The 103195-nt window shown below is 68.9% G+C and carries 91 protein-coding genes, 3 tRNA genes and 1 pseudogene; 40 read left to right on the top strand and 55 right to left on the bottom strand.

The genetic code is table 11. The annotated features are described in order from the left end of the window. From MKK69_RS06850 to MKK69_RS06830, 5 genes are all read right to left on the bottom strand, one after another. On the bottom strand, positions 1–459 hold a 459-nt coding region (locus MKK69_RS06850; protein ID WP_409564785.1), incomplete at its 3' end, for a KUP/HAK/KT family potassium transporter. A 163-nt stretch (positions 460–622) separates the two neighbouring features. Continuing rightward, positions 623–1495: a carboxylating nicotinate-nucleotide diphosphorylase gene (nadC, locus tag MKK69_RS06845; protein WP_243967003.1), complete on the bottom strand. Its 873-nt coding sequence runs from the start codon at positions 1493–1495 to the stop codon at positions 623–625. Next, on the bottom strand, positions 1492–3015 hold the full coding sequence (locus MKK69_RS06840) for an L-aspartate oxidase (protein ID WP_243967002.1): 1524 nt from the start codon (positions 3013–3015) through the stop codon (positions 1492–1494). The genes nadC and MKK69_RS06840 overlap by 4 nt, the downstream gene beginning before the upstream one ends. After that, complete coding sequence (nadA, locus tag MKK69_RS06835; RefSeq protein ID WP_243967001.1) at positions 3012–4028, bottom strand: quinolinate synthase NadA; 1017 nt, start codon at positions 4026–4028, stop codon at positions 3012–3014. Before nadA ends, MKK69_RS06840 begins: the two co-directional genes overlap by 4 nt. Before the next feature lie 137 nt (positions 4029–4165). Next, complete coding sequence (locus MKK69_RS06830; protein ID WP_243966999.1) at positions 4166–4996, bottom strand: aldo/keto reductase; 831 nt, start codon at positions 4994–4996, stop codon at positions 4166–4168. A gap of 221 nt (positions 4997–5217) precedes the next feature. Between MKK69_RS06830 and paoA the strand changes: the two genes are divergently transcribed. The 4 genes from paoA to MKK69_RS06810 all read left to right on the top strand — a co-directional run bounded on the left by paoA (position 5218) and on the right by MKK69_RS06810 (position 10728). Continuing rightward, complete coding sequence (gene paoA, locus MKK69_RS06825; RefSeq protein ID WP_243966998.1) at positions 5218–5868, top strand: aldehyde dehydrogenase iron-sulfur subunit PaoA; 651 nt, start codon at positions 5218–5220, stop codon at positions 5866–5868. A 10-nt stretch (positions 5869–5878) separates the two neighbouring features. Next, positions 5879–6853: an FAD binding domain-containing protein gene (locus MKK69_RS06820; RefSeq protein WP_243966997.1), complete on the top strand. Its 975-nt coding sequence runs from the start codon at positions 5879–5881 to the stop codon at positions 6851–6853. Between the two features lie 24 nt (positions 6854–6877). After that, a complete protein-coding gene (locus MKK69_RS06815; RefSeq protein ID WP_243966996.1) occupies positions 6878–9100 on the top strand; it encodes a xanthine dehydrogenase family protein molybdopterin-binding subunit in 2223 nt (740 codons plus the stop codon). A gap of 86 nt (positions 9101–9186) precedes the next feature. Next, a complete protein-coding gene (locus MKK69_RS06810; protein ID WP_243966995.1) occupies positions 9187–10728 on the top strand; it encodes an acyl-CoA synthetase in 1542 nt (513 codons plus the stop codon). Positions 10729–10958: 230 nt separating this feature from the next. Here the strand turns inward: MKK69_RS06810 and mgtE are convergent, their stop codons facing one another. Next, positions 10959–12371 carry a magnesium transporter gene (gene mgtE / locus MKK69_RS06805; protein WP_409564784.1) on the bottom strand — a complete coding sequence of 471 codons (1413 nt, stop codon included), beginning with the start codon at positions 12369–12371 and terminating at the stop codon, positions 10959–10961. 401 nt (positions 12372–12772) lie between these two features. On the opposite strand from mgtE, the gene pqqA (MKK69_RS06800) reads away from it, so the two are divergent. Beyond that, positions 12773–12862, top strand: a complete 90-nt coding sequence (gene pqqA, locus MKK69_RS06800; RefSeq protein WP_243966993.1) for a pyrroloquinoline quinone precursor peptide PqqA — start codon at positions 12773–12775, stop codon at positions 12860–12862. A gap of 81 nt (positions 12863–12943) precedes the next feature. Then, entirely contained in the window at positions 12944–13033 is a 90-nt protein-coding gene (pqqA, locus tag MKK69_RS06795) for a pyrroloquinoline quinone precursor peptide PqqA (RefSeq protein WP_243966993.1), read from the top strand. Positions 13034–13189: 156 nt separating this feature from the next. On the opposite strand, the gene MKK69_RS06790 is transcribed toward pqqA (MKK69_RS06795), so the two are convergent. Further along, complete coding sequence (locus MKK69_RS06790; RefSeq protein ID WP_243966992.1) at positions 13190–14437, bottom strand: NupC/NupG family nucleoside CNT transporter; 1248 nt, start codon at positions 14435–14437, stop codon at positions 13190–13192. A 57-nt stretch (positions 14438–14494) separates the two neighbouring features. Further along, on the bottom strand, positions 14495–15118 hold the full coding sequence (locus MKK69_RS06785; RefSeq protein ID WP_243966991.1) for a TetR/AcrR family transcriptional regulator: 624 nt from the start codon (positions 15116–15118) through the stop codon (positions 14495–14497). Between the two features lie 126 nt (positions 15119–15244). Here MKK69_RS06785 and MKK69_RS06780 point away from each other — a divergent pair, with 126 nt between their 5' ends. Genes MKK69_RS06780 through MKK69_RS06770 form a run of 3 tightly spaced genes read left to right on the top strand, consistent with a single transcriptional unit; the run spans position 15245 to position 18478 of the window. Next, entirely contained in the window at positions 15245–16096 is an 852-nt protein-coding gene (locus tag MKK69_RS06780; RefSeq protein ID WP_243966990.1) for an SDR family NAD(P)-dependent oxidoreductase, read from the top strand. A gap of 1 nt (position 16097) precedes the next feature. Then, entirely contained in the window at positions 16098–16973 is an 876-nt protein-coding gene (locus tag MKK69_RS06775) for an alpha/beta hydrolase (RefSeq protein WP_243966989.1), read from the top strand. A gap of 23 nt (positions 16974–16996) precedes the next feature. Beyond that, entirely contained in the window at positions 16997–18478 is a 1482-nt protein-coding gene (locus MKK69_RS06770) for a flavin-containing monooxygenase (protein ID WP_243966988.1), read from the top strand. A 16-nt stretch (positions 18479–18494) separates the two neighbouring features. Here the strand turns inward: MKK69_RS06770 and MKK69_RS06765 are convergent, their stop codons facing one another. Further along, complete coding sequence (locus MKK69_RS06765) at positions 18495–19148, bottom strand: protein-L-isoaspartate O-methyltransferase family protein (RefSeq protein ID WP_243966987.1); 654 nt, start codon at positions 19146–19148, stop codon at positions 18495–18497. Between the two features lie 301 nt (positions 19149–19449). Between MKK69_RS06765 and MKK69_RS06760 the strand changes: the two genes are divergently transcribed. The 6 genes from MKK69_RS06760 (at position 19450) to MKK69_RS06735 (ending at position 25761) form a co-directional block, all read left to right on the top strand. Then, complete coding sequence (locus tag MKK69_RS06760; RefSeq protein ID WP_243966986.1) at positions 19450–21426, top strand: alpha/beta hydrolase domain-containing protein; 1977 nt, start codon at positions 19450–19452, stop codon at positions 21424–21426. 135 nt (positions 21427–21561) lie between these two features. After that, positions 21562–22836 carry a PQQ-dependent sugar dehydrogenase gene (locus tag MKK69_RS06755; RefSeq protein ID WP_243966985.1) on the top strand — a complete coding sequence of 425 codons (1275 nt, stop codon included), beginning with the start codon at positions 21562–21564 and terminating at the stop codon, positions 22834–22836. 8 nt (positions 22837–22844) lie between these two features. Next, positions 22845–23429, top strand: coding sequence for a c-type cytochrome (locus MKK69_RS06750; protein WP_243966984.1), 585 nt, complete (start codon positions 22845–22847; stop codon positions 23427–23429). Between the two features lie 125 nt (positions 23430–23554). Beyond that, positions 23555–24262: a glutathione binding-like protein gene (locus MKK69_RS06745; RefSeq protein WP_243966983.1), complete on the top strand. Its 708-nt coding sequence runs from the start codon at positions 23555–23557 to the stop codon at positions 24260–24262. A 9-nt stretch (positions 24263–24271) separates the two neighbouring features. Then, a complete protein-coding gene (locus tag MKK69_RS06740; protein ID WP_243966981.1) occupies positions 24272–24847 on the top strand; it encodes an NUDIX domain-containing protein in 576 nt (191 codons plus the stop codon). Further along, positions 24844–25761, top strand: coding sequence for an inositol monophosphatase family protein (locus tag MKK69_RS06735; protein ID WP_243966980.1), 918 nt, complete (start codon positions 24844–24846; stop codon positions 25759–25761). The genes MKK69_RS06740 and MKK69_RS06735 overlap by 4 nt, the downstream gene beginning before the upstream one ends. 206 nt (positions 25762–25967) lie before the next feature. On the opposite strand, the gene clpB is transcribed toward MKK69_RS06735, so the two are convergent. Then, the gene (gene clpB, locus MKK69_RS06730; RefSeq protein WP_243966979.1) at positions 25968–28604 is read right to left on the bottom strand and encodes an ATP-dependent chaperone ClpB; all 2637 of its coding nucleotides are present in this window, start codon (positions 28602–28604) and stop codon (positions 25968–25970) included. A 199-nt stretch (positions 28605–28803) separates the two neighbouring features. Between clpB and MKK69_RS06725 the strand changes: the two genes are divergently transcribed. Both MKK69_RS06725 and MKK69_RS06720 read left to right on the top strand, forming a co-directional pair. Next, positions 28804–29574: an MOSC domain-containing protein gene (locus MKK69_RS06725; protein WP_243966978.1), complete on the top strand. Its 771-nt coding sequence runs from the start codon at positions 28804–28806 to the stop codon at positions 29572–29574. 167 nt (positions 29575–29741) lie between these two features. Further along, positions 29742–30752 carry an NAD-dependent epimerase gene (locus MKK69_RS06720; protein ID WP_243966977.1) on the top strand — a complete coding sequence of 337 codons (1011 nt, stop codon included), beginning with the start codon at positions 29742–29744 and terminating at the stop codon, positions 30750–30752. Between the two features lie 69 nt (positions 30753–30821). Here MKK69_RS06720 and MKK69_RS06715 read toward each other — a convergent pair whose 3' ends face one another. Both MKK69_RS06715 and MKK69_RS06710 read right to left on the bottom strand, forming a co-directional pair. Next, positions 30822–31577 carry a collagen-like protein gene (locus MKK69_RS06715; RefSeq protein WP_243966976.1) on the bottom strand — a complete coding sequence of 252 codons (756 nt, stop codon included), beginning with the start codon at positions 31575–31577 and terminating at the stop codon, positions 30822–30824. A gap of 321 nt (positions 31578–31898) precedes the next feature. Continuing rightward, entirely contained in the window at positions 31899–33812 is a 1914-nt protein-coding gene (locus MKK69_RS06710) for a putative bifunctional diguanylate cyclase/phosphodiesterase (RefSeq protein ID WP_243966975.1), read from the bottom strand. A gap of 301 nt (positions 33813–34113) precedes the next feature. Between MKK69_RS06710 and MKK69_RS06705 the strand changes: the two genes are divergently transcribed. Next, on the top strand, positions 34114–35181 hold the full coding sequence (locus tag MKK69_RS06705; RefSeq protein ID WP_243966974.1) for a spore photoproduct lyase family protein: 1068 nt from the start codon (positions 34114–34116) through the stop codon (positions 35179–35181). A gap of 86 nt (positions 35182–35267) precedes the next feature. After that, on the top strand, positions 35268–35726 hold the full coding sequence (locus MKK69_RS06700) for a nucleoside deaminase (RefSeq protein WP_243966972.1): 459 nt from the start codon (positions 35268–35270) through the stop codon (positions 35724–35726). Between the two features lie 4 nt (positions 35727–35730). Here MKK69_RS06700 and MKK69_RS06695 read toward each other — a convergent pair whose 3' ends face one another. Both MKK69_RS06695 and MKK69_RS06690 read right to left on the bottom strand, forming a co-directional pair. Next, complete coding sequence (locus MKK69_RS06695; protein ID WP_243966971.1) at positions 35731–36054, bottom strand: ETC complex I subunit; 324 nt, start codon at positions 36052–36054, stop codon at positions 35731–35733. 13 nt (positions 36055–36067) lie between these two features. Then, positions 36068–36144 (bottom strand) — tRNA-Pro (locus tag MKK69_RS06690). A 266-nt stretch (positions 36145–36410) separates the two neighbouring features. On the opposite strand from MKK69_RS06690, the gene MKK69_RS06685 reads away from it, so the two are divergent. After that, positions 36411–36635: a hypothetical protein gene (locus MKK69_RS06685; protein ID WP_243966970.1), complete on the top strand. Its 225-nt coding sequence runs from the start codon at positions 36411–36413 to the stop codon at positions 36633–36635. Positions 36636–36800: 165 nt separating this feature from the next. Here MKK69_RS06685 and MKK69_RS30935 read toward each other — a convergent pair whose 3' ends face one another. Next, positions 36801–36935, bottom strand: coding sequence for a hypothetical protein (locus tag MKK69_RS30935; protein WP_279598222.1), 135 nt, complete (start codon positions 36933–36935; stop codon positions 36801–36803). A 434-nt stretch (positions 36936–37369) separates the two neighbouring features. Here MKK69_RS30935 and MKK69_RS06680 point away from each other — a divergent pair, with 434 nt between their 5' ends. From MKK69_RS06680 to MKK69_RS06670, 3 genes are all read left to right on the top strand, one after another. Then, positions 37370–38731: a polysaccharide biosynthesis/export family protein gene (locus MKK69_RS06680; RefSeq protein WP_243966969.1), complete on the top strand. Its 1362-nt coding sequence runs from the start codon at positions 37370–37372 to the stop codon at positions 38729–38731. 474 nt (positions 38732–39205) lie between these two features. Beyond that, complete coding sequence (locus MKK69_RS06675) at positions 39206–40321, top strand: glycosyltransferase (RefSeq protein ID WP_243966968.1); 1116 nt, start codon at positions 39206–39208, stop codon at positions 40319–40321. A 463-nt stretch (positions 40322–40784) separates the two neighbouring features. Beyond that, positions 40785–41954 carry a glycosyltransferase family 4 protein gene (locus MKK69_RS06670; protein WP_243966967.1) on the top strand — a complete coding sequence of 390 codons (1170 nt, stop codon included), beginning with the start codon at positions 40785–40787 and terminating at the stop codon, positions 41952–41954. 72 nt (positions 41955–42026) lie between these two features. On the opposite strand, the gene MKK69_RS06665 is transcribed toward MKK69_RS06670, so the two are convergent. The 7 genes from MKK69_RS06665 to MKK69_RS06635 form a co-directional block, all read right to left on the bottom strand. Beyond that, positions 42027–42102: transfer RNA gene (locus MKK69_RS06665), tRNA-Val, on the bottom strand. Beyond that, a complete protein-coding gene (locus tag MKK69_RS06660) occupies positions 42093–42500 on the bottom strand; it encodes an aspartate/glutamate racemase family protein (RefSeq protein ID WP_409564783.1) in 408 nt (135 codons plus the stop codon). The genes MKK69_RS06665 and MKK69_RS06660 overlap by 10 nt, the downstream gene beginning before the upstream one ends. 146 nt (positions 42501–42646) lie before the next feature. Further along, positions 42647–45073, bottom strand: a complete 2427-nt coding sequence (gene lon, locus MKK69_RS06655) for an endopeptidase La (RefSeq protein WP_243966965.1) — start codon at positions 45071–45073, stop codon at positions 42647–42649. A gap of 250 nt (positions 45074–45323) precedes the next feature. Further along, a complete protein-coding gene (gene clpX, locus MKK69_RS06650; protein ID WP_010684321.1) occupies positions 45324–46595 on the bottom strand; it encodes an ATP-dependent Clp protease ATP-binding subunit ClpX in 1272 nt (423 codons plus the stop codon). 185 nt (positions 46596–46780) lie between these two features. Continuing rightward, on the bottom strand, positions 46781–47407 hold the full coding sequence (locus tag MKK69_RS06645; RefSeq protein WP_243966964.1) for an ATP-dependent Clp protease proteolytic subunit: 627 nt from the start codon (positions 47405–47407) through the stop codon (positions 46781–46783). Positions 47408–47532: 125 nt separating this feature from the next. After that, a complete protein-coding gene (gene tig / locus MKK69_RS06640) occupies positions 47533–48930 on the bottom strand; it encodes a trigger factor (RefSeq protein WP_243966963.1) in 1398 nt (465 codons plus the stop codon). A gap of 137 nt (positions 48931–49067) precedes the next feature. Next, positions 49068–49152 (bottom strand) — tRNA-Leu (locus tag MKK69_RS06635). A 159-nt stretch (positions 49153–49311) separates the two neighbouring features. Here MKK69_RS06635 and MKK69_RS06630 point away from each other — a divergent pair. Beyond that, entirely contained in the window at positions 49312–50823 is a 1512-nt protein-coding gene (locus MKK69_RS06630) for a multicopper oxidase family protein (protein WP_243966962.1), read from the top strand. On the opposite strand, the gene MKK69_RS06625 is transcribed toward MKK69_RS06630, so the two are convergent. After that, on the bottom strand, positions 50816–52321 hold the full coding sequence (locus tag MKK69_RS06625) for an NAD(P)H-hydrate dehydratase (RefSeq protein WP_243966961.1): 1506 nt from the start codon (positions 52319–52321) through the stop codon (positions 50816–50818). The two genes, MKK69_RS06630 and MKK69_RS06625, sit on opposite strands and share 8 nt — an antisense overlap. A gap of 194 nt (positions 52322–52515) precedes the next feature. On the opposite strand from MKK69_RS06625, the gene MKK69_RS06620 reads away from it, so the two are divergent. Beyond that, positions 52516–52854 carry a P-II family nitrogen regulator gene (locus MKK69_RS06620; RefSeq protein ID WP_003600526.1) on the top strand — a complete coding sequence of 113 codons (339 nt, stop codon included), beginning with the start codon at positions 52516–52518 and terminating at the stop codon, positions 52852–52854. 264 nt (positions 52855–53118) lie between these two features. On the opposite strand, the gene MKK69_RS06610 is transcribed toward MKK69_RS06620, so the two are convergent. After that, the gene (locus tag MKK69_RS06610; protein WP_243967004.1) at positions 53119–53547 is read right to left on the bottom strand and encodes a cupin domain-containing protein; all 429 of its coding nucleotides are present in this window, start codon (positions 53545–53547) and stop codon (positions 53119–53121) included. An 87-nt stretch (positions 53548–53634) separates the two neighbouring features. Between MKK69_RS06610 and MKK69_RS06605 the strand changes: the two genes are divergently transcribed. Further along, positions 53635–54258 carry a ribonuclease D gene (locus MKK69_RS06605; protein WP_243966960.1) on the top strand — a complete coding sequence of 208 codons (624 nt, stop codon included), beginning with the start codon at positions 53635–53637 and terminating at the stop codon, positions 54256–54258. Between the two features lie 20 nt (positions 54259–54278). Here MKK69_RS06605 and MKK69_RS06600 read toward each other — a convergent pair whose 3' ends face one another. The 6 genes from MKK69_RS06600 to glnA all read right to left on the bottom strand — a co-directional run bounded on the left by MKK69_RS06600 (position 54279) and on the right by glnA (position 58222). Beyond that, a complete protein-coding gene (locus MKK69_RS06600; RefSeq protein ID WP_243966959.1) occupies positions 54279–54917 on the bottom strand; it encodes a VOC family protein in 639 nt (212 codons plus the stop codon). 158 nt (positions 54918–55075) lie between these two features. After that, entirely contained in the window at positions 55076–55243 is a 168-nt protein-coding gene (locus tag MKK69_RS06595; RefSeq protein ID WP_243966958.1) for a hypothetical protein, read from the bottom strand. 64 nt (positions 55244–55307) lie between these two features. Next, on the bottom strand, positions 55308–55637 hold the full coding sequence (locus MKK69_RS06590) for a hypothetical protein (RefSeq protein ID WP_243966956.1): 330 nt from the start codon (positions 55635–55637) through the stop codon (positions 55308–55310). A gap of 81 nt (positions 55638–55718) precedes the next feature. Beyond that, positions 55719–55994: a hypothetical protein gene (locus MKK69_RS06585; RefSeq protein WP_243966955.1), complete on the bottom strand. Its 276-nt coding sequence runs from the start codon at positions 55992–55994 to the stop codon at positions 55719–55721. A 1-nt stretch (position 55995) separates the two neighbouring features. After that, positions 55996–56652 (bottom strand): RNase A-like domain-containing protein, encoded by a 657-nt coding sequence (locus tag MKK69_RS06580; RefSeq protein WP_243966954.1) that lies wholly within the window; start codon positions 56650–56652, stop codon positions 55996–55998. 160 nt (positions 56653–56812) lie between these two features. Next, positions 56813–58222 (bottom strand): type I glutamate--ammonia ligase, encoded by a 1410-nt coding sequence (gene glnA, locus MKK69_RS06575; RefSeq protein WP_243966953.1) that lies wholly within the window; start codon positions 58220–58222, stop codon positions 56813–56815. A gap of 334 nt (positions 58223–58556) precedes the next feature. Between glnA and MKK69_RS06570 the strand changes: the two genes are divergently transcribed. Beyond that, entirely contained in the window at positions 58557–59591 is a 1035-nt protein-coding gene (locus MKK69_RS06570; RefSeq protein WP_243966952.1) for a glutamine synthetase beta-grasp domain-containing protein, read from the top strand. 61 nt (positions 59592–59652) lie between these two features. On the opposite strand, the gene MKK69_RS06565 is transcribed toward MKK69_RS06570, so the two are convergent. Both MKK69_RS06565 and MKK69_RS06560 read right to left on the bottom strand, forming a co-directional pair. Next, positions 59653–59832, bottom strand: coding sequence for a DUF2735 domain-containing protein (locus MKK69_RS06565; RefSeq protein ID WP_243966951.1), 180 nt, complete (start codon positions 59830–59832; stop codon positions 59653–59655). A 541-nt stretch (positions 59833–60373) separates the two neighbouring features. Beyond that, positions 60374–61273, bottom strand: a pseudogene (locus MKK69_RS06560) (DMT family transporter); the annotation flags it as partial. Between the two features lie 100 nt (positions 61274–61373). Between MKK69_RS06560 and MKK69_RS06555 the strand changes: the two are divergent. Then, positions 61374–62600: a glycerophosphodiester phosphodiesterase family protein gene (locus MKK69_RS06555; RefSeq protein WP_243966950.1), complete on the top strand. Its 1227-nt coding sequence runs from the start codon at positions 61374–61376 to the stop codon at positions 62598–62600. 183 nt (positions 62601–62783) lie between these two features. Here the strand turns inward: MKK69_RS06555 and MKK69_RS06550 are convergent, their stop codons facing one another. The 4 genes from MKK69_RS06550 to MKK69_RS06535 all read right to left on the bottom strand — a co-directional run bounded on the left by MKK69_RS06550 (position 62784) and on the right by MKK69_RS06535 (position 66359). Further along, the gene (locus MKK69_RS06550) at positions 62784–63023 is read right to left on the bottom strand and encodes a hypothetical protein (RefSeq protein WP_243966949.1); all 240 of its coding nucleotides are present in this window, start codon (positions 63021–63023) and stop codon (positions 62784–62786) included. A gap of 21 nt (positions 63024–63044) precedes the next feature. Further along, positions 63045–63338 (bottom strand): hypothetical protein, encoded by a 294-nt coding sequence (locus MKK69_RS06545; RefSeq protein WP_243966948.1) that lies wholly within the window; start codon positions 63336–63338, stop codon positions 63045–63047. A 993-nt stretch (positions 63339–64331) separates the two neighbouring features. Further along, on the bottom strand, positions 64332–65060 hold the full coding sequence (gene phbB, locus MKK69_RS06540) for an acetoacetyl-CoA reductase (protein ID WP_243966947.1): 729 nt from the start codon (positions 65058–65060) through the stop codon (positions 64332–64334). A gap of 114 nt (positions 65061–65174) precedes the next feature. Further along, positions 65175–66359 carry an acetyl-CoA C-acetyltransferase gene (locus MKK69_RS06535; protein WP_243966945.1) on the bottom strand — a complete coding sequence of 395 codons (1185 nt, stop codon included), beginning with the start codon at positions 66357–66359 and terminating at the stop codon, positions 65175–65177. 317 nt (positions 66360–66676) lie between these two features. Here MKK69_RS06535 and phaR point away from each other — a divergent pair, with 317 nt between their 5' ends. Beyond that, entirely contained in the window at positions 66677–67264 is a 588-nt protein-coding gene (gene phaR / locus MKK69_RS06530; RefSeq protein ID WP_243966944.1) for a polyhydroxyalkanoate synthesis repressor PhaR, read from the top strand. A gap of 279 nt (positions 67265–67543) precedes the next feature. After that, positions 67544–67675 carry a hypothetical protein gene (locus MKK69_RS30930; protein ID WP_279598221.1) on the top strand — a complete coding sequence of 44 codons (132 nt, stop codon included), beginning with the start codon at positions 67544–67546 and terminating at the stop codon, positions 67673–67675. Positions 67676–67692: 17 nt separating this feature from the next. Here the strand turns inward: MKK69_RS30930 and rpmF are convergent, their stop codons facing one another. Further along, positions 67693–67881 (bottom strand): 50S ribosomal protein L32, encoded by a 189-nt coding sequence (gene rpmF, locus MKK69_RS06525; protein ID WP_243966943.1) that lies wholly within the window; start codon positions 67879–67881, stop codon positions 67693–67695. Between the two features lie 262 nt (positions 67882–68143). On the opposite strand from rpmF, the gene MKK69_RS06520 reads away from it, so the two are divergent. Beyond that, on the top strand, positions 68144–68509 hold the full coding sequence (locus MKK69_RS06520) for a ComEA family DNA-binding protein (RefSeq protein ID WP_243966942.1): 366 nt from the start codon (positions 68144–68146) through the stop codon (positions 68507–68509). Between the two features lie 94 nt (positions 68510–68603). On the opposite strand, the gene MKK69_RS06515 is transcribed toward MKK69_RS06520, so the two are convergent. After that, positions 68604–69224, bottom strand: a complete 621-nt coding sequence (locus MKK69_RS06515; protein WP_243966941.1) for a hypothetical protein — start codon at positions 69222–69224, stop codon at positions 68604–68606. Continuing rightward, entirely contained in the window at positions 69221–69550 is a 330-nt protein-coding gene (locus MKK69_RS06510; protein ID WP_243966940.1) for a hypothetical protein, read from the bottom strand. The genes MKK69_RS06515 and MKK69_RS06510 overlap by 4 nt, the downstream gene beginning before the upstream one ends. A gap of 116 nt (positions 69551–69666) precedes the next feature. On the opposite strand from MKK69_RS06510, the gene MKK69_RS06505 reads away from it, so the two are divergent. Beyond that, a complete protein-coding gene (locus tag MKK69_RS06505; protein WP_243966939.1) occupies positions 69667–72546 on the top strand; it encodes a phosphoenolpyruvate carboxylase in 2880 nt (959 codons plus the stop codon). A gap of 300 nt (positions 72547–72846) precedes the next feature. Here MKK69_RS06505 and MKK69_RS06500 read toward each other — a convergent pair whose 3' ends face one another. The 3 genes from MKK69_RS06500 to MKK69_RS06490 all read right to left on the bottom strand — a co-directional run bounded on the left by MKK69_RS06500 (position 72847) and on the right by MKK69_RS06490 (position 76663). Next, complete coding sequence (locus MKK69_RS06500; protein WP_243966938.1) at positions 72847–75009, bottom strand: molybdopterin-dependent oxidoreductase; 2163 nt, start codon at positions 75007–75009, stop codon at positions 72847–72849. Positions 75010–75230: 221 nt separating this feature from the next. After that, positions 75231–75680, bottom strand: a complete 450-nt coding sequence (locus tag MKK69_RS06495; RefSeq protein WP_243966937.1) for an NfeD family protein — start codon at positions 75678–75680, stop codon at positions 75231–75233. Positions 75681–75685: 5 nt separating this feature from the next. Next, positions 75686–76663: an SPFH domain-containing protein gene (locus MKK69_RS06490; protein ID WP_243966935.1), complete on the bottom strand. Its 978-nt coding sequence runs from the start codon at positions 76661–76663 to the stop codon at positions 75686–75688. Positions 76664–77001: 338 nt separating this feature from the next. Between MKK69_RS06490 and MKK69_RS06485 the strand changes: the two genes are divergently transcribed. From MKK69_RS06485 to MKK69_RS06475, 3 genes are read left to right on the top strand one after another with little or no spacing between them, the layout of a single operon-like run. Next, complete coding sequence (locus tag MKK69_RS06485) at positions 77002–78096, top strand: glycosyltransferase family 4 protein (protein ID WP_243966934.1); 1095 nt, start codon at positions 77002–77004, stop codon at positions 78094–78096. Position 78097: 1 nt separating this feature from the next. Further along, a complete protein-coding gene (locus MKK69_RS06480) occupies positions 78098–79186 on the top strand; it encodes a glycosyltransferase (protein ID WP_243966933.1) in 1089 nt (362 codons plus the stop codon). Next, entirely contained in the window at positions 79183–80226 is a 1044-nt protein-coding gene (locus tag MKK69_RS06475) for a glycosyltransferase (RefSeq protein ID WP_243966932.1), read from the top strand. The genes MKK69_RS06480 and MKK69_RS06475 overlap by 4 nt, the downstream gene beginning before the upstream one ends. Positions 80227–80427: 201 nt before the next feature. Here the strand turns inward: MKK69_RS06475 and MKK69_RS06470 are convergent, their stop codons facing one another. After that, positions 80428–81081, bottom strand: coding sequence for a GntR family transcriptional regulator (locus tag MKK69_RS06470; protein ID WP_243966931.1), 654 nt, complete (start codon positions 81079–81081; stop codon positions 80428–80430). A gap of 115 nt (positions 81082–81196) precedes the next feature. On the opposite strand from MKK69_RS06470, the gene tcuA reads away from it, so the two are divergent. The 3 genes from tcuA (at position 81197) to MKK69_RS06455 (ending at position 86674) form a co-directional block, all read left to right on the top strand. Next, complete coding sequence (gene tcuA, locus MKK69_RS06465) at positions 81197–82693, top strand: FAD-dependent tricarballylate dehydrogenase TcuA (protein WP_243966930.1); 1497 nt, start codon at positions 81197–81199, stop codon at positions 82691–82693. Positions 82694–82911: 218 nt separating this feature from the next. Next, complete coding sequence (gene addB / locus MKK69_RS06460) at positions 82912–86079, top strand: double-strand break repair protein AddB (RefSeq protein ID WP_243966929.1); 3168 nt, start codon at positions 82912–82914, stop codon at positions 86077–86079. A gap of 208 nt (positions 86080–86287) precedes the next feature. Then, entirely contained in the window at positions 86288–86674 is a 387-nt protein-coding gene (locus MKK69_RS06455; RefSeq protein WP_313900834.1) for a VOC family protein, read from the top strand. Positions 86675–86937: 263 nt separating this feature from the next. Here the strand turns inward: MKK69_RS06455 and MKK69_RS06450 are convergent, their stop codons facing one another. The 4 genes from MKK69_RS06450 to MKK69_RS06435 all read right to left on the bottom strand — a co-directional run bounded on the left by MKK69_RS06450 (position 86938) and on the right by MKK69_RS06435 (position 91478). Then, complete coding sequence (locus tag MKK69_RS06450) at positions 86938–88167, bottom strand: acyl-CoA dehydrogenase (RefSeq protein WP_243966926.1); 1230 nt, start codon at positions 88165–88167, stop codon at positions 86938–86940. Between the two features lie 108 nt (positions 88168–88275). Further along, positions 88276–89205 carry an AEC family transporter gene (locus MKK69_RS06445; RefSeq protein WP_243966924.1) on the bottom strand — a complete coding sequence of 310 codons (930 nt, stop codon included), beginning with the start codon at positions 89203–89205 and terminating at the stop codon, positions 88276–88278. Positions 89206–89331: 126 nt separating this feature from the next. Then, on the bottom strand, positions 89332–89796 hold the full coding sequence (locus tag MKK69_RS06440; protein WP_243966922.1) for a hypothetical protein: 465 nt from the start codon (positions 89794–89796) through the stop codon (positions 89332–89334). A 476-nt stretch (positions 89797–90272) separates the two neighbouring features. Next, positions 90273–91478 (bottom strand): trans-sulfuration enzyme family protein, encoded by a 1206-nt coding sequence (locus MKK69_RS06435; protein WP_243966920.1) that lies wholly within the window; start codon positions 91476–91478, stop codon positions 90273–90275. An 81-nt stretch (positions 91479–91559) separates the two neighbouring features. Here MKK69_RS06435 and MKK69_RS06430 point away from each other — a divergent pair, with 81 nt between their 5' ends. After that, positions 91560–92078, top strand: a complete 519-nt coding sequence (locus tag MKK69_RS06430) for a TspO/MBR family protein (RefSeq protein ID WP_243966918.1) — start codon at positions 91560–91562, stop codon at positions 92076–92078. A 151-nt stretch (positions 92079–92229) separates the two neighbouring features. On the opposite strand, the gene MKK69_RS06425 is transcribed toward MKK69_RS06430, so the two are convergent. The 5 genes from MKK69_RS06425 to MKK69_RS06405 all read right to left on the bottom strand — a co-directional run bounded on the left by MKK69_RS06425 (position 92230) and on the right by MKK69_RS06405 (position 98169). Continuing rightward, positions 92230–92496, bottom strand: coding sequence for a CCDC90 family protein (locus MKK69_RS06425; RefSeq protein ID WP_243966916.1), 267 nt, complete (start codon positions 92494–92496; stop codon positions 92230–92232). A gap of 65 nt (positions 92497–92561) precedes the next feature. After that, positions 92562–93074: a phosphate-starvation-inducible PsiE family protein gene (locus MKK69_RS06420; protein WP_409564782.1), complete on the bottom strand. Its 513-nt coding sequence runs from the start codon at positions 93072–93074 to the stop codon at positions 92562–92564. A 93-nt stretch (positions 93075–93167) separates the two neighbouring features. After that, entirely contained in the window at positions 93168–93725 is a 558-nt protein-coding gene (locus MKK69_RS06415; protein WP_243966912.1) for a DUF4337 domain-containing protein, read from the bottom strand. Between the two features lie 77 nt (positions 93726–93802). Continuing rightward, positions 93803–96943 carry an efflux RND transporter permease subunit gene (locus MKK69_RS06410; RefSeq protein ID WP_243966911.1) on the bottom strand — a complete coding sequence of 1047 codons (3141 nt, stop codon included), beginning with the start codon at positions 96941–96943 and terminating at the stop codon, positions 93803–93805. Positions 96944–96951: 8 nt separating this feature from the next. Next, positions 96952–98169: an efflux RND transporter periplasmic adaptor subunit gene (locus MKK69_RS06405; protein WP_243966910.1), complete on the bottom strand. Its 1218-nt coding sequence runs from the start codon at positions 98167–98169 to the stop codon at positions 96952–96954. A gap of 265 nt (positions 98170–98434) precedes the next feature. Between MKK69_RS06405 and MKK69_RS06400 the strand changes: the two genes are divergently transcribed. Beyond that, a complete protein-coding gene (locus tag MKK69_RS06400; RefSeq protein WP_243966909.1) occupies positions 98435–98617 on the top strand; it encodes a hypothetical protein in 183 nt (60 codons plus the stop codon). A gap of 167 nt (positions 98618–98784) precedes the next feature. Here MKK69_RS06400 and MKK69_RS06395 read toward each other — a convergent pair whose 3' ends face one another. From MKK69_RS06395 to MKK69_RS06385, 3 genes are all read right to left on the bottom strand, one after another. Beyond that, the gene (locus tag MKK69_RS06395) at positions 98785–100092 is read right to left on the bottom strand and encodes an MFS transporter (protein WP_243966908.1); all 1308 of its coding nucleotides are present in this window, start codon (positions 100090–100092) and stop codon (positions 98785–98787) included. A gap of 24 nt (positions 100093–100116) precedes the next feature. Further along, entirely contained in the window at positions 100117–101499 is a 1383-nt protein-coding gene (locus tag MKK69_RS06390) for a 2-hydroxycarboxylate transporter family protein (RefSeq protein ID WP_243966907.1), read from the bottom strand. A gap of 447 nt (positions 101500–101946) precedes the next feature. Further along, the coding region (locus MKK69_RS06385; RefSeq protein ID WP_243966906.1) for a porin at positions 101947–103195 on the bottom strand (1249 nt) is incomplete at its 5' end.

Genomic DNA, 103195 nt, shown 5'->3' with positions numbered 1-103195 from the left:
CGACAGCACCGAGATCGCCGGGGTGATCGCCCCGTCGCCATAGAGCAGCGCCGCGCCCACGAGCCCGACCACCAGCAGCAGCGCCTTCCACGTCCCCGGCCGCGCCTGCCGGGCGCCGAGCAGCGCCAGCATGGCCACGATGCCGCCCTCGCCGCGGTTGTCGGCCCGCAGGATCAGCACCGCGTATTTCAGCGACACGATCAGGATCAGCGACCACAGGATCAGCGACACCGCCCCCGTGGCCGCCGCCGGCACCGAGGCCCCCCCGGCGGTGGCCGCCTTCACCGCCTCCTTGAACGCGTAGAGCGGGCTCGTCCCGATATCGCCGTAGACGACGCCCAGGGCACCGAGGATCAGCGCCCTCCCGGGTCCGTGCCTAACCGCACCCGGCTTGCGCGCCACCGGCGCCGCGGGAAGGCTGACCGCCGGGGCAGCCGCGGTTCGGAGGGCTTGGCTCACGGGCAGATCCGGTCAGTGGCGTTTCTGTTGAGCGAAACTGTAACAAGCTCTCCGCGCGGCGATAGACTCGGAGGATCTCCGAAGCGACCGCGGGGAAGACCTGTAACCGGAACGTGATGACGCTGGCGCGACCCGCACGTCGACGGCGGCCGGAGGCCGGCGCTCAGGCGGCGTCGAGTCCCAAGTCGATGATCGCGGCGGAGTGGGTGATCCAGCCGCAGGAGATCAGGTCGACGCCGGATGCCGCGACCGCCCCCACGGTCTCCCGCGTGATCCGGCCTGACGCCTCGGAGAGGGCGCGGCCGCCGATCATCGCCACCGCGCGGGTCAGCTGGTCCGGACCCATATTGTCGAGGAGCACCGCATCGACCCCGACCGAGAGGGCTTCCTCCAGCTGCGCCAGGCTGTCGACCTCGCACTCGATCTTCACGAGGTGACCGGCCCGCGCCCGGGCCCGCTCGATCGCCGGCACGATGCCGCCGGCCACGGCCACATGGTTGTCCTTGATGAGCACCGCGTCGTCGAGGCCGAAGCGGTGATTGGAGCCGCCGCCGGCCCGGACCGCATGCTTCTCCAGGGCACGCAGGCCTGGGGTGGTCTTGCGGGTGCAGACGATCGACGCCTTGCCGTGCGGGCGCGCCGCCTCGACCAGCCCGTGGGTGGCCGTGGCGACCCCCGACATCCGGCAGAGCAGGTTGAGCGCCACGCGCTCGGCGGTGAGGATCGCCCGGGCCGGCCCTTCGAGGCGCAGGACGACGTCGCCCGGGGCGACGCGGGCGCCGTCGCCGCGCTCCACCGTGACGGTTACCGCCGGATCGACCAGCGCGAAGGCGATGGCGGCGGCATCGGTGCCGGAGATCACCCCGTCCTGGCGGGAGGCGATCACGCCGCGCATCCGCGTACCCGGCGGCACGATGGCGTCGGTGGTGATGTCGCCGGCCCGACCGAGATCCTCGAGCAGGGCGGCGCGCACAACCGGCTCCACGAGGAGCCGCGGCAGGGGCAGGATCTCGTCCGTCAAGACCGATGGCGTCATGGCGTCAGCGCCTCCCGGGCGGCCGTGGTCTCGCGGAACGCGGCGTCGAGCGCTGCGAGCGTCGTCTCGGTATGCGCCGCCGGGGCGGTGTGGGGACAATCGCTGCGCCAATGGGCGCCGCGGCTCTCCCGCCGCTCCAGCGCGCCGCGGGCGATCAGCAGCGCCACCAGGGCGGCGTCACAGGATCGCGCGTGGGGCGCCAGCGTCGCGACGGCACCTTCGAGACCGGCGGCGTCGCGCACGACGCCGACCCGCGTCTCCATCAGCGTGCGGATCGCCGGAAGGTCCGCGCCAGGACGGGCCGCGACGGTCTCGGGTACGATCGCGTTCGGCGGCGGAGCGTCCAACCCATCGGCGATGAAGCGCGCGTAAGCCAGCCCCTCCAGCAGGGAGTTGCTGGCGAGGCGATTGGCGCCGTGGAGGCCCGTGGAGGAGACCTCACCGCAGGCATAGAGGCCCGGCACCGAGGTGGCGCCGTACGCATCCACCTTCACGCCGCCCATGTGATAATGCGCCGCCGGGCGGACCGGGATCGGCTGCACGGCCGGGTCGATGCCGGCGGCGGCGCAGAGGCCCGCCACCGTGGGGAAGCGCTTCGGCATCGCGGCGCCGAGGGCTCCGCGGGCGTCGAGATAGACGAGGCGGCCCCGCTGCAGCGCCTGGAAGATGCCCCGGGCAACCACGTCGCGGGGGGCGAGGTCGCCGCCCGCGATTCCGGCCATCACGGGGGCGCCGGTCTCGTCGATGAGCCGCGCGCCCTCGCCGCGCAGGGCCTCGGTGGCCAGCGGCATCGGATCGGTGCCGGCCGCGATGGCGGTGGGGTGGAACTGCACGAACTCCATGTCGCGCATCACGGCGCCCGCCCGGGCGGCGAGGGCCAGCCCGCCGCCGACGGCGCCGGTCGGGTTCGTGGTCGCCGCGTAGAGGGCGCCGACGCCGCCGGTGGCGAGCACCACGGCCCGGGCCGGGATGCGGAACCGGGCCCCGTCGCGCTCGGCGACGATGCCGGCCACCGCGCCGCGCGTATCCCGCAGCAGGTCACAGGCGCGGGCCTCGACCACCTCGACCGACGGCGCGGTCAGCACGGCCCGCACCAGCGCTTCGAGGACCCGGGCCCCGGTGGCGTCGCCGCCGGAGCGGACGATGCGGCGGCGGCCATGCGCGGCCTCGAGGCCGAGCGCCAGGGCGCCGTCCTCGGATCGGTCGAACGGGACCCCGATCCGCACCAGCCAATCGATCAGCCCGGGGCCCGCCTGGGCAACCCTCAATGCCACGTCGGGCTCGGTCAGCCCGGCGCCGGCCGCTTCGGTGTCGGCGGCATGGAGCTCCGGCGCATCGTCCGATCCGACCGCGGCGGCGATGCCGCCCTGCGCCCAGCCGGTCGCGGTGCCGAGACCCAGCGGCGAGGCGGTGACCAGCGTCACCGGGCGGGGCGCGAGGCGCAGGGCGACGCTCAGGCCGGCGACGCCGCCGCCGACCACGACGATGCGGTCGGCCGTGTTGGGGGAGATGGCGTTCATCGCGTGCGCACCAGCAGCATGCGCTCCACCGCCGCCCGGGCGCGGTCGGCGAGGGCCGGATCGACCGTGACCTCGTGAGTCATGGTTTCGAGGGAGCGCCGGATGTTGCGCAGGCTCATCCGCTTCATGTGCGGGCACATGTTGCAGGGCTTGATGAACTCGATATCCGGGTTCTGCGCGGCGATGTTGTCGGCCATCGAGCATTCGGTGACGAGCACGACCTGCTTCGGCCGCTTCTGGAGCACGAAGTCCATCATCATCGCGGTCGAGCCGGAGAAGTCGGATTCGGCGACCACGTCCGGCGGGCATTCGGGATGCGCGATCACCGTGACGCCGGGATAGCTGTCGCGGACGTCGCGGATATCGGCCGGGGTGAAGCGCTCGTGCACCTCGCAATGTCCGGCCCAGGTCAGGATCTCGACCTCCGGGATCTCGGCCTGGACGTTCTGCGCCAGGAACTCGTCCGGGATCATCAGCACCCGGGGGGCGTTCAGCGACCGCACCACCGCGACGGCGTTGCCCGACGTGCAGCACAGGTCGGACTCGGCCTTCACGGCCGCCGAGGTGTTGACATAGGTCACGATCGGCACGCCCGGGTACTTGGCCCGCAGGCCACGCACGTCCGCGGCGGTGATCGAATCGGCCAGCGAGCAGCCCGCGCCCATGTCGGGGATGAGCACCGTCTTGCTCGGGTTCAGGAGCTTGGCGGTCTCCGCCATGAAGTGCACGCCCGCCAGGACGATCACGTCGGCGTCGACCGTCACCGCCTCGCGGGCCAGCGCCAGGCTGTCGCCGACGATGTCGGCCACCGTGTGGAAGATCTCCGGTGCCTGGTAATTATGCGCCAGGATCACGGCGTTGCGCTCGCGCTTCAGCCGCAGGATCGCCTCGATGTCGGGCGCGAGCGCCGGCCACTCGATCGCCGGGACGTGCCGGCTGACGCGGGCGTAGAGATCGGGAAGCGGCAGGCCCCGGCCGGGCGTGCGGGAGACGGGTAACACGGTCGACGCCATGGCGTCCTCCATTATGCTCAGTTTGAGCATTGTGCCGTCTAACTTATGAGGGCCGGAGGCGCATGTCTAGATATGCACGCTGTGAGCATAAATCTTTTGCGGCGCGGTGTCATGCTGCGCCGCCGAAGGGCTGAGGCTCAGTAGAAGGTCGCCGGATCGGGCCCGATCCGGCCGTCCGGCCGGTCGAGGGCGGCGATCCGATCCATCTCCGCATCGGACAGCGCAAAGTCGAACAGGGCGATGTTCTCGACGATGCGTTCGGGCCGGGCGGTCTTCGGGATCGCCACGCAGCCGATCTGTACCTGCCAGCGCAGCACGACCTGGGCGGGGCTTTTGCCGTGGTCCTGAGCGATCGCCAGGATGGCCGGATCGTGCAGCTCCTTGCCCTGGCCGAGGGGGCTCCAGGATTCGGTCACGATCCCGTGCCGGGCATCGTCCGCGCGCGGCGCCCGGCGCTGGAAATGCGGGTGCAGCTCGATCTGGTTCACAGCTGGCGCGACGCCGGTCTCGGCCAGAAGCATGGCGACGTGCTCCGGCGTGAAGTTCGACACGCCGATCGACTTGGCCCGACCCTCGTCACGGAGCTGGATCAGCGTCTTCCAGGTCTCCACGAACAGGCGCCGCTGCGGGCACGGCCAGTGGATCAGGTAAAGGTCGACATAGGGGAGGCCGAGGCGCTCCAGGCTCTCGTCGAAGGCGCGCCGGGCCTCGTCCCGCCCCTGGCGGTCGTTCCAGAGCTTGGTGGTGAGGAAAATCTCGTCCCGCGACACCCGTGCGTCGCGGATGCCCCGGCCGACCCCCGCCTCGTTCCCGTAGGCGGCGGCGGTGTCGATCAGGCGGTAGCCCGCCTGCAACGCCCGGCCGACGAGGTCCGGCGCCTGCGCGTCGGAGAGCTGCCAGCAGCCGTAGCCGATCTGGGGGATGCGGTGCCCATCGTTCAGGGCCAGGGTCGGGACAGATATGGCCATGCAGTAAGCCTCTGGCTGAATGTTCCAGCCCTCACGTGGACCGGCGGCGTCACCGAGCAAGGCCGATCGACGAGAAGCTATGGCTCCGATGGGTCCCCGTCCGAAGGCTGAGCCGCGGTAAACGGGCGCAGTCTGGACCGGATCTAATCCGCGGAGCCGGACGTTGGCGGACCAGATTCCAGGTTGCGCCGCGCAGCGTCGCGCACGGACGGGATAGCAGCATGACAGACGCGACTCCGAAGAGACCGTTCGCCCTGACCCGGCGGTCTGTGGTGGAAGGCTGCGCCGTGGCCGGGGCGCTGGGCGCCCTCGGGGTCCGGCCCGCGCCCGCCGTCGCCGCCCCCGGCGATCCGGCTCCGCAGACCCTGCCGGTGCGGCTCACCATCAACGGCCAAGCGCACGACCTCGTCCTCGACACGCGCACGACTCTGCTCGACGCCCTGCGGGAACACCTCGCGCTGACCGGCACGAAGAAGGGCTGCGACCACGGCCAGTGCGGCGCCTGCACGGTGCTGGTCGACGGGCGGCGGATCAACAGCTGCCTGACGCTCGCCGCGATGCACGACGGCGATCAGATCACCACCATCGAGGGGCTCGCCTCCGGCGACCAACTGCACCCGATGCAAGCAGCTTTCCTGGAGCATGACGGCTTCCAGTGCGGCTACTGCACGCCGGGCCAGATCTGCTCGTCGGTGGGCATGCTGAGCGAGGTCAAGGCCGGGTGGCCGAGCCACGTCACCGAGGACGTGGCGTCGAGCCCCAGCCTCAGCGACGACGAGATCCGCGAGCGGATGAGCGGCAACATCTGCCGCTGCGCCGCCTACCCGAACATCGTTGCGGCGATCCGCGACACCGCCGCCAGCAACCTCTGAGGGGGCGGACATGAAGGCTTTCACCTACGAGCGTCCCGCGACCGTGCAAGACGCCGCCAAGCTCGCGGCCGAACGGCCGAACGCCCGGTTCATCGCTGGCGGCACCAATCTCCTCGATCTGATGAAGCTGCAGGTCGAGACCCCGGCGACGCTGATCGACGTCAACCGGCTTCCCCTGGACAAGGTCGAGGCGACGCAGGAGGGCGGGCTGCGCATCGGCGCGCTGGTGCGCAATTCCGACCTCGCCGCCGACCCGCGGGTCCGGAAGGACTACGCCGTCCTGGCGAAGGCGCTCCTGGCCGGCGCCTCGGGCCAGCTCCGCAACAAGGCGACCACCGCCGGCAACCTGCTCCAGCGGACGCGCTGCTACTATTTCTACGATACGGCCATGCCCTGCAATAAGCGGGAACCCGGCTCGGGCTGCTCGGCCATCGGTGGGTTCAACCGCATCATGGCGGTGCTGGGCACGAGCGAGGCCTGCATCGCCACCAACCCGTCCGACATGAACGTCGCCATGCGCGCCCTCGACGCCACCGTGGAGACGATGGACCCGAATGGGCAGGCGCGGACGATCCCGATCGCCGACTTTTACAGGCTGCCCGGCGACACGCCGCAGATCGAGACCGACCTGCGCACCGGCGAGATCATCACCGCCGTCACCCTGCCGAGGCCGGTGGCGGGCCTGCATATCTACCGGAAGGTCCGTGATCGGGCCTCCTACGCCTTCGCCACGGTCTCCGTGGCCGCGGTGATCGCCGGCGCCGAGGGCGGGAAGCCCCACGCGGCGCGGCTCGCCTTCGGCGGTCTGGCGCACAAGCCCTGGCGGGTGGCCGAGGCCGAGACGGCGCTGGTGCAGACCGGCTCCGCCGACGCCGCCGCCGACGCGGTCCTCAAGGGCGCCCGCGGCTACGGCAGCAACGACTTCAAGATCCCGCTGACGCGGCGGACCCTGCGCGCCGTCGTGGCGCAGGCGACCCGCGCGTAGCCCTCCCGCTCAAGGACCGTCCCCATGGAGATGAACCAGCCGATCGGCCAAACGCCGCTCGACGACCGTCCCGACGGGCTCGTCGGCAAGCCTCTGAGCCGCGTCGAGGGCAAGCTCAAGGTCACGGGCCACGCGCCCTACGCCTACGAGACCCGGGCGCTGCAGAACCCCGCCTACGGTTTCATCGTGGCCGCCACCATCGCGTCCGGCACGATCAGGTCGATTGATGCCGATGCCGCCCGCCGGGCGCCCGGCACGATCCTGGTGATGACCCACGAGAACGTACCCGCGCAGGGGGAGAAGAAGGAGCAGGTCTGGCCGCAGCTCCAGGGGACGCAGGTCGCCTTCTACGGGCAGCCGGTGGCCTTCGTGGTGGCCGAGACCTTCGAACAGGCCCGCGCCGCCGCGATGCTGGTGAAGGTGCAGTACGACGCCCAGACGCCCAAGGGCCATCTCAAGGACGCGATGGCGTCGGCCTACGAGCCGAAGCCGATCAACTCGCCGCCGGATTCGAAGCTCGGCGACTTCGACGCGGCCTTCGCGGCGGCGCCGGTGAAGCTCGACGTGGAGTACGTCACGCCGAACCAGATCCACGCCCAGATGGAGCCGCACGCGACGATCGCCGCCTGGGACGGCGACGGTGTCGTCCTCCATACCGCCAATCAGATGCCGAACCGCGGCCAGAAGGCGCTGGGCTCCGTGCTCAAGCTGCCCCCCGAAAAGGTGCGGATTGTCAGCCCGTATATCGGCGGTGGCTTCGGGGCGAAGTTGCAGGTCCAGCCTGAGGCGACCCTGGCGATCCTGGCCTCGAAGCTGATCGAACGGCCCGTCAAGGTCGCCCTGACCCGGCAGCAGGAATTCCACGTCGCGACCCATCGCAGCGACACGATCCAGCGGATCCGCCTCGGTGCCGACAGCGAGGGCCGTCTCTCGGCCATCGGTCACGAATCCTGGTCCGACACCGCCGAGGGCGACGGATTCTTCGAGACCGCCGCGAACGTTACCCGCTCCCTTTACGCGGCGCAGAACCGCGTCACCCGCCACCGGCTGGTGAACTTGAACATGCCCATCGCCTCGTCCATGCGCGCACCGGGCGAGGCCGTGGGTCAGCTCGCCTTCGAGTGCGCCATGGACGAGCTGGCCGAACAGTTGAAGATCGACCCGATCGAGTTGCGGGTCCGCAACGAGCCGGCCGAGGATCCCGAGAAGAAGGTGCCGTTCTCCACCCGCCAGCTCGTGCCATGCATGCGCGAGGGCGCGCGGTTGTTCGGATGGGACAAGCGCCAAGCGACGGGCAGCCGGCGTGACGGCAACTGGCTCGTCGGCATGGGCATGTCGGCGGCCGCCCGCCTCAACCCGCTGATGCCGTCCTCCGCCAAGGTGAAGCTCGGGCCGGACGGCGTGCTGGTCGTCCAGATGGCCATGACCGATCCCGGTACGGGCACCTACACGATCCTCACCCAGATCGCCGGCGAGATGCTGGGCCTTCCGCCCGAGCGCGTGCGGGTCGAGATCGGCGACACGGACTTCCCCTACGCGTCCGGCTCGGGTGGGTCCTTCGGTGCCGCCTCGGCGGGATCGGCCCTCTATGTCGCCTGCAACAACCTCCGGCAGGCCGTGCTCAAGGCCGGCGATCTCAACCCGGATGGCGCGACGTTCCGCGATGGCGCGGTCAGGTCGGGCAACCGCACCGAGGCGCTCACCGACTTGGCCAAGTCGGGTCTGGAGGCCTCGGGGGAGATCAAGCCCGGCGAGATGAAGCAGAAATTCTCGCAGTACTCCTACGGCGCGCATTTCGCGGAGGTCGGAGTCGATATCGACACCGGCGAGATCCGGCTGCGGCGGATGCTCGGCGTCTTTACGGGCGGCCGCATCCTCAACGCCAAGACCGCGCGCAGCCAGGCGATCGGCGGCATGACCTTCGGTGTCGGCGCGGCGCTGATGGAGGATGCGGTGGTCGATCCCCGCTACAGCTACTTCGTCAACCACGACATGGCCGAGTATCACGTGCCGGTCCATGCCGACATCCCGGCGATCGATGCGGTGTTCCTGCCGGAACTCGACGACAAGACCAACCCTTTGAAGAGCAAGGGGCTGGGTGAACTCGGCATCTGCGGGGCCGGCGCGTCGCTGGCCAACGCGATCTACAACGCCACCGGCATCCGCGTCCGCGAATACCCGCTGACCCTCGACAAGATGCTCAAGGGCTTCGAGGAGCAGGAGGGGCAGGCACAGCGGCGGACCTGACCCAGGTCGGAACTCCGCACCCGCGGTTGACGGCAGGACGCGCAGGCGGGACACCGGGCTAAAAGCCCGAACACGGGGGACGCCCGGTGCCCGACAGCCGATCCGACCACCGCCACCCACCGGAGCGGTTCAACGCCGCTCGGTACTGCCTCGCCGAGAACGCCCGCCTGCGTCCCGACAAAACCGCGCTGATCATGGTCGGCGATGGCACGGTCGACCGGCTCAGCTTCGGTGCGGCCGATCGGGCCGTGCGCGGCATCGCGGCGGGGCTGCGCGCCTTGGGGCTGGAGCCCGGCGACCGGGTGATGATCCGGATGGGCAACGAGGCCGACTACGTCCTCGTCTATTTCGGCGCCCTGGCGGCGGGACTGGTGGCGCTGCCCTCCTCGCCCCAGCTCACCGAGCCCGAGGCGGCGTTCCTGATGGAGAATTCCGGGGCCGCTGCGGTGGTGATCGGCAGCGGCTGCACAGTCTCCGCGGAGGCGCTCGGCAACCGCCGCCTGCTCGATGCCGCTGCGATCGCGCGGATGAAAGCTGGCCCGCCGCGCCCCGACTACGCCGACACCGCCGCCGACGATCCGGCGATGCTGATCTACACCTCCGGGACCACGAGCCGGCCGAAGGGCGTGCTTCACGCCCACCGGGCCGCCTATGGCCGGCGGCCGATGCTCGACCATTGGCTTGGGCTGACGGAATCCGACGTGATGCTGCATGCCGGCACCATGAACTGGACCTACACGCTCGGGGTGGGCCTGAGTGACCCCTGGTCGGTGGGCGCCACCGCGGTGCTCTACAATGGCCCGCGCGACCCTGCGGTCTGGCCGCGCCTGATCGCCGAGTACGGTGCCACCCTGTTCGCCGCGGTGCCCACTCTCTACCGCCAGATCCTGAAATACGGCGACCTCGGCGCCCACGATCTGTCGTGCCTGCGCCACGGCTGCACGGCGGGCGAGCCGCTTCCGATTGCGCTGCTCGAAGCCTGGATTCAGGCCACGGGCAAGCCCCTCTACGAGGCCCTCGGGATGAGCGAGATCTCGACCTACATCTCCAGCGGCCCGACCATCCCGGTGCGCCCCGGCTCGCCCGGCAAGCCGCAACCCGGCCGGCGGGTGGCGATCCTGCCGGTCGAGGGCGTGCCCGTCCCCCTCCCGGCCGGCGAGATCGGCCTGCTCGCCGTCCATCGCTCCGAGCCGGCGCTGATGCTCGGCTATTGGAACCGCCCCGGGGAGGAAGCCGAGGTGTCGCGCGGGGACTGGTTCGTCGGCGGCGACCTCGCCCGGCTCGACGCCGACGGCTACCTCTGGTTCGAAGGCCGCAACAACGACCTGATGAAGGCGATGGGCTACAGGGTCTCGCCCAACGAGGTCGAGGCGGTGCTCGCCGCCCACCCGTCCGTGGCGGAGGTCGGCGTGGCCGAGCTGCCGGTGCGCGCGGATGTCTCGGTGATCTGCGGCTTCGTGGTGCTCCAGCCCGATTCCGAACCGGACGCCGAGGCGCTGCTCGCGTATTGCGCCGAGCGGCTTGCGGCCTACAAATGCCCGCGGGAGATCCGCTTCCTCGACGCCCTGCCGCGCACGGCGAACGGCAAGGTGCAGCGGAAGCGGCTGGCGGCGACCGTGGCGGAGTGACGGGGCGCGCGCCCAGGTCCTCCGATCCGGCACGTCAGTTCGAGCGCGCGCCTTCTCCGGCGCGGACCTGAGATGTCACAGGTCGGCTCGGGAGGGCGCGATCGGCCTCCTCATCCCTGTGGGCTCCGAAATCCGCATATCGCTCCCGAATGAGGGCAAAGACCGGCCCCGCGCGCGCCCTCCCCGCCTCTGCGGGCGGGAATTGCCCACCCGCGTCTATTCCAAAACCCCTACAGCAGCGTCCCGCGCAGGATCAGCAGCGCGACGGAGAAATAGATCACGAGACCGGTGACATCGACCAGCGTCGCCACGAACGGCGCCGAGGCGGTGGCGGGGTCGAAGCCGATCCGCTGGAGCAGGAACGGCAGCATCGAGCCCGACAGGGACCCGAAGGTCACGATCCCGACCAGTGCCGACCCCACGGTCACAGCGACCAGCGGCCAGTGCTCGCCGTAATCGTAGAGGCCGAGCTTCTGCCACGCCACGATCCGGATCACCGCGATCACCCCGAGGATCGACCCGAGAACGATGCCGGTGGGCAACTCCCGCAGCGCCACGCGCCACCAGTCCCGCAGGCGGATCTGGTGCAGGGCCAGCGCCCGGATCAGCAGCGAGGTCGCCTGCGAGCCCGAATTGCCCCCCGAGCTCATGATCAGCGGGATGAACAGCGTCAGGACGATCGCCTTCTCCAGCTCCCCCTCGAAGCCCTGCATGGCCGAGGCGGTGAGCATCTCCGAGAGGAACAGCGCGCACAGCCAGCCGGCGCGCTTCCGGATCATCGTGAAGAAGCCGATATCCATGTAGGGCTCGGGCAGCGCCTCCATGCCGCCGAAGCGCTGCACGTCCTGCGTCTGCTTCTCGATCATCGCGTCGATCATGTCGTCGACGGTGACGATGCCGATGACGTGGCCGACCGCGTCGACCACCGGCAGCGCCAGGAGATCGTACTTGGAGATCAGCCGGGCCGCCTCCTCGCGGCTGGCGGTGGGCGAGACGGCGAGCGGCCGCCGTCCCGGGGCGACGCTGAGCACGTTGTCGTTCGGATCCCCAGAGATCAGCCGTCGCAGGGGCACCGCCTTGGTGAGCGCCCGGGTCCGCGGGTCGAGCACGAAGATCGCGTAGATGGTCTCGCGGGTCTTCTCGACGTGGCGGATGTGCTCCAGCGTCTGGCCTACGGTCCAGGTGCCGGGGATGGTGACGAACTCGGTGGTCATCAGCGAGCCGACCGTCTCCTCGCCGTAGGCCGAGAGCCGGTCCACGGCCCCGCGGGTCTCGGCGTCGAGGCGGGCGCGCAGGTCGGAGCGGCCTGGCTCTTCGATCTCGCGGAAGACGTCCGTGACCCGGTCGGCCGACATCCCCGACAGGTAGGCCGCCACCCGGTCCCGGGGCAGCATCTCGATGATGTCGGCGGCGCAGTCGAGCTCCGGCTGGTCGAGCACCTCGACCGCCCGCTCCAGCGGCAGGCCCAGCAGGATGGCGGCCGCGACCTCGGGCGCCTCCTCGTTGAGTTTCTCCACGATGTCCGGGGCGCGCTCGTCCGAGAGCCGCGCAGCCAGAACGGACGGGTCGATGCGCGTGTCGAAGGGGGCGATCTCGTTCATGGCCTCGCCTCGTGAGTTACGAGGCGACGCGGCGCCGGTCATCCTGGGTCAAGGCCGTGACCGGTCGCCGCGTCGGCGCCCCGCGGCCAGGCCTCTCAGCGGCTCAGGCGGGACGACGGCGCGTGGCCGGGCACGGCAGGCACGATCGGTCGGGCACGTCGCTTCGCTGGTCGCTGCTTGAAGGGGAGCACGGCGCCGCCGAAGACAGCGTCGCGCCGGTGCCTCGTGCGCCCGCGAAAAAAGTCAGTCAAGTCGAAACCGTGCCGGAAACGGCGTTGCCGGGGCCCTGAACCCACAGGAGAGGCCCGAGTGTCGCGCGGCGGCACCAGGGGTCCCCCGGGGGTCCCGACGGGGTCCCTATGAGAAATATAAGTGTTGTGCTCGCTTGTATTGCGTCCAAGATATCGGCTATATACCGCTCACCAACAGCGAGGAGAAACGCCATGGCTTGGTCTGCCCCGATCGTGTCCGAAGTCTGCGTCGGCATGGAAGTCACCAGCTACGAGTCGGCCGAGATCGACACCTTCAACTAAGACGTGCGGGGGCCGGAGCGCCCAGCGCCCTGCCCTTCGTGGTCTCCTAGACAATCACCCGAAGTTCATCAGGAGGAAATCATGGCTTGGTCTGCCCCGATCGTGTCCGAAGTTTGCGTCGGCATGGAAGTCACCAGCTACGAGTCGGCTGAGATCGACACCTTCAACTAAGACGTCGACGATCTGTATGGGCGCCGCTTCATCCGAAGCGGCGCTTTTCGTTTGTGCGGCGTTCCGAGCGCCGCCGAAGCAGTGGAGCATTCGGACCCTCCGTATCGCTGCTTCGGCGGGGCGGTCACAGCGACGGCGTGGACACGATAAGCGCGCTCACCCCACGAACAGGCCGGCAATCGCCGCGCTGGTGAGATTCGACAGCGTCCCCGCCAGGATCGCCCTTAGCCCGTAGCGGGCGACCTCGGAGCGCCGCTCCGGGACGAGGCTCGAGAAGCTCGCGAGCTGGATCGCGATCGACGCGAAATTCGCGAACCCGCACAGGGCGAAGCAGACGATCGCCTGCGTACGCGGGTCGAGGGTTCCGCCGGTCAGGATCGGCGACAGGTTGGCGTAGGCGAAGAACTCGTTGAAGGCGAGCTTCTGGCCGATGGCCCCGCCGACCAGGGTCGCGTGCTCCCACGGCGCGCCGAGCAGCCAGGCCAGCGGGGCGAGCGCCCAGCCGAGCACGCCCTCGATCGAGGCGGCGGGATAACCCACCAGCCCGCCGATCGTGCCGAACAGGCCGTCCGCCAGGGCGATCAGCCCGACGAAGGCGATCAGCATGGCCCCGACCGAGACCGCGACCGCCAAGCCCTTCTGCGTGCCGTCGGCAGCCGCTTCGATGACATTGGCCGCCCGGGTCTCGCCGAACTCCACCTGGGTGGTGGTGATCCGGGTCGGCTCCGTAGAGGGCACCAGGATCTTGGCGTAGAGCAGGCCGCCGGGGATCGCCATCACGGAGGCGGCGAGCAGGTAGGTCATCGGGACGCCGAGCGCCGCGTAACCGGCCAGGATCGAACCCGCGGTGGACGAGGCGCCGCTCGCCATCACGGCGAACAGCTCGGCGCCGGTCAGGATTGCGAGGAACGGGCGCAGGGCCACCGCGATCTCGCTCTGGCCGATGGCGATGGTGATGACCGCGGCGAAGGATTCGATCGGCGCGGTGCCGAGGATCCGGCGCAGCACCGCCCCGAGGCCCCGGGCGAGCGCCTGCATCAGGCCGAGGTGGTAGAGCACCGCGATCAGCGCCGACACGTACAGGATCTGTGGCAGCACCCGCAGGGCCAGGATGAAGCCCGAGCCGCCGAACAGTTCGAACATCTTCGGCTCGACGAGGCCCCCGAACAGGAACGCGGTGCCGCGGTCGCCGTAGGCGAGCACGGTGGCGACGACGGCGGCCGCCGCCGTCAGCGCCGCCTGCCCGGCCGGCAGGAACAGGACCAGGGCCCCGAGCCCCACCTGAAGCGCGAGCGCAGTCAGGACGACCCGGGGGCGGATCGCCCGTCGATTCGTGGAGAACAGAACCGCGACGGCGAGCAGCAGCAACAGGCTGAGGCCGGCATGGGTGAGACGGTCGAGCATCGCGGCTTTCGGGTTCGCGCTTGACGGGGGCCCATGGAAGGTTCGGGCCAGTCCCCATCACACCGGGCGCCGCGCGACCAGATACGGCGCGAACAGGTCACGCACCTGCGCGAACCCCCAGTCGAGATCCGCCTCGGTCAGCGCGGTACCACCCTGGAGGCGGTGGCTCATCCAATGGCCGGAGACGATCCAGGCGTTGTCGATGAGCCGCCCGAGGCCCTCCGGGTCGATCCGAAGCCGCCCCGCCCGCACGGCCGCCTCGAAGACGCCCCGGGCCAGGGCCTGCGTCCGCGCGCGAAGGGCGTGGACGCGCGGGCGCAGGGCGGGGGCGATCTCCACCATGGCGATTCCGTCGCGGTAGATGCAGCGGTAGCGCCAGATCAGGTCGAACCAAGCCCGCTGGTAGGCGAGCAGCGCCTCCGGCGCCCCGGCATCGGCCGGCATCCCCCCGGCTACCGCCACGGCCTCCGCCTCGAAGGCTGCGAACAGCGCCTCGACCAGGCCGGATTTCCGCGGAAAATGATACTGGAGGTTCCCCTCCCGGATCCCCGCGGCGGCGGCGATCTCGGCCGTGGTCACCCGGCCGAGCCCCCGGGCGTTGAACAGGTCGAGGCTGACCGCCAGGATCCGGTCGCGGGTGCTTAGGAGCCGCCCATCGGCAGCCCGTTCGCTCTCCTGCAATCCCCGGCTCCGGCCCCGCGCCATCGTCTCCGACCCTGGTCTAGGGTGTACACCCTAGACAGTCGTGGAGGCGAGGGCTATCCCTGAAGGGAAGCGCGGACGAAGCGGCGCGGCGGGAGGCGACGTTTGGCTCAGACATTTCGACTCGCCGGTGCCGTCGCCCTCGTCACCGGTGCCGCGAGCGGCATCGGGGCCGCCCTGGCGACCGGGCTCGCCGCCAAGGGATGCAGCCTCCTGCTGGTGGACCGCGATCCGGTCGGGCTCGAGGACATCGCCGGTCGGATCCGCGACCGCGGGACCGCGGTGGAGACCCGGGTCGTCGATCTCGCGGACGCGGAGGCGATCCGCGCGCTGCCGGACTGGGCCGGGGCGCGGTTCGGACATCTCGACCTCCTGATCAACAATGCCGGCGTCGCCCTCGGGGGCCGGTTCGACGAGACGCATCTCGAGGATTTCGAGTGGCTCATGGACATCAACTTGCGCGCGGTCGTGCGGATGTGCCACGCCTTCCTGCCGATGCTGTGCGCCCGGCCGGCGGCGCAGGTCGTCAACCTGTCGAGCCTGTTCGGCCTGATCGCGCCGCCGGGTCAGGTCGCCTACTGCACCAGCAAGTTCGCCGTCCGCGGCTTCTCCGAGGCCCTGCGGCATGAATATGCCGGCAGCGGGCTCGGGGTGACCGTGGTTCATCCGGGGGGCGTTGCCACCGCCATCTCGCGCAACGCCCGCGGCCGGCGCCCGCCCACCGACCCCGAGGCGGCCAAGCGCGCGGCGGTGGAGGACGAGGAGGCCCGCGCGGCCTTCGGCAAGCTCCTAACCCTCGACCCCGCGACGGCGGCGGCCGCGATCATCCGCGGGATCGAGACCCGGGCGCCGCGGATCGTGATCGGCAAGGATGCCCGGAACGCGGCTCTGATCCAGCGGCTGATGCCGGTGGGCTACTGGAAGACGATCGTGCGACTGTCCGGGGGGACGCTCTGAGATGGCGAGCCTGCGCGCCTATATCGGCGCCTACATGATCCGCAGCCGGGTCCGCGGTCCCCTCGCCCGGGCCCGGGACGCTGCCGACTTCCGCCGCATCTTCGAGGCCCAGGCCTTCCCGGATCCCAAGGGCGTGACCTACGAGGCGGGCAGCGTCGGCGGCGTGCGCGGCGAGTGGGTCCGGCCGAAGTCCGGACCCGGGCGCCGGATGCTGTACATCCACGGCGGCGGCTTCATCGCCTGCTCGCCGCGCACGCACCGGCCCGTGACAGGCGCCCTGGCGAGCCGCGGCTTCACGATCTTCGTCCCGGATTACCGCCTCGCGCCGGAGCACCCGTTTCCGGCCGCGGTCGAGGACGTCATGGCCGTCTGGGCGGCATTCAGCGCCGAGGAAACGGCCTGCGTGGCGGGCGAATCGGCCGGCGGCAATCTCGCCCTGGTGCTGATGGGCGAGGCCCGCGCCCGGAACCTGCCGATGCCCTGGGCCGCCGCCCTGTTCTCCCCGGCCACGGACTTCGTCTCCGAGGACGGTTCGCGGGTGACGAATGCGTGGCGCGACGCCATGTTCGACCCGAAGGCGCTCGCCACGATCCGGCAGATGTATCTCGGCCGCGCCGATCCGGCCGACCCGCGGATCTCGCCGCTCCTCGGCGATCCCACCGGCTTCCCGCCGCTCCTGTTCCACGTGGGCGACCGCGAGGTGCTGCGCGACGATTCCGTCCGCATGGCGGAGCGAGCCCGGGCAGCCGGCGTCGCGGCGGAGCTGAAGGTCTTCCCCGTCGTGTCCCACGCCTGGCAGTTCGCGGCCAACATGCTGCCGGAGGCGCGCACCTCCCTCGACGAGGCTGCCGCCTTCCTGAAGGCGCACACCCCCTAGGCCACCCCCGGGAGCCCCGCGCGATGATTGAAGCTTCAGACGCCGCCGCGCGCTCCGAACCCCTGGCGGTGCTCATCGTCGGGGCCGGCTTCTCCGGGCTCGCGATGGCGATCCGGTGCCGGCAGGCGGGGATCGGGCCATTCCGGGTGATCGAGAAGGGCGACGGAATCGGCGGCACGTGGCACGACAACACCTATCCGGGGGCGGCCTGCGATGTGCCCTCGCATCTCTACTCCCTGTCCTTCGCCCCGAAGGCGGATTGGAGCCGGATGTATGCGCCGCAGGCGGAGATCCTGGCCTATCTCCGGGAGACGGCGGAGCGCCACGGGCTGATGCCGCTGATCCAGCTCGGCACCGCCTTTCAGGGCGCGACCTGGGACGAGGCGCGCGCCCTCTGGCACGTGGAGACCGATCGCGGCCCGATCACCGCGCGGGCGATCGTCTCCGGGATGGGCGGCCTGCACCATCCGGCCTATCCTGACATCCCCGGCCGCGACGCCTTCGCCGGGCCGGCCTTCCACACGGCAGCGTGGGACCATGCCGTAAGCCTCGCCGGCAAGCGCGTCGGCGTGATCGGCACGGGGGCGAGCGCGATCCAGGTCGTGCCGGAACTCGCCGAGGTCGCCGGCCAGCTGACCCTGTTCCAGCGCACGCCGCCCTGGATCATGCCCAAGAACGACCACGCCATCGCGGAGCGCATCAAGGCCCGGTACCGGCGCCTACCCCTCGCCCGGCGGCTCGAACGGGCCCGGCTGTTCTGGCTGCACGAGGTGCGCGCGCTCCTGGGCTTCACCAAGGTCTCGAAGCTCACCGGTCAGGCCGAGGCCCTGGCGCGGCGGCACCTCGCCAAGGCGGTCCCGGATCCGGAGTTGCGGCGCCGCCTCACGCCGAACTACCGGCTCGGCTGCAAGCGCGTGCTGATCTCCGACACGTACTACCCGGCGCTCCAGCGCCCGAACGTCACCCTGGAGACCGGAAGCATCGCGCGGATCACGCCGGGCGGGGTGACCACGCAGGACGGCCGGACTCACGACCTCGACGCGATCGTCTACGCCACCGGCTTCGACGTCACCGCGACCTTCACGCGGATGAACCTCGTCGGCCGCGACGGCCTGCGCCTGGCGGACGCCTGGGCCGGGGGCATGGGGGCCTACCAGGGAATCACGGTCGCCGGGTTCCCCAACTACTTCATGCTGCTCGGGCCCAATACGGGCCTCGGCCACAACTCGGTCGTGGCGATGATCGAGGTTCAGGTCCAGCACGTGCTCGACTGCCTCGGGGCCCTGCGCCGCGGGACCCGGGCCGTCGAGGTCCGCCCGGAGGCGCAGGCCCGCTTCCTCGATCGGATCCGCGCGCGGCTCGCCGACAGCATCTGGCAGGCCGGCGGCTGCCGCAGCTGGTATCTCGACGCGCAGGGGCGCAATGCGACCCTCTGGCCGGATTCCGTGATGGCCTACCGCCGGAGCGCCCGGCGCGCCCGCATGGCGGACTACCGGCTGGGCTGAACCCGCCTCGGGCGCGCTAGAACGCGAACCCGGCTTCCGCCGCGAAGGCGTCGAGGCCGGGCAGCGACGCATCGAACAGCGGGCGCCCCCCAAAGGCGTCGCCGGCGCGGACGAACACCGTCACCTTCGCGTTCCGGTGCGGTCCCATCACGCAGACCAGCCGGCCGTCGTCCTTAAGCTGTTCCAGCAGCGCCTGCGGCCGGACCTCGACGCGGCCGTTGATCAGGATCGCGTCGAAGGGCGCCTGCTTCGGCGCGCCCGATTCGATCGGACCCTCGATCACCTCGGCGGCACTGCCCAGCTGGGCGCGCGCCGCCGCGGCGAGGTCCGGAACCGATTCGAGCGCCGTGACCTTCGCGCCGAGCTGCGCCATGATGGCCGCCGCGTAGCCGTAGCCGCTGGCGACGTCGAGGGCGGCGACGCCCGGGCGGATGCGCAGGGCCTGGATCATCCGGGCGAGCACCATCGGCGCCGGCATGCAGCGGGCCTCGGCGCCCGCCCCGCCGATCTGCAGAGTCTGGTCGATATAGGCGAAGGGCTCGCGCCCCTTGGGCACGAAGGTCTCGCGCGCCACGGTGTCGAACGCGTCGAGCACCGAATTGTCGTTCACGTCGAAGGTCCGCAACTGGCAGTCGACCATCATCCGCCGCGCCTGCGCGTAATCGATCATCGATGCGTGTCCCCGAACCGGATCGGAACGCTGCGTCGGCCGGGCTCCGGCGGACGGCCGGCACCCCGGCCAAGCCTAAGCTTCCCGGACGGGGGGCGTTTTCGGAGATCGTTCGCCAAAACGCAAGGTGAGCGCGCGGAACGAATCCGGGGCCGCACCCGGGTCGTCCCGGTTCTCTCCTCGACGCAGACGTGAAATACCGGTCTCAGGGATGCTGTCGACATGCAGCGCTCAGACGCAACCAAGACATCTGCCGCGGCCGGACGGCCGACGCGCAGGGGACAATTCGGGAGGTCCTGCGATGCGCGTCCGCTCCGTGCGCCTGTGTGCCTGCGCCGTCGCGCTGGGTCTTCTGCCCCCGGCCGTGGCGCCGGCCTCCGCCCGGATCGTCGGCATCGACATCACCGCGGTCGAACCCTTCGCGGACGGCGCGGGCTTCGGCCAGGCCGGCCCCTACGAGCGGGTGATCGGATTCGCCCGCGGCGAGATCGACCCGGCGGACCCGGCCAATGCCGGCATCGCAGATATCGCGTTGGCGCCCCGCAACGCCCGTGGCCTCGTGGCGTACCGAACGGACCTGTTCATCCTGCGCCCGAAGGATCCGGCACGCGGCAGCGGCACGCTTCTCTACGAGGTGCTGAACCGCGGCCGGAAGTTCCTGTTCAACTGGGTGCTCGACGCGCCTGCGCAGGCCGGACAGGCGGTCAACGACCCGCGCACGGCGCGGGACGCGGGCACCGCCCTGGTGCTCAACCGCGGCGACACGATCGTCTGGTCCGGCTGGGAGGCGGACGCCCTGCGCCAGAACGGCGGCATGGCGATCGACGTGCCGGTGGCCCTTCGGGACGGCAAGCCGATCACCGGGACCGTGCGGGACGAGCTCGTCAGCGGGACGCGCGGGCCCACGGAGGCGCCGTTCTACCTCACGTTCGAGGCCGCCGGGACCGATCAGCCCGGGGCCACGCTGACCGTCCGCCGCCGCGAGGCCGACGCGCCCCTGCCGGTGCCGCGGGCGGCCTGGGCGTTCGCGGGGCCGCGCCAGCTCAGGCTGCTGCCCGCAGGCACGAAGCCGCAGCCCGGCTCGCTCTACCAGTTCACCTACGAGGCCGTCGGCCCCAAGGTGCTGGGTCTCGGTTTCGCCGCCACCCGGGACGTGGTCGCCTTCCTGCGCGGGGGCTCCGCAGACAATCCGGCCGGCGGGGGCGTACAACGTGCCGTGGCCCTGGGCATCTCGCAGAGCGGCCGGTTCCTGCGCGACTTCGTCCATGACGGCTTCAACCGGGACGAGGCCGGCGCCCGTGTGTTCGACGGGGTGTTGGCCCACATCTCCGGGATCGGCGGCGTGTTCCTGAACGCCCGCTTCGCCCAGCCTTCGCGCACCAACACCCAACACGAGGACCATCTCTACCCGGAGAACGCCTTCCCGTTCTCGGCCGCCACCCTGCACGACCCGGTCACCGGCCGGAACGGCGCGCTCCTGCGCGACGACGGGTTCGACCCGCTGTGGATGGAGGTCAACACCGGGACCGAGTACTGGCAAAAGGGCGCCTCGCTGCTGACCACCGATCCCCTCGGCCGGGTCGACCTCGACCTGCCGGACACGGCCCGTGCCTACCTGATCGCGGGGGGCTTCCATTACGGCCGCTCCGACCTCGTCTCCGACAGGGGCCCCTGCGCCAACCCGCGGAACACGCTCAATCCCGGTCCGGCCCTGCGCGCCCTGCTGGTCGATCTGGAGGACTGGGTCCGCGACGGCCGGGCGCCGCCGCCGAGCCGGGTCCCGCGCCTGTCGGACGGGACCCTGGTCGAGCCGGCCGCCACCGGTTTCCCCTATGTCCCGGGTCTCGCCATCGCGACGGCCGTCAACGGCATCGCCCGCTTCGCGACCTATGTCGATCCGCACCCAGAGTCGGGACCGCAATACCGGCCGCTGGTGCCGAAGGTCGATGCGGACGGGCAGGACGTCGCCGGCATCCGCCTGCCCGACGTGGCCGTGCCCCACGGCACCCATACCGGCTGGAACCTCTATGCCGAGCCGTTCCCGGCGGGCGAGTTGTGCGACCGCGAGGGCAGCCTGCTGCCCTTCGCGGCGACGCGGGCCGAGCGCGAGGCCACGGGCGATCCGCGGCCCGCCCTGGCCGAGCGCTATCCGAACCCCTCCACCTACGCGGAGGCGATCGCGCAGGCCGTCGATGGTCTGGTGGCCGACCGCCTGCTGCTGCGGGAGGATGGCGACCGGTTCGTGCAGCGCGCCCGCACGGCTGCGCCGCAGCCGTAATCCGCCAACCGGTTACGGCCGCAGGACGCTGTCGCATCGGATTTCGTCCGGCGAGTCGCGTCTTGCGCCGGAATGCTGAATAATGAGTGCAGCGAAAACCGACCGGCCGAGATGCCGGCTGCCCCGGGAGACACCATGACGCCGACCTCCAAGCCGTTCCTGGGCCGGGGCCTCGCCGCCGCCCTCACCTGCCTGGGTCTGGGCGCCGTGGGCCCGCACGCCGCCCATGCCCAAGAGACGCCCGCCACCGCCGCCCCGCCGGCGAGCCTGAAGGTCGAGCGCGGAGACGCGCTCTATGGTCGCCCGGAAAACGGCGCGGCCGTGAAACTCGCGCCGGTCGCGGGTCCGCCGCTCGCGACCCCGGTGGCCAAGCTGCCGCTGGACAAGCTCAAGGTGCCGGACGGTTTCAAGATCGAGGTCTATGCCAGCGGCATCGCCAACGCCCGGGAGATGACCCAGGCGCCGGACGGGACCCTGTTCGTCGGCACCCGCACGGTCGGCAAGGTCTACGCAGTGCTGCCGCAGGCGGGCGCGGACGGGAAGCGCGAGATCAAGACCATCGCGTCGGGGCTGCACCGGCCGAACGGCGTCGCCTTCCACGACGGCGCCCTCTACGTCGCCGAACTGTCCAAGATCTGGCGCTACGACGATATCGAGAAGCACCTCGACAGCCCGGAGAAGCCGGCCCTCGTCTACGACGACCTGCCCAAGGACGAGGCCCATGGCTGGAAGTTCATCGCCATCGGCCCGGACAACAAGCTCTACGTGCCGGTCGGCTCGCCGGGCAACATCCTGATGCCACCGGACACCCACGCCCAGATCCGGCGCATCGACCTCGATGGGAAGAACGCCGAGGTCATCGCCCGCGGCGTGCGCAACACCGTCGGCTTCGACTGGAACCCGAAGACCAAGCAGCTCTGGTTCACCGATAACGGCCGCGACTGGGTCTCGGAGGACATCCCGAACGACGAGCTGAACGTGCTCACCGAGCCGGGCAAGCAGCATTTCGGCTTCCCGTTCTGCCACCAGGGCACCTTCACCGATCCGGAATACGGCTGGGGCCATTCCTGCGCGGAGTTCACCCCGCCGGTGGGCCTGCTCGGACCGCATACGGCCTCGCTCGGGATGCGGTTCTACACCGGCACGATGTTCCCGGAGGCCTATCACGACGCGATCTTCATCGCCCAGCACGGGTCGTGGAACCGCACCACCAAGCTCGGCGGCGCCGTCGTGGTGGCCAAGCCGGGTGCGGACGGCATGGTCGCCGCGGTCGAGCCGTTCCTGACCGGCTTCCTTCAGGACAACAAGTATGTCGGCCGCCCGGTCGACGTGCTCGTCGCGAAGGACGGCTCGCTGCTCGTCTCGGACGATTACAACGGCGCGATCTACCGCGTCAGCTACGGCCACTGATGCGGCCGATGCGGAGACGGCGCGCGGCGCTGGGGCTGGTCTCGGCCCTCGGCACGCTGCTGGCGGGTGCGGCCGGAGCCGCCCCGGAGGCGGCGACACACGAGCTTCTCGCGCCGTGCGTCGCCTGCCACGGGGCGGGCACGTCCGAGACCGAGGGGATACCGTCGCTGGGCGGCCAGCTGCCGGATTACGTCGTCACGCAGCTCTTCCAGTTCCGGGAGAAGCAGCGCGAGGCACCGCCGATGAACGACGTCGCCGCCGAGTTCTCCGACGACGACCTGCGCGCCTATGCCGACGCGGTGGCGACCCTGCCGCCCCCGACCCGGACCGGCGCGCCCGCCGATCCGGCCCTGACCGAACGGGCTCAGGCGCTCGTTGCCAAGCACCAATGCACCTCCTGCCACGGCGCCGACCTCGCCGGGCGGGAGTCGATCCCACGGATCCGGGCGCAGCGGGAGGAGTACCTCGCCAAGGCGCTGACCGGCTACAAGAGCAATGCCCGGCCCGGCTACGATCCCGCGATGAACGAGGTCGCGCAGGAGCTGAGCGAGGCCGACATCAAGGATCTGGCGGCCTACGTGTCGCGGCTCTGACGATTGCGCGCGGCGCGGCCGCGCTGGCGGCGGCGGACAGCGGCCCCGCCGCCGCCCCGATGCTTGACCGGAGCACCGCGCAGGCCCACTTCCGGTTCGCCGGGGGCAAAGTGGGACACGAGCCGATGATCGATCTGTACTACTGGCCGACGCCGAACGGCCACAAGATCACGATTTTCCTCGAAGAGGCGGATCTCGCCTACCAAATCCAGCCAATCAATATTGGCAAGGGTGAGCAATTCAACCCGGATTTTCTGAAGATCGCCCCCAACAATCGCATGCCGGCGATCGTCGACGACGAGCCTACGGGGGGCGGCGCTCCGGTCCCGCTGTTCGAATCGGGCGCGATCCTGCTCTACCTCGCCGAGAAGACCGGGCGTTTCATCCCGGGCGACCTGCGCGGCCGGGCCGAGGTGCTGCAGTGGCTGTTCTGGCAGATGGGCGGCCTCGGCCCGATGCTCGGGCAGAACCACCACTTCTCGCAATACGCCCCCGAGAAGATCGACTACGCGATCAAGCGCTACGTCAACGAGACCAACCGGCTCTACGGCGTCCTCGACCGGCGCCTGGCCGACCGCGCCTACGTGGCCGGGGCGGATTACTCCATCGCCGACATGGCCTGCTATCCCTGGATCGTGCCGTGGGAGAAGCAGGGGCAGAATCTCGACGATCATCCGAACCTGAAGCGCTGGTTCGCGGCCATCGCCGAGCGGCCCGCCACGAAGGCTGCCTATGCCCGCGCCCCCGAGGTCAATCCGGATTTCGGAAAGACTATGAGCGAGGACGCCAAGAAGGTGATGTTCGGCCAGACGGCCGCCACCACCAAGCGCTGATCCGCCCCGATGAGCGAGACGCCGGCCGCGCTGCCCCTGAAGGTGCTCCACCGGGGGTGGAACACCTTCGGGATCGCCACGCTGACCTTGCCCGACGGCAGCACCGTGCCGCGGGCGCTGGAGGATCACGGCCAGGCGGCCTGCGTCCTGCCCTACGATCCCGAGCGGCGCGTGGCGCTGCTGGTCCGGCAGGCCCGGGTCGGGCCGGCCTTCTGGGGTGAGCCCCCCGACCTCGACGAGGCGCCGGCGGGGGGCCTCGACGGGGGCGAACCGGAGGCGACGGCGATCCGGGAGGCGATGGAGGAGGCCGGCGTGCGCCTCCAGCAGTTGGAGCGCGTGGCGCATGCCTACAGCATGCCGAGCGTGTCCTCGGAGCGCCTCTGGCTCTATCTCGCCCCCTACGGACAGGCCGACAGGGTCGCGTCCGGCGGCGGGCTTCACGCGGAGGGCGAGCAGGTTCTGCCCGTCGAAGTGCCCCTGGCGGCCCTGGCCGAGGCCGCGCGTTCGGGCCGGCTGCCCGACCTCAAGACGCTGGTGCTCGTCCAGGCGCTGATGCTTCGCAGCCCCGGATTGTTCACCGCATGAGCGGCCCACCCGACGCCTCCGCGCAGGATGTCCTCGCCCGGATGCTGGCCTTCGCCGAGGAAGCGGCCCCGCTCGCGCTGCGCATGCGCGCGGCCGGGCTCCAGATGACCAACAAGGGCCCGGATCTCAGCCAGGCCCTCACCGAGGCGGACCTCGCTGTGAGCCGGCTGCTGCACGCGCGGTTCGGCCCCGACCTGATCGAGGAGGAGACCGCCGACGATCTGGGCCACGGGGCCGCGGCGGCGATGCTCGCCCGGGACGCCTGGACCTTCGTGGGCGATCCGATCGACGGGACGCGGCCCTTCGCGGGCGGCCTCTCGGGCTGGGGGGTGATGGTGGCGGCGTGCCGCGCCGGCTGGCCCAGGGCCTGCGTGCTGAGCCTGCCCGTCTGGAACGAGGACCGCGCCGGCCCGGCTTGCATTGAACCCGCGGAGGCGGCGCGCGGCCTCCTGCTGGCGGCCTGCGACGGGCGCGCCCTCTGGGCTCCGACCCGGGGCGGGCGCCCGACCGAGGCGCTGCGCGTGCTGGAGCGGCCCGCGCGCCGGACCGGCCATGTCGGCTGGCTCGCTGTGGCTGCACAGCGCTTCACCCTGGATTACGGGCGGGGCTGGTTCCCCTGGAGCGAGGGCGGGTCGATCTCGGACGCCGCGCTCCTGGCCACCGGGCGGCTCGACGCGACCGTCGTAAACAGCATGCTGTGGGACCTGGCGCCGATCCTGCCGCTGTTCGAGGCGCTGGGCTTCGGCCTGTTCCACTGGCCGGATCTCGCCGCCCCGCCCGCGGCCTTGATCGATCTGTTCGACGCCGATTTGTCCGGCCACGACGATCTCTGGCTGGTCTGCCGGGACCGGGCGCAGGCCGCCGATCTCGCGGGGGCGATCCGCCGGGCCGAGACGCGATCGTCACACCCCTGACGTCGCGAGCACGCCCAGACACCGGAGTGGTGATCCGGCTCCTCTCGGTCCATCCCCGCCGAGATCGGGCATCGCGTCACCTTCAGGCCAGCGAACGCGCAGCGCATCGGGACCATCGGTACGGTCTGCTGTTCCAGTTCCAGCCGTGATCGGAACGGGGGGAGCGGCCTACCACCGGGCGAGCCGCCCCCCGTTGTCCAGACCGATCAGTTCAGCGTGGCATGAACCGGCCGGCGCTCGGCGCCGACCGTGACGTCGCCGATCATCAGGCCCATCGGGCCGACGGTCACCGGTACGGTCTCGCCATCGTGGACCTTGCCCGAGAGGACGAGTTCGGCCAGCGGATCCTGGACGGTCTTCTGGATCACCCGCTTCAGCGGCCGCGCCCCGTAGGCCGGGTCGTAGCCCTTGTCGGCGAGCCAGGTCTTGGCCTCCTCGTCGACCGTGAGGGTGATCTTGCGATCGTCCAGCAGCTTCTGCAGGCGCCCGAGCTGGATCTCCACGATCGCCCCCATCTCCGACCGCGCGAGGCGGTGGAACAGGATGATCTCGTCGACCCGGTTCAGGAATTCCGGCCGGAAGTGCCCCCGGACCACGCCCATCACCTCGTCGCGGACCGCGTCGGTGTCCTCGCCCGCGGGCTGGTTCACCAGATACTCGGCCCCGAGATTCGAGGTCATGATCAGCAGCGTGTTGCGGAAATCCACCGTCCGCCCCTGCCCGTCCGTGAGCCGCCCGTCGTCGAGAACCTGCAGCAGGACGTTGAACACGTCCGGATGCGCCTTCTCGACCTCGTCGAACAGCACCACCTGATAGGGCCGGCGCCGGACGGCTTCGGTGAGAGCGCCGCCCTCTTCGTAGCCGACATAGCCCGGAGGCGCGCCGATGAGACGGGCGACCGCGTGCTTCTCCATGTACTCGGACATGTCGATGCGCACGAGCGCCGTGTCGTCGTCGAACAGGAAGCCGGCGAGCGCCTTGGTCAGCTCAGTCTTGCCGACGCCCGTGGGGCCGAGGAACATGAACGAGCCGATCGGCCGGTTCGGATCCTGCAACCCGGCGCGGGCACGGCGGACCGCGGTGGAGACCGCCTCCACCGCCTCGCGCTGGCCGACGACGCGCTTGGCGAGCGCATCCTCCATGGCCAGCAGCTTGTCGCGCTCGCCCTCCAGCATCTTGTCCACCGGCACGCCGGTCCAGCGGGACACCACCCCGGCGATGTGGGCGGGGGTGACCGCCTCCTCCATCATCGCGTCGCGGCCGTTCTCCGACTTGGCATCGGACCGGGCCTCGATCTCGGCGAGCTGCTTCTCCAGCCCCGGGATCACCCCGTAGGCCAGCTCGCCCGCGCGCTGGTACTGGCCCTGACGCTGCGCCGCAGCCAGCTCGTTGCGCGCCTCGTCGAGCTTCTTCTTGAGGCCGGCCGCCGTGCCGAGCTTGTCCTTCTCGGCCTTCCACCGGGCGGTGATCGCCGCCGAGCGCTCCTCAAGATCGCCGAGTTCCTTCTCCAGCCGGACCAGACGGTCCCGGGAGGCGGAATCGGTCTCCTTCTTGAGCGCCTCGGCCTCGATCTTCAGCCGGACAATCTCCCGGTCGACGTTGTCGAGTTCCTCCGGCTTCGAATCGACCTGCATGCGCAGCCGCGAGCCGGCCTCGTCCATCAGGTCGATGGCCTTGTCGGGCAGGAACCGGTCGGTGATGTAGCGGTTCGACAGCGTCGCGGCCGCCACCAGGGCCGAATCCTGGATGCGCACGCCGTGGTGCTGCTCGTACTTCTCCTTCAGGCCGCGCAGGATCGAGACCGTGTCTTCCACGGTCGGCTCCGACACGAAGACCGGCTGGAAGCGCCGGGCCAGGGCCGCGTCCTTCTCGACGTGCTTGCGGTACTCGTCGAGCGTGGTCGCGCCGACGCAGTGCAATTCGCCGCGGGCGAGCGCGGGCTTCAGCAGGTTCGAGGCGTCCATGGCCCCGTCCGCCTTCCCGGCGCCGACCAGGGTGTGCATCTCGTCGATGAACAGGATGATGCCGCCCTCGGCCGCCGTGACCTCGGAGAGCACGCCCTTCAGCCGCTCCTCGAACTCTCCGCGATACTTCGCGCCGGCGATCAGCGCGCCCATGTCGAGGGCGAGCAGGCTCTTGTCCCGCAGGCTCTCCGGCACGTCGCCGTTGACGATGCGCAGGGCCAGCCCCTCGACGATGGCGGTCTTGCCGACGCCGGGCTCGCCGATCAGGACCGGGTTGTTCTTGGTGCGCCGGGACAGGACCTGGATGGTCCGCCGGATCTCCTCGTCGCGGCCGATCACCGGGTCGAGCTTGCCCTCCCGGGCGGCCTCGGTGAGGTCGCGGGCGTATTTCTTGAGCGCGTCGTAGGCGTTCTCGGCCGAGGCGTTGTCGGCGGTTCGCCCCTTGCGCAGCGCGTTGATCGCCGCGTTCAGGGAGGCGGGGGTGACGCCCGCCGCCTGGAGCGCGCGGCCGGCCTCGGACTCCTTCTCTACCGCCAGGGCGAGGAGCAGGCGCTCGACCGTCACGTAGGAATCGCCCGCCTTCTCGGCGGCCTTCTCGGCGGTGTCGAACAGGCGCATCAGCTCCCGCGTCGCCTGCGGAGCGGACGCGTTGCCGGAGACCTTCGGCTGCTTGGCGAGCCACTGCTCGGTCTGGGCCAGGGCCACGCGCGACTGGCCGCCGGCACGGTCGATCAGGCCGGCGCACAGGCCCTCCGGATCGTCGAGCAGCACCTTGAGCAGGTGGCCCGGCTGCAGCTGGGGATGTCCCTCGCGCATCGCAAGGTTCTGAGCCGCCTGCACGAAGCCGCGGGCGCGCTCGGTGTATTTCTCGAAATTCATGCACACTCCTCCCGTACCGGCATCCACCGCCCGATGAGAGGCGCGGCGCCACCGAAACGTCGCCCTCCGGCACGCTGCCGCACGAGGACCCCGGCGCCATCGATGGCCGCCGGTAGCACGGATGTGGTGTTGCAATTGGGCACCACAAGGGGCGATGGGGGGCTTGCGTGACCGGACAATTCGGGGCCACGATCCACGCATGACCGCTTTGATTCACGTCAGCGCCCTTTACCGCTATCCGGTGAAGGGATTGAGCCCCGAACCCCTCGAACGGGCGGAGCTGGAGACCAGCGGATTCTTCCCCGGTGACCGGCTCTACGCCATCGAGAACGGCCCATCGGGCTTCGACGCGGTGGCTCCTCGGCACCAGCCGAAGACCAAATACCTGATGCTGATGCGCGACGAGGCGCTCGCCCGTCTGCGCACCCGCTACGATGACGCCACGGCGACGCTCACCGTCGAGGGCTGCGGCGATCCGCAAGCCTTCCGCCTCGACACCGAGGCGGGGCGAAGCGGGCTGGCGGAGCTGATGCGGCAGTTCGTTCCCGAGAGCCTGCGGGGCGAGCCGAAGGTGCTCGCTGCCCCGCCGCAATACCGCTTCACGGATTCACCCACCGGCTACGTCTCGCTGATCAATCGGGCGAGCGTGGCGGCGGTGGAGGATTACCTCGGCACGCCGGTCGATCCGCTGCGCTTCCGCGGCAATCTGCTGGTGGAGGGCCTCGCACCCTTCGCCGAGCTGGAGATGGTCGGGCAGGTGATCGAGGCGCCGAGCGGCCTGCGGCTCAAGATCACCAAGCGCACGGTGCGCTGCGCGGCGACCAACGTCGATCCGGCCAGCGGCATGCGCGATTGCGACATCCCCTGGACCCTGGACGCCCGCCTGGGCCACCGCGACCTCGGTGTCTACGCCGAGGTGATCGCCGGGGGCGCCGTCGCGAAGGGGGACGCGTTGCGGCTTGTGGGCTGAACACGCAGCGCCGCCCGGGCAACCGATGCCGGACGGAGCGGTGTCCGATCAGCGGTCGAAGCGGCGCCGGCCCCGAACCGCATTCCTGGAAGGTGCGGACCCCGGCGGCTATATGAGGCTGCGCCAGCTGCACCCCGTGCCGGCCTGACGCAGCCCCGGAGCACGACATGAAGAGCGTCCTGGTGACCGGGGTGGCCGGGTTCATCGGCTATCATGTCGCCCGGCGCTGCCTGGACGCGGGGTACAGCGTCCTCGGGATCGACAACATCAACGACTATTATGCGGTCTCCCTGAAGGAGAGCCGCCTGCGCGAACTCGCCCCCTACGAGCGGTTCACGTTCCGCAAGGTCGATCTCGCCGACCGTGCGGCCACGGAGGCGATCTTCCAGGGCACGACGTTCGATACGGTCATCCATCTCGCCGCCCAGGCGGGCGTGCGCCACTCGCTCGACAACCCGCACGTCTACGTCAGGAGCAACATCGAGGGCTTCCTCCACGTGCTGGAAGGATGCCGCCACAACCGTGTGGGGCACCTTCTCTACGCCTCGTCGAGCTCGGTCTACGGTGCAGTGACGCAGATGCCGTTCTCGGTCCGCCAGAACGTCGATCATCCGGTCAGCCTCTATGCGGCGACCAAGAAGGCGAACGAACTCTTCGCCCACAGCTACAGCCATCTCTACGGCATCCCGTGCAGCGGCCTGCGCTTCTTCACGGTCTACGGCCCGTGGGGCCGGCCGGACATGGCGCTGTTCCTGTTCACGCGGGCGATCCTGGCGGGCGAGCCGATCCGGGTCTTCGCCCACGGGCAGATGCAGCGCGACTTCACCTACATCGATGACGTCGTCGAAGGCATCGTCCGCCTCGCCGAGGCGCCGGCCGCGGGCAACCCGGCCTGGGACTCGAATGCGCCCGACCCCGGGACCAGCGGCGCCCCCTATCGGATCTACAACATCGGCAGCCATCGGCCCGTGCCGCTCCTGCGCCTGATCGAAGTCCTGGAGACCTGTCTGGGCCGCACCGCGCGCAAGGAATTCCTGCCGCTCCAGCCCGGCGACGTGCCTGCGACCTACGCGGATGTCGATGCCCTCACCGAGGCGACCGGATACGCGCCCAGCACCCCCATCGAGGTCGGCGTGGAGCGTTTCGTCCGCTGGTACCGGGACTACTACCGAGTCTGACCGCGATCCCGGCGTCCCGTCGCACGCAGTCCCGCCGCCGGGCGCGGGTTCAACGCGGCCGGCGATGGCTCAGTAGCGGTCCTCGGACGTCACGCCGCCACCGGGCTCCACCTCGGGCGTCTGATCCGGAAGCGTCTCGTCCCGCTCGGGCCGCGGCTTGGTCGCCGTGCGTCTAGGCGCCGGCGTTGCCCTCTGTGGAGCCGCGAGTGCTGCCTTTCCGGCTGCACCGGGAGGCCCGGGAGGACCCGCGGGTCCCTGCGCGCCCCGCGGACCAGGCGCGCCCGCCGGGCCCGACGGCCCAGTCTCTCCGGCGGGCCCGGCCTCGCCGACGGGACCAGCCGGTCCAGGATTGCCCTGCGGCCCGGGGGATCCGACAGCGCCCGCCACGCCCGCTGGACCTGGGGGACCGGGCAGTCCCATCTCACCGCGCTCGCCGACGGGACCGACCTCCCCCCGCGGGCCGGTCTCTCCCCGGGGACCCTGCGGCCCGGCGGGCCCGACGAGGCCGGGGGCCTGCGGACCCTGCTGCCCGCAGCCCGCGACCACGACGCTGCGCGACTGCTTCGGCGTCTGCACGGTCGCGATGCAGGTGGCCGGATGATAGACGACGTGGAACTCGAAATAGCCGCGGCTGTCCGTCCGCTGGGGGAACTGGCCGTCGAGCGTGATCTCGCTGTCCGGATCATCGGCATACCCGACGATCCAGAGGTCGCCGCCCGTGATCTTGGCCGCCTCGATGCGCATCTCGGCCCGAGCGGGGACCGTCCAGGCGGTCCCAACGGCGACGATCCAGCAGAGGGCGTGGCGCTTCCGCGCTGCGCGCATGGCAATGTCCATGATCATTTGAGCGGCCACCATGCCGCACGGCTTAGGTTAAGTAATAACCCAATGGAAAGACCGAGCGCGGAAAATGCGAGTTTTCCAAGGGTCATTGCCGCAATTCGATATTCATGATGCGAATTCGCCCGGACGCCCGGTGATCATGCGGCCGGCGGTCGGGACGGCGGACCGTGCCGCGCCTACCGGCAGTTGCCCCGGCAGGCCGAGCCAGGCCCATCGCCCCAGGTGCGGCCATGCGGACCGACAAATGCACGCGCCGCGCCGGGTTCGAGCCGGAGCGGTCACAACCATGTCACCAGGCTTCGATCAGGCCGCCTCGGTGCAGGTCACGAGCAGCGTAGCCTCCAGGACCGGCACCGGCATCGGACGGCCGAGGTGGTAGCCCTGGAGGAACGGGCAACCCATCGTCTGGAGGATGCGCAGATCCTCGTCAGATTCCACACCCTCGGCCACGACCTCGAGCCCGAGCAGGCGGCCGAGGCCGAGGACCGCGAGGACCAGACCGTGCTTGTCGTCGCAGGTGCCGAGGCCGGTGACGAAGCTCCGGTCGATCTTGATCCGGTCTGCCCGAAGCTGGCGCAGGGACGAGAGCGACGAGTATCCGATGCCGAAATCGTCGAGGGCGACCCGGATGCCCGCGCGTGACAGCGCCTGCAGCTTGCCCTGGACGGCGCCGATATCGAGGGCGGTCTCTTCGGTGATCTCGATCTCCAGCATGGCGGGCGGCAGATCGAGGCTCTGCAGACGCTCGATCACGATCTCGTCCACCGGCACCTGCGCCATCTCCCGGGGCGAGACGTTCATCGCGACGCGGACGCCACCGAATCCCCGGTCTCGCAGGACCAGCATCATCGCGCAAACCCGTTCGAGGATGTAGCGGAGGAGCGACTCGGTGAGGCCGGCGGTGGCCGCCGTGGCGACCAGATCCGGGGGGGAAATCCAGCCGAGGCGCGCGTGCTGCCAGCGCACCAACGCCTCCAACCCGACCAGCGTCGTCGCGTCCATGGCGTAGATCGGCTGAAACCAAACCTCGGGGGTGGCCTCCGCGAGGGCCGTCGAGAGGTCGCGCTCCAAATCGCGGCGCATCTGCAGGCGATCGCGCAGGCCCGCGTCGAACATCCGGAAGTGGTTCCGGCCCGCCGCCTTCGCGGCGTACAGCGCCTCGTCGGCGCAACTCAGCATGTCCGTCAGGCTCGGCTCCGGGCCCGAATGAACGCCGATGCTGACCCCGAGACGGCCCGCGTCGAAACCGTCGAACGGCTGCCCCACCGCCGCGATGAGACGCGCCGCGAGCTGCTCCTGCGGTACGCCGGTGGCGGCGGGATCGTACAGCACCGCGAACTCGTCGCCGCCGAGCCGTGCCGCGAGACCGTGCTCCGGCAGCGCGGCGCTCATCCGCCGGGCGACCTCGACCAGCACCCGGTCCCCGGCCTTGTGGCCGTAGACGTCGTTGATGAACTTGAAGCCGTCGAGGTCGAGCAGCAGCAGGCCGAGCGTGCTGCCCCGGAGGCGGTCTTCCGCCTGCTGGATGAAGCCCGCCCGGTTCAGGAGGCCGGTGAGGTCGTCGTGGGTGGCGCGCCGGCGCATCTCATCGGCCAGGGCGCTCACGCTCGCGTGAGCCTCGGCACGCGACCGCGCCAGCGCGGTGGCCTCGTTCTTGAGCCGGCTGGCCTCACGGAAACCGGCCTCGCTCCGGAACGCGGTGTGCGTCAGGGCCAGGAGGTAGAGCAGCACGCAGGCTGCGAGGCAGTTTCGGTCGAAGTCGCCGGCCGCGCAGAGACAGATAAAGACCGAGAGCAGCGGCAGCAGGATGAAGGACAACGGGATCCGCGCGTAGGCGGTCCCATGCGTCACCGCTCCCGCGGTGATGCCGCAGGTGATGGCGAGATAGAACAAGGTCTGCGCGGAGGTGTAGCCCTCGCAGAGCAGCGGTTGGCTGGACCAGACCAGGCCGGACAGGCACGCCGCGGCGGTGCAGGCACGCAGATGCCGATCGACCGACCGCGCCGCCGCGGCGGCCATGCCCGGCGGCGTCTCGGCCGTCAGATTCAGGCCGAGGCAGGGGGCGCGGCACAGCCCGATCCGGAGGAGGTTGGCGCAGGTCGAGACCGCGAACCAGAGGGCCCCGGCCTCGCCGTGCCCGCTCCGATACGCCACCAGCATGCTCGCCAGCCCGAGCAACATGTTGACGGGGATCGCAGCGAGGACACTGCTGCGCATGGCTTCGAGCTGGTCCCGTCGGACGAGGGCGCGCGAACGCGGGCCCGCGGGATCCAAGATCTCGCCGAGGCCGGGCGAATCCGGATTGAATCTCTCCTGGTCCCGAACGATCATCGCGCGTCCATTCAGAAGCGCGCCATCATCCCTATCGAATCGTAAGATATCGTTGCGGGATCACCGGTACAGACGATCCGTCCGAACGGAGCCAATCTTCGCTGGCTGAAGACGTCGGTTCGTGCGCCGTGCCACCGGACACCGCATCGCATCGCATCCCGGGCGGCGTCCGGGCCTCGGATCCGTCATGGCCCTCACGCGCGACCTCCTCGACGTCCAGACCATCTACCATGAGGCCGCGGTGCGGGATTTCCCCCTGGGGCAGGACATCCTCGCACGCTTCCCCGAGGCCGAACTCATCCCGGTGCCGTCGCACTGGAACATCCCGGAACTGCATGGCAACGCCGGATCCGTGGAGGATTGGGTGCGGATCAAGCGCTCGACCCTGGTGCTCGGGGTGAAGAAGAGCCTCACGATGCGTCCGAACGGCCGCAGCGCCCACTTCATTGCGCCCTCGACGTCCAACGGCTGCGCCATGGCCTGCGCCTATTGCTACGTGCCGCGCCGCAAGGGTTTTGCGAACCCGATCTCGCTGTTCGTGAATATCGAGCAGGCCTGCGCGGCGATCGGCCGGCACGCTGGACGCCAGGGGCCCCTCCGGGAACCCGACACGATCGACCCGGCCTACTGGGTCTACGATATCGGGGAGAACGCCGATCTTTCGGTGGATGCCGCCGTGAGCGGCGGCGTCCGGAGCCTGATCGCGCTGTTTCGCGGACTTCCGAACGCCAAGGCGTCCTTCGCCACCAAGGCGGTGAACCGCACCCTCCTGGACTACGATCCGCAGGGCAAGACACGGATCCGCTTCTCGCTCATGCCCGCGCGCATCGCCAAGATCGTCGACGTGCGCACCGCCCCGATCCCGGAGCGGATCGCCGCCATCGATGACTTCGTAGCGGCCGGCTACGAGGTCCACGTCAATTTCTCGCCGGTGATCCTGTACGAAGGCTGGGAGGCCGATTGGCGCGCGCTCTTCGCCGAGATCGACGGCTCGCTGTCGGACGCCGCGAAGGCGCAGCTGAAATGCGAGATCATCCTGCTGACCCACAACGCGGATCTGCATGCCGTAAATCTGGGCTGGCATCCGCGGGCCGAGGATCTGCTGTGGCGGCCGGACATCCAGGAGGCCAAGGTCTCGGAGGGCGGCGGCACCAATCTGCGCTACCGGGCCGGCTGGAAGGGCCAGTGGCTCGCCCGATTCAAGGGCCTGCTCGCCGAGACCATGCCCTACTGCACGGTCCGCTACGCGTTCTGAACTCCCGGCCATCCGCGGCGTTGGAGCGCCAGCATCGGCCCGGCTCTGATGTCCCGGGCGCGGTATCAGCGGAGAGGATCGTGGGGATGTCCACGCACGAGGCCTATATCGGCGAGGCGGTCGCCCTCGCGGCGGACAACGTGCGCGCCGGAGGCGTGCCCTACGGGGCCGTGATCGTGCGCGACGGTGCCGTCCTCGTGCGCGCGGCCAACACCGTCCACGCGACGAACGACCCGAGCGCCCATGCCGAGATGGTGGCGTTGCGCGAGGCGAGCCGGATCCTGGGTCGGCGCGATCTCTCCGACTGCATCATGTACGCGAGCGGACGCCCCTGCCCGATGTGCCATGCCGCGATGCGCCTGTCGGGCTTCAAGCAGGGCTATTTCGCCTTCTCGGCCGAGGAAGCCGAAGAGCATGGCGCTGGCAGTGCTACGATCTACGCGGAGCTGTGCCAGCCCCTCGACGCGCAACCGATGCGGCTCCGTCAGATCCGGCCGGCGGGGACTTCGCCCTACGCGGCGTGGCGGGCGCGGCGAGAATCCTGACGCGTCAGTGCGTCCAGGGGGCGGTGCGGTTGAACTTGAAATTATCCGAGTAGGACAATCCCTTGCGCAAAGCGGGCTTCGCCGGCTGCTCGACCCGGTAGGCGATGCCCTCGCGCTGGGCGTAGGCCACCGCCTCCTCCTCCGTGTCGAATTCCAGCCGGACCTGCTGCATCATGTCGGAGGATCCGTTCCAGCCCATGAGCGGATCGATCTCGCGCGGGCTGGTCCGGTCGAACTCCAGCACCCACTGCTTGGTGCGGGCGAGGCCCGACTGCGTGGCATCCCGGGACGGACGGAAGATGCGGGCGCTCGGCATCTGACGCGACATGCTCCTGATCGAATGGTCGGGGCGATAGGATTCGAACCTACGACCCCCTGGTCCCAAACCAGGTGCGCTACCAGACTGCGCCACACCCCGACACCCCGTTAGGGGTTTCGATCCCTAGCGTTTCGGCCGCTCCGCCGCAAGGCGACTGTCGACCGCGGAATGGCTGGGGTTTCCCTCGGAGGCATCGAGCGGAAGCGCGTGGCTCGACGGCGATTGCGAGGCCGATTCACGCAACCCACAGGGAACACGGGGGCTGAACGCGCACCGATCCATCAGTCGGTCGTGACAGCGGCCGTGGTAAATGATTTGCTAATGCCTCCTGCAGCGCCGTCGCGCGTGATGGAGAGATCCCAGTGTTGGACGATAACGATCCGCGTAGGTACGATGACCCGATCTGGTACGATCGGGCCGAGGTCGACGAACCGCCGGGCCCGATTCTGAACGCCGTGGCATACCTCTTCCTGCTGCTTCTGGCCGCCTGTGCAATCGCGGTACAGCTGTATTGGCTGCCCAATACGCTCTGGTGCCAGATTGCCGGCTGGATCGAGCGCCGCCGCGTCACATCCACGCGACGGCTGTGATCGGCCTGCCCATATGTGGTGGCAGCAGGTCCACCCCTGGCTGGCGCGTCGATCGCTGCCGATAACGCGGCTCGGCATAGGGCGGCCGTTCAACCGACGGCGGTCACGTCTCTTTAAGCCTCAGCCAATGCACACGTAGGCGTTGGCAGGCGTTTTCCTGTATCCTCACGGAGCGTCGAGACGCATCGCGCATTCCGGCGGTTCGGGCTCTTCGAGGATGCCGGCGCGTCGAGCGGATGGAATTGGCGGCACGATCAGCCCGGGAGGCACCGGATCGATGACCGGCAGCGCAATGCCCACGTCCCGTCGGATAACCAATACCCAATGCGCTCGTGCCGCGTTCAGCGAGGCCGGCCCGCTGCGAGGTCCCGGGCCAACCGACCGGGCCCGCACGGCATCGGTATTCACTAACGGGAAAAACCTATTCGTCACTATGGACTTAATCGGGACGTCCGCTGCAGAGTCTTTCGGGGATGCGTGGGCCCGGCACCCACGACCGATCGCGGAACGCGCGATGGTACCGGTCTTTATTGTCGAAGCACCCGTGTTGGCGGTCGGACGGCTTCGGAATGGCAAACGAAGCGTTGCTGTCCCGGTCAACGTGCTCGGCAGGTTTGCGGCATCAAGATGCGATCCGAACGAGCGCCGCCGACCCGGTTCGGGCGGGATTCCGCCTGGATCGACGGATAGGAATGGCGTAATTCCCGGATCGGCTGTGCTCGAGGATTGTTACGATGAATAAACATACTGGCTGCATGGAAGGCAGTATAAAACGTAACGTGCACGCGCGCCGGAATTTTTTTGCTGCAGCCTCGTCTCTACTCATCGCCTTGATGGTGATGCTGCCTCAGAGCAGCCACGCATTGGACGGCGATTACAGGCTCGGTGCGGGCGACAAGACCCGCGTCCGGGCGAGCGAGTGGCGGGCCTCTCAGGCCCAGGTCTACGAGTGGGATGCCATATCCGGCGAATACACGATCAATTCCTCGGGTTTTATGTCGTTGCCGCTCATCGGCGATGTGAAGGCCGCAGGCAAATCGACCAGCGAAGTCGCGGACATCATAGCCGATGGCCTCGTGAAGAAGATCGGCACCGTCAAGCGGCCTGAGATCGCCATCGAGATCACTCAGTATCGACCGTTCTACATCCTCGGTCCGGTCACACGCCCCGGCGATTACCCCTTCCGCCCCAATCTGACGGTCCTTCAGGCGGTCGGCGTCGCGGGCGGGTTTCGCCGGACATCCGATGAGCGCCCCGAGCGGGAGTCGATCAGCAGCGAAGGGGATCTGAACGTCCTTCAGCTGACCCTGTCTTCATATCTGACGCGTCTCGCGCGCCTGAATGCGGAATTGTCGGACGCCAAGGACGTGACGTTCCCGCCAGAGGTCAATGCCCAAGCCAGTAATCCGATCGTGCGGGATTTCATCAAGCAGCAGGTGAACATCTTTCAGTCGCGCAAGGAGTCCATGCGCTCGCAGCTCAAGTCTTACGAGGCGCTCAAGGTCCTCCTCAACCAAGAGGTGACCTCGCTCAACGAACGTTCGCAATCACAGCAGCGGCAGATCGACCTGGCGAAGCGCGAGCGGGATGCCGTCGACACGCTCATGAATAAAGGACTGACCGTCAACGCCCGGCAGTCAACACTAGAACAACAATTGGCACAGTTCGAGTCCTCAAAGCTCGACATCTCCACGTCGATCCTCCGCGCCCAGCAGGAGCTGAGCAAGGCCGACCGGGATAGCCTGGAGCTGCGCAACAAATTCAAGAACGAGGTCTCCGACGAGATTCACGACGTGTCCTTGAAGATGCAGGAGACGAAGGAAAAGATCACCACCGCCCAGGCGCTCCTTTCCGATACGGATGGATACATCTCGAAGTCGAGCGACCGGAACGCCCGGACGTCCTACACCATTGTTCGCAAAGTCGATGGCAAGGTCCAGGAATTGGCCGCCGATGAGGGAACGGCCGTATTTCCCGAGGACGTGGTCCGGGTCCGGATCAATCGGAAAGTCGATGCCGAGGGCGGGCGAACTGAGCTCGGATCCGAGCAGGCCGCCGGCCAGTTGCCCGGATCCCAACTCAAGAGCATCCGGTAGCGCACGGACGATCCGCAACGCCGCGACAGCGGCCGTTTGACTGGAGCGCTCGTGGCCGCAATGGGCACCGGTTCGGTTCGAACGCAGGCGAAAACGCGAGGACCGAGAGCCGGCAGATCAAAGCGCGCAGGGAGCGCCCCACGGGATTCGACAATCCGGGGACATTCCTTGAGGACGTGAGAAACCTGGACGTGTGTGCGCGTCCTGATGATGCCGACCGCACACTGTACCGGTTCCGCCATGCTTCAACCGCGGCGTGCCGCGCATTCGGCCGCCGATGCAACGCGCGCCACCAACCGTCCGTTTTCCCACGGTGGCTCGCGGGACAAGGCCTTGGACGGGTACGCCCTGGATCCTCGTCGGCGTGCCGGGAGTTCTTGTTCGGGCGGCTCGCGTTTCCAAGCGTCAATGAGTACGGACATCGTAAAACGATCTCTGTATTTGAAAATTGTATTTTTCTTTGAGGCAGATTGAATGAAAGTTGCGATCGTTCATTATTGGTTGGTCGGTATGCGCGGCGGCGAGAAAGTCGTCGAGGCACTCTGCAGGATGTATCCCGACGCCGATATCTTCACGCACGCCTATGACCCGGCATCCATGTCGCCCACCATCAAGGCGCACCGGATCACAACATCCTTCATCGGTCGACTTCCCTTCGCGGCATCGAAATACAAGTCCTATCTGCCGCTCATGCCGATGGCCCTGGAGCAACTGGATTTGCGCGGCTACGATCTAGTAATCAGCAGCGAATCCGGGCCGGCGAAAGGAATCATCCCACCCTCGACAGCCACACATATCTGCTATTGCCACTCGCCGATGCGCTACGTCTGGAACATGTTTCACGATTACAGAGAGCGCACGAGTTTTATAAACCGGATCGTGATGCCGCCCGCTGCACACTACATCCGAAATTGGGATGCCATTTCAGCCAACCGCGTCCACGAATTCGTAGCCAATTCCGCCACAGTCGCGCGCCGCATCGAAACGTATTACCGCCGCCGATCCGTGGTCGTTTATCCCCCCGTCGATACGGAAGCCTTCGAGATCGTCCCGGACCATGAGCTCGGCGATTATTATCTGATGGTCGGTGAACTCGTCCGGTACAAGCGACCGGAACTGGCCGTCGAGGCATTCAATCGCCTGAAGAAACCTCTGGTCGTGATCGGAGGCGGGGAAATGTTGCGCGAACTTCAGAGCCTCGCCGGCCCCACGGTGAAAATCCTCGGGCCGCAGCCCTTCTCGGTGCTCAAGCATCATTATGCCCGCTGCCAAGCCTTGATCTTTCCAGGCGAAGAGGATTTCGGCATCGTCCCCGTCGAGGCCATGGCGAGTGGCCGACCGGTCATCGCGTTTGCGAAAGGCGGAGCCACGGAAACCGTTCAGGATGGCATAACCGGCACGTTCTTCCGTGATCAGAGCGTCGACGCGATCATCGACGCGCTGGAGCGAAGCAGGCAGATCGCCTTCGATCCGACGCGAATTGCCAGTCGCGCCTCCGAATTCAGCGTCGATCGCTTTTCGAGGGAAATGGCTCGCTTCATCGAAAAAACCATGAATCGTTCAGGTTTTGACGGCCTGGACAATATATAAGCACGACCCTAGCCTAGATAGATGCGTCAAAGGCCACGATCGAACGAATTGGATGACCTTCGTTTGCGGCTTTCAAATATTTTTTGGTGCTATCGAAACACTTATAGCGATCAATTTATTTAAAACGCTAATCTTAAGTCGGAGCGCGCGCTATTGATCGATAAAGTAACGTTTGGCGAGAGCGCTTAGACACATATTTTCTATTGAGGCTATCAAACGCGCGAAGGCAGGCCTGGTGAAGTTGGGTTGAAAATCTGGCCACAAACAACAAACATCGATCATCCGCAGTTCTCAGCATAATGTAATTGCGCCTCACACGCGCCTTTGCCTCGCGCATCCGCGATGACCTCGTCTCGACAATGTTAAGCTTGCCCCCCGGCGCAAGCCTTCGTCCAAACGGTCGCGTTTCCGCGAGCCAAAACAACCCGACCGTGATCGTCAGAGCATCGCCCCGGATCGCATCATGAAGAAAATCCTGTTCGTGACGCATGCTGCCAGCTACGGCGGCGCCGAGCTGTTTCTCCGCGATGTCGTGCTTCATGCGCGCAGCAGCGGACAGGAATGGCCGGTCATTTTCCTCGCTGATGGCCCGCTCAAGACGGATCTCATCGATGCCGGTGCGACGGCCAAGACTGTCAGCGCCGGTGCTCAGATCCTGAAGCTGAAGCGGGGGTCGAATGTCCGTGAAGCGCTATCGGCGCTGTACAGCATTTACGCGGTCGTTAAAGTTTTGGCTAAAGAATTCCGGAACTACGACGTCATCTGCGCCAACAGCCAGAAATCCTTGTTCATCGCCGGACTTGCGGCACGACTCGCACGAAAGCCGTTCGTGTGGATCCTACATGATCTCGTATCCGACCAGAGTTTCTCCGGCGCGATGCGACGAGCTCTGGTTTTCTTCGCTAATCATATGACGTCGGCTGTCGTCGCAAATTCTTATGCCGCGAAAGACGCTCTTGTCCAATGCGGAGGCAAAGCAGACAAGATCTCGGTCGTCTATAATGGCTTCGATTTTGACACCAATTTCGGTGACAACGCCACCGAGCGGGATCGCGCGACCCTCCTCGGAGAGGCAGGCTTATCGGATCTGCCGACTGTCGGTTTGTTCGGCCGGATTGCGCAGTGGAAGGGCCAACATGTCCTGATCGAAGCGGTCGAGCGGGTTCCCCGTCTGCAAGCGATCATCGTGGGTGATGCGACCTATCAGGACGGCTCCTATTTCGATCAGATTCGAGCCATGGTTGAGGACAGGAATCTGTCCCACCGCGTCAAATTCCTGGGGTTTCGGAAGGACGTTCAGCGCCTGATGGCGACCGTCGATATCGTGGCGCACACGTCGACCGAGCCGGAGCCGTTCGGTCGGGTGATCGTCGAAGGCATGGCGCAACGCCGCCCCGTGATCGCGACGCGGGGCGGCGGTGTCGGCGAAATCATCGATCACCCGACAAACGGCATTCTCTGCGAAGCGGGAGACAGTGTGGCGCTGGCCGAGGCCATGCGCGCGATCATCACGGATGACGCGATGGCGTCTCGCTTGGCCGAGGCGGGCTATCAAAAGGTGACGGCTCGATTCTCGATCGAGCGCTCCGTCCGGGACCTGAAGGACGTCTTCGACGGGTTATCACGCGCCTGACTGGCGAACGCACCGGCCGGTCAGGCACCGCGTTCTCTTAGCCGCCCGGCGGCGCGGGTTGCTTCAGCCGGGTGGTGGGCGGTGAGGGACTCGAACCCCCGACCCTCTCCGTGTAAAGGAGACGCTCTACCAACTGAGCTAACCGCCCGGCGGCCGACCGTTACGGCATGGCGCATGCCCGGCGCAAGGCCCGGCGACCAGCGCCGTGAAGGCCGGTGAAAAGCCGGCGCGCTCGGTGGGTTTGCAGCCGGCCCCGTTGGAGACGGATTGGGTTCCAGCCGCGCGGACTGAGCGCGTTCCGGCCTCCACTGAGCAGATCAGCGGGATGCCGATCTCCTGGGCGATCCGCGCCGCAAGTCCCGCCGGACCAGCACCGCCAAGGATGATCGTTTCGGCGCCATGACCGACGCAGGCGCCGCACGCGTCGACCAAACCTGCGAGCGCAGCGTCCGGGTTGCGGGCGATGGCACCGCCACTCGGAGCCACAGTTCGGATCGTCGCAAGCGCATCTGCCAGGCCGAGCACCATCACGATAGCCCGGAGCATCGGCCCCAGGCGGCGCCGCCGACGACAAGGTCGGTCACCGGCGCGCTGGTGCTGGGAGTGATCGGCAGGATGCGCAACCGGTTTTCCGCGCACGAAAAAGCCCCCGGTGCGTGGCTCCGGGGGCTTGTCTCATCCGATCAGGGGGCTCAGTGGGCGACGAAGATCGCGCCGTCCTCCTCGGTCCGAGCAGGCTTGGCCACGGGCAGCGGCTCCTCCCACTCGATCGGCACGGGCTGCCGGACCAGCGCCTTCTTCAGCACCTGGTCCATCCGAGATACGGGCACAATCTCCAGCCCGTTCTTCACGCTATCGGGCACCTCGGCGATGTCCTTGGCGTTCTCCTCGGGGATCAGCACCGTCTTGATGCCGCCGCGGAGGGCGGCGAGCAGCTTCTCCTTCAGGCCCCCGATCGGGAGCACCCGACCGCGGAGCGTCACCTCACCGGTCATCGCAACGTCGCGACGAACCGGGATGCCGGTCAGCGTCGAGATGATCGCGGTGGCCATGGCGATGCCGGCCGACGGGCCGTCCTTCGGGGTCGCCCCCTCCGGAACGTGGACGTGGATGTCGCGCCGGTCGAACAGCGGCGGCTCGATGCCGAAGTCGATCGCCCGGGAGCGCACGTAGGATGCAGCCGCCGAGATCGACTCCTTCATCACGTCCTTCAGGTTGCCGGTGACCGTCATCTTGCCCTTACCGGGCATCATGACACCCTCGATCGTCAGCAACTCGCCGCCGACCTCGGTCCAGGCCAGACCGGTCACCACACCGACCTGATCGTCCGCATCGATCTCACCGTAGCGGAATTTCGGCGGACCGAGGAAGACGGGAAGGGTCTCCACGTTCACCGCAACCACCTTGGTCTTGGTGATCAGGATCTCCTTCACAGCCTTGCGGATCAGGTTGGACAGCTCACGCTCCAGGTTGCGGACACCGGCCTCCCGCGTATAGCGGCGGACCAGCATCATCAGGCCATCGTCGTCGATCGACCACTCGTGCGTCCCGAGGCCGTGCTTCTTCAGGGCATTCGGGATCAGGTGCTTGCGCGCGATCTCGACCTTCTCCTCCTCGGTGTACCCGGCGATGCGGATCACCTCCATCCGGTCCATGAGCGGGCCCGGGATGTTGAGGGTGTTGGCCGTGGTCACGAACATCACGTTCGAGAGATCGTAATCCACCTCCAGGTAGTGATCGTTGAAGGTGCTGTTCTGCTCAGGGTCCAGAACCTCGAGGAGCGCTGCGGACGGGTCACCGCGGAAATCCATGCCCATCTTGTCGATCTCATCGAGCAGGATGAGCGGGTTCGAGGTCTTGGCCTTGCGCATCGACTGAACGATCTTGCCGGGCATCGAACCGATATAGGTCCGGCGGTGGCCGCGGATCTCGGCCTCGTCCCGCACGCCGCCGAGCGACATGCGCACGAACTCGCGACCCGTCGCCTTGGCGATGGACTTGCCCAGCGAGGTCTTGCCGACGCCAGGGGGGCCGACGAGGCACAGGATCGGGCCGGTGAGCTTGTTCGCACGCTGCTGCACGGCGAGGTACTCGACGATCCGCTCCTTGACCTTCTCCAGGCCGAAATGGTCGTCGTCGAGGAGCGCCTGGGCGCCGAGCAGATCCTTCTTCATCTTCGAGCGCTTGCCCCACGGGATGCCGAGCATCCAGTCGAGATAATTGCGCACCACGGTCGCCTCGGCGGACATCGGCGACATCTGCCGAAGCTTCTTCAGCTCGGCCGTGGCCTTGTCGCGCGCTTCCTTGGTGAACTTGGTCTTCTCGATCTTCTCTTCGAGCTCCGCGAGTTCGTCGCGGCCATCCTCTGAGTCGCCCAGCTCCTTCTGGATCGCCTTCATCTGCTCGTTGAGGTAGTATTCGCGCTGGGTCTTCTCCATCTGCCGCTTGACGCGGGTCCGGATGCGCTTCTCCACCTGAAGCACGGAGATCTCGCTCTCCATCAGGGACAGCACACGCTCGAGGCGCTGCGCCACCGTGGGGGTCTCCAGGATGCCCTGCTTGTCGGAGATCTTGACGAGCAGATGCGAGCCGATCGTGTCGGCGAGCTTGGACGGCTCGTCGATCTGGGTCACGGCGGAGACGACTTCGGGCGAGATCTTCTTGTTGAGCTTGACGTAATTCTCGAATTCCGAGAGCACGGAACGCGCCAGTGCCTCGGCCTCGACGCGGTCACCCAGCTCGTCGTGCAGAGCCTCGGCGGTCGCCTCATAATACTCGTCCGAGCGGGTGAAGCCCGTGACTTTCGCGCGGCCCATGCCTTCCACCAGCACCTTAACGGTGCCGTCGGGCAGCTTCAGAAGCTGAAGCACCGAGGCGAGAGTCCCGATCTTGTAGATCGCATCGGTCGCCGGATCGTCGTCGCCCGCGTTGATCTGGGTGGCGAGCAGGATATGCCGGTCGGTGCGGACCGCCTCCTCAAGGGCGCGGATCGACTTCTCGCGGCCCACGAACAGGGGCACGATCATGTGCGGGAAGACGACGATGTCGCGCAGGGGGAGGACGGCGTAGGAGCCAGTCGAGCCCGGGACTACCGGCTGGCGCGATTTCGACTGTGACATGCTGACTTCCTCTCAGGGACGCCCGGGTTCAACGCCTCCATGCACGGAGCGCGCCTACAGCCAGGGGCCGACCGGGCCGCGAGGGTCGGGATTTCGCTAATTTTGCGGCTGGCGACGCGGACCGGACCTCGAAAGGAGCGTGCGGCCTCCGCGCTGAGCCTGAGGTGGCTGCGGGGTGCAGCGTTTTCAAGATGTTCCCCGCAGCGCGCCCGGCCCGGGGCCGAGCGCTCGATGCAGCCCTACCAGGCCCTTACGCGCTGACGCTGGCGGGTGCGTCCTTGTTGCGGTCGCCGTGGATGTAGAGCGGCCGCGACTTGCCCTCGACCACCTCTGGACCGATCACCACCTGCTCGACGGACTCGAGGCCCGGCAGGTCGTACATTGTGTCCAGGAGGATCGTCTCCAGGATGGAGCGCAGGCCGCGGGCACCGGTCTTCCGCTCGATCGCCTTGCGGGCCACGAGCGACAGGGCCTCGTCCTGGAAGGTCAGGTCGACGTTCTCCATCTCGAACAGACGCTGATACTGCTTGACCAGCGCGTTCTTCGGCTCCTGCAGGATCTTCTTCAGGGCAGCCTCGTCAAGGTCCTCCAGCGTCGCCAGGACCGGCAGACGGCCGACGAACTCGGGGATAAGGCCGAACTTCAGCAGGTCCTCCGGCTCCACCGAGCGGAAGATCTCGCCAGTGCGGCGATCGTCGGGGGCCTGCACAGTCGCGCCGAAGCCGATCGAGGTGCCCTTGCCGCGCTGGGAGATGATCCGCTCCAGCCCCGCGAAGGCGCCGCCGCAGATGAACAGGATGTTGGTCGTGTCGACCTGCAGGAATTCCTGCTGCGGGTGCTTCCGGCCGCCCTGGGGCGGGACGGAGGCGACCGTGCCCTCCATGATCTTCAGGAGCGCCTGCTGCACGCCCTCGCCCGACACGTCGCGCGTGATCGACGGGTTGTCGGACTTGCGGGAAATCTTGTCGATCTCGTCGATGTAGACGATGCCGCGCTGCGCCCGCTCGACATTGTAGTCCGACGCCTGGAGCAACTTGAGGATGATGTTCTCGACGTCCTCACCGACATAGCCGGCCTCGGTGAGGGTCGTGGCGTCCGCCATGGTGAACGGCACGTCGAGGATCCGGGCGAGGGTCTGCGCGAGCAGCGTCTTGCCCGAGCCGGTCGGCCCGATCAGCATGATGTTGGACTTGGCCAGCTCGACGTCGTTGTGCTTCGTCGCGTGCGCGAGCCGCTTGTAGTGGTTGTGCACCGCGACCGAGAGGACCTTCTTGGCGAAGTCCTGGCCGATGACGTAATCGTCGAGAACGCGGCGGATCTCCTTCGGGGTCGGCACCCCGTCGCGGCTCTTCACCAGCGAGGATTTCGACTCTTCGCGGATGATGTCCATGCACAGCTCGACGCATTCGTCGCAGATGAACACCGTCGGACCGGCGATCAGCTTGCGGACCTCGTGCTGGCTCTTGCCGCAGAACGAGCAATACAGCGTGCTCTTCGAGTCGTTGCCGCCAGTCTTGCTCATATCGGTCTCCGAATTCCTCGCGTCCGCAGCCGGCTGAGGGCGGACGCGCATCGCCTGAATGTAGGGGGCCCGTTTAAAGAAACAGTGTGCTGCGCGTCTTTGACCGAAGGGCCCAAACTCGGATGCAAACACGCTGCCGCGGCGGGATCAAGGCCGCGCCGCGGCGATCAGGCAACGTATCCCGCTCAGGCCGCGGCCGGCTCGGGACGCTTCTCGATCACCTCGTCGATGAGGCCGAACTCCCGGGCCGCATCGGCGGTCATGAAGTTGTCGCGCTCAAGGGCCGTGTGGATCGAGTCGTAGTCGCGGCCCGTGTGCTTCACATAGATCTCGTTCAGGCGCCGCTTCAGCGCCTCGATCTCGCGGGCGTGGATCAGAATGTCGGTCGCCTGACCCTGGAAGCCGCCCGAGGGCTGGTGGACCATGATCCGGGCGTTGGGCAGGGCGAAGCGGTGGCCGGGCTCGCCGGCGGTGAGCAGCAGGGAGCCCATCGAGGCGGCCTGGCCGACGCACAGGGTCGTCACCGGGCAGCGGATGAACTGCATCGTGTCGTAGATCGAGAGGCCCGAGGTGACCACGCCGCCGGGGGAGTTGATGTAGAAGGAAATTTCCTTCTTCGGGTTCTCCGCCTCGAGGAACAGCAGCTGCGCCACGATCAGCGACGCGCCGTAATCCTCCACGGGGCCGGTGAGGAAGATGATGCGCTCGCGGAGCAGGCGCGAGTAGATGTCGAAGGCGCGCTCGCCGCGGCTCGACTGCTCGACGACCATCGGCACGAGCGCGTTGTTGTAGACGTCGATCGGATCTCTCATCTCGTCCTGCCCAGAGTGAGGCCCGGGGCGGCCGCGAATCAGCGCAGCCCCGGGCATGTCAGCGAACACCGGCAATGCTTAACCATCGCCTAATCTTTGCCCGCCGTCCTCGGACAGGGCGGGACTCAGTCGGCCGAAGGCTCGGCCTTGTCAGCCGGCTTCGCGCCGGTCGTGTCGTCGTCATCTTCGTCTGCGAAAAGCGCCTCTTTCGAGACGGGCTCCTCGACGAGTTTGACCTGCCCGAGGACGTGGTCAACCACCTTCTCCTCGAACAGGGGCGCGCGGAGTTCCGCGAGCGCCTGCGCGTTCTTCCGGTAGAAGTCCCAGACCTGCTGCTCCTGGCCCGGGAACTGCCGGACCCGGGCGATGAGGGCCTGGTTCACCTCCTCGTCCGAGATCTTGATATCGGCGCTCTCGCCGACCTGCGCAAGCACGAGACCGAGACGGACGCGCCGTTCGGCGATCTTCCGGTACTCGGCCTCGGCCTTCTCCTGGGTGGTGTCCTCGTCCTCGAAGGTCTTGCCCCGGGTCTTCAGGTCCTCCTCGACCTGCGCCCACACGGCGGCGAATTCCTGGGCGACCAGGGATGGGGGCAGCTCGAAGGCGTATTTCGTGTCGAGGGCGTCGAGCAGGTCCTTCTTCAGGCGCCGACGCGTGGCGGCCTCGAAGTCCCGGCCGATCGCCGTGGACACGGCCTCGCGCAGCTTCTCCAGGGATTCCATGCCCATGGACTTGGCGAACTCGTCGTCGACCTTCGCCTCGCCCGGGGCTTGGATCTTGGTGACCGACACGTCGAACTCGGCGTCCTTGCCGGCAAGCTGCTCGGCCCCGTAGGACTCCGGGAAGGTCACCTTCACGAGGCGCTTGTCGCCGACCTTCGCGCCGACCAGCTGCTCCTCGAAACCCGGGATGAACGATCCGGAGCCAAGTTCGAGGTCGATACCCTCGCCCTTACCGCCCTGGAATTCCTCGCCGTCGATCCGGCCGACGAAGTCGATGGTGACCCGGTCGCCGGTCTGGGCCTCGGCACCCTCGTCGCGCTCGGCGAACGGACGGCCCTGCCCGGCCATACGCTCGAGGGCCTCATCCACCTCCGTCTCGGAGGGTTTGGCGACGCGCTTGGTCAGGCTCACATCCGAGAGATCGGCGAGCTCGAAGCTCGGCATCACCTCGAGGGCCACCTTGAACGCCAGGTCGCCCTTGGCGTCCAGGGCCTTCTCGACCTCGGCCTGATCGGAGGGGAACTCGACCTGCGGCTCCAGGGCGAGCTTGAGGCCGTTATCGGTGACGATCTGGCGGTTGGCCTCGTTGACGGCGTTCTGCACCACCTCGGCCATCACGGAGCGGCCATAGACCTTGCGCAGGTGCGCGACCGGGACCTTGCCCGGGCGGAAGCCCTTCAGCTGCACCTTGTCCTTCATGCCGGACAGCTCGGTGGTGAGGCGCTCCTCGAGTTCCTGCGCGGCCAGCAGGACCTGAAACTCGCGCTTCAGCCCCTGGGCATTGATCTCGGTCACCTGCATCGTCGTCGTCGCTCTTCAAAAATCTGTGGTCGCCGGCCGGGCCAGCGTCGTGCGGCGTGTTCGCGCGGTCCGGGATGCCAAGATGTCGGGTACGGAGACGGGGCGGTCCGCGGAGGACCGCACCTCAGGAGACGTCCTGGTGCGGGCGGAGGGGCTCGAACCCCCACGTCTTGCGACACTGGAACCTAAATCCAGCGCGTCTACCAGTTCCGCCACGCCCGCGCGCGCCGACATCCGGCGCATCGCCGGCCGCCAGAAGCGGGCCCTATAGCATGGGCCGGCGGGCCCGCAGCAAAAAAAACTCGGCGCCGCGGCTTCGGTGGCGCTTCCCCCGGCGCGCCGCTATGGAGCGGGCCCGCCGCGAGCCGCAGCCGAGATCCCATGCCGCCATCCCGCCCCGTGCCGCCGATCGACCCGCGCCCCGGCCGGCCGTCGCGCCGGACCCTGCTGGCGGGCGCAGCCGCCTTGGGACTCGCACCGGAGGCCGGGCGCGCCCAGGCGCCGGCGGCCGCACCCGGGACGGCGCCTCCGGCGCCCGCGCCGTCGCAGCCACAGCCGGCGGCCCTGCCGGCCGCCCCCGGCAAGACGCGGTTCCGGCCGGAGCCCACGCCCGAGACCCCGGTCTGGTGTTTCGACGGCAAGGCCCTGCCGCCCGTCATCCGGGTGAAGCTCGGGCAGCCGGTGCGGCTGAGGGTGGAGAACCGGACCGACAAGGGCCTGTCACTGCACTGGCACGGGGTGCGCAACGTCAACGCCATGGACGGGGTCGGCGGAGTGACCCAGGCGCCGATCCCGCCGGGGGGCGAGTTCCTCTACGCGTTCACGCCGCCGGATGCCGGCTCCTACCTGATCCGGCCCCTGGTCGTCGGCGGAGCGAGCGAGCCGTCGGGACGGGGCCTCGCGGGCATGCTGGTCGTCGAGGAGACAAACCCGCCCGCCGTCGATGCCGATGTCTGCGTGGTGCTGCAGGACTGGCGGATCGAAGATGACGGGACCCTGATGCCGTTCGGGCAGGCCAAGCTTGCCGCCGCCCAGGGCCGGCTCGGCAACCTCGTCACGGTAAACGGCACGCCGGCCCCGGCGACCTTCGAGGGACGTCCGGGCGCGCGCCTACGCCTGCGTCTCGGCAACGCCTGTAACGCCCGGGCGACGCGGCTCAGGTTCGAGGGCGTGAAGGTCTATGTGGCGGCGGTGGACGGGCAGCCCACCGACACGTTCGAGCCCCTGCGGGCGACTCTGCCGTTCCCCCCGGGGACCCGCTACGACCTGCTGGTCGATCTTCCGGATGCGGAGGGCGCCGCCTGCGCGGTCGAGGCGCTGATCGGCAAGGGGCTGACCCTCGCGACGGTCACCACCAAGGGCGCCAGGATTCCCGACAAGCGGCCGCCGATCGGCCCGATCGGCGAGAACAAGCGCCTGCCGGCGGAGATCAAGCTCCAGAACGCCTTGCGTCGCGACGTGGTGATCACCGGAGGCGCCTTCGTGCCCAAGGAGACGAAGGGCGCCAAGGATACGCAGACGGCTTCCCGCGAGGGCCCGGCGCCGGATCCGGTCTACACGGGCGATCCGAGCAAGATCTGGTCGGTGAATGGCGCCACCGGCGTCGTGGGCCTGCCGCCGATCTTCTCGGTGAAGCGCGGACAGGTGGTGGTTCTGGCCCTGCGCAACGACACCGCCTTCCCGCAGGCGCTGCACCTGCACGGGCACTGCTTCCGCCTGCTTCACCCCCTCGACGATGGCTGGGAGCCCTATTGGCTCGATACGTTCCAGCTCCTGGAGGGTCGGACCGCGCGGATCGGCTTCCTGGCCGACAATCCCGGGCGCTGGCTGATCAGCGCCACGGTGCTGGAGCGGTTCGACACCGGCCTCTGGACGATGTTCGAGGTCACCTGAGGACCGCCTCGGCGAGATCGGCGAGAACCGCCGGCATCAATTCGGGGATGTCCTCGGCGATGAGCCCGGGGCCGTGGCGCAGGCCGGCATCCCCGTGGAGCCAGACGCCGGCGGCGGCCGCCTCGAACGGCGGCATGCCCTGCGCCATCAGGCCGGCGATCAGGCCGCTCAGCACGTCGCCCGATCCGGCCGTGCCCAGATAGGGGCTGGCGTGATCATTGATCGCCGCACGCCCGTCAGCGTCGGCGATCACGGTGTCGGCGCCCTTCAGGACCACGACAGCGCCCATCAGTGCGGCGGCCGCCCGTGTCCGGGCGAGCTTGTCGGCCCCCGCGGCGGTCGCCCCGGTCCCGTCGAACAGCCGCGCGAACTCGCCGGCATGCGGCGTCAGTACCGCTCTGGCCTCGCCGTCCGCCAGATGCGCGGCAAGGAGCCGCGCCTGCCCGGAGAAACTCGTCAGCGCATCGGCGTCGAGGACGAGACCGCGTCCGGCGGCCGCCGCAACCGCGACGCGCTCCCGCGTCAGGTCGCCGGTACCGAGACCGGGGCCGGCCAGGACCACGTTCAGGCGCTCGTCGGTGAGCAGGTCATCGAGATCGTCGGCGGTCTCGCAGGGGCACAGCATGATCGCCGTCAGATGGGCGGCGTTCTCGGCCAGCGCGCCGGCCGGTGAGGCGATCGTCACGAGGCCGGCTCCGACCCGCAGGGCCCCCCGGGCGGCCAGCCGGGCGGCGCCGGTCTTCGTGGCGGGCCCCGACAGCACCAGGGTATGGCCGCGGGTGTATTTGTGGCTGGCTCCGCCCGGCCGGGGAAAGGCGGCTGCCCAGAGGCTCGGTCCGTTGCGGTAGAGGGGCGGTCCGCCGGCGGCCAGGCCCGTCTCCAGGGCGGCCGGACCCGTCCCGATCTGCACCACACTCAGCTGCCCGCAATGCGCCCGCCCCGGCTCGAGCAGGTGCCCGGGCTTGAGCGCCACGAAGGTCACGGTCTCGTCCGCCCGGATCGCCGCGCCGCGGACCGCGCCGGTATCGCCGTCGATGCCGCTCGGCACGTCCACCGCCAGGACCGGGCAATCATGGCCGTTCACCGCCTCGACCAGAGCGCGGGCCTCACCGTCGAGATCGCGCGACAGACCGGATCCGAACAGGGCGTCGATCACGAGATCGCAGGGCGGCAGCGGCGCGGGTGCGGCTCGGCCGACCGGACCTGTCCAGGTCTCGGCCGCCAGGGCGGCATCGCCCGTCAACGCCTGACGATCCCCGAGGAGGCGCAGCTCCACTGGGTAGCCGCCTGCCGCGAGCAGGCGGGCGGCCACGAACCCATCGCCGCCGTTGTTGCCGGGCCCGCACAGGACCAGGGCGCGACCGCCCGTGGGAAGCCGGGCTCGGGCTCGGGCCGCCACGGCGGCGCCCGCCGCCTCCATCAGCGTGAAGCCCGAGATCCCGCCGGCGATCGCCGCGGCATCGACCGTCCTCATGGCCGCGACCGTCAGCAACCGCATGTCTGCCTCCCTCACTGCCCGTGCGCCGACCAGACGTGCTGAACCTTGCGCCAGAAATCCGCGAAACGCCCGAAGGATGTGCGGTAATCGCACAGAGATTAGGCATTCCGGCCCGGCACACCGAGAAATCGGCGTGGCGGACGCGTCACGGGGATGTTAGAAATATGCCGCATCGTAGCGCGGGCCCGAGCGGCATGAAGAAGATCGAAGCGATCATCAAGCCTTTCAAGCTCGACGAGGTGAAGGAGGCGCTCCAGGAGGTCGGCCTCCAGGGCATCACCGTCATCGAGGCGAAGGGCTTCGGCCGACAGAAGGGCCACACGGAGCTCTATCGGGGCGCCGAGTATGTGGTCGACTTCCTGCCGAAGGTGAAGCTGGAGATCGTGCTGTCCGATGCGCTCGTCGAGGGCGCGGTGGAGGCGATCCGCAAGTCGGCTCAGACCGGCCGCATTGGTGACGGCAAGATCTTCGTCTCGACCATCGAAGAGGCGATCCGCATCCGCACCGGCGAGACCGGGACCGACGCGATCTGAGCCTTTTTTGCACTGTTGAAATTCGGCGGAACCATCGGCCGATCGTGACGTCGGCGGTGTCGTTGTCGGTCGGCGTCACACAGCGGGCGGCGGCGCGCCGGAACGGCCTGAGCTTGGCAAGTCAGCACGCGACGAGATGACGCCGCGCCGACAGGGGCTTGGCGAGCGCGTGTTTCCGCCCGCGGGAGGGGTTGGCTCGGATCACCGCGACAGCGTCGGCCGCCTTGAATCACAGCGTCCGCAGACCCGAACGGTCGCATCGCCTTAAGCCCGCGGCGTCGGCCGCCAGTCGGGGGGCGCCATCTCGAAGCCCGAAAACGTGAAGCCCGGCGACACCGTGCAGCCGACGAGCGTCCAGGCGCCGAGGCTCGTGGCAGTCTGCCAATGGCCGGCCGGCACCACGCATTGCGGGCGCTGCCCGGCCGCCAGGTCCGGCCCGAGATGCTGCGCTGCCGCGTCGTGCCCGTTCGGGCTGACGGTGATCACTAGCGGCGCGCCGGCATGCCAGTGCCAGATCTCGGTGGCGTCGACCCGGTGCCAGGCCGAGGCCTCGCCGACGTCGAGCAGGAAATAGATCGCGGTGCCGACCGAGCGGCCGTCGACGGTCTGCGGGTCGCGAAAGGTCTCCCGGTAATGGCCGCCCTCGGGGTGGGGCTTCAGATCCAGGGTCGCGATCACCTCGGCTGCCGTCATCATCCGTTTCTCCGCACGCCGCGCCGGCGTCTTGCCGCCACTTGGCGCCGATGGTACCGGCGCACCACCCTCAAGGTCCCGAAAAAGATGCCGAGCCCGACCGTACGCCTCCACCGCGGAGACCTGCCCGCCGATTACGATGCAGGCCGGGCTGTCGCCATCGATACCGAGACGCTCGGCCTCAACCCCCATCGCGACCGGCTCTGCGTGGTCCAGATCTCCACCGGCGACGGCACCGCCGACGTGGTGCAGATCCCGCAGGACGGCCCCGAGCCGGTGGTGCTCAAACGCGTCCTGGGCGATCCGAAAGTCCAAAAAATCTTCCACTTCGCCCGGTTCGACGTGGCGGTGCTGTTCAAGGCGTTCGGGGTGATGCCGCAGCCGGTCTACTGCACCAAGATCGCATCGAAGCTCGCCCGCACCTACACGGATCGCCACGGGCTGAAGGACGTGGTCCGCGAACTCGTGCGCGTCGACCTATCCAAGCAGCAGCAATCCTCCGATTGGGGCGCCGAGACCCTGTCGCAGGCGCAGCTCGACTACGCGGCGTCCGACGTGCTCCACCTCCACGCCGCCCGGGACCGGCTCGACGCAATGCTGGCCCGGGAGGACCGCACCGATCTGGCGACGGCCTGCTTCGCCTTCCTGCCGACCCGCGCCCGGCTCGACCTCGACGGCTGGCCGGAGACGGACATCTTTGCGCATAGCTGAGGTGACGGGCCGCCGGTTCGTCAGGTCAGCGTCCGGGGGCCGGACGGAGTCGTGATCCGGGCGGTCCAGCGCGGGCCGTCGCCCCGCACGACCTCCGGTGGCTCGGCCAACCCGAGCGCGGTGTGAAGCTGGCGCGCGGCGTCCGGATCCGGATGCGTCAGGACGAGCGCATCGAGCCGGGCCCCGAGATCCGGCATCGTCCGGGCGGGACTGCCGCTCGGTCCCCAATCCATCATGCAGGGCGCGGCGCCGTCCGCCGGCCAAGCCCCATCCGGGCGCAGGCCGAAGCGCCACGACAGGGTGCCGCGGGTCATGGTGGCGGCCTCACCGAGCAGGTCGCCCTGGGCGGCGAGAACATCGTCGAGATCGTCCGTGCGAGCGACGAAGCCGCGCAGCCGCCGGCCCGAATCCCAGTCCGCCCGCACCTTCGCCGGGTCGCACAAGCCGAACCAACGGGCGCGGGGTGGGGCGGGCGCCTCGGGATCGACCGCGATCACCTCCAGGAACACCGCATCGCCGAGACGCAGCAGGTGGTTGCGGGTGCCCATCTCGGGATGGCGCCCGCCTTCCGGCATGTCGAAGCCGAGGCAGGCCCAGACATGGGCCCCGCCCTCCGCGAGATCGGGGGCCACGACGACGAGGTGGTCGAGGGTGAGCATCCGTGCATCTGCCGCTTTGAACGATCGAGATGTCCGCGTGTCACAAGCTCTTCCGCAGGTCGAGATGAACCGGATAAGGAAGCGTCGAAAGTCCTTTGGATCACGGGAGTGCAAGTCGATGCAGGCGGTGGCCCAGAGTTTCATCCCTTCCTTCGGTGTCAGGTCGCTCTCCAGCACCGCGCCTTCGAAATCGTGCAAGCAGCTCGATCCTCGCCCTTGAAACAGCCAAGAATCGCGGCGGTGGCTTCCTCGAACGACGCGTCCTGATCGTCGATGCTCTGATTGAACCGCTCACTGAAGCGGATGAATTCCGGTGTGGCGGGCATCCGTCTCGATTCCCGCCGCGCCCGGTTCCGCAGCTTGTTCTGTCGGATCACGACTGCTTTCGCGTCACAATCTGTCTCGCACTCTCTTAAGGAAGGCTCTGAGTTCGGCGCCATCGTAGAACACGATGTCTGCCTCCGACGACCACCACAGCTTTCGTAGTTCCTCGTCCGAGACATCGTCCTGCGTGAGGGTGTCAAGATAGGCCTTCAGGCGGCCTCGTTCGGTCTCGTCCTTGAAAGGGGAAAGAATCCATTGAATTATCGCGTCTTCAGTCGAAAAATCCTCCATAAGATCTTGATGGAATTGACGTGTGAAGGTGTCAAATTCTGACGGTTTTACCGACGGACGTGAAGCCGATTGGATAATGATTTCAGGGCGGAGGGCTTGTTTCAAAATATCGCTTTTAGCAGTATTGATCGACGTAAGTACAATAACTGAAAAAAAATAACATGATGATTTTCATACCTATTTTAATCATAATCGATCACGAAACTTATTCAGCAACAATCTTAATGGAGGTGCGGAATGGAACAACCACTGCGCTTTCGAGTCGTTCCACAGATTTAACAATTCCTTGCCGTCGAAATCGTCGCTTGCGATAAGGGATAGATAGGCACGCAAAGATAAGCGGCGCTCTTCCGAAAATGGCTCTATGGCAAACTGCAAAAGCTCCGCTTCCGTGCTGAAAATGCGATCGACATCTTGAAAAAATCGCTCGGTTAATTCGTCGAACTCGGGGTGTGTAGACATTTCAATCTCCTTCATTGTAAGGGAACGCTGATTGTACGTGATAACCTCGCGACGACCGTCGATCGCGGACTGTGTATATGGCTACGCCATAGGTATTTCTCATGTACATCATGCCATCTTTGGTAATGTATGCCTCGCGGCCGGTCCTGTATCCGAACCGCTTTGTAAAGTAGGCGCGATCTTTCTCCCCAGACGCCACCTCATCAACGCGCTGCGCGTTGATTTCTAACGTTCGATTAACGAGGTCGTTAGCTGTCTCTCGGGAGTCAAAAGAGCCGTCGCGTTGCAGTCCACCATGGGCCAACAGGTTTCCCCATTGGCTCTTCCGCACGCGTTCCATCATCTCTTCGTCGGTCTTTCCGACGTGTGAATCAATTGTATGCCCCCCGAATTTTTCCTTTTCTTCTTCTAAAACTACATTATATTGGTATTTATCTTTGCCGCTGACATTATATATGTGCGCTGTGTCGTCGTTCTCAGACCGAACTGAACCGTCGTCACTCGTCCATTGTCCCCCGTCCGGATGCCCATCGGGGACCCGCGGTTGGCCGGGATTGTAGGCGCGAAGGATGAGGCCAAGTCGAAGCAGCTTTACCTCAACACTGAGAGCTGCCAGCTGCCACCGGAACCGGGTGACGACGATCTCTTTCGTGACCATGAATCACCCCGCCTGCGAGCGGGTCATTCATAGGCTAATAATCTTATGTGTCAAGATTGTTCTTGTTTTGTTCAATGATTGGCTTTGGAGTTGGCGACGGGCGCTTCCACCTCATCTCTCACCTTCGAGGGCCGGACTTCACGCCCGGCCCCCTTTCACATCACAGCGAGTAGTACTGCACGAACTCGATCGGGTGCGGAGTCATCTCGTAGCGCAGCACCTCGGTCATCTTCAGCTCGATGAACGAGTCGATCTGGTCGTCCGAGAACACGCCGCCCTCCTTGAGGAAGGCCCGGTCCTTGTCGAGGCTGGTGAGCGCCTCGCGCAAGCTGCCGCAGACGGTCGGGATCTTCTTCAGCTCCCGGGGCGGCAGCTCGTAGAGATCCTTGTCCATGGCCGGGCCCGGATCAATCTTGTTGCGGATGCCGTCGAGGCCGGCCATCAGCAGCGCCGAGAACGCCAGGTAGGGGTTGGCCATCGGGTCGGGGAAGCGGACCTCGACGCGCTTGGCCTTCGGGCTCTTGGTCCACGGGATCCGGCAGGAGGCCGAGCGGTTGCGGGCCGAGTAGGCGAGCAGCACCGGCGCCTCGTAGCCCGGCACCAGCCGCTTGTAGGAGTTGGTCGACGGGTTGGTGAAGGCGTTGAGCGCCTTGGCGTGCCGGATGATGCCGCCGATGTACCAGAGGCATTCCTGGGAGAGACCGGCATACTTGTCGCCGGCGAAGACCGGCTGCCCGTCCTTCCAGATCGACTGGTGGACGTGCATCCCCGAGCCGTTGTCGCCGTAGACGGGCTTCGGCATGAACGTCGCCGACTTGCCGTAGCTCTGCGCGACGTTGTGGATGCAGTACTTGTAGATCTGCATGTGGTCGGCGAGCAGGGTCAGCGTGTCGAACTTCATGCCGAGCTCGTGCTGGGCCGAGGCCACCTCGTGGTGGTGTTTCTCGACCTTCACGCCCATGGATTGCATGGCCGCGAGCATCTCGCCGCGCATGTCCTGCGCCGAATCCTGCGGCGGCACCGGGAAGTAGCCGCCCTTGGTCTGGACCCGGTGGCCGAGGTTGCCGCCCTCGTAGTCCGTGAAGCCGTTCGACGGCAGCTCGGTCGAGTCGAGCTCGAAGCCGGTGCGGTAGGGGTCGGCGGCGAACTTCACGTCGTCGAACACGAAGAACTCGGCCTCGGGGCCGACATAGATCGTGTCGCCGATCCCGGTCTGCTGCAGGTAGGCCTCGGCGCGCTTGGCGGTGCCGCGGGGGTCGCGGCCGTAGGGCTCGCCGGTGGCCGGTTCCAGCACGTCGCAGACGATCGACAGCGTCGCCGCCGAGAAGAACGGGTCGAGGGTGGCGGTGGCCGGGTCCGGCATCAGCAGCATGTCGGACTCGTTGATCGCCTTCCAGCCGGCGATCGAGGAGCCGTCGAACATCGTACCTTCGTCGAAGATCTCCTCGTCGATGAGCGACACGTCGAACGTGACGTGCTGCCACTTGCCGCGCGGGTCGGTGAACCGAAAATCGACGTAGCGCACGTCGTTGTCCCGGATCGTCTTCAGCACCTCGGCCGCTGTGGTCATCGTGGGCATCCTCCAGGAATCGCGTGGAACGCTCGCGGTGCGCCCGCTCTCGGTCAGGCCGCGCCGGCAAGCGGCGCTTGATATCCGGCGCGGGCACCGGTTGCCACCCGCAGCGGGCCGGAATCGCGCCGAGCGTGGGACGATCGACCGCCCGTGGCGCAACTCTCGATCCTGTGATCGCCGAAAACGGTCGTTCGGGCGATTTTGGCCACCGCACCGGGGCGCTCTGGCATGCTCCATGCAAAAGCGGCAGCGGCCGTCGATGAGGCGGCAAGCCGTTCGCGTCTCCCAGGATTGCCCAGGTCGCGCATCGATAACGGACGAGAGAACCGGAATGACCAAATATAAGCTCGAGTACATATGGCTCGACGGGTACACGCCGACCCCGAATCTTCGCGGCAAGACGCAGATCAAGGACTTCGACAGCTTCCCGACCCTTGAGCAGCTCCCGATGTGGGGCTTCGACGGTTCGTCGACGAAGCAGGCCGAGGGCGGCAGCTCCGACTGCATGCTCAAGCCCGTGCGCCACTTCCCCGACCCGGCCCGCAAGAACGGCGTGCTGGTGATGTGCGAAGTGATGATGCCGGACGGCACGACCCCGCACGAGTCGAACAAGCGCGCGACCATCCTGGACGATCCGGGCGCCTGGTTCGGCTTCGAGCAGGAGTACTTCCTGTACAAGGACGGCCGTCCGCTCGGCTTCCCGACCGCCGGCTACCCGGCGCCGCAGGGCCCGTACTACACCGGCGTCGGCTACTCGAACGTCGGCGACGTCGCCCGCAAGATCGTCGAGGAGCACCTCGACCTCTGCCTCGATGCCGGGATCAACCACGAGGGCATCAACGCCGAGGTGGCCAAGGGCCAGTGGGAATTCCAGATCTTCGGCAAGGGCTCCAAGAAGGCCGCCGACGAGATGTGGATGGCCCGCTACCTGCTCCAGCGCCTCTGCGAGTCCTACGGCATCGACGTCGAGTACCATTGCAAGCCGCTTGGAGACACCGACTGGAACGGCTCGGGCATGCACTGCAACTTCTCGACCGCGTTCATGCGTGAGCACGGCGGGAAGGCCTATTTCGAGAAGCTCATGGAGGCGTTCAAGAACGCCCGCGAGGATCACATCGCCGTCTACGGCCCGGACAACCACATGCGGCTGACCGGCAAGCACGAGACCGCTTCGATCCACGAATTCTCGTACGGCATCGCCGACCGCGGCGCTTCGATCCGGGTGCCCCACTCCTTCGCCAATAACGGCTACAAGGGGTATCTGGAGGATCGCCGTCCGAACTCGCAGGGCGACCCCTACCAGATCGCCTCGCAGGTGCTGAAGACGATCTCTTCGGTCCCGACCGAGGCCGCCGTAGCCGCGTGACGCTTCCGCTGCAAAACGAAACGTGATCCGGAGCCGGGCCCTCGCGCCCGGCTTCGTCCGTTCAGGGCCGGCGCGGGCGCTCGTCGTCGCGGATGGCCGCCTCATGGTACCACGCGCCGCCGCCGATGCTCGGCACGGGCGCGGGCTTAACCGTGTCGATCGCCCGCGGCGTCAGTCTGGGGCGCCGGAAGGCTGACAAGTCATAGAGCTTGGCGGTCTCGCGCCCGTCGGTACCGGCCATCACATGGTCCTCCTGCATCGGATCAAAGCGACCGGTCCGGCCGCCTGTTCCCGATGATGTGGTGCTTCCTGCGCAGCACTCCATGGGTTCAGGCGCCGATGGCGGACATTCGTGCAACGCGAATATCTAGGCAGATCGGGACAAGCGGCGGTTTTTCCCCCGATCATGCTTGGCGTGATCGGGGGAAAAACCGGTGATCCACGGGCGCAGGAACATGCGGATCTGGGATCAAGTCTGCTCTATAAAGCGATTGCCATCGAATGATCTCGGCTTCGGCTTCCGTTCGCGCCACGCGGTGATCGACCGCGCAGCGCGACGCTTTAGGGCGCCGCCCCGATCCGCGATCGCGCTGCCCTGGGTTGCGTCGCCGACCCTGTGTTCAGCGACGAGCGTCCGGAGGCACAGTTGCCGGCTGGTCCGGGCGCCGGCCGATGACCTGCCGCCCGGGCTGAACCGGTGCATCGGGGACCGGTACTCGGGCCCGGACCGGCGCCCGATCCCGCCGAACCGGTCCTTCAACCCCAGCCTGCGAGATGGGTTTTGCCGCGCGGGAGGCCCGCATCGCCGTCAAGGCACCGGCCACGATGAGCAGGCAGGCGAGCGCCAGGGCCGGCCCCGGGCTGGCATAGCCGGTCAGCACCAGGATGAGCGTGGACAGGACCGGCGCGGCGTAGGCCGTCACGCCCAGCAGCCGGACGTCGCCGTGCTTGCAGCCGATATCCCACAGATAGAAAGCGGCCCCCACGGGCCCGAGGCCGAGCAGCAGCACCGCACCCCACTGCACCGCATCGGCCGGCCACACCGTCGTCTCGACGGCCAGATGGCAGACGAGGCTGAGGGCCGCGGTGGCGAGGCAGAAGCCCGCGACGGCGTCGGTCGGTACCTGTCCGACCCGGGCCGACAGGATTGAATAGCCGGCCCAGACGAAGGCCGCCGCCAAGGACGCCGCGTAGCCCGGCAGAGCCCCCGCGACGAAGCCGAGATCGCCCCGTCCGGTAAACAGCGCGGCGACGCCGGCGAGACCCAGGAGCGCTCCGACGAGGTGGCCCGGACGCAGCCCCCCCGATCCCGGCAGGCGGGCGGAGAACAGCACGATCAGCAGCGGCCAGAGATAGTTGATCAGCCCGGCCTCGGCCGGCGGCGCGAGGCGCAGGGCGCTGAAATAGAGCGCGTGGTTGCCGAACAAGCCGCCAATCCCGAGGAGCCAGACCCGCCATGGCTGGATCAGGGCGCGGGCGCGCGCCGGATCGGCGATCCAGGTGGCGCAGCCGCACAGGCCGCCGAGCAGGAAGGTCATGGCCGCGAGCTGGAACGGCGGCACCGTGCCCGAGGCCGCGGTCAGGAGGGCGAGCAGGGACCAGAGCAGGATCGCCCCGAAGCCCGCGAGCGTGGCGGCCGAACGCGGCGTCCGGGTCGGGGAGATCGCTGCCGAGTCTGTCATCGGGCGCTGCTATCATGCGGGATCGTGAGTCGGCGAGATCGGGGTCACGTCGCTGTCACCATCGCGCTCTACCGGCGATCGGACACAGGAGAGCGACGCGATGCGTGCGATGCGAGCTGCGCTGGCGCTGATACTGGCAAGCGGCCCGGTTCTGGCCGGGGATGCCGCCCAGCTGGGACCGCGGCCCTTCTACTTGGTCGACCAGCTCAAACCCGGCCCCCTCAAGGAGCGCCTCGCCGCCTGCGGGGTCGACAGGACCTACACGCCCAGGACCTTCTCGATCTCACACCGGGGGGCGCCCCTGATGTTCCCGGAGCATACCCGCGAGGGGTTGATCGCCGCCGACCGGATGGGCGCCGGGATCCTCGAATGCGACGTGGCCTTCACCAGGGACCGCCAGCTCGTCTGCCGGCACAGCCAGTGCGACCTGCACACGACCACCGACATCCTGGCCCGACCGCAGCTTGCGGCGAAGTGCACGCAGGGGTTCGAGCCGGCCGACCCGGCGTCCGGGCGCAAGGCCTCGGCCAAATGCTGCACCAGCGATCTGACGCTCGACGAGTTCAAGTCGCTGACCGGCAAGATGGATGCGGCCGACCCGGATGCCACGACGGTCGCGGCCTACATGAATGCGACGCCCCGCTGGCGCACCGACCTCTACGCCGGGACCGGCACGCTGCTGTCCCATAAGGACTACATCGCGCTGGTGAAGGGGATGGCCCGGAAGTTCACCCCCGAGCTGAAGGCGCCGCAGGTGACGATGCCGTTCGACGGCACCTACACGCAGAATCAGTACGCCCAGCAGCTCATCGACGAGTACAAGCAGGCGGGTATCCCGGCCTCGGACGTCTTCCCGCAGAGCTTCCAGCTGCGGGACATCCTGTACTGGCTCGACAGGGAGCCGAATTTCGCCCGCCAGGCGATCTTCCTCGACAACCGGGACGAGACCGCGAAGGGTTTCGATCCGGAGAACCCCGCCACGTGGCAACCCGGCATGGCCGAGCTGGCGCAGAAGGGCGTGAAGATCCTAGCCCCGCCCCTGTGGATGCTGGTCCGGCCTGGGCAGGACGGCGCCATCGAGCCCTCGACCTACGCCCGGGCAGCGAAGCGCGCCGGGCTCGGCCTGATCGCATGGTCGCTCGAGCGTTCCGGACCGCTGAAGGACGGCGGCGGCTATTATTATCAATCGATCAAACCGGTGGTGACCGGGGACGGCGACATCCTGCGGCTGCTGGACGTCTTGCACGGGCAGGTCGGCGTCATGGGCGTGTTCTCCGACTGGCCCGCGACGACGACCTTCTACGCCAACTGCGTCGGGGCACCGTAGGCCGCCTCAGTCGGCCCACAGGGCCACGAGGGAGAAGAGGCCGGCCATCACGAAGTTGACGATGAGGATGCCGGCGATGATCAGGGCGAGCGTCATGGTTGCCTCCGGAATGGGGCGATCTGGCGGGCTGGGGATGGGGAACGGCCCGGCGGTTCATCCGCGCGGGCCGCATCGATCACCGCTTCAGTGCGGGCTGATCACGTGCATGAGATCGGCGAGGTACTCGACGTTCAGCGGCCTCCAGCCGAGCCGGCGCCGGAGCAGGCCGTAGACCGTGCAGAGCAGGATGGCCGAGCCGACGACAGCCAGCGTGAACCAGCCGATGTCGCCGGTGCCGAAGCCGACCGCGATGCCGATCAGGGCCGTCGTCCCGAAGATGATCCGGCTCGGGTGGGCCGGGCCGCGCGTTGTCACGTCAGACATGGGAACCTCCCTCGATCCGAGTCAGCGGGCGCGGCAGTTGGGGCCGAACCAAGTCATGGTCCGGCGATCCATGCCGCCGTCGGAGGACGCGCCGCAGACGGGGAAGCGCGTGTCGCCGCTCCGCTGCAGGCTCATCACCTTGTAGAGATCGCTCTGCGCCTCGCGGCGCCGGTTCTGCTCGGCGAGCTGGGCCGACCAGTACCGGTTGCTGGCGGCCTCGGCGGCCGCACGATCTTGGTGGAGCCCCATCATGCACGCCGCGAAGGCATCGGTGCCGGGCTCGAACCCGAAGGCGTAGCACTGGTTCTGATCCATAGCGTGCCGCTCCCGGGGCGTGACGCAGGCCGCGAGGCCGAGGGTGCAGGCTGCGGCGAGGACGACTTTCGCGGCGCTCGCAAGCCGCCGAACCTGCCGGCCGTCAGCTTTACCGCCGAACTGCGCAGACAAGGCACCACTTTCGCGAACACGCTGAAGGCCGCGTTGACCGTGAATTCGCTGGATCATGGTGTTCGCCCTCCCGTTCTACTGTCGGCGCGAACATCCGCGGCGCGACGGAACGAGACCTATACGGGCTTGTCCGATTTGTTCGTGCCCCAGAGCACGTGAACAATTTCTTCCCGCATCACCCGTCGTGCACACCATACCGGTGGGGCCACAAACCCCGGATCGGTGCGCGACAGGTGCGAATCGATAAGCATGCAGATCCGGAAAATATTTATTGCATAATGTCCGATACTTTATTGATTGAGCAAGAGCAGCGCATCAGGCGACCTTGCACGCGGATCAAGATCAATCAGCTTGGGCGACCGGCGTGGCGTTCGCGACCCGCTGGAGCGTTTCTCTCGCAGAGATGGGTTGTGGTGAAGCAGCCCGCTAGCACCGCTGCCACGCACGCTCAGCAGGTTTCGCAAAAGTGGCCGCCGGTTTTGCGATGAAAACCTGCGATCAGCCAAGGACCTAAGCGGATCAAGCGTTGGCCAGCCCACGGTACACGACAGTGACGCCATCGTCGCCGAACGCGGCACGGGTCCCCTCTCCCGTGCGGGAGAGGGGGCAGGTCGCGACTGCCAACCCAGTCCGCGGACGACTGTGGTGTACCGTGTGGCCCGCCAACGCAAATCTGATCAGGCCTGCTGCACCCGCGGGTGCAGTTGGTGAGAGCGTATGCAACGAGTCTCCTACCCCAAGCTTGAACTGGGATTTGCGGTCGATCCTGATGCCGCTGGTCCTGACAGGCGCGGATCGGCGTCGGCAATCGGCCTCCTTTCGATCGGGTGCGCCGGCCCGAGCCGGCGCACCCGCCGGCGGTCACACGAAGTGCTGACCACCGTTGATCGTCAGCGTCGAGCCGTTCACGAACCCGGCCTCTTCGCTCGCCAGATATTCGACCGCGTGGGCGATCTCGTCGGCCTCGCCGAGGCGGCCCGTGGGGATGGTCGAGATGATCTTGTTCCGGATATCCTCTGGCACCGCCATCACCATCTCGGTGGCGATGTAGCCCGGGGCGATCACGTTGACCGTGATGCCCTTGGACGCGCTCTCCTGGGCCAGCGCCTTGGCGAAGCCGACCACACCGGCCTTGGCGGCCGAGTAGTTCGTCTGGCCGGCCTGGCCCTTCTGACCGTTGATCGACGAGATGATGATGATCCGGCCGAAGTTGCGGCTGCGCATGCCCTCGATCAGAGGCCGGGTGCAGGTGAACATCGAGTCGAGGTTGGTCTTGATGACCGCCTGCCACTTCTCGAAGGTCATCTTGTGGAAGGCACCGTCCCGGGTGATCCCGGCATTGTTGACCAGCACCTCGACCGGTCCGAGTTCGGCCTCGATCGCCTTGATGCCGGCCTCGCAGCTCGCGAGGTCACCCACGTCGAACTTGAAGACCGGGATGCCGGTCTCGGCCTTGAAGGCGCTGGCCGCCTCGTCGTTGCCGCCGTAATTGGCGGCGACCCGGTAGCCCTTGTCCTTGAGCCGCTTCGAGATCGCCGCGCCGATGCCGCGAGTGCCGCCCGTGACGAGGGCGACGCGTCCTTGAGCCATTGTTTCCTCCTGTTTGCATCCCGTGATGCCGCGTGCGGATGGCGTCCGCACGCGAATTTTTATGATCTCGGCCTTGAGTCTAAGTTGTCGCGTACACCTGACGTGACTGAACGATCACGTCCGCTCGATGCACATCGCGACGCCCATGCCGCCGCCGATGCACAGTGTGGCGAGGCCCTTCTTGGCGTCGCGCCGCTTCATTTCGTGCAGCAGGGTGACGAGGACGCGGGCGCCGGAGGCGCCGATCGGGTGGCCGATGGCGATGGCGCCGCCGTTGACGTTCACCTTCGCGTCGTCCCAGCCCATGTCCTTGTTCACAGCGAGTGCCTGGGCCGCGAAGGCCTCGTTGGCCTCGATCAGGTCGAGGTCGGAGGGCGTCCAGCCGGCCTTCTCCAGGGCCTTGCGGGAGGCAGGGATCGGGCCGGTGCCCATCACCTTCGGGTCGACGCCGGCGGTCGCCCAGGACTTGATCCGGGCGAGCGGGGTGAGGCCGCGGCGCTCGGCCTCGGAGGCCGACATCAGCACCAGGGCGGCGGCGCCGTCGTTGAGGCCCGACGCGTTGGCGGCCGTGACCGTGCCCTCCTTGGAGAAGGCCGGCTTCAGCTTGGCCATCGCCTCCACGGTGGCGCCGTCGCGGATGTACTCGTCGGTGTCGACGACGGTGTCGCCCTTCTTGCCCGGGATCGTGACGGGCACGATCTCGTCCTTGAACCGGCCTTCCTTGCGGGCGGCCTCGGCCTTGTTCTGCGAGCGGGTGGCGAACTGATCCTGCTGCTCGCGGGTGAGCTGGAAGGCCTGGGCGACGTTCTCGGCGGTCTGGCCCATGTGGTAGCCGTTAAAGGCGTCCCAGAGCCCGTCCTTGATCATGGTGTCGACGAGCTTGACGTCGCCCATCTTCTGGCCGGCGCGCAGGTACTGGGCGTGGGGCGAGAGCGACATCGATTCCTGGCCACCGGCCACGATGATCGTGGCGTCGCCGTTGGCGATCTGCTGCATGCCGATCGCGACCGTGCGCAGGCCGGAGCCGCAGACCTGGTTGAGGCCCCAGGCGGTGGCCTTCTCGGGGATGCCGGCCTTCATGGCGGCCTGCCGGGCCGGGTTCTGGCCGGCACCGGCGGTGAGCACCTGGCCGAAGATCACCTCGTCGACGTCGTCGGGCGAGACCTTGGCGCGCTCGAGGGCCGCCTTGATCGCGGTCGCACCGAGGTCGTGGGCCGGCACCGCGCCGAAGGCGCCCCCGAACGAGCCGACCGGCGTGCGCGCGGCCCCGACGATGACGATCTCTTCGTTGGCTGCCATGTGAACGTTCTCCTCTCACGACCGGCGCGCCTTCCACGTTCCGGGCGCGCTCTGTGCCGGTCCTGGGATGAAGGGCGTGGCCTCGGCGAAGTCAAGGATGCACAACGAGCCTTCAAAAGATGCCGATGACGCGCCGAGGTGACTGAAATGCCGTCCGCACACCCGGACGCCTGCATTATTCTGCGTTGAAGAGATGCAGTTTGCTGTTTTCTGCGCCCGGGGAAGGCTTTAAGGATCGTGTTGCGGGCGCGAAGACGATCCCCGCAGAGCCGCATCACGCACGTCCCTAGGTCCCGAGTCCAGAAAGGCCGTTCCCGATGGCGGATACCGTCAAGGCCACGCAAACCGTCATCAAGAAGTACGCCAATCGGCGCCTCTACCACACCGGCACCTCGACCTACGTGACGCTGGAGGACCTCGCCACGATGGTCCAGAACGGCGAGGATTTCGTCGTCTACGACGCCCGCACGGGGGACGACATCACCCGTTCCGTCCTCACGCAGATCATCTTCGAGCAGGAGAACAAAGCCGGCGCGGAGAACTTGCTGCCGGTGGCGTTCCTGCGCCAGCTGATCCGCTTCTACGGCGACAGCATGCGCACGATGGTGCCGAGCTTCCTGGAATTCTCCATGGCCAATTTCGCCAAGGACCAGGATGGGCTGCGCGAGAAATTCGCCCACAGCTTCGGTCCGGCCGCGTTCCAGAATGCGATCGAGCAGTCGGTGCGCACCAACATGAACTTCTTCGGCGATGCCATGAAGATGTTCACCGGCTTCGCGCCGCCCGCAGGAACGCAGCCGACCCCGGCAGCCGCGCCAGCCGCCTATGCCGGCGGTGAACTCGACGATCTGAAGCGTCAGATGCTGGAGATGCAGCAGCGCCTGGAAGCGCTGGCGAAGAAGTAGTCACCCGCGCCCTGCGACCGAATAGAAGGTTGACGGTCCCTTAATACCGGTATCACCCTTGCGACAACGGCACGGAAACGTGCGGAGAATGTCGCGATGGTGCGAGTCGGAACAGGCGGTCGTCCCGGCCCGGCACAGGCCGGTCCCGTTGGGGCCACACGCGGCGCGACGGCGCAGGCCCCTGCGGAATCCGCGGGGCCTTCCGGCCGTGCGCTGGTCGTGATCGAAGGGGGGCGTCCCGGGGAACGCGGACAGCCCGCGCGGGCGCTGAGCACGGCCGTGGGGCGGGCCCGCGCCGGCTTCGTCGCCCAGTTGCTGACCGCCGATGACCCGACGCTGCTGCCGTCGCGTCAGGAACGGACACAGATGGCCGCCGCGCGCTACGCGGAGGCGGCGCGGCGCCTCGCCTGAGGCGCCGCCACGGGGCCTTACGCCTCGGCGGACTTCACCTTGAGCACCTGACGGCCGCGATACATGCCGGTCTTCAGATCGATGTGGTGCGGACGGCGCAGCTCGCCCGAATCCTTGTCCTCCACATAGGCCGGCGCCTTGAGGGCGTCGGCCGAGCGGCGCATGCCGCGGCGGGAGGGGGAGGTCTTTCGCTTCGGAACGGCCATGGCAGGATCCTTCGTGACGCCGCGGACAAAGCGGCGCCCGGGCGGCTCCCCGATCGAGGATCGCCACGCGCACCGCGGGATACGGATGAGGGCGCGCTTATAACGCCCGCCTTCGCCCATGGCTAGGGCATCGCTCCGGAATTCGGAACTGCGACGCTGCCTGGGGGAACCAGACACAACCGTTAAGCGTGGGTTCAAGCGGAACGGCCCAGACCTGCGAGGCCGGTGCCGCGCAGCGGACCGCGCCTTTCGGGAGAACGCCATGGCCTCCTCCACCAAGACCCTCGCCCTGCTCGCGCTGCTCTCCAGTCTCGTGGCAGGCCCCGTGCTGGCGCAGGCGCCCGCCCCCCAGACCCCGGCCACCACGGCGCCGACGGCCCCGGCAAAGCCCACGGCCCCGAGCGCTCCGGTCGCCGGGCCGCCGAACGCCGCCAAGACGGCGCTCATCGACCTCAACACCGCCAGCACCCAGGAACTCGATGCCCTGCCCGGCATCGGGGCGGCCCGCGCGGCCGCAATCGTCAAGGGCCGCCCCTATCGCGGCAAGGACGATCTGGTCTCCAAGAAGATCATCCCGAAGTCCGTCTACGACGGCATCAAGGACAGGGTCATCGCCAAGCAGAAGTGAGCCGGGCGCCGCGCATCGGATCCGACATCCGTCGCGACACTCCCCCTGATCCGCTCCATAGCGGGCGCCGTCACCGGGCCTTCGGGACGGTGCCCTATTCGGCAATCGCCCCCTGGGGCATGGAGAAGCCCGGCGGGGCCTTCTCGGCCGCGGCCTTCGGTGCCGCCGGCCGCGCCGGGGCCTTCTTCCGAGCCTGCACCTTCGGCGGCGCCTTCACGGCCGGGGGCGCTTCGCAGGTGCGGAAGGCGAGCTGCGCCAGGGGCGTCCCCTCCTCACTGACGATGGCGATCGATTCGGGCAGCGTCGGCAGGGACGGCTGCCACTTGATCGGGCCGCCCAGCATCGCCTCGATGGCCGACGGAACGCTCCCGCGCCGCAGCGTGGAGAAATCCGGGCCGTAGGCGGTGGCGACCTTGCCGGCGATCACCACCTGCAGGACTTGGTTCACCTCCGTCGTCAAGGGTCTGAGCGGGTTGGTCGTCTGGACCTGGCCGGCCCGGGTGATCACCATGCTGAAGCCCTTGCCGTTCTCGAAACGCGCCGCACGGCCCCCGCAGGGCTGATCGGGGGCGACCGCCGGGGTCGCGTCGGGGTTCGAGGCCGGCGCCGGGTCGGCTGCGGCGGCCGGCGCCGGCCCGGGCGCGGCCTGGCCCGCCGCCGCGTGCAGCGTTGTGGCGAGGAGCAGGGCGGCGGCCCCGCGGGCCCGCGACCTCATCGTCCGGCCTCCGGTGCGTCGCGCCGCGCCGCGCCCCGGTCCGTCCGGTGCAGAGCCCTGATCGGTTCCAATTCGGTCGCTTCCAGATCGAGCACGTGCGGATCGCGCGTCCTTTGATCGAGGACCTGCTGATCGAGGATCTGCGCGGTCCGGTCGATCGGGCTCCGGCGCGGGCCGACCGCGCCGATGAACAGGTCTTCGTCCTCCGCATCCAGCTCGGAGCCCATGCGCAGGGGTTCGCGCCGGCCCCGGGCCGCCATCGCGGCGACCGCGACGATGGCGACGACGAAGATCAGTATCGCCAGGATGATGAACAGGCGCTCCATGAGGCCCGAAGCTCTAGCCCGGCCACCGGGCCGCCGCCAGCCCATCCCGCGCGGAACGCTCCTTGCGTCGAGCGGCGGGCCGGGTAGATGCGGGCAGACCGGAGCCGGGACCGACCATGCAGCACGAGCCGAGCCGCGAGCCCGAGGAATTGGAGGACCACCTCCTCGGCCTGATCGAGGCCGCCCGCGACCAGGCGCGGGAGGATCCGTTCCGCAACCCGGTCCTGGCCGTGACCCTGGCGATCACCCGCCGATTCGACCGGGACGAGATCTCCGCGGACGATCTCGACCGCCTGTTCGCGCGGCTGCGCATGGAATCGCTCGCGGCGCGGGCGACGCGGCTGCGCGCCTATGTCGGTCTCGGCGATGCCGCCGGCGACGCCCAGGCGGCGATCCCCGCCCGCCTCGTGGCGGCGGCGCCCGAGGGAGCCGACAGCTTCGACGCCTTTTCGGCCTTCATCCATCGCATCGCCTTCGCGGTGGTGTTCACGGCCCACCCGACCTTCGGGATGCCGCGGGCCGTGGCGACCCTGCTCGCCGAGGCCGCGAGCCTGCCGGACGCGGCCGGCCGCGCCGGGCTGATCGCGCGCGCCGCCGCGCTCTCGACCCGGCCGGACGCGCCGATCACCCTGGACGTGGAGTTCGAGCAGGCCTGCGCGGCGGCCAATAACGGGCGGCTGGCGCTGGACGCCTTCAACGGCGCCGTGCTCGACGCCGCCCGCGCCCGCTGGCCCGAGCGCTGGACCGAGCTGACGCCCCGCCCCTTCGCCATCGCCAGCTGGGTCGGCTGCGACACGGACGGACGCACCGATATCGGCTGGTGGGACACCCTGCGCTACCGCCTCATCTCGAAGCGCATGCAGTTCGACCGGGTGATGCGCGAGCTGCCCGAGGCCGGCGCCTGCCGCGAGGTCCGGGCCCTGGCCGAGGGGGCGCTGGCGGCGGTGAACCGTCAGCTCGCCGTGGCGCCGCGGCTGGGCGACAAGCCGTCCCTCGAAGCGGTGCATCGCTTCGCCCTGGCGCTCATCATCGAGCGCGAGCGCGCCCAGACCGATGCGGGCCCCCTGGTGGCCGGCCTTACCGCCGCCCTGGAGGGGGTCGAGGACGCCGCCGACAAGCGGCGCATCGCCGTCCTGCGCGCGGGCGTCGCCACGCACGGGCTGTCGAACGCCCTGCCGCATTTCCGGCTGAACGCCAGCCAGATCCACAACGCCGTGCGCCGGGTGATCGATCTTGAGGGCGAGCCCACCGACGCGGCCCGGCGCCGCTCGCATCTGGCGACGATCCACGCCCTCCTGAACGACGTCCGCCCGGTGGCGGTAGATTTCGGCGCGCTCGCCGCCGAGCGGGCCTCGGCCGCCCGGCTGATGATGACGATCGCCCAGATCCTCAAGCACGTGGACGGCACCCACCCGGTGCGCTTCCTGATCGCCGAGACCGAGACCGGCTACACCCTGCTCGCCGCCCTCTGGCTGGCGCGCCATTACGGGATCAGTGACAAGCTGGAGATCACCCCGCTCTTCGAGACGGCGCGCGCCCTGGAGCAGGGCATCCGGGTACTGGACGATGCCCTGCGCAACCCGCATTGGCGCCAGTACCTCAAGCGCATCGGCCGTCTGACCGTGCAGTTCGGCTATTCGGATTCGGGCCGCTACGTCGGCCAGCTCGCGGCGACCTTCTGGATCGAGCGGCTGCGTTTGCGCATCACCGAGATGCTGGTCCAGAACGGCCTGGCCGATATCGAACTCGCGATCTTCGACACGCATGGCGAATCGATCGGCCGCGGCGCCCACCCGACCTCGCTGCGCGACCGCCTCGCCTATCTGGCCCCCGAGGATGCGCGGAATCGCAACCGCAAGGCCGGCATCAAGGTCCGGCTCGAATCGAGCTTCCAGGGCACCGACGGCTACCTACTCTACGGCACCGAGGCCCTGGCCGAGGCGAGCATCGCCCGGATCGCCGAGCACGTCTACGCCCTCGACGTGGCGGAGGAGGACAGCTTCCCCGACTATGCCCTCAACGACCCCGCGGACGGTGCCGACGCGGCGGACGACCCGATCTACTCGGAGCCGGACTTCGCCCTCGAATTCTTCACCGCGGCCCGCCAGGACATGGAGGCCCTGGTCGACGATGCCGGCTATGCCGCGTTGCTCGGCACCTTCGGTCCCAGCCTGATCGACCGCACCGGCTCGCGCCCGGTGGCGCGCCAGTCGGACAATGGCGGCCCGGCCCGCATCACCCATCCGACGCAGATGCGGGCGATCCCCAACAACGCGATCCTGCACCAGCTCGGTTTCCTGGCGAACTCCCTCTACGGGATCGGCCGGGCCGCCCAGCGCGGTCCCGACCTGTTCCGCGACATGCGCCGCGACTCGGTGCGCTTCTCCCGGGCCTTCCGCCTGGTGCAGCACGCGGCCGCCGCGGGCGATCTCGACGTGCTGCGCGCCTATATCGACACCCTCGACCCCGCCGTGTGGCTGGAACGGGCGCGACGCACCCAGAAGGACTTCCGCCGGGAGGAACTGGTGGTGATCGCCGGTGCCCTGGAGCGCCTCGACCTCGCCCCGGCGCTGCGCAGCCTGTTCGGTCGCCTGACCTGCGACTGGCTCGCCCTCACCGCGGCGGCCCCCGACCTGCCGACCATGTCGGCCCGGCTGACCCTGCTGCACGCCCTGCGGCTGGCCCTGATCCACCGGATCTGGTTCCTGGCGGTGCACATCCCGGGCTTCCGCCCGCAGGCGGGGGTCTCCCGGGAGCAGCTCCTAGAGCGCTTCCTGCGCCTCGACATCGACGGCTGCCTGACGCTGCTCGACGCGATCTTCCCGGTCACCCCGGATCCGACCCTGGGCCTGAACTTCGGCGAGGCGGCCGGCCCGCGGGATGTCGGTACCTACGAGGCCGAGCACGCCAATCTGTTCCAGCCGATCCGCCGGATGTTCGATCAGGTGCGCGAGATCTCGGGGATGATCCAGCACGAGGTGGGGGCGTTCGGGTAGAAAGTTCGTTCGGGCGAGAGGCTAACGCCCCGGTCCGATCGAAGTCTGTGGGCGTGCAGGTGGCACATCACTGCAGCGCGGGCGGTCGTAGCCTTGGTTGAGACCTCTCGCCATGAGGCCCGTTACGGCGGCTGCTTTGTTTGGTTTTCTGTCGGTCCGCGTTCGAGCGTGATGGTAGGCGAAGCGGACACCCGGGGCTCGCCCACTTCGGTCTCAGCACAGGCTGACCCAAGGGCGGCTATCCAACAAACAAACGCCCCGTAGGGCGCCTGTCTGTCGCTCGGCCGATCGGTGGCGCCCTCAGTTCGCCCGGGCGACCTCGACGAGGTTGTCCGAGAAGGACGGCGCGTGGCCCATGTCGGTGAAGGCGCCCGACGAGATGCTGTTGACCGTGCCCTCGTTGAGCTGACGCCAGTAGCCAAGCGTCGCCACCACGATGCCAGCCTTCACATCGTCGGTGATGCGGGCCACGCCCTTGAAGGCGCCGCGGTCGTTGGCAACCTGCACCCGGTCGCCGTCCCGGATGCCGCGCGCGTCGGCATCGTGCTGGCTGATCATCACGAACTGCTCGCCCTGGCCCTTCTGATTGTCCTCCATGTTGGCGTAACAGGAGTTCAGGAAGTAGTGGCTCTTGGGCGAGACGATGTTGAGCGGGAAGCGCCTGGCCAGCTCGGGGTCGTTCGTGTGGGATTCCCGCGGACCGAGGTAGTCGGGCAGCGGGTCGAGCGCCTCGCTCGGCTGGAAGCCCTCGTACATCTGCCGGAACGGCGGCGCGACGAAGTTGGTGGCGCCCTCGACCTTGAGCATGCACTTGCCGGTCGGCGTCGGAAAGTTGCCGTCCCTGTGCGGCGCCCGGTCGTCGGGCGTGCCGACCTTCAGCCGGGCGAAGCCGTGCGCGCGCATGTAGGCGAGGTCGATGCCCTCGCAGGCCGGGGCGGACCAGTCGACGTAGTGCTCCAGGCACTCGCTATCACTCCACGTGAAGTTCTCCTCCTCGAAGCCGAGCCGGGCCGCGAGCTGGCGGAAGATCTCGTTGTTCGGGATCGCCTCGCCGGGCGCGTCCGCGCACTTGGTGTTGTAGGTCAGGTAGAGGTGGCCCCACGACAGGATCATGTCCTCCATCTCCGCCCCCATCGTCGCCGGCAGCAGGATGTCGGCGTAGGAGGCCGTGTCCGAGATGAAGTGCTCGGCCGAGACCATGAACAGGTCCTCCCGCATCAGCCCCTCGACGATCTTGTCGGTCTCGGGCGCCTGCGTGACCGGGTTCGAGTTCCAGCACATCATCGACATGATTGGCGGGTCGAGCTGCATCTCGCCCGTGAGCGCGCGGCCGATCTGCAGGTTCGAGACGACGCGGGTCCCCTCCGGGATCAGATCGGGTCGGCACATCACGTCGAACTTGTAGGGGTGTTCCCAGACACCGAACTGCGTGACGCCGCCGCCGACGTGACGCCACGCGCCGGTCAGGGCCGGGATGCAGGTCACCGCCCGGATGGTCTGGCCGCCGCCGTAGTGCCGTTCCAGCGCCACGCCCATGCGAATACCCACCGGCTGCGCGGTGGCCATCTCGTAGGCGAGCTTGCGGATGTCCTCGGCCGGGACGCCGGTGATCTCGGCCGCCCACTCCGGCGTGCGGGGGCCGGCCCGCTCCTTCAGCTCCTCGAAGCCGACCGTGTGGTTGTCGACGTAGTCCTGATCGACGAGACCCTGGGCGATGATGGAGTTGATCAGCGCCATGGCCAGCGCCCCGTCCGTGCCGGGCTTCGGCGCGATGTGCCAGTCAGCCGCCTTAGCGGTGCGCGAGGCATAGGTGTCGATCACCACGACCTTGGCACCCTTCTTCTGGGCGTCCTTGACGATGGCCCAATGGTGCAGGTTCGTGCTGACCGAGTTGCAGGCCCAGATCACGATGTATTTGGAATGGATGTAGCTGTCCGGGTCGAGGCCGGCCGTCGGACCGACGGTGAGGAGCCATGCGGTGCACGAGCCCTCGCCGCAGAAGGTCCGCTCGGTGACGGTCGCGCCCATGCGGTTGAAGAAGGCGTCGCCGCCGTTCAGCCCGTGCACGAGGCCCTGGTTGCCGAGGTAGCTGTAGGGCACGATGGCTTCGGGCCCGTACTGGTCGATGATCGCCTTCCAGCGCATGACGATGGTGTCGAGCGCCTCGTCCCAGGTGATGCGCTCGAACTGCTTCGACCCCTTCGGCCCGACGCGCTTCATCGGGTAGAGTAGCCGATCGGGATGGTAGTGGCGCTTCTCGTAGTCCTTCAGCTTCACGCACAGACCGCCCCGGGTCATCGGGTGGTCCGGGTTGCCGCGCACACCGAGCAGTTCCCCGTCCTTGACCTCGAACAGCATCGAGCACGTGTCCGGGCAATCATGGGGGCAGCCGCCGAAGAAGGTCTCGGTCAGGCTCTCGGCCTCGGCGACGATCAGGGAGTCCGGCTTGACGATCTCGTTCATGTGCCCTCCACGGCCGAGCGTCTCCCCTTATTGTTCCTGGGGGGCCGGCCCGGTGCCTGGACAGGATGCACTTAAGTGCGAACAAGTCCAAATGTCGTTTGAGTGAGCGCTATTCGAACCGGCATCTGCTTTTGGGAAGCTGGGACTCGCCTCAGCGAGGCAAGGGTGGGTCGGGAGCAGTCTCCGACGAACCCGTCGCGCCGCGCCCGACGCCCCGCCCCTCAAAATCCCTCCACCCGCAGCACCGTCCCGGACAGCCCGACCACCCGCACCCGCGCTCCGGCCGGCAGATCCGGTCCCTCGACGCGCCAGAGCGTGTCGTCGAAGCGGAGGCGGCCGGTGCCCTGCACGATCGGCTCGGCGAGCACGCCCGCGCGACCGATCAGGCCGCGGTCGGCACGGTTGAGCATGGCGTCGCGAGGGCTGGCCCGGCTGGACAGGCGGGTGGCGATCCCGACCAGGACCACGGCGAGGCCTGCGAACAGCAGGGTCTGACCCTGCCAGGGCATCGGGATCAGCGCCGCGGCGAGCCCGGTCGCCAAGGCCGCCAGGCCGAACCAGATCAAGAACACGCCCGGCACCGCGATCTCGGCCCCCGACAGGACGAGGCCGGCGATCACCCAGCTCCAGGCTGGGCCGAGGGCCGCGAGGATCCCGAGGGTATCGGTCATGGCTGTCAGCGCCGCGGCGCGGCGACGTCGGGCGGCGCGCCCGCACGGCGGGCCTGCGACGCCTCCCCGAAGACCGCCCGGGTGAGTTCGCCGATGCCGCCGAGCGTGCCCGCCAGCGCCGCGGCCTCGATCGGCACCACCACGACCCGCTGGTTCGGCGCGGTCGCGAGCGCCCGCACGGCGTCCACATACTTCTCCGCCACCAGAAAATTCGCCGCCGCGATGTCGCCCTCGGCGATCGCCCGGCTGACCATCCCGGTCGCCGCCGCCTCGGCCTCGGCGGAGCGCTCGCGGGCCTCCGCATCGCGAAAGGCGGCCTCGCGGCGGCCTTCCGCCTCCAGGATCGCCGATTGCTTGCGCCCCTCCGCCCGCAGGATGTCGGCGGCGCGCTGGCCCTCCGCCTCCAGGATCGAGGCACGCTTCTCGCGCTCGGCCTTCATCTGCCGGGCCATGGCGCCGGCGAGGTCGGGGGGCAGCAGGATGTCCTTGATCTCGATCCGGTTGATCTTCACGCCCCAGGGCGCGGCGGCCGCATCCATCACCCGGAGCAGGCGCTCGTTGATCTCGTCGCGGTGCGCGAGGAGCTGGTCGAGATCCATCGCGCCGACCACCGTGCGGATGTTGGTCATGGTCAGGGTCGTGGCGGCGAGGGCGAGGTTCGAGACCTCGTAAGAAGCGCGGGCCGCATCGAGCACCTGGTAGAACACGACCGCGTCGATGGTCACGCCGGCATTGTCGCGGGTGAAGGCCTGCTGGCTCGGCACATCGATCACCTGCTCCATCACGTTGACCCGCCGCCCGACGCGCTCGATGAACGGGACGATCAGCGCGAGGCCGGCGCCGAGACTCCGGGCGTAGCGGCCGAATCGCTCCACCGTGTAGACGTAGCCCTGGGGCACGATCTTCACCCCGGCCGCCAGGGTGACGACCGCCAGAGAAGCGGCACCGACCGCGAACACGCTCAGCCCCAACGAAAGATCCATCGCCCTGTCTCCTCTCCGCCCCGCAGCCTAGCGAGCGGCCCCCTCCCCCGCGACCGGGCCGATCGAAGCGCGAGGCGGCACCGCGATCCCGACCCGCACCGCCGGGAGGCGGGCGATGGCCCGGGTGAACGAGGGACCCATCGCCCCGATCATCAATGGTTCAGGCCGCAGGGCCTAGGAAGTCTGGCAGCGTCGCGCTCGTCGTTGCTTCGGCTTCCCCGGTGCAACGCTTGCTGAAGACATTCTCGGCATGATACCTGCTACCTCGCCGCGGAAAGAAATCCTTCCGCACCGCTGCGAGCGGTAGATATCCCTACCCAACCAGATCCGGTGCGCGCGTGAAGATTGCTGTCCTCGCACATCTCAAGTACCCGATCGGCCAGCCCTATGCGGGCGGTCTGGAGATGCACACGCACCTACTCACCGTCGCCCTGAAGCGCTACGGGCACGACGTGACGCTGTTCGCCAGCCGCGGATCTGACCCGGCGCTGGATCCGGTGATGCTCTGCGATCCCACCGGGGACGCGCTGATGGATCCCGAGCGCGAGGCGGCGATCGACCGCGCGGAGCACGACGCCTACCGGCGGATGATGGAGATGGTCGCGGCCGGCGGCTTCGACCTCGTGCACAACAACGCCCTGCATGCCCTGCCCCTGCGCGAGAGCGCCCGCATCGGCCTGCCGTGGGTCACGGTGCTGCACACGCCACCCTTCGAGGCCCTGGTCGGCGGCGTGATGAAGGCCGATCCGGACATGGCCTTCCTGGCGGTCTCGCCGTCCCTGGCGCAGGAATGGGCCTCCCTGGTGCCCGACGCCCAGGTGGTCGATAACGGCGTCGATCTCTCGACCTTCGCGTTCTCCGAGGCTCCCGATGCGGCGCCCTTCGCGTTCTGGTCGGGTCGGATCGTGCCCGAGAAAGGTCTGCACCTCGCCATCGACGCCGCGCGGGCGGCCGGCCTGCCGCTGACCTTCGCGGGGCCGAAGCTCAATCCGGTTTACTGGGCGGCCGAGATCGCGCCCCGGCTCGGGCCGGACCTGACCCATCTCGGACATCTGCCGCACCGGGAACTCGCCCACCATCTGGGGCGCGCCCGGGTGGCGATCGTGTCGCCGTGCTGGGAGGAGCCCTTCGGCCTCGTGGTGGCGGAGGCCCTGGCCTGCGGCACGCCGGTGGCCGCCTTCCGCCGCGGTGCCATGCCCGACATCCTCGACGCGCAATGCGGCCGGCTGGCCGATCCGGACGATGCGCAGGACCTCTCGGTGGCGATCCGGGCGGCCGCCGGGTTGTCGCGGCGCGCCTGCCGCGATCGGGCCGAGGCGCTCTACGACGCCGCCGCGATGACCGCACGCTACCTGGAGGCCTACGAGTCCGTCATGGCGCGCTGCGCCGAACGGGCGCGGCCGGCGCTGCGGGTCGCGGGCGGACGAGGCTGACATGTGCGCCGACGCGGTCCGGCCCGGTCCCTCACGCTGCGTCGTCTGCATCCCGGCGCGGAACGAGGCGGAGCGCCTGCCGATCCTGCTCGCATCCCTGGCCGGACAGCTCGGGGTCGCGACGCGGCTGCGTGTCGTCGTCGTCGCCAACAACTGCACGGACGGGACGGCAGCGACGGTTCGGGCCCGGCAGGCGGCGGGCGCGTGGCCCGGGCTGGAGATCCGGCTGATCGAGGCGGATCTCGTCGGCGCACAGGCCCATGTCGGTACGGCCAGGCGCATGGCGCTCGATGCTGGCGCCGATTGGCTGGCGGATGACGCCGTTCCGGATGGAATCCTGCTCACCACCGACGCGGATGCCCGCCTGCCGGCCGACTGGATCGTGGCGAACCTGCGGGCGCTCGAACAGGCGGACGTGGTCGGTGGCCGGCTCGTCATCGACCAGGACGGCGATGCGGATCCGAAGCTCGCCGAGCTCCACGCCCGGATCGAGCGCTACTGGTCCGGCGTCCGGCGCCTGGAGGACCTGCTCGACCCGCCGCCCTACGACCCGGCCCCGCGCCACGGCGACCATACCGGTGCCAGCCTCGCGGTCCCGGTCTCGCTCTATCGGGCGGTCGGCGGCCTGCCGCCGCTGCCCTGTGGCGAGGACAACGCCCTGGTCGGCCTGCTGCGCGCCCACGGCGCTCGGCTGCGCCACTGCCCGGACGTGCGGGTGATGGTCTCGGCCCGACACCAGGGGCGGGTCTCGGGCGGAATGGCCACCGAGATGGCCCGCCGCGCCCGGGTCCTCGACGGGGAAGCCTATCTCCTCCCCGAGGCGGCCCATTGGCAGGCGCTGATCCTGCGCCGGGCGGCCCTGCGCCAGGCATACCGGCTCACGGGCTCGGCCTGGGTGGCGGCATGCCGGCAGCTCGGGCTCGGCGACGATGACCTCGACGCCCTGCAAAATTACCCCAACGACATCGCGTTCGTCGAGCGGGCCGATCGGATCCTCGAATCCCGGGCGGCGCCCGCGCGGGAATGCCCCCTCGACCGGGCGCTGGCCGACCTCGACGCCCTCGCCCTGTCCCTGCGGGCCGCGGCGTGACCCGCGGGATCGGCTGGTACGTCCACCATCAGGGCGCCGGCCATCTCCAGCGGGCCCGGGCGGTGGCCGCCGCCCTGCCCCGCCCCTGCACGATCCTCGGCACCCTCGCGGGCCTCGACACCGCGGGGCTCGATCGCCTCGACCTGCCCGACGACCGCCCGCTGGGCGACGCCGCCTTCGACGGCCGCGACGGCGAATCCGAGCGGCCGGAGGCGCTGCACTACGCGCCCCTGAACCATCCCGGCATCCGCGCTCGGATGGCGCGCATCGCCGAATGGGCGGCGCGGACCGAGCCGGCCCTTCTCGTCGTGGATGTCTCGGTGGAGGTCGCGCTGCTGGCGCGCCTCCTGTCCGTGCCGACGCTGGTGGTGCGGCTCGCCGGCACCCGGACCGACCGGCCGCATCTCGAAGCCTTCCGCGGCGCGACGCGGCTGCTCGCGCCGTTCCCCGAGGCGCTGGAGGCCGCGGGCGTGCCGGACTGGATCCGGGCCAAGACGGTCTACGCGGGTTTTCTCGGCGCGCCGGCGCAGGCTGCGACCGGGACGAGCCGCGATATCGTGGTGGTGTTCGGCCGGGGCGGCGCGGGGGGCGACCTCGCGGCACTCGCCGCGGCGGCCCGGGCCGTCCCGGATCGCGCCTGGCATGTCCTCGGCCCGGTCTCGGGTTCAGGCCCGACGCCGGACAACCTGCATGTGCATGGCTGGGTCCCCGACGTTGCCGCTCGGGTGGCGGGGGCGGCCTTGATGGTCGGCGGCGGCGGCGACGGGGTCGTGGCCCTCGCCGCGTCGCAGGCCAAGCGCTTCCTCTGCCTGCCGGAGGCGCGGGCCTACGGCGAGCAGACTGAGAAAGGGGCGGCCCTGGCCGGGCTCGGCGCCGCGATCGTGCATGAGGGCTGGCCCCCCGCTTCCGCATGGCCGGATCTCGTCCGGGCGGGGCTCGCCCTCGATCCGTCGGTGCTCGGCGCCCTGCACCGGCCGGACGCGGTCGATGCCACCGCCGCCGCGATCGAGCGTCTCGCCCAGTCGTTCGAGCGGGCATGACATCGGCGTCTGCCGGACAAGACAGGCTCCGGAATACCGGCGCCTGTCCGTCCAGACGTCCGGGCGAGGTGCGCCTGACGGACCGGCATCCTGCGCCGGGCGCCAGGCGCCAGGCGCCGCTCGAGAGCGTCCTGCAGAAGGCCCGCTGCGCCGACGCGGGAAGACAACTAAAATTGAGCGATCGGGCGTTTGCGGGGCGGCTCAGGTCTCCTGCCAGATCCGGATCCGGGCTTTGAACGCGGCGCGGATATGCGCCCGGGCTGCGGCTTCGGCGCCGTCCCCGTCATGGGCCCGGATCGCCGCCACGATGGCGGCGTGCTCGGCGAGGGACTCCGCGGCGCGGTCGGGGGCCGCCAGGGTGGTGGCGCCCGGGAGCAGCACCAGCGACAGGCGCATCGTCTCCAGCGTGCTCTGCAGGAAGCGGTTGCGCGCCGCGCCGTGGATCTGCCGGTGGAACAGGCGGTTGGTCCGCGCGAGCGCCGGCGCGTCGCCGATCAGCGACCGATCCCGGGCGACCATCTCCTCCAGGATCTCGGTCTCGACCGCGCTGGCGTGGATCGCGGCGAGGCGGGCCGCCGTCCCCTCAAGCACCTCGCGCAGGTCGTAGAGCTCGCTGACCTGCCCGTAATCGAGCTGCGCCACGCTGGCGCCCCGGTGCGGCTCGTGGGCGACGAGGCCCTGTGCCTCCAGCCGACCCAAGGCCTCCCGCACCGGCGTGCGGCTGATCTGGAACCGCTCGGCGAGCTCGGCCTCCCGCAGGCGGCTGCCGGGCGCGAGTTCACCCTCCTCGATCGCCCGCAACAGGCGCTCGTAGGCGCCGGCGCCGCTGGAGCGTTCCGCTTCACTGGCTTTCATCCAGGTCTCCTCGCCTGGCCCTTAGCGTCAAACCGCACGCTGCGGAACGCTTGCCGCAGATTGCATGCAGGCGTATACAATTCAGCGACGAAACGTGAGGGGGGAGGAGACGGCGATGCAGCGTCCGGGTGATGGGCCGTGGGATGTCGTGGTGGTCGGGTCCGGCAACGCCGCCATGAGCGCAGGCCTGGCCGCCCTGGAGCGCGGCGCCTCGGTGCTGATGATCGAGAAGGCCGAGCGGGATCTGGCCGGCGGCAACACCGCCTACACGGCCGGCGCCATGCGGTTCGTCTACGAGGGCAACGACGACCTGATCCCGCTGTTGGCCGATCCGCAGGATCCGCGCCTGCCCCGGACCGATTTCGGCGCCTATACGGCCCAGAAGTTCGAGGACGACCTGCTCGGCTTCAACGACGGCCGGCCGCTCTCCCGCGAGCAGCGCATCCTGATCGATGAGAGCGGCGCGGCCCTGCGCTGGCTCGCGACCCAGGGGGTGAAGTTCGAGCCGATCTATTCCCGCCAGTCCTTCGAGAAGGACGGGCGCTTCGTCTTCTGGGGCGGCCTGACGCTCGCCACCCACGACGAGGGGTTCGGCCTCGCCCAGGCGGAACTCGAGGCCTTCACCGAGGCCGGCGGGGAGATCCGCTACGGCTGCCCGGCCACCGGGCTGGTCGTCGCGGACGGGCGCGTGGTCGGCGTGGAGACGCCGCAGGGGACGTTCCGGGCGAAGGCCGTGGTCCTGGCCTGTGGCGGCTTCGAGTCGAACGCCGCGTTGCGGACGCGCTTCATCGGCGCAGGCTGGGACAAGGCCCGGGTCCGCGGCACGCCGCATAACCAGGGCGACGGGCTGGAGATGGCGCTGGCGCTCGGCGCGAAGGCGCACGGCTTCTACGGCGGCTGCCACGCGACCCCGATGGACCTTCACACCCCCGATTACGGCAATCTCGACCTGCCCCACGGCGAGCGCAAGCACTACCGGAAGATCTGCTACTTTCTGGGCCTGATGCTGAACGCGAACGGCGAGCGGTTCGTCGACGAGGGCAAGAATTTTCGCAATTACACCTATGCCCAGTTCGGCCGCTCGATCATGGAACAGCCCGGTCACGTCGCCTGGCAGATCTTCGACGCCAAGGTCGATCACCTGCTCTACAGCGAGTATCGGTTCCACGACGCGCATTTCGTCGAGGCCGACACCCTGGACGGGCTCCTCGACCGGCTCGACGGCATCGATCGGGACGCGGCCCAGCGCACCATTGCGGAATTCAACGCTGCCGTTGACGAGACCGTGCCGTTCGACCCGACCGTGAAGGACGGGCGCGGCACCCAGGGGCTCGCCCTGCCCAAGTCGAACTGGGCGCAGGCGATCGCCACCGGGCCGTTCAAGGCCTACCCGGTCACCGGCGGGATCACGTTCACCTACGGCGGCGTCGAAGTCGGCGACGACGGCGCGGTCAAGCGGGAGGACGGCAGTGCCATCGCCGGGCTCTACGCCTGCGGCGAGATGGTCGGGGGCGTGTTCTTCAACGGCTATCCGGGCGGCTCGGGCCTGACCTCCGGCGTGGTGTTCGGCCGGCGCGCGGGCTACGGCGCCGCCGCGGCGCGGGGGGCATAGGCTCCCCTCTCGAGCCGCGGCTCAGGACGACACCGCCGGTGAGGGTCGGGACATCCGGGCCCCGCCCCGATTGCTCGATCCTTACGCGTCGAGCCGTCGTTGCGGGCGGTGGCTGGCGTGCCGGAGCCCATCCGCAGGTCTTGCGAAGCCTCGCGCCCGCAAGCCTTGGATCCTCACCAACCCCTGTCCCGGCCGCGCGCACCGGCGTAGAAGCGTCCATGCCCGCCCGACAGGCCGTCTTCACCATCACCCGCGGCGTCCCGTTCCTGCCGACACTTGCCGAGGCGCTGATCTCCGGCCGGCTCGTCGGACCGGTGGCGGACGACCCGCTGGCGCTCGCCGCCGTCACCATCTACCTGCCGACCCGCCGCGCCGCCCGGGCGCTCGCGGCGATCCTGGCCGAGAGGCTCGGCCGGGACGCGCCCGGACGGGCCACCCTGCTGCCCCGGATGATCCCCCTCGGTGAGGCCGACGAGGCGGAACTCGACCTCGCCGCCGAGCCGCTGCTGGAGGCGAATGCCGACCCGCTGGGCGCGCCCATGCCCCCCCTGGAACGCCGGCTGATCCTCGCCCGCCTCGTCCAGGCCTGGGCCAGGACCGTAGACCGCACCCTGCTGCCGCTGGACGCCGAGGTGCCGTTCCTGGTCCCGTCCTCCCCCGCCGACGCGGTCGGACTCGCGGGCGACCTCGAACGGCTGATGGACGCGCTGACCGTCGAGGGCCTGCCCTGGTCGGAGATCGGCGCCGCCGTGGAGGCGGAGTATTCCCGCTATTTCGGCCTGACCCTGGACTTCGTGAAGATCGCCGCCGAGAACTGGCCGAAACTCCTCGCCGAACGCGGGCTGGCCGACCCCGTCGCTCGCGCCCGCGGCCTCGTGCAGGCCGAGGAACGGCGCCTGTCGCGCGGCGCCATCCCGGACCCCGTGATCGTCGCCGGTTCCCTCGGCTCCGTCCCCGCCACCGCCCGGCTCATCGCCGCCGTGGCGCGCCTGGCCCGGGGCGCCGTGGTGCTGCCGGGGCTGGACCTCGACCTCGACGCGGCGGGTTGGGACGGCATCGACACCGGCGAGGGCTTTTCGCGGGTGATCGCGCATGGCCAACCGCAGGCGGTGCTGCACCGGCTCCTCGGGCCGGAGAACCTGAATCTCGGCCGCGCGGAGATCGCCGCCCTGGGCGAGCCCGATGCCGGACAGGTGGCCCGGGCGGCGCTGCTCTCGCAGGCACTCCGCCCGGCCGACACCACCGACGCCTGGGCCGCCCTCGACCCGGCCGAGCGCGACGGATTCGCCCGGCGCGGTCTCGACGGGCTGGCGCTGGCGGAGGCCGCCGACGAGCGGGAGGAGGCCCTGGTGGCCGCTCTGGCCCTGCGCGAGGCGCTGAAGACCCCCGGCGCCACCACGGCCCTGGTCACGCCAGACCGGGGGCTCGCCGGCCGGGTCGCGGTGGAGCTGCTGCGCTGGGGCATCGTCGCCGAGGATTCGGCCGGGGTGGCCCTGGCCGGAAGCCCCGCGGGCCGGCTCGCCCGGCTCGCCGCGGAGCTGGCCGCCGACCTCGCCCGCGATCAGGCCGATGCGATCCCGGCCCGGCTGATCGCCCTGCTCTCGCACCCGATGGTCCATCTCGGGCTGCCGCGCGCCGACGTGGTCCGGGGCGCCGCAGCGCTGGAGATCGGGCTGCTGCGCGGTCCCGTCCCGGCTCCGGGTTTTCTCGGCTTGCGCAACGCCCTCGCGGCCGAGCGCGCCGGCCCGCCCGAACACCGGCCCCGGGCCAAGCGGCGCTTGGCGGACATCGATTGGGATTTGGCCGCGGACCTGCTCGCCCGGCTGGATCTGGTCTTCCGGGATTTCCCGGGGGCGGACGGGGCCGGGGATTGCGACCTCGTCGCCACGGCCACGCGCCACCGGGAGGCCTGCGACCAGCTGATCGCCGGGCCGGAGGACGCCCCCGCGGAGGAGACGGACGGCTCCCTGTCCTGCCTCGACGCGCTGTTCGACGACCTGGAGATGGCCGAGCCCGGCCTGATGCCCGGGCGGTTCGACGATTACGCGACCTTCTTCACGGCGTTTACCCGGGAGCGCGTGGTCGCCTGTACCGGCGCGCCGCCGCATCCGCGGCTGCGGATCCTCGGCCTTCTGGAGTCGCGGCTGCTCTCGGTGGACCGGATGGTGCTCGGCGGTCTCGACGAGGGCGTCTGGCCGGTGCGGACGCTGACCGATTCCTTCCTCAACCGGCCGATGCGCGAGCGGGTCGGCCTCAACCCGCCCGAGCGGCGCATCGGCCAGATGGCGCACGATTTCGTGCAGGCCCTGGGCTGCCGGGACGTGCTGATCACCCGGGCGCTCAAGCGCGATGGTGCGCCGACCGTGCCGTCGCGGCTGATCCAGCGCCTGCGCGCACTCTCGGGGGATGCCCGCTGGGATGCGGTCGTGGAGGCGGGGCGCCGTTTCACCGGCCTCGCCGCCCGGCTCGACGCCGCCCCGCCGGAACCGCGGCTGAAACGCCCCGCGCCGAAACCGGACCCAACCCTGTTCCCGCGCTCGCTCAGGGTCACCGAGATCGAGACGCTGGTGCGCGATCCCTACAGCATCTTTGCCCGCCACGTGCTCGGGCTCGATCCCCTCGATCCGCTGGCGGCGGCCCCGGGGGTCGCCACCCGGGGCTCCCTGGTCCACGACGTGTTCGCGGCCTTCGCCGAGCGCCATCCGCGGGCGCTGCCCCCGGATGCGGCGGAGCGGCTGCTCAACTTCGCGGTGAACGCCTTCGCCGACATTGAGGCGGAGTATCCGAACCTCTACGCCGAATGGTGGCCACGCTACGAGCGCATGGCCGCCGCCTATCTTGACTGGGAGGCGCAGCGCCGTCCCGGCCTGACCCGGGTCCATCCGGAGGTCTCCGGACGCTGGGTGATCCCGATGGGGCCTGAGAGCTTCACCCTGCGCGCCCGGGCCGACCGGATCGAGCTGCGCCCGGACGGGTCCGCCTGCATCGTCGACTACAAGACCGGCGCGCCGCCGTCGGCGAAGACGATCTTCTCCGGGTTCTCGCCCCAGCTCACCCTGGAGGCGGCCATGCTGATGCACGGCGCCTTCAAGGATTTGCCGACGGTGCGGACGACGCCGGACCTGCTCTACGTCCACGCCTCGGGCGGCCGGAAGCCGTTCGTGCCGATCCCGGTGAAGGCGCCCCGGGGCGAGGAGCGTGACGTCGCGGCGATCGTCGCCGAGCACGCCGCAAGGCTCCGGGGTCTGGTCGCCCGGTTCATGACCGGCGAGGCGGCCTACACGGCCCGACCCTACCCGCAATTCGCAAGCCGGTACGGGGCGTATGACCACCTCGCCCGGGTGCTGGAATGGTCGCTCGGGGGCGAGGAGGGCGGGGAAGGCTGACGGGTTCGTCGTGCCTGCGCAACCGCCTGTGACTCGCGCTAAGGTCGCTCCTGAGAGCGGCTGGCGAAGGCTCGGCAGCCGCGTTCCATATCGGGAGGGCCGAATGGCCGGCACGGAACCTCTGGCTGATCCCGCCGCCAGGGCACGATCGTCGGGTTCGGGCAGCGCACCGCAGGGTGGGTTCGCCGCGCTCGTTCCGGAACTGGGGGTGACGGATCTGGATGCCAGCCTTCGCTTCTGGTGCGGATTGCTCGGCTTCGGGATCGCCTACGACCGTCCGGCCGCGCGCTTCGCCTACCTGACGCGTGGTTCGGCGCAGATCATGCTGTACCAGCGCAACGGGTCCTGGGAGACGGGCGCCCTGCACCGCCCGTTCGGTCGGGGGATCAACCTCCAGACCAATGTCGAGCCGCTGGATCCGGTCCTGGCCACGCTCGACGCGGCGGGCTGGCCGATCTTCGAGGGGCCCAGCGAGGCGTGGTACCGTGTCGGGGATGCCGAGCATGGCCAGCGGGAATGCCTCGTGCAGGATCCCGACGGGTACCTCGTCCGCCTCGTGGAGAGCCTGGGGGTCCGGGCACCCGCGGGTAGCTGAGTTCGGCGAGCGTCAGTCGGACCTCACGAAGTCATGCTTCGCGCTTGAGATCAACGTCCGGTCGACACCTTGGCAGTCCAGAACGACCACCCGCCCTCCCTACCCCGCAAAGGGGGGGGGAGACGCGTCTGGTGCCGTCCGTTGCCCGCATACGGCAGCGTTGTCGAACAGCGCAGCCTGCATGCGGAGGGAGGATGCGGGAACCTCGGAGTTCGATGGGTGAATGCGTCGCCGCCGCGTGACAGGCGGCGGGCCGATACTTCCTAGAAAAACGCCTGGAGCCCCGTCTGCGCCCGGCCCAGGATCAGGGCGTGGACGTCGTGCGTCCCCTCGTAGGTGTTGACCGTCTCGAGGTTCTGGGCATGGCGCATCACGTGGTACTCGCCCATGATGCCGTTGCCGCCGTGCATGTCCCGGGCGGTGCGGGCGATGTCGAGCGCCTTGCCGCAATTGTTGCGCTTGATCAGCGAGATCATCTCGGGCGCCATCCGGCCCTCATCCATCAGCCGCCCGACCCGGAGCGACGCCTGGAGGCCGAGCGCGATCTCAGTCTGCATGTCGGCGAGCTTTTTCTGCACCAATTGCGTCTGGGCGAGGGGCCGGCCGAACTGCTTGCGCTCCAGGGTGTAGCTGCGCGCCCGGTGCCAGCAATCCTCCGCCGCGCCCATGGCGCCCCAGGAGATGCCGTAGCGCGCCCGGTTGAGGCAGCCGAACGGTCCCTTCAGCCCGGAGACGTTCGGCAGCAGCGCGTCCTCGCCGACCTCGACCCCCTCCATGACGATCTCGCCGGTGGTGGAGGCGCGCAGGGACAGCTTGCCCTTGAGCGTCGGCGCCGAGAGACCCGTCATGCCCTTCTCGAGGACGAAGCCGCGGATCGCGCCCTCGTGCGCGTCGGACTTCGCCCAGACCACGAACACGTCGGCGAAGGGGGCGTTCGAGATCCACATCTTGGCGCCCGAGATCCGGTAGCCGCCGTCGATCTTCTCCGCACGGGTCTTCATACCGGCCGGGTCCGAGCCGGCATCGGGCTCGGTCAGGCCGAAGCAGCCGATCCATTCCCCCGAGGCGAGCCTCGGCAGGAATTTCTTCCGCTGCTCCTCCGAGCCGTAGGCGTGGATCGGATACATCACGAGCGAGGATTGCACGCTCATCATCGAGCGGTAGCCGGAATCCACCGCCTCCACCGCCCGGGCCACGAGGCCGTAGGCCACGTAGGAGGCGCCCGCGCAGCCGTATTCCTCGGGGAGGGTCACGCCGAGAAGGCCGAGCGCGCCCATCTTCCGGAACAGCTCGGGGTCGGTCTTCTCGGTGGCGTAGGCCTCGACGATCCCCGGCAGCAGCTGCTCCTGCGCGAAGCTCTGGGCGACGTCGCGGATCGCCCGCTCGTCCTCGGTGAGCTGATCCTCCAGCAGGAACGGATCCTCCCAGACGAAGCGCGCGGAGGCCGGGGCCGACGGGGAGGCGCTGCCCGGGGGGCGCATCGGAGCGTTCATGGGGTTCCTCGCAAGGTGTGCGTCCGGCCTCGCGGGCCCGCGCTTGGGCCTACCCTAGACCCGTCCGGCGCGCCGTCCAACGCACCCGGTGACGCCCGAGCCCCGCCGTCACGCCCGGCCGAGCACCGTGAGCCACGCCAGCGTGGTGAGCGGCGCAAGCAGGGTCGAGACCAGCACGGAGGCCGCGACCATCCCGGTCTCGGTCCGGTAGCGCGCGGCCAGCAGGTAGGCGTTGATCCCCACCGGCATGGCGGCGAACAGCGTGGCGACCCCCGCATAGGCGGCGGGCATCGAGAACACGTGGAAGGCGAGGACCCACACGGCGAGCGGGTGCAGGAGGTTCTTCAGGGCGGCGATCACCAGCGCGCCCTTGAGGTCGAACAACACCCGGTAGCGCTTTAGCCCGGCGCCGAGCGCCACCAGGGCGCAGGTCGAGGCGGTCCCGGCGAAGGCGTCGATGAGGGACTGGACGATCCCGGCCGGCGCGACGCCGAAGCCCTTCATGGCCATGCCAATCAGGAGCGCCACGAAGATCGGGTTCTTGAGCAGCACCAGGGCGAGGCCGCGGATCCGCGCCAGCACGGGCAGGCCCGAATCGGATTCGATCAGGAAGGTGGCGCTGCCCATCATCAGCGGCAGGTGCACGGCCAGCAGCATGAACAGCGGAAAGGCGCCCTCCTCGCCATAGGCTTGGAGGATCATCGGCACGCCGACGAACACGGTGTTCGACTGGCTCGCCGCGAAGCCGTGCAGGATCGCCCCCCGCCGCTCGATCCCCGCGCGCCGCCGGGCGATCAGCGTGCCGACGTACCAGGACAGGCCGGCGCCGCCGAAATACGAGACCCAGTAGGACCAGGCCACGGTGCCGCTCATGCCGGGCTTCGTCAGCGTGGCGATGATCAGCGCCGGCACGGCGACCGCGAAGACATATTCCGACAGGCCGTCGCTGACCTTCTCGGACAGGAGCCCCGCGAGCGCTGCCGCCCAGCCGATCAGGACGATCCCGAAGATCGGGGCGATAATGGCGAGGGCGTTCACGGGTCCGGGCGGTGTGCGGGAGGGCGGAATGTCCGCCCATAGCATGCCGCCGCGGCCGCTTGCGCCGGCGTCCGAAGAATAGGTCGCCGGCTCCCGCCGCGGGAAAAACCGCTCTCCGCCCTCGGCCTACTTGTTCTCCAGCACCTGCATCGGGTCCGTGCGCTGGCTCGCCGGCGGCTCTTTGGTGAGGTTGGCACCGTTCTCCCGCTGGACCTTCACGTCGCGCGGCGAACCCGGCCCGCCCACGGCAGTGCCCCCGTCGCTGCTCTGCGTCGGAACGGTGCCGGAGGCGAGTTCCAGGCACGTCACCATCTCGACGTAGGACGGGTAGCCGCCGGCCTTGAACTGGTCCTCGCATTGCCGTTTGGCCGCCGGGCTGTAGCTGCCCCAATGATTCTCGGCCTCCTTCCTGGCCTCCCGCTCGGACCGCAGGCAGCCGTCATAATTGGCCTTGTCGCTGATCGACGTGTTGGTGACCTGCGCGGACCGGCAGGTCTGCTCGACATCGAGGTTCGGCACCGCGTCGGCGCGGGCGGGGCTGGCGAGGGCGCCGAGCAGGATCGCGGCGGCGACTGTGGGGAGACGTTTCATGGCGTTCAGAGCTCACGCTTGAGTGGTGCCCGCAACAGGCTTCGCCGTCAAAACGCGCCAGCGTCGGTTTCGGCACCGTTTCAGAACCGTGACGAATCGCGAGTTGCCAACGGAGGCGGGGCTGGCCCTGGAGCGGTGGACGGGGCCATGGAGCCGCACCCTGTGGGATCCTCGTGGCGGCCGCCACCGAGGCGATGGCGACCTCCGTGCAGGCGATCGTGGAGCAGTCGACCCGCCGGCGCGGATCGGCGACCCGCGCGGTCGAGTGGGCGACGCGCACCGACGCTTAGGGTACACCGCCCGGCCTCCGCGGACGACCGGGACGCCGTTCCGGCATTCCAAGAGCCTGACGTCGGAGGTCGGCCCGTTCCGAGTCCGCGTCCAAGCAGTCTGACTGCGCGGGTAACGTCTTGCTCGAGCCGGAGACAGGGATCCCGGCCGCTCCGCTGCTGCAGCCGGGATTGGTTCGGCGTCGCTCAGGCTTCCGCGTGCGCGTCGCGCAGCGCCCGGTCGAGGTCGCCGTACAGGTCGTTTGTATCCTCGATGCCGGTGGACAGGCGCAGCAGGTCCGGCGGGCAGGCGCTGCCCGGGCCCTCCACCGAGGCGCGGTGCTCGATCAGGCTCTCGACGCCGCCGAGCGAGGTCGCCCGCTTCCACAGCCGCACCCGCGCGGCGGTGGCGATGGCCCCGGCCTCGCCACCCGCGACCCGGATCGACAGCATGTAGCCGAATCCGTCCCGCATCTGCCGGCGGGCGACCGCGTACCCGGGATCGTCCGGCAGGCCCGGATACAGGACCCGCCTCACCAGCGGGTGCCCGCTGAGGCGTTGGGCGAGCCGCAGGGCGGCCTCCGCCTGCGCCGCCGCCCGCAGGTGCAGCGTCCGCAGCGAACGCATGAGCAGATAGGCCTCGAACGGTCCGAGGATGCCGCCGCTGCCGGCGCGGATGCCGCGGATCCGCTCCCAGAACGCGTCCGCGGCGGCGCCGGCCAGCACGCCCGCGACCACATCGGAATGGCCGTTGAGGATCTTGGTCGCCGAATGCATCACGATGTCGGCCCCGAGGTCGAGGGGGCGGGTATGCACCGGCGAGGCGGCGGTGGAGTCGACCGCGAGCCGGGCCCCGGCGGCGTGGGCGATCTCCGCGGCGGCGGCGATGTCGGTGACCGTCCAAAGCGGGTTGCCGGGCGTCTCGATCCAGACGAGCTTGGTCCGGCCGGGCTGGATCGCAGCGCGCAGGGCGTCTAAGTCGTCGGTCTCCACGAACGACAGCGTCAACCCGCGCCGGGGCGCCTCCTCGCGCAGCCAGCGCTTCAGCGCCCAATACATGACGGTTCCGGCGACGACGTGGTCGCCGGGTTCCAGCGCGCCGAACGCGGCGGTGGCGGCCGCCATGCCGGACCCGAACAGCAGGGCGCCGGCCCGGGCATTCTCCAGCATCGCCAGGACCGCTTCGGTCTCGCGCACCGTGGCGTTGTCGGGTCGGGCGTAACTGTAGCCCGAGCTGTAGCCGTTGTCGGGGTCGCGGACGAAGGTGGTGGAGAGGTGGAGCGGCCTCACCACCGCCCGGGTCTGAGGCTCGATCCAGCCCATCGCCTGCGCGGCGAGGCTCCGGGGCGCCAAATCAGACATTCCGTCGCGCCGGGTATCCGATAAAGCCTGCGGCGCGTTAGGCTGTGACATCTGGCGATTCCCGGCGGATGGAGACGGGCGCGTGCCACGGCGCAGGGGGCTCGGCAACCCGTGCCACCGGAGACGGACGACATGACCGCCGCCACACACGTCGCCGAAGGCTCCGCCCTTCCGCGCTGGCTCCGGCTCGCCGCCGCGATCCTGCCGGTGGCGGCCACCGCAATGGTCGGGTCGATGGCGACCCAGGCGGAGATCCCGGGCTGGTATGCAAACCTGAACAAGCCGGTCTTCAACCCGCCCGACTGGGTCTTTCCGGTCGCCTGGACGCTCCTCTACACGATGATCAGCGTCGCGCTGTGGCGGCTGCTCGGCGCGCAGCCGCGCACCGGACCGGGCCGCGAGGGCTGGTGGCTCGCGCTCGCCGCCTTCCTCGTCCAGATCGGGTTGAACGCCGCCTGGACACCGGTCTTCTTCACCGCCCACGCCATCGGGGCCGGCCTGATCGTGGTGGCGATGCTGCTGGTGATGGTGCTGTGGACCATCCGGCTGACGTGGCGGTTCGATCGGCTCGCGGGCTGGCTGCTGGTGCCCTACGCGGCCTGGGTCGCCTTCGCGACGTTGCTCAACGCCGCCATTCTGCGGTTGAACTGAGCGGGCGCCGGGGGCGGACTAAGATCCATCGGACCACGATCTCCCGTCGTTGCCGACATCCTTCGCGCCTCGCTGGCACGGCCACGTCAGGATCAGGGGGGATATCCGCCTCGAACCCCGCTCATCCGAGTTGCTACGCCCGGGCCGGCCTTCAGCGTGGACCCACGGACAACGCAGCGACGGCGCCGACGATCACCATCGCCTGGAAACCCATCGCGGCGACGACGAGCCATTTCAGGATCGCGTATTGCAGATCGGCAATCGCGATCCTGAGATCCGCCTGCGACGCCATTCCCGCCAAAATCGCCTCGCGCGCGTCACGCAGCGCGCCGGTCACGGCGTCGGCCTCCACGTCCGAGAACCCGGCCGCCTGCAGCGTGCGCGCGATCGCCAATGTGTCGAGTGCGGCGAGACTCATGGGCGCGAAGCTCGCACGCGCCGCCCTGCCTGGCAGGTCCTCAGACCCGCGAAGCCGCAGTCAGGTCAATGTTCGTCACCCGCGGATTCCTCGCCCGCGGGTTTCCCGTCTCCGCGGGCGCGGTGGAGCAGGAAGATCGCGAAGACCATCGTGACGATCAGTCCGGCGAGCACGCCGAGTTCGATCATCGAGGCCTGGAACAGCGCCTGCTTCTCCGGCGACCAATCCTTGGCGTGGGTGATCTCCGAGGATTGGAGCGTGATCACCAGGACCCGCCGAATCGAGGCGATGAGCCCGACAATCAGGAACGGCTCGCAGGTCAGCGTCCCCGACCGCATCGAGACCCGTACGGTGTGCAGGATCTCGATCAGCATCAGCAGGAACAGCAGCCGGTCGATCACCTCCAGGATCTGCTCGGCGCCCCCGAGGGCCCGCAGGGCCTGCCAAGTCAGTCCGGCAGCGTCGATCAGCGCCACGAGAGCGGTCACGGCGAGCAGGAGCCCGAGCGCCGCGTAAATGGCGTGCTCCGTGTGCAGGAAGATCGCGCTGGCAATCCGCGTCAGCTGGCCCTGCTTCATCGACCGATCCGGCATTGGGTCCCCCGAAACCATCACCCGAACAGAGTTATGCCGCACCGTCCGGCCGCCGATGTCGGCGGCGCGCGCGCCCGGTCAGTGGAAGAACGGCAGCGCGTGCGGGGCGAGATAGCCGAAGCCGAGCAGAGCCGCCCCGGCAAGCCCCAGGAAACCGCCGGCGAAGACCAGGACGGCGATGCCGGTGATCACCTCGGCCGAGGCCAGCACGATGCCGATCTGGAAGGCCGCCGAGGCCAGTTCGTAATGATGGTAGCGCAGCAGCGACAGGTCGCGCCGCTCCTCGGAGGCCCGGGCCTTCGCGGTCAGCTCCCTGCGGCCCTCGCCGGTGGCGGGCTCGGATTCCCACCGCGCCAGGGTCTTGGCCCATTCGGCGCGCTTGGCCGCGATGGCGTCCTGGTTCGGCCCCGGGGGCACCAGGGCCAGGGCCTCGTCGGCGGTCTTGAGCACCGTCGCGCGGATCGTGCGGGCCTGGAAATAAGCCCATTGATTGGCGGCCTCGACGTTGGAACCGATGGATTCCGTCTGGGCGGCCTTGCCGAGCGTCTCGCTGAAGGCGAGGAACAACGCCAGGATCGAGATCAGCAGCGCGACGCGCTTGTTCGAGCCTTCGATCGCCCCGTGACCACCCGACATTGTTTCGCGAGTCCCCGTTGATTCGTCGGCGGGAGTCACAGCCCATCGCGGCCGCGTGCGCAATGCGCGGCGGCGGCCTATTCCGCCGCGATCCGAGGCGGCAGCGCCCGGCCGTCATTGGCCGGGTGGCGCGCCTCGCCGTAGCCCGGCGCGTCCTCCGGCTCGTCCCGCATGCCCACGAAGCGGCCGAACATCCGCTTGAGCAGGTGCGAGAGGTCGTCCATCAGCACGAAGATCGCCGGCACGAAGACCAGCGACAGCACCGTCGACACGATCAGGCCGCCGATCACCGCCACCGCCATGGGGGAGCGGAACTCGCCGCCGATGCCCAGCGCCATCGCGGAGGGCACCATGCCGGCCGCCATGGCGATGGTGGTCATCACGATCGGCCGCGCGCGCTTGCGGCCGGCATCGACGATGGCGGTGTTGCGGTCGACGCCCGCGCGAATCTGCTCGACGGCGAAGTCGACCAGCATGATCGCGTTCTTGGTCACGACGCCCATCAGCATCAGGATGCCGATCACCACCGGCATCGAGATCGGCATGTGGCAGATCAACAGCGCCAGGATCGCGCCGCCGATGGAGAGCGGCAGCGAGAACAGGATGGTCATCGGCTGGAGGAAGTTGCCGAACAGCAGGATCAGCACGCCGAACACCATCATCAGGCCGGCGCCCATGGCGAGCGCGAAACCCTCGAACACCTCACCCATCACCTCGGCGTCGCCGGTCTGGCTGATCGTGACCCCGGGCGGCAGATTTTTGGCGGTGGGCAGGTTCATGACCTGGGTGATTAGCTCCGCCAGCGCGTCCGTGCCCTGCATGTCGCCCTCCAGGGCGACGCGCACCGCGCGGTCGTAGCGGTCGATGCCCGTGGGGCCCTGGCCGAGGCTGATATCGGCCACGGTGGCGAGCGGGACCGCGGCCCCGCCCTTGACCGGCACCTTCAGGGTTTCGAGTTCGGAGAGCCGGCCGCGCAGGCTCTCGGGTAACTGAACCCGGATCGGCACCTGCCGATCGGTGGCGTTGAACTTGGCGAGGTTCATGCCGATGTCGCCGATCGTGCCGACCCGCACGGTCTCCGCGATGGTGTCGGTGCTGACGCCGAGATCGGCCGCCACCCCGGGCTTCGGCCGGATCCGGACCTCGGTCCGGTCCAGGGGCGCCGTCGACATGACGTTGACGAGGAAGGGAACCCGCTGGGCCTCGCGCTGGAGCTTGGCGGCGACCTCCGCCACCACCGCCTTGTCGGGTCCCGCGATGATCAGCGCGAGGTCCCGCTGCCCATTCTCGCGCAGGGCCCAGAAGCGCAGATCCGGCTCCTCGCGCAGGATCGCCGCGACCTCGGCATCGACCTGCTTCTGCGTCCGGTGGCGGGTGTTCTTCGGGGTGAGATTGATGGTGAGGCTCGCCAGCCGCACCTCCTTCTTGGCGGGCAGCTGGCGGCCCCCGTCCACGAACACGCTCTTCACTTCAGGAAGTGCGCGGATCTTCGCCTCGATCCGGTCGGTGACTTGGACCGTGTCCGCGAGCCGGGCGCCCGGCGGCAATTCGAGGACGAACAGCGTCCGCGCCTGATCCTCCGCCGGCAGGAAGCCCGCGGGCAGCAGGCCCGTGGAGGCGATCGAGGCGGCGAAGCACGCGATGCCCAGGACCAGCGTGATGAACTTGTGCCGGACCGACCAGGCCACGAGGCGGGTGTAGCCGCGCATCACGACGCCGTCCCGCGTGTGGTCCGGCCCGTGGTCGCGCAGGAAATAGGCGGCGAGCAGCGGCGTGATCAGGCGCGCGACGAGCAGCGACATGAACACCGCCGCCGCGATGGTCAGGCCGAACTGCTTGAAATACTGGCCGGCGATGCCGCCCATGAACGACACGGGCGAGAAGATCGCCATGATCGTCGCCGTGATGGCGATGACCGCGAGCCCGATCTCGTCCGCCGCCTCCAGAGCGGCCCGGTATGGTGTTTTCCCCATCCGCATGTGCCGGACGATGTTCTCGATCTCCACGATCGCGTCGTCCACCAGGATGCCCGTGACCAGGGTGATCGCCAGCAGGCTCACGGCATTGAGCGAGAAGCCGAGCGCGCTCATCACCCAGAAGGTCGGCAGCACCGAGAGCGGCAGCGCCACCGCGGCGATCAGCGTCGCCCGCCAGTCCCGCAGGAACAGCAGCACCACGACGACCGCGAGGGCGGCGCCCTCGATCAGCCCCATCATGGCCGAGTGGTAATTGCCGATCGTATTGTCGACGCTGGTGTCGATCAGGTCGAAGCGCACATCGGGATTGGCCGCGTGAAGCGCTGCGATTTTCTTGGCCACCCCGACCGAGACGTCGGCGTCGCTGGCGCCGCTCGCCCGGGAGATCGCGAAGGCCACCACCGGCTCGCCGTTGAAGCGCGCGAAGGTGCGCGGCTCCTCGGCGGTGTCCGAGAGGGTCGCCAGCTCGTCGAGGCGGACCTTGCGGTTGCCCGGGACGACGATGGAGGTCTTGGCCAGCGTGTCGAGGCTCGCCGAGGCGGCAAGCGCCCGGATCGACTGTTCCTGGCCGCCGATCTCCGCCCGGCCGCCGGCCATGTCGGCGGAGGTCAAGCGCAACTGCCGGTTCACGTCGGCGGCGGTGATGCCGAGCGCCAGCAGCCGGTCGGGCTTCAGGGTGACGCGGATCTCCCGGGCGACGCCGCCCAGCCGCTCGACGCCGCCCACGCCCTTCACGCTCTGGAGGCTGCGGGCGACCACGTCGTCCACGAACCACGACAGGTCCTCGGGCGTCATGGCCGGCGCAGAGGCGCCGTAGACCATGATCGGCAGCCCGGCGATCTCGACCCGGGACACGATCGGCTCGTCGATGGTGCGCGGCAGGTTCTGGCGGATCTTGGCGATGGCGTCCTTGACGTCGTTGGTCGCCCGGTCCTGGTTCACCTCCAGGCGGAACTCGATCGTCGTCGTCGAGATGCCCTCGGTGATCGTCGACAGGATGTGCTTGACGCCCTTCACCCCGGCGACCGAATCCTCGACCCATTTGGTGACCTGGGTCTGCAGCTCGGCCGGCGCGGCGCCCGATTGGGTGATCGTCACCGAGACGATCGGGATGTCGATGTTCGGGAACCGGGTGATTGGCAGCGTGCGGAAGCTGACGAGACCGAGGATCATCAGGACCAGGAACAGCACCACCGAAGGGAGCGGCTTCCGGATCGCCCAGGCGGAGATGTTGAGGCGCATGGCTGATCCTACCGCGGGGCCGCGTCGGCCATGGGGGCAGCCATGGGGGCGGCCATCGGTGTGCTGACAGGAGCGGCCACGGCCCGCACCCGGTCGCCGTCGCGCAGGAAGCTGCCGGCGCGGGCCACGATGCTCTCGCCGGCGGCGACCCCGGAACGGATCTCCGTGAAGCCCTCGGCGGAGAGGCCCGTCGCGACGGTCCGGGCCTCGACGCGGCCATCCTTCACCACGAGCACGCTGGCTTGGCCGTCGGCAGCGTAGAGCAGGCTGGAGACCGGCACCGCGACGCCCGTGCGGCGCGCCACCTCCACGTTGCCGCGGGCGAAGGCGCCGATCCGCAGGGCCGGATCCTCGGCGAGCCGGATACGGATCTTGCCGAGGCGTGTCGCCCGTTCGACCTCCGGATAGACCCGGCGCACCGCGCCCGTGAGGTGCCGGCCGTCATCGAGATCGAGGCTCGCCGGGTTGCCCACCTGGATGCGCGCCAGCGAGGTCTCCGGCACCTCGCCCTCCAGCTCGATCTCGCCTCGGGCGATCAGCCGGAACAGCGGCTCGCCCACAGCCGTGGCGGTGGCGCCGACCCGGGCGGTGCGGCGGTTGACGATGCCGGCCTCCGGGGCGCGGATGTCGGTGCGCGCCCGCCGCAGGGCGATCTCGGATCCCGCCGCCCGGGCGGTGGCGAGGTCGGCCTGCGCGGATTGCAGGCCGCCCTGGGCGGCGGCGAGCCGGCCCTCGGCCCCCTGGGCCGCCGAGACGCGCTGCTCCAGCACGGCCGCGGTGGAGTTGCCGGTCTTGGCCAGCGCCTGCGCGCGTTCGAGCGCCTGCTTGGCCTCGACATTGGCGGCCTCCGCCTGGACGATCTGACTCTGGGCCTGGACGATGGCCGCCTGAGCCCGGGCGATCGCCGCCGTATTCGACGCCTCCTGGGTGACGATCATCTCCTGGGAGAGGCGTGCGAGCACCTGTCCCTTGGCGACGCGATCCCCCTCCTCGACGAGGAGATCGGTGATGCGCAGGCCCTCGACCTCGGGGGAGACGAGGATCTCGTCCCGGGGGACCAGCGTGCCGGTGACGACCGCCCGCTCGACGATCTCGCGGCTCTCCGCCGGGACGACGGTGACGGCGGGCGCGATGGCGGCGGCGTCAGGGACGGCGGCGCTCTCGACCGCCCGGGCCTGCGCCGTAGCCAGGATCGCGAGCCCGCACAGGAGAGAGAGGCGAGACACGCGCCAACACACAGAGTTCACGACGGGGCCTCGCAGTCGGCGCTCGAGTCTTCACGCAGCTTCCTCGCTGGGTAGCTCGGCGTTTTCATGGCGTATTGTCGTCACCAAGACCGAATGTAGCGCCGGACGAGGAGCCCGTCGCCGGACCACACGCCGCATGTCGTCATGTGCAGGCGCGTGCCGCTTTTCGATCGTTTTCCTGCAACCCGCCGGGGACCGCGACGTTGTTCCCACACTGGACTTGTTGCGACCGGGAAAAGGTTCGATGAGCATCTTTCAGATCAAGCAGACGACCAGCGGCGCCGTGCTCTGGACCGGTGCGGCCGACGACGAGCAGACGGCGCTCGACGCCATGGCGCGCGAGGCGGGCTATCGGGACTTCAAGGCCATTCCGGACACGATCCGCGCCAATGGTATCGAGGCGGCCAGGCTCGACCTGATCTCCTGACGGGCTGCCGGACTTTTCGGGGGGCCAGACAAAGGTCCCATGAAACCTTTGCCGCTCGGCGGCATCGTTAAAACGTCGCGGCAATGCGCTGTGACCCCGGGGGTGCTTCGCCGAGGCCGTCCACGCCCTGGAGAGGGCGCAGGCCTCGCGGGGCCCCCCACTTTTCGTCAGGCCGGTATGAGGCTTCGCGCGGCCGTGGGCCTGCCTCCAAACAGGCTGAGCGTCGCGACGATGCCGCAGGCGGCCGCTGCCATCAGCCAGTAGCTCGGTGCCGCGCGGTCGCCGGTCTTCTCGATCAGATAGGTCGAGACCATCGGGGTGGCCGTGCCGAACAGGGCGGTGGCGAGGCTGTAGGCCAAAGAGAAGCCGCTCGCCCGAACGTGGGCCGGCACGACCTCCGACAGCGAGACCACCATCGCGCCGTTGTAGACCCCGAAGAAGAACGAGAACCACAATTCGACCGCGAGCATCTTGGCGAAAGTCGGATCAGCGACGAGCCAGTGCAGGGCCGGGTAGGTCGTCAGCAGCGACAGGATTGAGATCGTCAGCAGCACCGGCTTGCGGCCGACCGAGTCCGAGATCGCCCCGCCCACCGGCAGCCAGACGAAGTTGGTGATGGCCACGCACACCGTCACCAGCAGGCTGTCGGTCTCGGTGAGCTTGAGGACGGTCTTGCCGAATGTCGGGGTGTAGACGGTGATCATGTAGAAGGTCACCGTGGTCATCGTCGTCAGCATCATGCCGAGCAGGACGATCCGCCAGTTGGCGGCGACGGTCGTGAGGATCTCGCGCGTCCCGGGGTGATGGGTCCGCTTGGCGAAGGCCGCCGTCTCCTGGAGCGAGCGCCGGATGAAGAAGATGAACGGCACGATCAGGCAGCCGATCAGGAACGGGATCCGCCAGCCGAAATCGCCGACCTGCTGCTTGGTCAGGAAGGCGTTGAGCCCGTAGCCGATCAGGGCGGCGAACAGGATCGCCACCTGCTGGCTCGCCGACTGGAACGACGTGTAGAAGCCGCGCCGCTGCGGCGTGGCGATCTCGAAGAGGTAGATCGAGACGCCGCCGATCTCGACGCCCGCCGAGAACCCCTGCAGCAGGCGCCCGGCGAGCACGATCAGCGGAGCCGCGAGGCCGATCGTGGCGTAGCTCGGGCAGAAGGCGATGAGCACGGTGCCGCTCGCCATGATCGCCAGGGTGACGATCAGGCCCTTCCGGCGCCCGATCCGGTCGATATAGGCGCCGAGCACGATCGCCCCGAGGGGGCGCATCAGAGCGCCGAGCCAGAACGTGCCGAAGGTCAGCAGCAGCTCGGTGGTCTCGTTGCCCGAGGGGAAGAACGCCTTCGCGATGGCGGTGGCGTAGAACCCGAACAGGAAGAAGTCGAACATCTCCAGGAAATTGCCGCTCGTGGCGCGGAGGATCGCTCCGATCCTGGATTTGAGGGTCGCCTCGACGGCACCCGGATCACCGGACATGATTCCACGCTCCCTGGGGGCCGCTCAGGCCCCGATCCATTGCATGGCGATGATCGTGCCGGTCACGGTCAGCGCGCCGCCGATGCGGGTGGCGATCTGCGCGAAGGGCATCAGCGCCATGCGGTTGGCCGCCGTGAGGATCGCCACGTCGCCGGTGCCGCCCTGACCGCTGTGGCAGGCGTTCACGATGGCGGTCTCGATCGGGTACATGCCGAGCCAGCGTCCGACGAAGAAGCCCGTCACCATCAGCGTCGCCACCGTCGACACGATGGTGATCAGGTTCACCAGGGTGAAGGCGGCCATCAGTTCGTTCCAGGGGGTGAGCGCGACGCCGATGGCGAAGAGCAGCGGGTAGGTCATCGAGACCTGGACGAACTTGTAGACCACGAAGCCGCCGGCCTGGAGATGGGGCGACACGGCGCTGGCGAGCTTGGCGAAGACCGCCAGGAACAGCATCGCCACGGGCGCCGGGAGCCCGACCAGGTGGTGGGCCATCACGCCGAGCAGGTAGAGGGTGATGGCGGTGAGCCCCGCGGCGGCGATCGTGGCGGGATCGATCTGTCCGCGCGCCGCCTCTGACTTGGCCTGCGCGTCGCTCGACTTCATCGTGTCCGAATCGGGCTGGAGGCGCCCCTCGCCGGTGAGGCGGGGATAGCGCTTGCCGACGGAATTGAGGGTGCCGGCGAAGATGATGGCCGTGAGCGAGCCCAGCATCACCGGCGGCAGGACCTGGGCGAAGATCACGCCCTGCTGCTGGCCGAGGATTGCCGCGTAGCCGATGGAGAGCGGGATCGCCCCCTCGCCGACACCGCCGGCCATGATCGGCACCACGATGAAGAAAAAGGTCTTGTAGGGACCGAGACCGAGCAGCGTTCCGACCAGCGTGCCCACGAGGGCCGCGGCCACGGACCCCGCGGCGAGCGGCGCGAAGATCTTGAGGAAGCCCTTGATCAGGACCTCGCGGTCCATCCCCAGGATCGAGCCGACGATGATCGTGGCGATGTAGATGTAGAGGAAGTTGGTGAACTTGGTGAAATCGGTGATCGCCTTCACCATCTGCGCCGGCACCAGCGCGTAGTAGACGAGGGCCGAGGGGATGAAGGTCGCGAAGATCGCCCCGGCGCCGATGCTCCGCAGGATCGGGATGCGCTTGCCGATCTCCGCGCAGGTGAAGCCACCCATCACCAGCACGGCGATCATGGTCGGCCCGTCTGGCTTGATCTCGCCCTCCTGGACCAGGATCGCGAGCAGGATTGCCAGCACGAGGTAGATCGGCAGCGGGATGATGCCGATCTTGAGATCGACGAGGCGCCACCAGCGCTCCGGCCAGGACCCGGCGGCCCGGCCCTCTCCGAGCCGGTCGTCCACCGGCGCGGGAACCGGGCTCGTGGTGGCGGTGCTGGTCATGGCATCCCCCCTGGATCACGCACCACGCACGGGCCGCTTCGGGCTTCGCCGCGCCTCGCGGACACGGTCCGTCAAGGTCCGCACGGTCTGCGGAGATACAGTGACGTTCGGCGTATCAGCGCCGGCCAGGGGCGGCAACGCGATGCGGGGAACAAAGGGCGCAACCTGTACCGCGGACGGGGTTGAGGCGCCCGTCGGCGGAGGCATCGGGCGTCGCGGGTTCAAGTCCGGTGGCGCATCCTTTGATGGTGCGTCATTTATTTCCGATAGCCGGCGATCAGCTGGCGGACATGGTCTTGTCGCCTTTCGTCGTCGGCGGCGGGACGGACGCTGGCACAGTCGATCGGGCGCTGCGCCCGAAAAAGAGACCCGGCACGGAGCCGGGCCTCGCAAGTTGTCTCGCACGGGGCCGGCGCCGGGACCGAAATCCCGGCGCCGACACTCGCATCAGAAGTCGCGCTGGACGCGGAGGCGCACCGAGGACACCGAGTCCTGCGTGGCGGTGCGGACCGCGAAGGTACCGGCGTTGATGCCGGCGATGTTGCTGTAGGCCGCCGGGCTCTTGTCGAGGTCGATCGCCCGGCCGCTCTTCAAGCCGATCTGGGTGTAGTAGCCCTCGACGCCGATATCGAGGTCCTTGACCGGCGACCAGATCAGGCTCGCGCCGGCCACGAACTGGTAGGTGTCGCGCAGCGCCTGGCTCAGCTGGTAGAACCGGGTGCCCGGGACGCCGACGGCGTTGGAGCCAAAGCTGTTGGCGCCGTTCGGGTTCGTCAGACCGAAGATCGCGCCCTGAGCGAGGCGCGCGCCGGCGGAGAAGCTCTGCTCGCCATAGGAGCCGAACACGGCCGAGCGCCATTCCGGCGTCCAGTAGTGCAGGTACGAGGCGACCGCGGTGAAGCTGGTCGAGGTCTGCAGCTGGCCCGTGAACGGGTTGATCGTCGCATCGGAGAAGTACTGGGCGAACTTCTGGCCCTGGATGGTCGTGGTGCTCTGGGTGTAGGACCCCGTGAACGCGGAGTAGCCGGTGTAGAGCTGCGCACCTTCGCCGTAGGCGCCCTGCAGGTACAGGGCGTCGCCCGGCGCGATGAACGGGGCGTTGACCTTCAGGCCGCCCTGCACTGCCCAGCCCAGCACGCTGTTGGTATGCGGGAGGCCGGTGACGACGCCGCCGCTGCCGACGGCGGTCGCAGTCGACAGGTTGCCGATGTTCAGCTCGTGGGTGGCGGCGGAGAGCTGAGCCGAGCCCCAGGCCTGGTCGAGGCGCAGGACGCCGACGAAGTCGGGCAGACGCGAGCGCTCGATGCTGTCGACGTAGCTGTAGCGGGTCGGGACGCCGCCGGTATAGCCGACGAAGACCGGCGTCGGCTGGTTGGTCACGCCGAAGTTCGACACGCCCCCCGAATTCACGGTGGCGGAGATATTCTGGGGCGAGAAGATCGGGGTCCGGCGGAAGACCGGATCTTCGATCGAGAGCGTCGCCGACAGGCCGTTGCCGACCGTCGCCGTGTAGGCGAGCAGGTTGGTGGAGGAATTGTCCGAACCGGCGGTGGCGCCGGCGAACTCGAAGTCGTGGGCGTAGAAGTCGAAGAACGACGACGCGCGACCGGCGGTGAGCCCGGCGAACTGGATGAACGCCTTGTCGACGTTCATGAACTGCTGGTCGCGGCCGAAGCTGTCGGTGCCGATGCCCGGG

The sequence above is a fragment of the Methylobacterium sp. J-026 genome, from assembly GCF_022829585.1.
Lineage (GTDB): Bacteria > Pseudomonadota > Alphaproteobacteria > Rhizobiales > Beijerinckiaceae > Methylobacterium.
The sequence above is the reverse complement of the archived record's forward strand: the minus strand, read 5'-3'. Positions and strand labels throughout refer to the sequence as shown.

Excerpts from the sequence above, each read along its gene's own strand:
- MKK69_RS06450 (WP_243966926.1), bottom strand. The coding sequence starts at position 88,167 with ATGAACGCTCCGATGCGCCCCCCGGGCAGCGCCTCCCCGTCGGCCCCG.
- MKK69_RS06595 (WP_243966958.1), bottom strand. The coding sequence starts at position 55,243 with ATGCCCGCCACACCGGAATTCATCCGCTTCAGTGAGCGGTTCAATCAG.
- MKK69_RS06630 (WP_243966962.1), top strand. The coding sequence starts at position 49,312 with ATGCCGCCATCCCGCCCCGTGCCGCCGATCGACCCGCGCCCCGGCCGG.
- MKK69_RS06410 (WP_243966911.1), bottom strand. The coding sequence starts at position 96,943 with ATGCGCCTCAACATCTCCGCCTGGGCGATCCGGAAGCCGCTCCCTTCG.
- MKK69_RS06610 (WP_243967004.1), bottom strand. The coding sequence starts at position 53,547 with ATGACGGCAGCCGAGGTGATCGCGACCCTGGATCTGAAGCCCCACCCC.
- MKK69_RS06495 (WP_243966937.1), bottom strand. The coding sequence starts at position 75,680 with ATGACCGATACCCTCGGGATCCTCGCGGCCCTCGGCCCAGCCTGGAGC.
- paoA (WP_243966998.1), top strand. The coding sequence starts at position 5,218 with ATGACAGACGCGACTCCGAAGAGACCGTTCGCCCTGACCCGGCGGTCT.
- MKK69_RS06425 (WP_243966916.1), bottom strand. The coding sequence starts at position 92,496 with ATGAGTCTCGCCGCACTCGACACATTGGCGATCGCGCGCACGCTGCAG.
- MKK69_RS06520 (WP_243966942.1), top strand. The coding sequence starts at position 68,144 with ATGGCCTCCTCCACCAAGACCCTCGCCCTGCTCGCGCTGCTCTCCAGT.
- MKK69_RS06480 (WP_243966933.1), top strand. The coding sequence starts at position 78,098 with ATGTGCGCCGACGCGGTCCGGCCCGGTCCCTCACGCTGCGTCGTCTGC.
- rpmF (WP_243966943.1), bottom strand. The coding sequence starts at position 67,881 with ATGGCCGTTCCGAAGCGAAAGACCTCCCCCTCCCGCCGCGGCATGCGC.
- phaR (WP_243966944.1), top strand. The coding sequence starts at position 66,677 with ATGGCGGATACCGTCAAGGCCACGCAAACCGTCATCAAGAAGTACGCC.
- pqqA (WP_243966993.1), top strand. The coding sequence starts at position 12,944 with ATGGCTTGGTCTGCCCCGATCGTGTCCGAAGTTTGCGTCGGCATGGAA.
- MKK69_RS06400 (WP_243966909.1), top strand. The coding sequence starts at position 98,435 with ATGAGCATCTTTCAGATCAAGCAGACGACCAGCGGCGCCGTGCTCTGG.
- MKK69_RS06775 (WP_243966989.1), top strand. The coding sequence starts at position 16,098 with ATGGCGAGCCTGCGCGCCTATATCGGCGCCTACATGATCCGCAGCCGG.
- MKK69_RS06600 (WP_243966959.1), bottom strand. The coding sequence starts at position 54,917 with ATGCTCACCCTCGACCACCTCGTCGTCGTGGCCCCCGATCTCGCGGAG.
- tig (WP_243966963.1), bottom strand. The coding sequence starts at position 48,930 with ATGCAGGTGACCGAGATCAATGCCCAGGGGCTGAAGCGCGAGTTTCAG.
- MKK69_RS06470 (WP_243966931.1), bottom strand. The coding sequence starts at position 81,081 with ATGAAAGCCAGTGAAGCGGAACGCTCCAGCGGCGCCGGCGCCTACGAG.
- MKK69_RS06815 (WP_243966996.1), top strand. The coding sequence starts at position 6,878 with ATGGAGATGAACCAGCCGATCGGCCAAACGCCGCTCGACGACCGTCCC.
- MKK69_RS06580 (WP_243966954.1), bottom strand. The coding sequence starts at position 56,652 with ATGGTCACGAAAGAGATCGTCGTCACCCGGTTCCGGTGGCAGCTGGCA.
- MKK69_RS06675 (WP_243966968.1), top strand. The coding sequence starts at position 39,206 with ATGAAAGTTGCGATCGTTCATTATTGGTTGGTCGGTATGCGCGGCGGC.
- glnA (WP_243966953.1), bottom strand. The coding sequence starts at position 58,222 with ATGACCACAGCGGCCGAGGTGCTGAAGACGATCCGGGACAACGACGTG.
- MKK69_RS06505 (WP_243966939.1), top strand. The coding sequence starts at position 69,667 with ATGCAGCACGAGCCGAGCCGCGAGCCCGAGGAATTGGAGGACCACCTC.
- phbB (WP_243966947.1), bottom strand. The coding sequence starts at position 65,060 with ATGGCTCAAGGACGCGTCGCCCTCGTCACGGGCGGCACTCGCGGCATC.
- clpX (WP_010684321.1), bottom strand. The coding sequence starts at position 46,595 with ATGAGCAAGACTGGCGGCAACGACTCGAAGAGCACGCTGTATTGCTCG.
- MKK69_RS06430 (WP_243966918.1), top strand. The coding sequence starts at position 91,560 with ATGACCGCCGCCACACACGTCGCCGAAGGCTCCGCCCTTCCGCGCTGG.
- MKK69_RS06490 (WP_243966935.1), bottom strand. The coding sequence starts at position 76,663 with ATGGATCTTTCGTTGGGGCTGAGCGTGTTCGCGGTCGGTGCCGCTTCT.
- MKK69_RS06755 (WP_243966985.1), top strand. The coding sequence starts at position 21,562 with ATGACGCCGACCTCCAAGCCGTTCCTGGGCCGGGGCCTCGCCGCCGCC.
- MKK69_RS06435 (WP_243966920.1), bottom strand. The coding sequence starts at position 91,478 with ATGTCACAGCCTAACGCGCCGCAGGCTTTATCGGATACCCGGCGCGAC.
- MKK69_RS06625 (WP_243966961.1), bottom strand. The coding sequence starts at position 52,321 with ATGCGGTTGCTGACGGTCGCGGCCATGAGGACGGTCGATGCCGCGGCG.
- MKK69_RS06695 (WP_243966971.1), bottom strand. The coding sequence starts at position 36,054 with ATGTCGCGTCAGATGCCGAGCGCCCGCATCTTCCGTCCGTCCCGGGAT.
- MKK69_RS06710 (WP_243966975.1), bottom strand. The coding sequence starts at position 33,812 with ATGCGCAGCAGTGTCCTCGCTGCGATCCCCGTCAACATGTTGCTCGGG.
- addB (WP_243966929.1), top strand. The coding sequence starts at position 82,912 with ATGCCCGCCCGACAGGCCGTCTTCACCATCACCCGCGGCGTCCCGTTC.
- MKK69_RS06725 (WP_243966978.1), top strand. The coding sequence starts at position 28,804 with ATGACCGCTTTGATTCACGTCAGCGCCCTTTACCGCTATCCGGTGAAG.
- MKK69_RS06535 (WP_243966945.1), bottom strand. The coding sequence starts at position 66,359 with ATGGCAGCCAACGAAGAGATCGTCATCGTCGGGGCCGCGCGCACGCCG.
- MKK69_RS06765 (WP_243966987.1), bottom strand. The coding sequence starts at position 19,148 with ATGATCGATTACGCGCAGGCGCGGCGGATGATGGTCGACTGCCAGTTG.
- MKK69_RS06565 (WP_243966951.1), bottom strand. The coding sequence starts at position 59,832 with ATGGCCGGTACCGACGGGCGCGAGACCGCCAAGCTCTATGACTTGTCA.
- MKK69_RS06790 (WP_243966992.1), bottom strand. The coding sequence starts at position 14,437 with ATGCTCGACCGTCTCACCCATGCCGGCCTCAGCCTGTTGCTGCTGCTC.
- tcuA (WP_243966930.1), top strand. The coding sequence starts at position 81,197 with ATGCAGCGTCCGGGTGATGGGCCGTGGGATGTCGTGGTGGTCGGGTCC.
- MKK69_RS06415 (WP_243966912.1), bottom strand. The coding sequence starts at position 93,725 with ATGTCGGGTGGTCACGGGGCGATCGAAGGCTCGAACAAGCGCGTCGCG.
- MKK69_RS06515 (WP_243966941.1), bottom strand. The coding sequence starts at position 69,224 with ATGAGGTCGCGGGCCCGCGGGGCCGCCGCCCTGCTCCTCGCCACAACG.
- MKK69_RS06550 (WP_243966949.1), bottom strand. The coding sequence starts at position 63,023 with ATGTCTGACGTGACAACGCGCGGCCCGGCCCACCCGAGCCGGATCATC.
- MKK69_RS06395 (WP_243966908.1), bottom strand. The coding sequence starts at position 100,092 with ATGTCCGGTGATCCGGGTGCCGTCGAGGCGACCCTCAAATCCAGGATC.
- clpB (WP_243966979.1), bottom strand. The coding sequence starts at position 28,604 with ATGAATTTCGAGAAATACACCGAGCGCGCCCGCGGCTTCGTGCAGGCG.
- MKK69_RS06720 (WP_243966977.1), top strand. The coding sequence starts at position 29,742 with ATGAAGAGCGTCCTGGTGACCGGGGTGGCCGGGTTCATCGGCTATCAT.
- MKK69_RS06700 (WP_243966972.1), top strand. The coding sequence starts at position 35,268 with ATGTCCACGCACGAGGCCTATATCGGCGAGGCGGTCGCCCTCGCGGCG.
- MKK69_RS06750 (WP_243966984.1), top strand. The coding sequence starts at position 22,845 with ATGCGGAGACGGCGCGCGGCGCTGGGGCTGGTCTCGGCCCTCGGCACG.
- MKK69_RS06500 (WP_243966938.1), bottom strand. The coding sequence starts at position 75,009 with ATGAACGAGATCGTCAAGCCGGACTCCCTGATCGTCGCCGAGGCCGAG.
- MKK69_RS06620 (WP_003600526.1), top strand. The coding sequence starts at position 52,516 with ATGAAGAAGATCGAAGCGATCATCAAGCCTTTCAAGCTCGACGAGGTG.
- MKK69_RS06645 (WP_243966964.1), bottom strand. The coding sequence starts at position 47,407 with ATGAGAGATCCGATCGACGTCTACAACAACGCGCTCGTGCCGATGGTC.
- MKK69_RS06745 (WP_243966983.1), top strand. The coding sequence starts at position 23,555 with ATGATCGATCTGTACTACTGGCCGACGCCGAACGGCCACAAGATCACG.
- MKK69_RS06420 (WP_409564782.1), bottom strand. The coding sequence starts at position 93,074 with ATGAAGCAGGGCCAGCTGACGCGGATTGCCAGCGCGATCTTCCTGCAC.
- MKK69_RS06545 (WP_243966948.1), bottom strand. The coding sequence starts at position 63,338 with ATGGATCAGAACCAGTGCTACGCCTTCGGGTTCGAGCCCGGCACCGAT.
- MKK69_RS06715 (WP_243966976.1), bottom strand. The coding sequence starts at position 31,577 with ATGCGCGCAGCGCGGAAGCGCCACGCCCTCTGCTGGATCGTCGCCGTT.
- MKK69_RS06770 (WP_243966988.1), top strand. The coding sequence starts at position 16,997 with ATGATTGAAGCTTCAGACGCCGCCGCGCGCTCCGAACCCCTGGCGGTG.
- pqqA (WP_243966993.1), top strand. The coding sequence starts at position 12,773 with ATGGCTTGGTCTGCCCCGATCGTGTCCGAAGTCTGCGTCGGCATGGAA.
- nadC (WP_243967003.1), bottom strand. The coding sequence starts at position 1,495 with ATGACGCCATCGGTCTTGACGGACGAGATCCTGCCCCTGCCGCGGCTC.
- MKK69_RS06510 (WP_243966940.1), bottom strand. The coding sequence starts at position 69,550 with ATGGAGCGCCTGTTCATCATCCTGGCGATACTGATCTTCGTCGTCGCC.
- MKK69_RS06705 (WP_243966974.1), top strand. The coding sequence starts at position 34,114 with ATGGCCCTCACGCGCGACCTCCTCGACGTCCAGACCATCTACCATGAG.
- MKK69_RS06670 (WP_243966967.1), top strand. The coding sequence starts at position 40,785 with ATGAAGAAAATCCTGTTCGTGACGCATGCTGCCAGCTACGGCGGCGCC.
- nadA (WP_243967001.1), bottom strand. The coding sequence starts at position 4,028 with ATGGCGTCGACCGTGTTACCCGTCTCCCGCACGCCCGGCCGGGGCCTG.
- MKK69_RS06830 (WP_243966999.1), bottom strand. The coding sequence starts at position 4,996 with ATGGCCATATCTGTCCCGACCCTGGCCCTGAACGATGGGCACCGCATC.
- MKK69_RS06660 (WP_409564783.1), bottom strand. The coding sequence starts at position 42,500 with ATGCTCCGGGCTATCGTGATGGTGCTCGGCCTGGCAGATGCGCTTGCG.
- mgtE (WP_409564784.1), bottom strand. The coding sequence starts at position 12,371 with ATGACCGGCGCCGCGTCGCCTCGTAACTCACGAGGCGAGGCCATGAAC.
- MKK69_RS06555 (WP_243966950.1), top strand. The coding sequence starts at position 61,374 with ATGCGTGCGATGCGAGCTGCGCTGGCGCTGATACTGGCAAGCGGCCCG.
- MKK69_RS06605 (WP_243966960.1), top strand. The coding sequence starts at position 53,635 with ATGCCGAGCCCGACCGTACGCCTCCACCGCGGAGACCTGCCCGCCGAT.
- MKK69_RS06820 (WP_243966997.1), top strand. The coding sequence starts at position 5,879 with ATGAAGGCTTTCACCTACGAGCGTCCCGCGACCGTGCAAGACGCCGCC.
- MKK69_RS06840 (WP_243967002.1), bottom strand. The coding sequence starts at position 3,015 with ATGAACGCCATCTCCCCCAACACGGCCGACCGCATCGTCGTGGTCGGC.
- MKK69_RS06570 (WP_243966952.1), top strand. The coding sequence starts at position 58,557 with ATGACCAAATATAAGCTCGAGTACATATGGCTCGACGGGTACACGCCG.
- lon (WP_243966965.1), bottom strand. The coding sequence starts at position 45,073 with ATGTCACAGTCGAAATCGCGCCAGCCGGTAGTCCCGGGCTCGACTGGC.
- MKK69_RS06735 (WP_243966980.1), top strand. The coding sequence starts at position 24,844 with ATGAGCGGCCCACCCGACGCCTCCGCGCAGGATGTCCTCGCCCGGATG.
- MKK69_RS06440 (WP_243966922.1), bottom strand. The coding sequence starts at position 89,796 with ATGAAACGTCTCCCCACAGTCGCCGCCGCGATCCTGCTCGGCGCCCTC.
- MKK69_RS06585 (WP_243966955.1), bottom strand. The coding sequence starts at position 55,994 with ATGTCTACACACCCCGAGTTCGACGAATTAACCGAGCGATTTTTTCAA.
- MKK69_RS06390 (WP_243966907.1), bottom strand. The coding sequence starts at position 101,499 with ATGACCAGCACCGCCACCACGAGCCCGGTTCCCGCGCCGGTGGACGAC.
- MKK69_RS06680 (WP_243966969.1), top strand. The coding sequence starts at position 37,370 with ATGAATAAACATACTGGCTGCATGGAAGGCAGTATAAAACGTAACGTG.
- MKK69_RS06740 (WP_243966981.1), top strand. The coding sequence starts at position 24,272 with ATGAGCGAGACGCCGGCCGCGCTGCCCCTGAAGGTGCTCCACCGGGGG.
- MKK69_RS06760 (WP_243966986.1), top strand. The coding sequence starts at position 19,450 with ATGCGCGTCCGCTCCGTGCGCCTGTGTGCCTGCGCCGTCGCGCTGGGT.